This window comes from Pandoraea morbifera, assembly GCF_902459575.1.
GTDB classification, from domain to species: domain Bacteria; phylum Pseudomonadota; class Gammaproteobacteria; order Burkholderiales; family Burkholderiaceae; genus Pandoraea; species Pandoraea morbifera.
The window spans coordinates 57,672-173,014 of the sequence record NZ_CABPSD010000001.1 but is presented as its reverse complement, the minus strand read 5'-3'; the positions used below and the strand labels follow the sequence as shown (position 1 = coordinate 173,014).

Genomic DNA, 115,343 nt, shown 5'->3' with positions numbered 1-115,343 from the left:
TGCCGCCCCGCCCGGCCCGCTCACGTCTGCTCGACGCACGTGCGCTGGCAAGCAGCGCGCTCGCGGGCACGCTGAGCGCCCTGCTCGTGCTTGCCGCCTATGCAACGCTTCTGAAACTCGACGGCGGGGTCGCCCGCGCACGCACCCTCGCATTCCTGCTCCTCGTTGTCGCCAATGTGGCGCTGATCTTCGTGACGCCCGCGATTTCGGGTCTTGCAACCGCCGAAGACCGACCGCTGGTACGCAACCGATATCTCTGGATCGTGTTGATCTGCACTGCCGTGAGCCTGACGCTCGTGACAAGCGTGCCGTCGCTGGCGAGGATTTTCGGGTTTGTCGCCCTGTCGGGCGGAGGGTGACGTGCACTACCCGCCGCCACATGCGCCCCACCGGCCCCGACAGACGAAACCTGCGACCCGTCGCCCTAGATTCGACGCACTTGCGCCAGATCAAACAATTCCATAAAATTGGAAATATAGAAACAATTATCCTCCGCAAGCCGACATGACATCTCGCATCGCCCCGGATTCGACACTTCCCGCAATCAAGCCGGCGTTTCTCGATACCACCATCGCGGCGAAACTCGGCATGGCGGGCGCCGCGCCACCGCGCATTCTGATGCTGTACGGTTCGCTGCGCGAGCGCTCCTACTCGCGACTGCTGATCGAAGAGGCGGCGCGCCTGCTGCAACGCATGGGTGCGGAAGTTCGCATCTTCGACCCGCGCGGCCTGCCCATGCCCGACGAGGTCCAGGCTGACGCGCATCCCAAGGTGAAAGAACTCCGCGATTTGTCCCTCTGGTCGGAAGGCCACGTGTGGTGCAGCCCCGAGCGGCACGGCACGATTTCCGCCGTCATCAAGAACCAGATCGATCATTTGCCGCTGTCGATGGGCGGTATTCGTCCCACGCAAGGCCGGACACTGGCCGTCATGCAAGTCAGCGGCGGCTCGCAATCGTTCAATTCGGTCAATCAGCTCCGCCAGCTCGGACGATGGATGCGCATGTTCACCATCCCCAACCAGTCGTCGGTCGCGAAGGCGTTCGAGGAATTCGACGAGGCTGGCCGGATGAAGCCGTCCGCCTATTACGACCGCGTTGTCGACGTGATGGAAGAGCTGGTGAAGTTCACCCTCCTACTGCGCGGCAGGAGTGACTATCTGGTCGACCGTTACAGCGAGCGCGTCGAGGCGCAAACACCGCTCGACGTGTCGACGGATCTGTCGGCGATCGCGATCGGCGCACGCGCGACGCCGCCCTCGGACGAAGGAAAATGATGCAACGGATCAGCACTTCCGGGGCGACGACGGTTCGCACAGCCCCGGCACGCCCTGGCAGCAATTCTCGGTCAGAAACGCGATGAGCGTGTTCATTCTGTCGATGGAAGCCGAATAGAAGATAAATCGCCCCTCCTGACGGGAGGCAATGAGACCGGCGTTGGCCAGCTCCTTCAGGTGGAACGAAAGCGTGGCGTTCGGCAGCCCCAGCGCCTCGGCAATGTGACCGACGCTGAGGCCGTCGGGGCCTGCGACGACAAGCAGCCGGAAAACGGCAAGACGGTGGCCCTGCGCCAGGGCGGCGAGGGCTTTGACGGCGTCGGAATCGTTCAAAGTAGCTTTTGGCAAGGATGAGACGGTGTTTTCAATCGCGAGGCGGCGACACGCCCCATGGGTCGTGAAAGGCCTCGCTAAATTTCGATATTTCTGGAATTCTAGTCAAATATGAGTCAAGCGGATACCACCAAACGCAACGTGCTGTTCCTGTGCACGCACAATTCGGCCCGCTCCATCCTGGCCGAAGCCATCCTCAATGAGATCGGCAGCGAACGCTTCGTTGCGTTCAGTGCGGGCAGCCAGCCGTCCGGCAGGCCTAACCCGTACGCCCTCGAGCTACTGGCTTCGCGCGGCATCGACACGTCGGGCTTGCATAGCAAGTCCTGGGACGTGTTCGCGCAACCCGGCGCCCCGGTCATCGATTTCATCTTCACGGTGTGCGACAACGCCGCGGGCGAAGCCTGTCCGATCTGGCCGGGTCATCCGGCCAAGGCCCACTGGGGCGTGCCTGACCCGTCGCAAGCGACGGGTTCGCCCGACGACATCCGCAAAGCATTCGTCCAGGCGTACCTGCAACTGCGCACGCGAATCGAGTTCCTGGTGGACTTGCCGCTGGATAAGCTCGACCCGGCTGCCGCTCATGGCGAACTGCAGCAAATGGGCGACGCGCTTCGCGCCAAGGGGCAATGATGTCAGGATTGCAGCCTTCTCAAGCTCCCGAGGGCGCGCGGCCCGCAGCGATGGGGACGTTCGAGCGATACCTGTCGCTATGGGTCGCGCTGTGCATGGTCGTGGGCGTTGGGATCGGTCATGTCGCGCCGACCCTCGTGGTTCGGCTGTCACACCTGGAAGTCGCGCACGTGAACATCGTGGTCGCCATGTTGATCTGGGCCATGATCGTGCCGATGCTGCTCAAGATCGATTTCGGTTCGCTCGGGCGGGTTGCCGAGCACTGGCGCGGCGTGGCGGTCACGGTGGCAGTCAACTGGCTCGTCAAGCCGTTCTCGATGGCGTTCCTGGCGTGGCTGTTCATCCGCCACCTTTTCGCAACCTGGCTGCCGGCGGATCAATTGGACAGCTACACCGCCGGGCTCGTTCTGCTTGCCGCGGCGCCGTGCACGGCCATGGTTTTCGTCTGGTCGCAACTCTGCAAGGGCGACGCGTACTTTACCCTCTCGCAGGTGGCCCTGAACGACGCCATCATGGTCGTCGCCTTCGCCCCCATCGTGGCGTTGCTGCTCGGCGTCTCGGCAATCGCCGTACCATGGAAGACGCTGATCGTCTCGGTCATCGTGTACATCCTGATTCCCGTCGGCATTGCGCAAGCCCTCCGACGAGGGCTTCTGCGGCGCGGCCAGCAGGCGCTCGATACAGCGGTATCGACTGTCGCGCCGTACTCGATGAGCGCCCTGCTCGCAACGCTCGTCCTGCTTTTTGCCTTTCAGGGAGAAGTCCTGCTCGCCGAGCCGCGTGTCATCGCACTGCTGGCCGTACCGATCGTCGCGCAGGTCATGCTCAACGCCGGACTGGCTTATCTCGTGAACCGCCAGCTCGGCGTCGCCCACTGCGTGGCGGGACCGTCGTGCCTGATCGCGGCGAGCAACTTCTTCGAGCTGGCAGTGGCAACCGCCATCGGCATCTTCGGCTTGCGCTCCGGCGCGGCGCTCGCGACAGTTGTCGGTGTGCTCGTCGAGGTGCCGCTCATGCTGCTCGTCGTGCGCATCGTGAACAGCACGAGGGGATGGTACGAGGCGACGCTGCAGCGCAGGCACTGACGCAGCCACGCGCGCCTGCATGCCAGTACGAAGTGGCGGCGGCGCTCATCGACGCGTCGACGGCAAAAGCGGCGCCACGAACCGGGTGGCGGTGTCCAGATTGAGGCGGGCGAGCGCCCGGAAAGCTTCGGGAATCGCCACCGGCGACTCGCTGCGATGCACACGCCCCCAGAAGTCCTCCGCAGCCCGAAACGCGCGCTCCCACACGACGGGACGCGCGCCAATGGTGCCCACGCTCGGCGTGATCGGCAGCAGGTCCGGATCGACGCCACCGCCCAGCGGGGCGTATCGCATCGGCAGCATGTCGTATGCCGGGGCGACGCGTGTGAAGCGCCCCCGCGCGTCCTGGAGCAACGAAATGTTCTCGAAATGCCGGTCGCCATTGCCGATCAGTTCGCTGAACGCGGCCATGACGTGAATCCTCGCCGCCTCGCTCTCCGAAAGAACGCCCGTCTGTTCGCAACGCGCCGCGAACTGCGACCAGGTATCGCGTCGTCCGAAGCGCTCGTCGTCGATAGCGCCCGCAGACAGCATGCCGATGCGGCCGTAACGGCCGACGCGATCAAAACGCTGCACCTCGAGAAAGACGTAGCGCTCCGACATGAGGATCATCGCCGATGCGGCAGGCACGTCGGCGACCGACAACGACTGCTGCGCAATGTGCTCCAGCAGCAGCAGATCGGCCATGCGTCCACCGCGCCTCGCGAACTTGACGATCACGTGTCCCACGTCCTGCGTGAAGCTCAGGAACTTTGGCTGTTCGCCGCCGGCGCTGGACCCATACGACGCGTCCTTCAGTTGGTTCGCCATGCTCTCGTAATAGGCGAGCTTCTCGTCGTGCGGCACTGGTGGCAATTCGCGAAACTCCATTTCCCGCTGCAGCGACGCGTCGCCGTAGACGAGATTGCCGGGCAGGTTCAGCCCGCGCGAAAACAGATACGCGATACGGTGCTCGTCGCTCCAGTCGCGCAAACTCTCCGGAAATTGCTTGTCCGTGGCCACCGAGCGGGCCACCTGACGTCCCAGGAAGCCGGACGGCGACGCAAAATGCATGTAAGGCGGCAATCCGTCATAGAGGACATTGCCCCGGCCCGACACCTCCAGTGTCGCGCCGCCGCCCAGAAACTCGATCCTCGCAAACGGCTCGATGGCCCCCGATTCGCTGATCTGATATACGGATTGACGCGGACCGAGCCCACCCGGCAACGGCCGCAGCAGCCCATACTTGGGCGTACGATCGCCCGCCACACGAAAGTTGGTGAATAGTTCGGGCGCACTTCTGACCAGGCGAGAAAGCGTTGGCTGGCTGATGGCGAGGACCGACGTGATTTCCGCTGCTGTCCTTATCCCATGCGACAAAAGACGGCGTAGCTCGTCGACTCGCGGCAAAGGATCCGGCATGACTGCCCCTCCCGACGCACTGATGCGTGAATAGTTTGTGAATAGTTCAAGAATAGCACAAACAATCAACCGTCTCGTCGTGTAGCATCAATACATCGCCCTCCCTCCGCCAATACGGCGGCTGCCGCCGATCCGGCCGGCGACTGCCCCGGCGGCCCGTGCTCGTGCGATACCGGAATTCGGTAAACTATCGGTCTTTCCGGGCCGCTTCACCGCCCGCAGCAAATTCAGCCCCCATGTCGAAAACACCCCGTACACCCGCCGCGCCGAACACCCACGAGATCCGCCCCGGCCAGTCCGTCGAGTTGCTCAAGGAACTGCACATCCTGACGCGCGACGGCAAAATGAACCAGGACAGCCGTCGCAAGCTCAAGCAGGTCTACCATCTCTTCCAGTTCATCGAACCGCTGCTCCAGGAGGTCAAGGACGATCGCGGACGCGTCACGCTCGCCGATCACGGTGCCGGCAAGTCTTACCTGGGCTTCATCCTGTACGACCTCTTCTTCAAGGCGCTCGCCGACGACTCGCATATCTACGGCATTGAAACGCGTGAGGAACTGGTCAGGACGTCGCAGGCACTGGCGCAGCGACTGGGCTTTCCGGGGATGTCCTTCCTGAACCTGTCGGTGGCGGACTCGATCACGTCGCCCGCGCTGCCGGCGACGATCGACGTCGTCACCGCGCTTCACGCCTGCAACACCGCGACCGATGATGCCATTCGTTTCGCACTCGCCAAGCAGGCACGCCACATCGTGCTGGTGCCGTGTTGCCAGGCCGAAGTCGCCGGCGTGTTGCGCAAGCACAAAGGCAAGCAGTTAGCAGGCAATCCGCTCACCGAGATCTGGCGTCATCCGCTGCATACGCGTGAATTCGGCAGCCAGGTCACGAACGTGCTGCGCTGCCTCCAACTGGAGGCGCATGGCTATCAGGTGAGCGTGACTGAGCTGGTGGGCTGGGAACACTCGATGAAGAACGAGTTGATCGTCGCCCAATACAAGGATCTGCCACGCCGTCGCCCGGCGGAGAGACTCGAACACGTGCTCGAATCGCTGGGACTCGAAGAACTCCGCGGACGGTTCTCGACGGCGACTGCCGATGCTTGAGTCAACGACGGCGCAAGGCTGATTCCATCCGGCTTCCCGGTTCATGCCGGCTTCGCGCCTGAATCGAGCCTGAATCAGGCAAGAAAGCCGGGCTGACGCCTCGGGTGGGCATCCGCGAACTCGGGCAGCGCGAAGCAGCGCTCGGACAGCGCGGCCACACGCGCAAACGCGCTCGAGTCGATACCGTAGAGATTGGCGATGACGACCTGCCCGGCAATGCAGATGTCCGCAAGCGTCGGCGCGTCACCCATCACGTATGGCGACGCCGGTCGTTGCCCGAGCAGACGCTCGTATGTGGCGAGGCCCTCCTCGCCCCAATGGCGGCACCACGCCTCGATTGCTGCCTTGTCCGCCCTGAACGCCTGCGCCAGATGCTTGCGCACTCGCGGCACGACCAGCGGATGCGAGTCGGCGGCGCTAACCGAGGCCAGCGCGCGAACATACGCGCGATCCTTCGCATCGCCGGGCACCAGACGGGGCTCGGGATACAGCTCGTCCAAATACTCGATGATCGCCAGCGACTGGAACACGCGATGGCCGTCGTGAACCAGCGTCGGCACCATATGCCCCGCATTCACCTCGGCGTACGCCGCATCGAACTGCCGTCCCGCGAGCAAATCCACGCCGATTTCTTCATACGGCAAACGTTTGAGTGCCAGCGCCACGCGAACGCGGAACGCTGCGTTCGAACGCCAGAATCCATAGAGTTGAAGCGCCATTTGATCTGTCCTTATTCGATGCCTGGAGGAAAGGAGACCGGCAACACCCGGGTGCACGCCGGCAAAACGATTGCATTTGCAATTCATTGCCGCCGATCATGCCACGTATCGATTGCACTTGCAACAATACCTTCCTCCGAATTCCGATTCCCCGTTCCCCCTGCGGTATTTCCCGCCACACCGCCCGCAAGGTGACAAAACGGCGGGCTTCAGACAGAATTCCCCTGGCTGCCGACCACCCCGAAAATTCGGCATGCCACCTCCGGGTTGCAATGACCGACTCAGCCAAAGGCTCAAGACATGTCCCATCCTGTCTTTCTCGAGAGTCCGCCGTGGCCGCGCATGCCTGAGGGCCGCAAGGGGGAGCTCAAGCCATATTTCGCCGCTGGCGGCCCGTCGCTGGAAGCGAATGCCTGCCTGCCCCTCTTCTGGCGTGCGCTGTTCAGTGTTGAAGACGTTCATTTCGCCCATGTCATCGACGACTTCGATCCTGAAGAGGAAGCCATCGAACTGGCTGAGTTCCTGGAAAGCCTGCCCCCGGACGAAAGGGATGCGACATATCCCTACCTGGTGACCACCAAGGTGCTGGCCCTCGAGCGCGCCGCCCGGGCGATGCGGCCCGCGCGCTAGCACCCCGCATCTCACAGCGCCACGACCTCCAGAATCGCGTCGGCGAAGGCTTTCGGTGCCTCCTGCGGCAGGTTGTGGCCCACACCGCCGCCGATGTTGCGATGCTGGTACTTCCCGGTGAATTGCTTCGCGTAAGCGGCCGGCGCGGGATGTGGCGCCCCGTTGGCGTCACCCTCCATCGTAATGGTCGGCACGGCAATCTTCGGCGCCGCCGCCAGACGCTGCTCGAGCGCATCGAAGCGCGGCTCGCCCTGCGCCAGCCCGAGACGCCAGCGATAGTTGTGGATCACGATGGCCACGTGGTCGGGATTGTGGAACGCGGCCGCCGAGCGCGCGTAAGTGGCATCGTCGAACTGCCACTTCGGCGACGCCAGTTGCCAGATGAGCTTGTTGAACGCATCGGTGTTCGCCGCATAACCTTGCGCGCCACGCGCCGTGGCGAAGTAGAACTGATACCACCACTGAAATTCGGCCTGCGGCGGCAACGGTGCGCGGTTGGCCGCCTGGCTGCCGATGAGATACCCGCTCACCGAGACTAGCGCCTTCACCCGCTCCGGCCAGATCGCGGCCACGATATTGGCGGTGCGCGCTCCCCAGTCGTAGCCGCCGAGAATCGCCTGATCGATCTTCAGGGCGTCCATGAGGGCAATGACGTCGGCCGCCACCACGGCCTGCTGACCGTTGCGCGGCGTCGCCGCCGACAGCAACCGGGTCGAGCCATAGCCGCGCAGGTACGGCACGATCACACGGTAACCTGCCGCGGCCAGCAACGGTGCCACGTCGACATAGCTGTGAATGTCATACGGCCAGCCGTGCAGCAGGATCACGACGTTGCCGTCTTCCGGTCCCGCTTGCGCATATCCGACGCTCAGGTCTCCCGCTTCGACCTGGCGCATCGCCTCGAACGAGGCATGCCCTCCGGCCGAGCTCGAGACGGATGCCCGCGCAAGCGATGAAAAGCCGAGTTCCGCGAGCGTGGCGCCCGCCAGCGTGGTGCCCAACAGACGTCGACGGCGAAGATTGATCGATTCCGACATGATGGTTGTTGTCCTCAGTAAGTGATGGTCCGGCGCGTGCCGGAAAAGCGAAGCCAACACGCCCTGGGGCCAGCCGTTTCGATGCCTGCCGGGCGCGTAGTCAGAGTTATATCCGCGCGCCCGCCGCCGTTTGTGTCCGAATGTATCCGTTCGAAGCATCGACACAAACGGATTCAAAATTCCCTCGTGATAGCATTCCGGCTTTCCGCTCGCTACGGCATCCTTCGCTGTCCAATGCACCTGACCGCCCACAAACGACGCCTGTTCGCATGGCTTGGCCTCGTCGCCATGTGCCTGGCAATCGGCATGCCGGTCGTGAGTCAGGTAATGGCGGCGCATCGCGCTGAGCAGGCGCGATGGCTGGATGTCGCGCTGTGCCGCGTGGACGGGCCCTTGAGCTCGAAGTCGGCATCGCGCGCATCGGCCATGCATGACAGCCACGAGGCGTCGATGCCCCACGCCTCGCACGACAGCGCCGGGGACGTTTGCGGCTATTGCTCGCTGCTCGCGAATCACCCGCCGCTCACGATGGCGTCGCTCACGGGCGCCGTTGCCTTCGCCTGGGTTGCCCGCGCCGGCCCCGTCGGCGACACGCTCGCGCCCTCCCCCCGCCTCGCCTTCGCGCCGCCAGCACGCGCGCCGCCCGCCCTCTCCTGATCTCGCGCTCAGTCCGACGCCCCGCCCACGGCGGTGGTGGCGTCGCTCTTCATTTGCGCCGGCCGTGCACGTCGACGTCTGAACACGACGTCACGCGAGGACGGCATGCGCATGCCGCGGCGCTCGCATCGCGCAGCCCGCGGCGACACGAGAGGGAATCGTTGCCTCATGCATCCCCCAAATATCCCCTTTGCCCGTGCGCAACAGGCGCAACCGGGCACAGCCGCCGGACAATATCGCACCCTCTGGCGCTGGCACTTCTATGCGGGCCTTTTCGTCATGCCATGGCTCATGGTGCTGGCCCTCACCGGCACGCTGTATGTCTTTGCACCGCAAATCGAACCGTGGCTCTATCACGACAGGATGATCGTCGACGCGTCCGATTCGCCGCGAATCGCCGAGCAGACGCTGATGGAACACGCAGCGTCCGCGTTGCCCACCGGCGCTCGGATCAGCAGCGTCGAAGTCAACCGCGCCCCCGAACGCAGCGCCGAGTTCATCTTTCGCCTGCCCGACGGCGCGCGCCAAAGCGTCTACGTCAATCCCTATACGGGGACGGTGCTCGGCACACTGAGCGTCGAACACCGGCTGATGCAACAGGCGCGCAACCTGCATCGCTCGCTCATGCTGGGCAAACCCGGCGAGTGGCTCATGGAGCTGGCCGGCTGCTGGACGCTAGTGATGCTGGGCACCGGTCTCGCACTCTGGTGGCCGCGCGCCGGTGCGACGTGGGCGAACGCGTTGCGACCGCGCTGGCAACTGCGCGGCCGGGCCCTGCTGCGTAATCTGCACGGCGTGATGGGCCTCTGGCTGGCGGCCGGCGGGCTGGCGTTCGTGCTGACCGGGCTGCCGTGGACCGGCTTGTGGGGCGCCCAGTTCAAGGCACTCGCGACGCAAGCCGGGATGGGCTCGCCACCCGGCGCCTGGGGCAAGGCGCCTGTGCGCTCAACGGTGCCCGAAAAGCCGACGACGATGGACGACCTGCCCCTCGCCCAGATTCCGTGGGCCGTCGGCAATATGCCCGTGCCGCGGTCCGGCGCGCCGGACATGGTGGGTACGCCACATGGCGCGCCGACGCAGGCGACGCCTCCCGCGGCGGCCGCTCCCACGGACCATGCCGGGCACGACGGCATGGCCGACGCGACAGGCATGACGCCCGCGCGCTTGCGCGCGACGGGCGCGCTGTCCGTCGACGAGGTCATGGCCATCGCGGCGCGGCGCGGCGTTCAGAACGGCTACAGCCTCGTCGTGCCATCGACGGCGGACGGCGTGTACACCGTGTCGTACTTCCCGGCCGACCCGCGCGCCGAGCGCACCATGCACATCGACCAATACAGCGGCACGGTACTTCGCGACATCGACTACAGCGCTTACGGCGGCATCGCACAAGCGATTTCCTACGGCACCTCGCTCCACATGGGCAAGTACTTCGGCGCGGCGAATCAATGGCTTTGTGCAGCAATCTCGATGGGGTTGCTCGCGATGTCCGTGACCGGATTCGCGATGTGGTGGATGCGCCGCCCGGCCCGGACGCTGGGCGCGCCCGCTCGTGCGGCGTCGCGCCCGCCAATGCGCGCCTGGGTCGCCGGCATGGTCGCGCTCGGCGCCATCTTCCCGCTAATGGGCGCGACGATGGCACTCGTTTGGGCGGCCGATCGCATCGCGTTCCGGCGCCAGGTCGCGACCTGAAGGGATACCCGAGGCCTTATCGCGTCACACGCGGGAGATCGGCGCGGGTCTTACGCCCACGTACGCCGCGCGCGGGCGAATCAAGCGGGTGCTTTCTCGTTGCTCGAGCGCATGGGCGATCCAGCCAATGGTGCGGCCCAGCGCGAACAGGCCGAACGCCGAGCCCACCGGCAGCCCGAGGTGACGCCGCACCGCCACCAGCGCGAAATCGAGCGACGGGCGCTGCCCGACCAACGTGTCGGCCGCTTCGATCATGGTCTGCCATGTCGGGTGCGACGGCAGCACCCGCGCAAGCATCGCGCTCGCGCGAACATCACCGGCTGGATAAAGGTGATGCCCGAAGCCAGGCAGCTTCTCACCACGCGCGAGCCGCTCTCGCAGGCGCGCGGCAACGTGCGTCTCGCCCACCTCATCCCACATCGCCTCGTTGCGCGCGGTGGTGCCGCCGTGACGCCCCCCGGTCAGCGCCGACAGACCGGCGACGACCGCCGCGCGCAGGCTGGCGCCCGTCGATGCCACGCAACGCGCCGTAAAGCTCGACGCGTTCAACTCGTGATCGGCACACAGCACCAGCGCCATGCGAATCAGATCCGCCCCCGACGCATCGCGAACGCCCCACGCGTGCGCGCATTGCTCGTGAATGGGGGCGTCGCTCGGCGCGGTGCCTAGCAGGCAGGCCGTCATCAGCCGCAGCAGTGCGGCGCTTCCCTGCGACACGCGCGTCGCGTCGCGTTGCCAGATAGCCGTGGCGGCATCGTCGCTCGTCACGGTAAACGCCGGCAGCAACGCCGCTTCGGCGCGTTGTCCGCGATATCGTTCGAGCAGCAGCGCAGGCCAATCGTCCGGGCCGCATTTACGATCATCCACGGAGGCAAAGGCCGTTGCCTCGTCGCATTGCCACAGCCACGCCGCCGTGGCCTCGACCGAGGTCGATTCCGCCATCGTCAGGGCGTCGCGCCCACGGTAGTAGCACCGCCCGTCCTCGATCAACGTAATGGACGACTCGAGCACCGGCATTCCCCAGTCCAACGCTGCCTTGACGACCTCCCTGGGCTTGCGACCACGGGTACGTTGCGCCGCCAGACGCTCTACATCGGCGACACGATATCGGCGCTCGCGGTGCGTTTTACCAGGCTCGGCGTGAAGCAGTCCACGGCTTACGTAGGCATAAAGGGTCTGGAGGGACACGCCAAGATGCTCGGCGGCCTGTGCGGCGGTGAAGTAGTTCATGAGGCGCGGTGGACGTTTGGGGAAGGTGAAACCAACAGATTGATTAATCTAATCAATATTGACAATAAAATCCATCGGCATAAGCTTCCATTCGCCGGCAGTCTTGTATCGCGACGCATTGCGATGCCCCCCAACGAATTCATCGAGGATTCCCCCATGTCTCTCGCCGTTTCCGGTCGCGCCGTTGCCCTTGCCGAGGACTCCGGCTTCGTCAAACCTTACCTGCACGAAATGCGGTGCGCGCTCGACGCTTCTGGCACTGCGACGCCACCCGAGCTGACGCTAAGCGGTCAAGGTGCGCTTCCCTGCGTATTTCCCTACACCGATTTCGCCACCGCGGCGATCGCCAACGCGACGCTTGCCGTCGCCGGTCTGTGCGCTGGACCGGCGGCAGATTTTGGACTCGGTGGTGCGTCGTCGCTGCCGGCGGTCAATGTGGACCGGCGGCTGGCATCGTTCTGGTTCCAGACATCGTTGCGCGCCCAAGGCTGGTCGTCGCCCCCGATTTGGGATCCGATCGCGGGCGACTACCGCACGGCCGACGGCTGGATTCGCCTGCATACCAACGCCCCGCACCATCGGGACGCGGCCCTGAAGGTGCTCGGCGTGCCGGCCGAGCGAGAGGCGGTGACGCAACGGGTCGCGACCTGGCAGGCCGACGCGCTCGAAGCGGCCGTCATCGCCGAAGGTGGATGCGCCGCAGTCATGCGCTCGATGGCGCAGTGGGACGCGCACCCGCAAGGCATGGCGGTTGCGGGAGAACCCCTGCTCCACTGGGAGACGTTCGATGCCGGCGTCCAGGCGCGCGGCCGCGACTGGCAACCGATGCGCGAACGGCCGCTGAGCGGCATTCGCGTGCTCGATCTCACCCGCATTCTCGCGGGCCCCACGGCAACACGGTTTCTGGCGGGCTTCGGCGCGCAGGTGCTGCGCATCGATCCCCCGGGGTGGAACGAACCCGGCACGGTGCCCGAAGTCGTGCTGGGCAAGCGTTGCGCGCGCCTCGATCTGAAATGCGATGCTGGCCGCGCGGCGCTCGAAGCGCTGCTGCGCGAGGCCGATATCGTCGTGCACGGCTACCGCCCCGACGCGCTCGAACGCCTCGGGCTCGGCAACGCACGACGCCGCGAACTCAATCCTGGACTCATTGACATCTCGCTTGACGCCTATGGCTGGAATGGTCCCTGGCAGGCGCGGCGCGGATTCGACAGCCTGCTACAGATGAGCGCGGGAATCGCCGACGCCGGCATGCGAGCGGCAGGTGCCGAACGACCGGTGCCGCTGCCCGGCCAGGGCATCGACTACGCAACCGGCTATCTGATGGCCGCGGCAGCCGTCCACGCGTTGAAGCGCCGTCAGGCCCAAGGTCAGGGCGCCACCGTGCGCGCCTCGCTCGCGAGAACGGCAAGACTGCTCGTCGCCCATCGGACGCCGCCCGTCGCGCCTGCGCCGCTCGCCCCGGAAACGACGCACGACCTGTCGTCGCGGATCGAGGATACGTCGTGGGGACCCGTGCGTCGCGTGGCCACGCCCATGTCGATCGAGGGCACCCCCGTCGACTGGGCCCTGCCTGCCCTGGCACTGGGAACAGCCACGCCGCAATGGGCGTGAGCGATAAGGGGCAAGAAGCGGTAAGAACGGCTAAGGGGTAAGAGGCAAGAGGTCAGGTCCCCGGCCAGGGGGCCCGGCCATCTCCCCGGGCGCGGCTTGATACGTCGAAAATGCCGCTCAATCGAGTGCGTGCCGCCGCGCCTGACGCGCGGCATGCAGTTGACGTTCGGCCTGGCTCAGCAAAGCCGACACGTTTGTCGGCATACCGAGCGCCCGACCTTCGGCATCGAACGCCACCGGATCGGCCATCGCAATACCGAAGCTGGCCGACAGCGGTAGTCCATCCCCGTCAGGCAAGGTCAGCGTGGTCGCCTCGATGCGCCCGCGCAACAATTCCGCGAACTGGCGCGCGCGGGATTCGTCGAGCACCCGCGCGAGAATGACGAAGGCGTCCGCCCCAAGCCGGGCAACGACATCGCCGGGCTGACAGGTATTCAGGCACACGGCACCGACACGACGCAGCACGTCGTCGCCAAGCGCATGGCCGTACGTCGCGTTGAGATTCGTGAAGTGGTCGATGTCGAACTTGATCAGCGCCACGCGCCCCGGCGCGTTCGTCGCGCACAGCGCCTGCGCCTGACGCTCGAACGCCCGCCAGTTCATCAGATGCGTCAGCGGATCGGTGTCCGCGCTCATTTCCAGCTCACCCAGCAGACGGGCTCGCTCGCGGCGCAGTTGCGCCAGTTCGACGGCGTTCAGACGCAGCACCCTTAGCGCATCGAACACCGCACGCACCTGCGGACGACGCATCGGCAAGCGCTCGTCCGGTACCGCGACGTCGAGATTGCCCTGGGCCAGTGCATCGACGAACCGCCCCGCGGCCTCGAAGGGCTGCACCACGCCACGACGGAAATTGCGCAGCACCAGAGCGACCACCAGTACCAGTGTGACTTCGGCGAGCACCGTGCAGATCAGTCGTCGCAATGCGGATGCGTACTGCTCGTCGACCTTGCGGCGAGCGATCGACAGCATGTTGTCGCGAAAATCGGTGATGGCGCGCATCGTCGGTACGTAAGAGTGCGCGAATTCGGCCGTCGTGGGCGCCTTCGGATGCGGCTGACCGGCAAGGGCTCGCACGGCGGCGACATAACGCAGACCAGACCCAAAGTACTGGGCGTTCAGCGCATCGAGCGTCTGGGGACTCAGCACCGCCGTGTCCGTCATGCGCGATGCGATCATGTCACGTAGTTGCTCGATCCTGCCGAGCGTTCGCTCGATGGCCCGTTGATCGGTATCGTTGAGAGACTGCCCCGTCGTGAGTGTGGCGGTGAAATGCGAGCCGAGTTGCCCGGCGTACTCGCGCAGATCGGCTGCCAGTCGCGCGAGCACGAGAAAATGCAGCGCATCGGGCGCGCCGCGCGAGACCACGTTGATCCGCGACGAGGCCACGGGTGTGAAGTCGGCAATGACCCGGACCATGCGATCGACCGCGTCCCGCACGGCGGCATCGCTGCGCATCTCGCGCGGACGCTGCGCCAGCAAGTCGACGTTGGCGCTGGCGGCGGCGAGATCCAGCCGGGCCCGCTCGACCGCGCGCAGGCTGGGGCCGCACTGTTCGCAGCGGCTGGCCGAGAGCGCCGAGAGCAAGGCCTGCAAGCGTGCGTTGGTCACCTCGCGGGCGCTGTGCAGCGCCGCGACGGATTCGTTGGGAAGCGGAAGATCGGCACCGAGTACCGCGTTGGCCGGGCCGCGCTCGGCGGACGCCTTCTCCATGGCAAGCAGTGTGGCACGCAACGCGTCGAGGGCCGCCCGAGCATCCCCGGCTCGCTGAAACGTGCCCCATGCCATCGCAAACAGGCCGATACAGAGGATGGCGACAACCGCTACAACGGCCAGGTTCTGCAGTCGCAGGCGGCCGGTGAGCGAAGCGGCGGAAAGTAACGTGCGGTTCATTGACGACGACACCGTCGGCCACACGGTACGGATTCCCACGGGGACCGCAACGGACGACCCCGTGCGGCAGCGATCTGCGCCCATGCCCGGCACACGGCAATGACGCTTTGACGTCGCAAACACGCCGCTTGAAGGCGAACGCGACGATGCGTAATTGTCGCACAACGATTTGCCGCCGCCCGCGTGGCTCCCTAAAGTTACAGGTCGATCGCGAGCTCCGTTCCCTGCTTGATCGCACGTTTCGCGTCGAGCTCCGCCGCAACGTCCGCGCCACCAATGACGTGCACGCGCACGCCTGCCGAACGGAGGCCATCCGCCAATTCGCGCAACGGCTCCTGGCCCGTGCACAAAACTACGTTATCAACGGGTATTACATGCGGGTTGTCGTCGATGGTGACATGCAGTCCTTCGTCGTCGATGCGGCGATAGGTCACCCCTGGAATCATCTCGACGCCCCGATGCTTGAGCGACGTGCGATGAATCCATCCGGTGGTCTTGCCCAACCCGTCGCCAACCTTCGATGTCTTGCGCTGCATCAGGTAAACCTTGCGCGGCGACGCCTCCGGCACAGGCGGTCGCAGACCACCCGCGTGGGCATACGCCGGATCGATCCCCCACTCTGCGTAGAATTTTTCGGGCGCCAGGGTCGCGCTCTCGCCCGACTGGGTGAGATATTCCGCCACGTCGAAGCCGATGCCTCCGGCACCGATCACGGCGACGGTCTTGCCTACGGTCGCGCCGCCACGCAGGACATCGATATAGCTGAGCACCTTGGGATGGTCGACGCCGTCGATGGCCGGCGTGCGTGGCACGACGCCCGTGGCCAGCACGATGTCGTCGTAGCCGCCGTCGAGCAGCGATGCGACGCTCGCGCGAGTATTGAGTTGGCGCTTGACGCCGGTGGCGTCGAGCTCGTGGCGAAAGTAACGCAGCGTCTCGTGAAACTCTTCCTTCCCCGGAATGCGTTTGGCCATGTTGAACTGGCCACCGATCTCCGAGTCTGCTTCGATCAGGGTGACGTCATGCCCTCGGCGCGCCGCCACGGTTGCCGCGGCCAGACCGGCCGGCCCCGCGCCAATCACGGCGACCCGGCGTACGCGAGGGGTAGGCTCGATGCGCAGCAACGTTTCGTGACAGGCCCGCGGATTGACCAGGCACGAGGTGATTTTGCCGCTGAAGGTGTGATCGAGGCATGCCTGATTGCAGCCGATGCAAGTGTTGATCGCCTGCGCGCGACCGGCCGCCGCCTTGTTCACGAACTCCGGATCGGCGAGTAGCGGCCGCGCCATCGACACCATGTCGGCCTGCCCCTCGGCAAGAAGGCGCTCGCCCACCTCCGGCGTGTTGATACGGTTGGTCGTGATGAGCGGAATGCGGACGTGCCCCTTGAGCTTGCCGGTGACCCAGGCAAACGCCGCGCGTGGGACGCTCGTCGCGATTGTCGGAATGCGGGCTTCGTGCCAGCCGATGCCGGTATTGATCAACGTCGCGCCGGCGGCTTCGACCGCGCGCGCCAGTTGCACCACTTCATCGAAGGTCGAACCTCCCTCGACCAGATCCAGCATCGACAACCGGTAGATGATGATGAACTCGCGGCCCACCTTCTCGCGCACCCGGCGCACGATCTCCACCGGGAAACGCATGCGGTTCTCGTAGCAGCCGCCCCAGGCGTCGGTGCGATGGTTGGTACGCGCCGCGATGAATTCGTTGATGAGATACCCCTCGGAGCCCATGATCTCCACGCCGTCGTAACCGGCTTGCTGTGCGAGCGCGGCGCAGTTCACGAAGTCGTCGATGGTCGACTCGACGTCCTGCGCCGAAAGCTCGCGAGGCTTGGCCGGCGTGATAGGCGCCTGAAGTGCGCTAGGCGCCACGAGATCGGGATGGTAGGCGTAGCGCCCGAAGTGCAGGATCTGCATGGCGATCTTGCCGCCGGCCGCGTGTACCGCGTCGGTCACCACACGATGCCTTGCAGCCTCTTCCTCCGTACTGAGCTTGGCCCCGCCTGCGTACGGGCGCCCGGCGTCGTTCGGCGCAATACCGCCCGTCACCATCAATGCGACGCCACCGCGCGCCCGCTCGGCATAGAACTCGGCCATCCGGGCGAAGCCGTCGCGCGCTTCTTCCAGTCCGACGTGCATCGAACCCATCAGTACCCGGTTGCGCAACGTCGTGAAACCCAGGTCCAGGGGCTGCATCAGGTGGGGATAGCCGCTCATCGTTATCTCTCTCGTCGTCCGGCGAACGCCGTGGGGTTTCGGGGGCAGATGCCGGCAAGCATGGGGCGCATCGAGGTCACGTGTCGATGGTATGCAACCGGTTGCATAGTTTGATGCCGATTCTAAGCGGCCATTTTCAACTATGCAACGGGTTGCATAGTCATGGTGGAGTCTCTACACTGCCGCACATGCCGCTTGCCCATGCCCTGATGACCTCGTTGCTGGAGAAGTCCTCCTCGGGGTATGACCTCGCCCGCCGATTCGACAAATCGATTGGCTTCTTCTGGCACGCCACGCACCAGCAGATCTACCGGGAACTGGCGCGCATGGAGGCGGCCGGATGGATCGATTCGATGGCTGCGCCGGACGGCGGACGCACGCGCAAGCGGGTGTACCGGGTGCTCGACGCCGGGCGCGACGAACTGCTTGCCTGGGCCGCTACAGATACCGCGCCATCGGACCTGCGCGACGATCTCATGGTCCGGTTGCGTGCGGATGCCGTGGTCGGACCGCTCGGGCTGCAACCCGAACTACAACGCCGCGCCGCCATTCATGCCCAGAAACTGGCGGCCTATCGGGCCATCGAAGCCCGCGACTTCCCCCCTGGCCGGACACCATCCCGGGAGGCGGCGCTGCAACGGCACATCCTCCACCTGGGCATCCGCTACGAACAGGGTTGGCTCGACTGGACGCGGGAAGCACTGGCGCTGCTGGTCGAGTGGGACGGTGCCGCCGTCGAAAGTGCTCCATCAGCCCCCTGACCAGCGCCGACCGCCCCGGAGCGGGTGCCCGCCGACGCGAAGATGCGCTTGCGGAGGCCGGCACCGTCGGCAACGACTCGCGGATCGACGCAATTTCGTCCCATTTTCCTGTCAACGAACGGGTGCCATGGCGCGTTTAACGTGAGAATCGGCGTGTCGCTTACCGGCGCACGTCTCCGTCTTTCGCCCCACCCTAGGCATTCATGGTGTTTTTCTCCAAGCGCTTCAAGCTTTCCCGGCTGACCTGCCGCGCTCGCAAACTCGGAGCGCTCTGCGCCCTCGCCGCCGGCGCCCTTCCGCTTCTGCCCGCCCACGCCGGCACCGTCATCGTGCTCGACTCCGGTGCCGCCCAGTTGTCGCTGATCGACCAGGCCTCGCACAAGGTCGTCGGCACGATGCCCACCGGCAAGGAGCCGCATCACCTGATGATCACGCCCGACAAGCGCTCGCTGATCGTCGCGAATTCGGTATCGAACAGCCTGATGTTCCTCGACCCGGATACCGGCAAGCTGCAGCGTCAGGTCGCGGACATCGACGATCCCTATCAACTGGGCTTCTCGCCCGATCGGAAGTGGTTCGTGACAGCCGCGCTGCGCCTGGACCGGGTCGACGTGTATCGCTACGACGGCGAGAACGTGTCCGTCGTCAAGCGCATTCCGCTGGCCAAGACACCCAGCCACATGACTTTCACGTCCGACAGCAAAACGGTGTTCGTCACGCTGCAGGACTCGGGCGAACTGGCAGCCATCGATCTGGCCACCCAGACGGTGAAATGGCGCATGCCGGTCGGCAAGACGCCCGCCGGCCTGTGGATGACGCCCGGCGACAAGTACCTGCTCGTGGGCATGACCGGCGAGGACGATGTGGCTGTGGTCGACTGGCGCGCCCAAAAGGTCATCAAGCGCATCCAGACGGGGCGCGGCGCGCACAACTTCCGCTCGCTGTCCGATGGCCGTCACATTGCCGTGAGCAACCGCGTCGAGAGCACCATCAGCATCCTCGATTACGAATCGCTCACCAAGGTCGCCGACATCACCGGCCTGATGCCGGGCCCCGACGATATGGAATTGTCCGCGGACAAGCGGTATCTTTGGGTGACGTTCCGGTTCGCACGCCATGTCGGCGTGATCGACCTGACGACGCGCCAGCTGGTCGACCGCATTGCCGTGAACCGGTCGCCACACGGCATCTTTTTCGCCGACCGCGCGCCCGTCCTCTCGCCGAATCCGGACTGACGAGACTGCCAGATGATTCAGGAAGCGATCAATTTCGTCGATAACGGCATTTCCGCCGTCCAGACGCTCGTCTACGTGGACGTGGTGCAGCCGCTGCTGTTCCACTTCAACCTGATGGGTTACGACGACGATATCTACGACGCCCTTTATTGGGTGCTGATCGGTGTGCTGCAGATCGGTCTGACGTACGTGCTGCTGCGCCCGCTCGAGATGCTTCGCCCCGTCGAACGCTGGGCGGACCGCCGCCAGGTGCGCGCGGACGTGATCTACACGTGGATTGCGAAGCTCGGCATCCTGAATCTGGCCTTCTTCATGGTGCTCCGGCCCGCATTCGACGCGCTTCAAAGCCTCATGGTGATGCACGGCCTGGCCAGTATCGATCTTGACGGCCTGTATCCCGGGGTGACCGATCAGCCCCTCGTGTCGTTCCTGATGTACCTGACGGTGCTCGACTTCGCCGGCTATTGGTATCACCGCTGGCAGCATCGGTTTGGCGTATGGTGGGAATTGCACGCGGTGCACCACAGCCAGCAGCAGATGTCGTTGTGGTCAGACGATCGCAATCATTTCCTCGACGATATCCTGCAAGCCGCCTTCTTCGCCGCAATCGCCCTGTTCATCGGCGTGCAGCCGGGGCAGTACGTCGTGCTCGTCGCGGTCGGCAACTTTCTGCAGAGCGTGCAGCACGTCAACGCCCGGCTACCGTACGGTCCGGTGCTCGAGCGCCTGATCGTGAGCCCGACGTTCCACCGTCGCCACCACGCTATCGGCTATGGGCACGAAGGCACCCGCTACGGCTGCAATTTCGGCGTGCTGTTTCCCTGGTGGGACATGCTGTTTCGCACGGCATCCTGGGAACGCAAGGTCGAGCCGACCGGCATTCGCGACCAGTTGCCCGCGCCACAGGGCCGCTCGCGCCGATACGGCACCGGCGTGATCGCCCAGCAACTGCGTGCGTTCGGCCGCATCGCCAAACGCCTCGCGCCACGGCGCACGTCGAGTCGTCCGGCGGTTTGAGGCCGATTTGTCGACACCGGCACGCACGGTACCCTGACGCGTTCCCGACGCGTTCTGCTGGTATTCTTCTGCGCTTGGCATGACTGCCCGGCGTCGCCGGACTTCCGCGAAAATGGTGCAATTGCAATCTCACGCCGGCGATGCGCTCGCCGGTCCTATTGCGTGGTACGTCTACGTGCTGCGCGCGTTTCTCGCGCTGATCGTGCTGGGGGCATGCGCGTGGGGCGCCATGGCGCTCGCCTATCGTTTCCCCGGCCCGGCGCCGGCGCGTGACTTCCTGATCGCATTGTGGGTGGCGCTCGGCGTGGCCGCCGGAGTGGCATTGCTGCGCGTAAGCGCGGGCGTGCCGCTCAAGGGATGGCCGCTCGCGTTCCTCGTCGCGATGATCCTGCTCGTCGGATGGTGGCAGACGATTCGGCCATCCAACGATCGCGATTGGGCGGCCGACGTTGCCCGGTTGCTCGATCCGCGGCAGGACGGCTCGCACGTGACCCTGCAAAATGTGCGCAACTTCGCCTGGCGCACCGAAACCGACTTCACCCCGCGCTGGGAGACGCGCGAGTACGATCTCGACAAACTCGAGAGCGCCGATCTCGTGCTCTCCTACTGGATGGGCCCGGCCATCGCGCACACGCTGGTATCGTTCGGATTCTCGGACGGCCAGCGCGTGGTGTTCTCCATCGAGATCCGCAAGAAGCAGGGGCAGAAGTTCTCCGCGATCGGAGGCTTCTTCAAGGATTTCGAAGCGACGCTGGTCGCCGCCGACGAGCGCGACATCCTGCGCGTACGAAGCAACGTTCGCGGCGAGACCGTCTATCTGTACCGCCTGAACATTCCGCCCGGGCAATTGCGCAAGGTCTTTCTCGGCTACCTCGAGCGCGCGCGCGATCTTCGCCATCACGCGAAGTGGTACAACACCCTCACCAGCAATTGCACGACCATTGTCTTCGAACTGGCACGCATCATCGCGCCGGGGCTGCCACTGGACTATCGCCTGCTGCTCTCGGGCTACTTCGCCGAGTACGCCTACGATCAGGGCGGCCTCACGCCGGGTTTCACTTATTCGCAGCTGGCCGAACGCGGCAACGTCGTCGCCCGGGCGCTGGCGGCCGACGACGCGCCCGATTTCTCGACTCGGATCCGTGAAGGGGTGCCCGGCGACGACCCGAAGGTGATGCCATGACGTCGCCCCGTGTGGCCGGCCGAGCCCGCTTCCCCGTCGGCACGTTCCGGCGACGCATCGCCCTGTTTGGCGCGGCCGTCTGGCTCACGGCAATGGCCGGCTGCGCAATGGTGGAAGTCCGCTCGCTGGGACCGGAGCAGTACATCGCCATGAAGCGCGGCGACATTCTCTCCACCGGCAAGCTCAGCACCTCGACGGATGAAACGATCCGCGTCGCGGGTCTGGACGATACGGTCTGTGCCAGATCGTCGCTCGACTGCATCGACGCGCTGGGTCGCGCGAAGGAAATCGACATCGACCGGCGCCTGGCGGCGATGGCCGAAATGTCGATGCAACTCGCCATTACGCAAACGCCGACGGGCGACAAGCCCTGGAACGACGCTCAGTTCGATCTCTGGCTGCGCTCCGCGCGCTACGCCTACGCTTATCTCTTCTACAGCGACCGGCCGTCGAGCGAGCGGGCCTTCGAGGATCGGCAGACACAGGTCCGGGACTATTACAACTACGCCGTGCAGTCCTTCGCCGTGGCGCTGTTCCGCCGCGCGAAGACGACCGGCAACGGCACCATTTCGGGGTGGACGCTACCGGTCGACGCCAGCAGTGTCAACTTCGATGGCCGGCGCATCGACCCGCGAGAGGTCCTGCCAGCTTCCACGCTGTCGTTCGCCGGACTACGCAGCCCGTACCGACGCGACGGCTTCGGCGCCGAGCTCGTCGCGGTGCTCGACGACAAATCGGCAGCCGAAGCCCTGTCGTCGACGACCCGCACGCCGGCGCCGCGCGGCGACGCATCCACCGGCCCCGACAACGACAATGTGTACTCGACGCGCGAGGACGACCGCAGCCGGGGAGCGCGCAACGCCCGCGAGCGAGAGGCATCGCGCGATTTCCGGCGCGCCATCGACCCGAAGGCCGGGCAGGTCTACAGCGAAATGCCGTCGCCGTCGCTTACGCTGCTGCTGCGCTTCGACGGCACAACACTCGAGGACGTACTCACCACGCACGTTGCCACATTGGTCGTCTACGACCCATATCGCGAATCGTCCGTCGAAATCAACCACCAGACGGTGCCTCTGGCGGGCAATTTCACGGCCGGGTACGGTCTCTGGCTGGCACGCTCGGGCTTCGCGGAACAGTCGCTGCGCACGCTGTTCGGGCGCGACCGCGGCATCGATCGCCCTCATATCTATCTGATGCAGCCCTTCGATCCGGGGCGCCGCGTGATTCTCATGCTGCACGGCCTGGCGAGCAGCCCCGAGGCATGGGTGAACCTGGCCAACGAGATCCAGGGCGACGCCACGTTGCGGGAGCATTTCCAGATCTGGCAGGTGTACTACCCGACGAATTCGCCGATTCTGGTGAATGCGATGGCGATTCGCAACGCCTTCGAGACCACGCTGAGGCACTTCGATCCGGATGGATTGTCCGCGGCCTCGCACGACGCCGTCATCATCGGGCACAGCATGGGAGGCGTGATCGCCCGGCTGATGGTCTCGAGCGCGGACGACGAACTGTGGTCGGTCTTCCAGGACGATTACCACCTGGACGAGGACCAGGTCGATCGGGCGCGCAACCGGCTCGATCCGCTGTTCCACTTCGGGCCGGTGCCGCAGTTCGAGCGCGCGATCTTCATCGCGTCGCCGCATCGCGGCACACCGTTCGCGCGCAACCGGCTGGGTCGCTGGATATCCAACCTCATCAAGTTACCCGTCACACTGCTCTCGGGCATCGATGACGTGCTGCACTTCGCCACCGGATCGGAAGACGACCCATCGGAAGGAAAGACTCGCTACGTGCCAAACAGCGTCGACCAGTTGCGCGACACCGATCCGTATGTGGTTGCGGCGGCGGGACTCCAGATTTCCCCCAAGGTCCAGTACCACTCGATCATCGCGCGCCGCTCCGCCAAGGGACCATTGAACGAATCGACGGATGGCGTGGTGCCATACAACAGCGCACATCTCGCGGGCGCGCAGTCCGAGCGGGTGATCGTGGCCGGTCACAGCGTGCAGGAAACGCCACAGGCGATTCTGGAGATTCGCCGGATCCTTCATGAAGACGTGAACGCCCTCGACCCGATCAAACTCCGTGGGCGCCCGGGACCTTACCAGCCCATCGACCCGCCCACGCTTGCCGTGCCGGTCGCCCCCTCGTCGAAAGCGGCGGCGGCAGGCACCGCCAATGCCACCAATGTCGCTGCTGGCAAAGCCGCCTTGGAGCGCGCCACGGCCCGTTGACGCCGATGCGATCGGCCCGGTCAGGACACGGCGTTGATCTGGATGTGGTAAATGCCCCAGGGACACAAGGCGAACCGCTCCTTGAGCGGCTTGTCCGCGAGCGCGGGGATGGCTGCGGGCTCGTAGACCGCCCAGAGCGGACCGAGACCGCCAAGCGCCAGCGGCTTGTCGTCCAGATGCGTCGCCAGCAGGAACCGATACTCGGCCAGTTGCTCCAGCGTGCTCGCCACCACGTAACCATCGATGGCGCGCAAAAGCACCTGCGTCAATGGATGACCGGGCACGCCCACCACTGAGAGCACATCGGTCAGGCGCGGGCCACGCAGCGTGTGCGGCTTCGCATCGTACTCGAGTGTCGGTCGAATCGTCTGCGCGGGCAGACGCGAGAGCATCCCGAAGTCGAACGCGAACGCGCCGTCGAATTTCACGAGTTGCTTGTGAAACAGCTGGTCCAGCGCGGGATCGACCGGGCCCCGATTACGGTGGGCGATGGCCCCGCTGATCGTGACGAGGGGCGTCGAGGCGAACGCGCCGGACTGGGCGGATTCACGGCCCGGCTTGGCCAGCGCGGGTACCGAGGCACCGAGCGCCACGGCGCCGGCCAGAAAGTCTCTTTTTTTCATGACGTTGGCGAAAACGGTGGATCATCGCGCGCGCGGCATCGAACGCCGCGCGCGAAGTCGCACGAGCGTACCACCGATGCCGCGCATTCGGCCAATGTCCGGCGTGTCCGCGATCTTGCGCAGGCGTCAGCCTGCCGCCGACTCGAACGTGAAGTGCACGCGGCCGTCGCGAATGGGCAGGATGTTCGGGCGGTCCTCCCCCACTTCAGCGTCGAGCCGGTCGTTGAGCCGGGCGTTCATCGCCATGAGCAACGCGCCGTGTCCGCGCGGGTCGAGCGCGAGATTGTTCGACTCTGTCGGGTCGGCATGAAGATCGTAGAGTTCAACGTCATTGTTCGCGAAAAGCGTCTCGAGCGATGTCGGTCGGTTGAACTGCGTCGGAGAGAAGTAGCGCGAGAACCGGTAACGCCCGTCGAACACGCTGCGAATCATGCCGCGATGCCGGAAGTCGGGCTGCCGGGCAATCACGCGACGATGAATTTCCTCGATGGGCATGCCCTTCGTGCGCAAGGTCGCATACTCCTGCGCCACCCATTCGCTGTCATAGAACAACAGCATGGCGTAGTTGAACAAGGCATCCGCACGAACGGCATCCACTGCATGCCGCTCTGGGCGCCGCAGCAGCGGCGTGAGATCGTGCCCTCTGACGGCGTCACCCGCGACGCGCGCAATACCGGCCGCGTCGAGGCCGGTCAGGCCCAGCAGCGTCGGGGTGATGTCCACATGCGAGCTGAGGGCCGCGCATTGCTTGCCGCCCGGATAGGCGGGATGACGAATCACGAGCGGCACGTGGTTTTGCTCGCGATACGTCGTCGGCCCCTTGCCCACGAGCTTGTGCGCGCCCACGTGGTCGCCGTGGTCCGCGCTCATCACGACGATGGTGTTCCTGTCGAGCCCCAGTTCCCGCAACGTGTCGAGCAGCGTCACCACGTGCGTGTCGCAATCACGAATGCAGTTGAAGTAATAGTCCTGATAGACCTGCAAGCGCGCATCGTCGAGCGGATAGTCGCCGACGAGCACGCCCTCGGACGCGTTGTAGACGCCATGTGCCGCCGGTCGTCCCGGCGCATCGTAGGCCTGCTTGCGGGTGGAGGCGAGCGGCACGTTCCAGTGCGTTTCGTAGAGGCGGTCTTTCGGGGGACGCGCGTTGCCGAGCGTGGGATGGCTGTCGTTCTGTGCATTCACGCCGACCGGATCGGTGTTCAGGAACATGGCGTCGTGCGGATTGACCAGATTGACCGCCATGAACCACGGTTTCGACTCACCGGCCAGCTGAGCGCCACGCCCGCGCAGCCACGATACAGCCGACGACGTCGTCAGCCCATCGTAGGTGTAGCCACCGCGCACACGTCCGATCAGATCGCCCACGCCGAAGTAATCGTCGAAGCCGTAGGCCTTGATCAGGTCGTGGTATTCCTGCGTCGGCGTGTCGTACGGCGTGTGATTGTGGTGCAGCTTGCCGCTCAGGTGCCATTTGCCGAGATAGGCGGCGTGGTAACCCACGTCGCGCATCATGTGCCCGATCGTGCGGATGTCGGTCGACATGTCCGGTTGCCACGGTATGCCGCAATTGTCGAACACGCGCGTGTGCTGGATGTGCTGCCCCGTGTACACCGTAGAGCGCGACGGCGAGCAGACACACGCCGCGATCTGATGATTCACGAACGTCACCCCCTCGCGGCGCAAACGCTCGCGCCCGGGCACCGGGAATGGCCATTTGTCGAAGTGGCGCTCCTGATCCGTGAGGATGAACAGGATGTTGTAGCCCTTGGGCGCCACGGACGGGGCCGACTGCGGCATGACGTAACCGTCGTCGTGCGCCCCACGCGCCGGGCGCGTTCCGTCGGGCGCGGATTGGGTCGCCGAGAGCACGGGCGACGCCAACCCTGCCGAGGCGACCGCCGCACCGGCCTGCTTCAGAAAATGACGCCGCGATGGGCGACTGCCGGAGAGTGCGTCAAGAGATGGCGCCATGCCCGGCGCGGCATTGACGGACGCTTCGTCGGACGAATCTCCGGACTCGCCGGGCGTGGATGGGGACTTCCTGAGGGTCATGTGTCTCGCTCCTGAGTGGCGCCCGCGTCGTGTGCCGCGCGGGCTACCGGATGGGAGTCTCATTATTTGACCAGACTCGTCACACACCAATGAAAAGTCGCGGTACATTCATTACCAAAATCACATCAATGACTGGCGCCCCTGCCCTCCTCCCCGTGCTTCTCCCCCTATGATCGACACGCCCTCCGACCTGACCGCCGACGCATCGCGCGTCGCCCACCGGATCCCGTCCGTGCTGCGCAAACTGCGAATTCGTGATCTGGAGACACTTCGCTGGCTGGGACGAACACGCAGCTTCGCACGCACCGCCGAAGCCGCCGCCATTACCCAACCCGCGCTCTCCAAATGGTTGCGCGAAATCGAACAGGCGCTCGGCGTGGCGTTGTTCGAGCGCACCACGCGGCGCGTGACCCCGACCGCCTATGGCGATGCGCTGCTCGAGCGCGCGGAGCGCATGCTGACGGATCTCGCAGGCGTCGCCCCCGCCCTGGAGGCATTGCGCGACGGCCTGGCACAACCGGTCAACGTGGGGATTCTGCCGGGCATGGCCAGCGTGCTGATGCCGCAGACGCTCGCCCGGATCGCTCACACCGGCCCGGCCTTGCGGGTCAATCTGTTCGAAGAGACACTCGATCGGCTGCTGCCGCGCGCACGCTGGCATGAGATCGATCTTCTCGTGTGCCGCCTCGACGAGACGGCCATGAACGCTGGTTTCGGCGTTGTTCCCCTCTATGACGACGAAGTCCGTGTCTACGGCGCGAAACATCATCCCCTTGCCGCCAGCGTGTCGCCGAGCTGGGCCGACGCCGCCCGCTATCCCTGGATCGTGCCGCCGCCGGGCACCCCGATGCGACGCGCCATCGACACCGAATTCGCCCATCAAGGCTTGCCGATGCCGAACGTGGTCATGGAATCCGTGTCGCTCATGACCAATGCCAGCATCGCGCAAGCCATGCCGTGCCTGTTTCTGGCCTCGACGTTGGGCGTTGCGCGATCGCCGCTGCGCGCCGCGCTACACGATTTCGGGCTGCGCTTCGCGCATGTCGCCCCCACCGTGGGCGTGTTGCACGACCCGGCACCCAATGCGGCGGCACGCTCGCTCATCGATCACCTGCGCCACGTCGCCCAAAGGCTCTCGTCACCGGCGCCCCGACAAACATGAATTAAATTTAAGTTAATCCAAAATAAGGCCATTTTCATTCATGAATCGAAGTCTCTATGATCGTCGGCACGTATTCATTCCACTGGCGACAACGGTCAAGAGAGCACATGGCAAAGACACACAATCTGGGATATCCGCGCATCGGCGCGAAACGGGAACTGAAGTTTGGTCTGGAGGCGTATTGGAAGGGCCAGTCGTCACGCGACGAACTCAAGGCGTTGGGTGCGTCGCTGCGCCTGCGCCACTGGCAGGACCAGACGGCGCTCGACCTCGTGCCGGTTGGGGACTTTGCCTTCTACGATCAGGTGCTCGACATGAGCGTCACGCTGGGCAACTTGCCAGAGCGCGTGCAGGGCTTTCATGGCGATGCCCTGGACAACTATTTCCGCGTGGCGCGCGGACGTTCCGCCCTGGGCACGGATGCCCACGCGCACTGCTGTGGTGGGGTGGCCGCCGGCGAAATGACCAAGTGGTTCGATACGAATTATCACTACATCGTGCCGGAATTCACCGCCGCCACGACCTTTTCGCTTGACGCGTCGCGACTCGTCGAGCAAGTTGCCGAAGCCCGCGCCGCCGGCATGAAGGCGAAGCCAGTGATCATCGGCCCGGTCACGTATCTGTGGCTCGGCAAGGCCAAAGACGACAGCGACAAGCTGGCCCTGCTGCCGCGACTGCTCCCGGTCTACGCCGCGCTGCTCGAAACATTGGCCGCGCAGGGCGTGGAGTGGGTTCAGATCGACGAACCGATTCTCGTCACCGAACTGAGCCCCGAATGGCGCAAGGCGTTCGAGACGACGTATGCCGCGCTCGCCGCCGTACCCATCAAGCGCCTGCTGGCCACGTACTTCGGTGAGCTTCAGGACAATCTGCCGCTCGTCTGCCGCCTGCCCATCGATGGGCTGCATCTGGATGCCGTGAATGCGCGCGGCGAAGTCGAGAAGGTTATCGCCGCGTTGCCCGCACACAGCATCGTATCGCTGGGCGTAGTCAACGGCCGCAACATCTGGAAGGCGGACCTGGCGGCCACGCTCGACTGGATCGAACCGCTCGCGAGCCGGTTGGGCGAGCGCCTCTGGATTGCACCGTCTTGCTCACTGCTGCACGTGCCCGTCGACCTTGACAGCGAGGCGAAGCTCGACGCGAACATCAAATCGTGGCTGGCATTCGCCCGGCAGAAGCTCGCCGAAGTCGACGTGCTCGCGCGCGCCATCAATACAGGGCGCGACGCGGTGGCCGCCGAACTTGCCGCCAACGCGGCAGCCATTGCAAGCCGCCGAGCTTCGCCGCGCGTGCACAACCCGGAGGTGAAGGCGGCCGTGGCGAAGATCGACGCGTCGCTGGGACGCCGCCAGACGCCGTATGCCGAGCGCGCCCCCAAGCAGGCGGCCAGGCTGCAGTTGCCGCTCTACCCGACCACAACCATCGGTTCGTTTCCGCAAACACCGGAAATCCGTACCGCCCGCAGCCGCTTCAAGGCGGGCGAACTGGATCAGGCCGGCTACGTCGCGGCGATGCAGGCCGAGATCGCGCGCAGCGTGCACGAGCAGGAAGCACTGGGGCTGGACGTGCTCGTGCACGGCGAAGCGGAGCGCAACGACATGGTGGAGTACTTCGGGGAGCAACTGGAGGGCTACGCGTTCAGCCAGTTCGGCTGGGTGCAATCGTACGGTTCCCGCTGCGTGAAACCACCCATCATGTTCGGTGACATTCGCCGTCCCAGGGCGATGACCGTGGAGTGGATCCGCTACGCCCAGTCGCTCACCGACAAACCGATGAAGGGCATGCTGACCGGCCCCGTCACGATTCTGAACTGGTCGTTCGTGCGCGACGACCAGCCTCGGTCGGTCTCGTGCTTCCAGCTTGCACTGGCGATTCGCGAGGAGGTGCTCGATCTCGAACGCGCCGGCGTGCGCGTGATCCAGATCGATGAAGCCGCCCTGCGCGAAGGCCTGCCGCTGCGGCGCGCCCAGTGGCAGGGGTACCTGGACTGGGCAGTGGAATCGTTCCGCATCACCGCCAACGGCGTGCGTGACGACACGCAGATCCACACTCACATGTGCTATTCGGAGTTCAACGACATCATCGCGGCCATCGCCGAGATGGACGCCGACGTGATCACCATCGAAACGTCGCGCTCGGACATGGAGTTGCTCGACGCTTTCGACGCTTTCCAGTACCCGAACGAGATCGGGCCGGGCGTGTACGACATTCACTCGCCGAACATTCCGACCCAGGCGCACATCGTGGCGCTCATGAGGAAGGCGGCCGGGCGCATTCCCGCCACGCGACTCTGGGTCAATCCGGACTGCGGGCTGAAAACGCGCCAATGGTCCGAGGTGGTCCCGGCCCTGCAAAACATGGTGGCGGCCGCAAGGACGCTGCGCGCGCAATAAGCGACAAACGCGCTGCACGGTGCCCTCGCGCACCGCAACTCCCCCCCGGAGTCGAAGGGCCGGTCATTACCGGCCGTTCGACTTTCCTGCCTCTCCCGTGGACGATCGCTTCGGGACATCCCATGCCGCCCGTTCACCGTTCATTCACCGCCTATTCACTGACCACTGGCGTCATTGAGCCCCGGTCGAGCGGTTCACCAGCCAACCGCAGCCCCGGCGAGGCTACGCCTCCACATGAAATATCCTTGCTAAGTCATTGTTTAAAAGTACATTTTTATGGCATAGTCGCGCAAGCGCACGCTGACGAAAACTAAGTTTCTCCTAAGTTTCGCGCGCTATCGTGCGCCCGTACCGTCGCGCGAGGCGGGAGGGATTGCGCGTGCGCCACTGGGGCCACGCGGTGGAGCGTTCGGAAAACCATGCGGATTTTGCTCGTAGAAGACGACACCATGATCGGCGAGGCCATGATGCAGGCGCTCAAGGACGCCTCGTACGCGGCCGATTGGTGCCGCGACGGCGATGCCGCGCTGGCCGCACTCGCTGCGCACACTTACGACCTCATGCTGCTCGACCTGGGTCTGCCGGGGCGTGACGGCTGGGAAGTCCTGCGCGCGCATCGCGGCGCGGGCGGACGCACGCCGATCATCGTGGTGACGGCGCGCGACGGTGCGGAAGATATCATTCAGGGCCTCGATCTCGGGGCCGACGACTTCGTCGTGAAGCCGTTCGAAGTCGGCGAACTCCTCGCACGCATGCGCGCCGTGATCCGGCGCCAGGCCGGGGTCGCGGTGCCGGTGTTGACCAACGGCGCCCTTGCCCTCGACCCCGCCACCCATCAGGCCACATACGGCGACATCAGTTGCGTGCTCTCGGCAAAGGAATACGCGCTGCTGCATGCGCTCATGCTTCGCCCCGGCACCATTCTGTCGCGCGACGCGCTCGAGCACCGTCTGTATGGCTGGGGCGAGGAGATCGAGAGCAACATGATCGACTTTCTCATCCATTCGATTCGCAAGAAGCTGGGATCGGACGTGATCCGCAACATCCGCGGCGCGGGCTGGCTGGTGCCCAAGGCATGATGCGCTCGCTGCAGTCGCGTCTGGTGGTCACGCTCTCGGCGTGCGCGCTGGTGCTGGCCATCGTCGCGGGCTTTGTCTCGTACGGAGCCGCCTACCGCGAGGCCTACCGCTTCCAGGACGATCAACTGCTGCAACTCGCTGCACTGGTCGACACCCGCAACCTCTCGGCCGCCGATCACGCCGTGCACGGACTGCCGATTCAGGATCACGATTACCGTCTGACGGTGCAACGGCTCGGCGGCACTTTTCCGGCCACGCTGGCCGACGGCTTTCACACCGTCAACACCGGCGGGCACATGTGGCGCGCCTTCGTGCGCACCGTCGAACCCGACCTGCGGATCGTCGTCGCGCAACCGACGGAGGGCCGCAACGAAATCGCCCGTAACAGCGGCCTGCGCACGGCCTTGCCCTTCATCGTCTTCGTGCCGCTGCTGATTCTGGCCATCGTTTGGACGGTGCGCCGTGCGTGGCGCCCCGTGCAACGGCTCGCGGCCGAGGTCGACACCCGGCGGGACACCGACCTGCGAGCGCTCGCCACGCAAGGCGCCCCGACCGAAATCGAGCCCTTCGTCGTGTCCATCAATCGGCTGTTGTCGCGCCTGGCCAAGGCGCTCGACGAGCAGCGCCGTTTCGTGGCGGACGCCGCGCACGAACTGCGCTCGCCGATCACGGCGCTGGTCATCCAGTCGGAGAACCTCGACCGTGCGCTCGCGCCAACGAGCATCGACGCCGAGACCCGCAACCGCCTGACAAAGCTCAAGAGCGGCTTGCAGCGCACCCGCACCCTGCTCGAGCAACTGCTGACGCTCGCCCGCGCCCAAAGCGCGTCGACGGCGCCGGCCGCACCGCTCGCGCTGCTGCCGGCCGTTCACGAAGCCCTCGAGGACGTGTTCGTGCTGGCTGACCGCAAGCAAATCGCATTGAATCTCGTCGGCCCGACGCTCGGCGTGCCGGGGCGGCCGAACCTGCGCGTCGTGGGCATCAAACGCGACATCGTGACGCTGCTGGGTAATCTCGTAAGCAATGCCGTGCGTTATACCCCGGCGGGCGGCACCGTGTCGGTTCGGTTGTCATCCAGCGGCCCCGACGTCGTCATCGACGTGATCGACTCAGGGCCCGGCATCGACGCCGACAAGCGCGAGCGCGTCTTCGACGCGTTTTACCGGGCGACCGACCAGCGTGAATCGCGCGAGCATGGGGGCGAAGGCACGGGCCTGGGCCTGGCCATCGTGCGCGCGATCGTCGACCGCCTCGGCGGTCACGTACAGTTGAAAGACGCGAGCCCGACACCGCCACGCGGCCTTCACGTTCGCGTGACCCTGCCCAATCCGGATGTTTCGCAACCTCCAAGTCGTTGATTGCTGCAAGACACCGTTAAACTGCCGTACCCCATTCATCAAGACCGGAAGCCTCGTATTCATGTCCATACGTTCTCAACGTGACGCCGGGTTGGAACCCTGGCCGATATCCCCCACCGCCCTGCTCTGGCTGCTTGCCGTGTTCGCGTTGGTCTGGTTCGGTGTGCTGAACCTGCGCCACCTGATCCCCAGCGACGAAGGTCGCTATGCCGAGATGGCGCGCGAAATGCTCGCTACGGGCGACTGGGTCACACCGCGTTACAACGGCTACCTGTATTTCGAGAAGCCGCCGCTGCAGACCTGGATGAACGCACTCACGTTCATGATCTTCGGCCTCGGCGACTGGCAGGCCCGCCTGTGGACGGCGCTGACCGGCTTCGGCGGCGTGCTGCTCGTGGGCTACACCGGCCGTCGCATCTTCGGCGCACGCGCGGGCTTCTTCGCCGCACTCACGCTCGCCAGCGCCCCGCTGTGGGCCCTGCTCGGCCACTTCAACGTGCTGGACATGGGCCTGTCGTTCATGATGGCGCTCGTGCTGTGTTCGCTGCTGCTTGCCCAGCGGCCTGGGCTGACCGACACGCAAACCCGCAACTGGATGTGGCTGTGCTGGTTCGCCATGGGGCTGTCGATCCTGAGCAAGGGGTTGATCGGCGTGGTGTTGCCCGGGGCGGTGCTGGTGATCTACACGTTGATTTCACGCGACTGGGCGTTGTGGAAGCGGCTGCACATTGCGAGCGGCCTGATCGTCATGCTGGCCGTCACGGTGCCGTGGTTCGCCGCGGTAATGGCTCGCAATCCGTCGTTCTTCGACTTCTTCTTCATCAACGAGCACTTCAACCGCTTCCTCAAGCCCGATCACCATCGTCCGGGTGCGCTCTGGTACTTCGTTCCGGTGCTGATCGTCGGTTTCCTGCCCTGGCTGTCGATGATTCCGCGCACGATCACGGCTTCCCGCGCGGTGCCGCGTCAGGCCAATGGCTTCCGACCGGTGTTGATGATCACCGTGTGGACCGTCTTCATCTTCTGCTTCTTCTCGGTCTCGCACTCGAAGCTCATCTCGTACGTGCTGCCGATAGCGCCGTCCATTGCCCTGCTGTTCGGACTGGGGCTTGCCGGCATGTCGCGGGAATCGCTTCGCAAGCATCTGATCGTGTCCGCGGTGCTGTTTGTCGCAACGATCGTGACTTGCCTGGTTTTCCTGTCGCATCATTCGGACAACCGCAACCCGGTCGAAGCCTATCGCCAGTTCTCCTATTACCTTTACGCGGCGAGCTTCGTCGGTCTGATCGGTTTGGGCATCACGCGCTGGCTTAGCTCCCGTAGTGCCAAGCAGGCGTTGATCGCCTTCGCGGGCACGTGGCTGGCGTTCACGATGATCGGAGGAACGGGTCACGAGGCGTTCGGGCGCGGCAGCTCGGGCATCGACCTCGTACCCGCCGTGCGCGCGGAAATGAAGCGACTCGGGCCGGACACGCCGTTCTATTCGGTGGGCACGCTCGACCACACCATGCCGTACTACCTGCGCCACACGATGATCATGGTGGCCGTGCAGGACGAACTCGAATTCGGCATCTCGCAGGCGCCGGACAGCTGGATTCCGACGCTCAACAAGTTTGCCGAGGTCTGGATGGCGGCGCCAAAGGCGCTCGCGCTGGTCGATCCGGAGAAGTTCACCGTCCTCGAGACGCTGGGACTGCCGATGAAGGTCATCGCCCGCGACAATCGTCGGGTCATCATCGAGAAGCCGATGCCCGCCGACGCGCCGGCACCAGGTGCCGCACCGGCAGCCAACTGAGCCTCACGAGCCCGATCACCGGGCCAATGAAAAATGGCCGGGAGCGATCTTCGCCCCGGCCATTTTTCTTTTCCTTTCAGTAAACTATCGAGCTTACTTCGTCTTCTTCACGCCGACCGGCTTGGCCGGACCGACCGACACGCCGGCCTCGGCGGTGAGCATCAGGAACGTGAACGTCTCTTCGAGGTACAGACGAACCGTCGTGGCCGTGTGGTCCAGGTAGCCGATCGACACGTCCTGACCGATGTGCATTTCATAGTCGCCGCCGCGCGTGGAGACAATGCAGCCGCCATCGATGGCCGGCGCCCAGATGATCTCGCCGCTCACGATATGGCCGATGTGTTCCAGAATCGGGTACCCCTGATCGTTGGCTTCGGCCACGGCCGTGTAGGCGTCCGCGCCGAGCAGCACGCTGTACGGGCCGTCCACGCCTTCCAGACGCAGTTGCTCGAGCGCCTTGGCGATCACCGTCGGATAGTCCGCGATATTGTCCGGCAGCGGCAGCACCGGGTTCGACGTGCCTTCGCGCACGCCCGTGATTCGGGCGGCCGGATAGCCGTCGAAAATCGCGCGATCCTCGGCATATGCCAGCTTGATGGCGGCGTCCTTGGCCGGTTGCCAATCCGAGTCGTTCGCGCCGCGCTCGACGTCGTCGATCGCTTCGCGCGAGAGTTCGAACGGCACTCGCAGTGCCACGAGCGGCATCACTTCTCGCTGACGCGCGCCCACGCCGTCGAGCGGCGCGTCGATGGCCGTCTGATGGCCGGTGCCCACGCCGGCGAGCGACAGGCCACCGGGGCCCTTGACGTCGACGACACGACGGCCGGCGACGGTACGCTTGAACGTGCGTGCCACCTCTTCTTCGATCTGCGCCCATGCGGCGCTCGAAATGGGGGCCAGTTCGCGATGCAGGTTATTCATGCCTGAGACACTCCTTTAAGCGATCCGATTTGCAATGAGCCGTCCGACGGCGCGGGGCTCGGTGACGAGAGAGACGACACCGTCACGTCGACCACGCGGGTGGACGTCGACGGCGTGTCGATGAGGGGGCGGATGGATTCCGATCCGGCTTCCGCCAGCGGCGCCTCGCGCTCGGCAAGCGCTTCGAGCATCGGCACCGAGGGGACGAAGAACAGGCCACCGGTCACGGCGTTGCTGAAGTCGAGCAATCGGTCGTAGTTACCCGGCGGACGGCCCACGAACATGTTTTCCAGCATCTGTTCGATGGGCCGGGGCGAGCGCGCGTAACCGATGAAATACGTGCCGAACTCAGCGGATCCGGGACGACCGAACGGCATGTTGTCGCGCAGGATCTTGATTTCCTTGCCGTCTTCTTCCAGCGTGGTGAGCGCGCTGTGCGACCAGCTTGGCTTGACCCCGTCGTCGAGCTCCACGTCGCTGAGCTTGGTGCGGCCGATGATGCGTTCCTGTGCCTCGACCGGCAGCGCGTTCCAGCCCGCCATGTCGTGCAGATACTTCTGCACCAGTACATAGCTGCCGCCCGCGAATTCGGGATCTTCGTCGCCCATCACCGTGAACTCGAGCGCCTCCTGACCCTCCGGGTTCTCCGTGCCGTCGACGAAGCCAATCATGGCGCGCATGTCGAAATAGCGGAAACCGTGCACCTCGTCGACCACCGTGACGGCATCGCCCAGCTTGTTCAGCAAGAGCGTGGCGAGTTCGAAGCACAGATCCATCTGCTCTGCACGGATGTGCAGCAGCAGGTCGCCGGGCGTGGCCGGCGCGTGGCGCTTACCGGCGCCAAACTCTCGAAACGGATGGAGCTCGGCCGGACGCGGATCGCCGAACAGACGCCCCCAGGCGTTGTCGCTGAAGCCGACGACACACGAGAGGTTGCCGGACGGCACGCGCTTGCCGACGGCGCGGACATAGGCGCCGACATCGGCGCACCAGCCGCGCACGTCCGCATGGGCGGCCGGATCGTCGCGCACGGTGGCCACGAGAAAGATTGCGCTACGGGTGACGGTGCCGGAAACCGGCTGTGGTTCCGGAGGGGAAGTCGGACGTTCGGTCATTGCGTTCCTGCGTGGGGCTTGGGTTCTTGACGCCGGTCGCCGCGACTTCGGTTCGAACGGCGACCTTAGGCTATCGGGCGGCGACTTTCAGTACGTCAACTTTATCACGCAACACACCGTAATACGCCACCGCCGTCGATATATCGTGGTGCGAAGCCTTATGCGACAAGGCTTTGCACCAACACGCGGCAATTCTGTCAATTTCGCCATTTTCGCGCCATTTTGGCGTTGGGGCGACGCCCCTAACATGGCAGCGTTCCGTTCCCGCACCGGTGCGGCGCTACATCGCGCGCGCCGGTCGACCCTTGTCCTTACGCTTGCGACTGCGCCCGAGCGCGTTTGAACCATGTGGATTGTCAACGTTGCGCTCAAACGGCCATACACGTTCATCGTGATGGCCATTCTGATTCTGCTCGCCACCCCACTCGCGCTCATGCGCACCCCGGTCGACGTGCTCCCGGAGATCAATATTCCGGTGATCAGCGTCATCTGGACCTATAACGGCCTGTCCGCCCAGGACATCGCCGATCGGATGATCTCCGGCAACGAACGCGGACTCACAACCACCGTCAACAACATCGAGCACATCGAATCGCAGTCGCTGCCCGGCATCGGGATCATCAAGATCTTTCTGCAACCGACCGCCAATTTCCAGACTGCCCTCGCTCAGGTCGTGGCTGTCGAGCAGGCGCAGGTCAAGCAAATGCCCCCTGGCGCGACACCGCCGCTCATCATCAGTTACTCGGCGTCGTCCATCCCGGTGATGCAGCTCGGCCTGTCGAGCCCCAGCCTGTCGGAGCCCGCGCTCAACGACACGGCGCTGAACTTCCTGCGCCCTCAGCTGGTGACGATTCCCGGTGCGGCCGTGCCGTACCCGTATGGCGGCAAGACCCGCCTGATCTCGGTCGACATCGACTCGCGAGCCCTGCTCGCGAAGGGGCTGACGGCGCAGGACGTGGTGGCCGCCGTCAATGCGCAGAACCTGATCCTGCCCACCGGCACGGCCAAGATCGGTCCGCGCGAGTACACGGTCGACATGAACGGCTCTCCGCCAACGGTTGAAGGGCTAAACAACATTCCGGTGCGCACGGTCAACGGCGCGACGACCTATCTGCGCGAAGTCGCCCACGTCCGCACCGGCTTCTCGCCGCAGACCAACATCGTTCGCCAGAACGGCCAGCGCGGCGTACTGATCTCCGTGATGAAGACCGGCGACGCCTCGACGCTCTCGGTGGTCGACTCGCTCAAGGCCCTGTTGCCAGAAGCACGCGCGGCCTTGCCGGAAGATCTGCACATCTCCGCACTGTTCGATCAGTCGGTCTTCGTGAAGGCGGCCGTGCAAGGCGTGATTCACGAGGCGTTGATCGCCGCCGCGCTCACGGCGGCCATGATCCTGCTGTTTCTGGGCAACTGGCGCAGTACGTGCATCATCGCAATCTCGATCCCGCTGTCGATCCTCTCGTCGTTGCTGGCCCTGCATGCTCTCGGGCAGACCATCAACATCATGACGCTGGGCGGGCTGGCGCTGGCCGTCGGGATTCTCGTCGATGACGCGACCGTCACCATCGAGAACATCGAGCGCCACCTGCACATGGGCACGCCCTTGCATGAGGCCATTCTTGAAGGCGCCGGCGAAATCGCCGTGCCGGCGCTCGTCTCGACACTCTGTATCTGCATCGTGTTCGTGCCGATGTTCTTCCTCACGGGCGTGGCGCGATACCTGTTCGTGCCGCTTGCCGAAGCGGTGGTGTTCGCCATGCTCGCGTCGTACATCCTGTCGCGCACGCTGGTGCCCACGCTGGCCATGCTGCTCATGGGACACGCGCACCAGCCCGAACCAAACGCCCGGCCCGGCGCCTTCCGCCGCCTGCATCAGCGCTTCGATGCCGCGTTCGAGCGCATGCGCGGCGCTTACATCTCGGTACTCTCGACCCTGCTCGTGCGCCGCCGGGTGTTCGCCACGGGTTTCCTGGCGTTTTGCGTGCTCTCGATGGGGCTGGTGTTCGTCCTCGGCTCGGACTTCTTCCCGTCGGTGGACGCCGGCAACATCCGGATGCACATGCGAGCGCCGACGGGGACCCGCATCGAGGAAACGGCGCGGCTGGCAGACGAGGTCGAGAATGTCGTTCGCGAGGTCGTACCGGCTAACGAGCTGGAGACGATTCTGGACAACCTCGGCCTGCCGTACAGCGGGATCAACCTGTCGTACAGCAACGCCGGAACCATCGGGACCCTCGACGGCGAGATCCAGATCGCGCTCAAGCCCGGCCACCATCCCAGCGCGACCTACATCGACAAATTGCGCGCAATCCTGCCGCAACGCTTTCCGGGCGTGGAGTTCTTTTTTCAACCTGCCGACGTCGTCACGCAGATTCTCAATTTTGGCCTGCCCGCCGCCATCGACATCCAGATCAGCGGCAACCAGCAACTGGCGAACTTCGGGGTCGCAACGAAGTTGCTCAAGCAGGTCCGCCTGGTGCCCGGCACGGTCGACGCGCACATCCAACAACGGATCAACGCCCCGGCGCTGCACCTGGACATGGACCGCACCCGCTTGCAGCAACTGAACCTGAACGCCAATGCCGTGGCCCAGAACGTGCTGATCTCGCTCTCGGGCAGCTCGCAAACGTCGCCGGGCTTCTGGTTCAACCCCCAGAACGGCGTCGAGTACAGCCTGTCCGTGCAGTCGCCGCAGTACCGCATCAGTTCCATCGACGACCTGCTGCGCCTGCCGGTCGCCGGCACCGGCAACAACGGCCAGCCCCAACTGCTCGCCAACTTCGTGCAAGTTCAGCCGCAACAGCGGTTCGCCGTGGTCAGCCACTACAACATCCGCCCGGTCGTCGACATTTTCGTGAGCGTGGAAGGCCGCGATCTCGGGAGCGTGGCGCGCGACATCGACAAGCTGGTGACCCAGGCGCGCAAGGATCTGCCGCGCGGCAGCCAGATCGTGGTGCGCGGTCAGGTCAGCACCATGCAAAGTTCTTATTTCGGGCTGGGCTTGGGCGTGGCGATGGCCATCGTGCTCGTCTATCTGCTGATCGTGGTGAACTTCCAGTCGTGGGTCGATCCGCTCATCATCGTGAGCGCCCTGCCCGCCGCCCTCGCCGGTATCGTCTGGATGCTCTTTCTCACGGGCACGCGACTTTCAGTGCCCGCGCTCACCGGCGCCATCATGACGATGGGCGTGGCCACGGCCAACAGCATTCTCGTGGTCGCCTTCGCGCGGCAACGGATGGAGGCCGGCATGGTGCCGCTCAGGGCCGCACTCGAAGCTGGCGCGAGCCGGATCAGACCGGTGCTGATGACGGCACTGGCCATGATCATCGGCATGGTGCCGATGGCGCTTGGGCTGGGCGAAGGCGCCGAACAGAATGCGCCGCTGGGCCGGGCCGTGATCGGCGGCCTGCTGTTCGCCACGGTCTCCACGCTGTGCTTCGTGCCGCTGGTCTTTGCGGGCGTGCACACCCGGCTCATCCGGCGCAAGGCACGGCGAGCGGCGCAAGGCCGCCCCACCGAACCCGCTGGCTCAAGCGGGTCCGCGACAGACGCGGGGACTGACCGCGGCGCCCGCGATGGCGACGACGGCGCCACCTGAGCGCCGATCGCGCAACGATCGACACCTCGCCTACCAGATGACAAAGCATTGACGGGTTGAACGACATGACCGAGAAACATCACGCCGAACTGGCCATTCCGGACCACGACCCCGCCGACGGCCGACAGATTCCGCCGCGCCAGGGTGAATTCCGCCGCGCGAAGATCGTGCTGATCGTCGTGGCGCTGCTGCTTGCCGCAGGTGCCGCGCGCACGATCGTCGCCAACGTGCTGCAGCGCCGGGCCGTGGCCAGCGCCACGCTGGAAAACGCCAGACAGTACGTGAGCGTCGTCACGCCGCAGGCCAGCGCCGCGAGCGAGACCGTGCTGCCCGCAACGCTGCGCGGCGCCGTCGAGTCGCCGATTTACGCCCGGGCGACCGGGTATTTGCTCCACCGCTATGTCGACATTGGCGCGCGCGTGAAGTCGGGGCAGTTGCTGGCCGATCTCGACACCCCGGAAATCGACCAGGAGCTCGCCCAGTCCATCGCCCAGCGCAACCAGATCAACGCCAGCCTGGGGCTCGCGAAATCGTCGCTGGAACGATGGCAGCAACTGCGCCAGCGCGATGCCGTCTCCCAGCAGGAACTCGACGAGCGCCAAAGCGCCTACACGCAAGGGGTGGCGAATCTCGCGGCGGCCGACGCCAACGTCAAGCGGCTGCAGCAGCTCGAATCGTTCAAGCGGATCGTGGCGCCGTTCGATGGCGTGATCACGCAGCGCAACGTCGATGTCGGCGATCTCGTCGATGCCGGCAGCGGCAACAGCCGCGCCCTGTTCTCGCTGGCGCAGACGGACCCCCTTCGGGTCTACGTCCAGGTGCCGCAGGCCTATGCGCAAAACGTGGCGGTCGGCCAGCCTGTGGTAGTCACGCAGGCCGAACTGTCCGGCCGGCATTTCCACGGCAGAATTACCCACGTTTCCGGAGCGATCGACGTCGCGACGCGCTCGCTGCAAATCGAAGCGGCGCTGCCCAACCCCAACGGCGAATTGCGCCCTGGCGCCTACGTGCAACTGGCGTTGCCCAATACCACGCAGGCGCATCTGAGCGTGCCCGCCAATGCGTTGCTGTTTCGCGCGGAAGGCCCGCGCGTGGCGGTCGTGGACGATCGTGGCATCGTGCATCTGAGCAAGATCGTGATTGCGCGGGACCTCGGACAGACGCTGGAACTCGCCGACGGCGTGTCGGCCACCGATCGCGTCATTGTCAACCCGAGCGACTCGATCGACGACGGCGACCACGTGGTGGCCAAGGCGCTGGCCGTCAAGGCGGCGACCGGCGGCAAGGCGTCGGGCACGTCGCAGGGAGGCAAATCGTGATCCCCGGCACGCACCTCGCCAGGCGGCCGGGACAATCGAGACGATTGGCCTGCCTTCGGTCAGGCGCATCGGTGCTCGCCGCCGCGGCGGTGCTCGCGGGGTGTGCGGTCGGTCCCGAATACCATCGGCCCGACGTTGCTGCCCCGCCCAGCTGGAAGACCGACGGATTCTGGCGACTCGCGCAGCCGTCGCACGCACCGTTGCAGCCCGACTGGTGGAAGGCGTTCGACGAACCCGCGCTCGACGCGCTCGAGACGCAAGCACTTTCGCGCAACCAGACGCTCGCCGCTGCCGTGGCGCACTACGATCAGGCGCAGGCCGCGTTGGCGGGCGTTTCCGCCCAGCGTCTCCCCGAGGTCGACGCATCTGTCGGACTGGCGCGACAGCGCATTTCGGCAAACCGTCCGCTCACGAGTTACTCGTCGGCAAGCATGTCGACGGTGCAGAACAACATGCAGCTCGGCCTTGGCGTGTCATACGATACCGATCTCTTCGGACGAATCCGCCGTCAGGTTGAAGGCGCACAGGCGACCGCCGAACAGGCGGGCGATGATCTCGCCAATGCCAGGTTGGTCCTCACGACGCAACTGGCGAGTGCCTATTTCCAGTTGCGCGGGCTCGATGCCGAGATCAGGGTGCTCGACGAATCGGTGGCGTTGCAGCAACGCGCGCTCGATTACGTGGGCGCGCAGCACGATCTGGGGGCGGTCTCGGGACTGGACGTTCTCCAGCAAAAATCGCAGCTCGACGCAACGCGCGTGCAGGCCAGGTTGCTTCATCAGCAGCGCGACCAGTACGAGCACGCGATTGCCGCGCTCGTCGGCGTGCCAGCGCCTGCATTCTCCGTTCCGGCGGGGACGCTGCCGGCGTCGCTGCCGCCGATTCCGCTCGGCGTGCCGAGCGACGTGCTGCAGCGGCGCCCGGACGTGGCGTCGGCCGAGCGCAGCATGGCCGCCGCGAACGCGCAGATCGGCGTGGCAAAAGCGGCGTTCTTCCCCAGCCTGACGCTCAATCCGGGCATCGGCTGGCAAAGCACGGAGTTCGCCAACCTGCTCTCGGCGCCGAGTCTGCTGTGGACGCTGGGGACGATGGCCACGCAGGCGATCTTCGATGGCGGCCGCCGTCAGGCGGGGGTCGATTACGCCAGCGCGGGCTACCGTGCGGTCGAGGCCAACTACCGCCAAATCGTGCTTACCGCATTCGAGCAAGTGCAGGACGGGGTAAGCGGATTGTCGGTGCTCGACGCCGCCGCGCGCGAGTCCCGGGCCGCCGTGGTCGACGCCCAGCGGCTCCTGCACCTGGCGAACGATCGCTATTCGGGCGGCCTCACCGCCTATCTGAGCGTGATCACGGCGCAACAGGCGCTGCTCGCGAGCGAGCGTCAGGACGTCCAGATTCGCGCGCAGCAGTTGGTGATGTCAGTGGCGCTCGTCAAGGCACTTGGCGGCGGCTGGCTACCATCGGCCCCATCCTCTGACTCGTATAATGCGCAAAGATGAGGTGACGAAATGAAAGTACTGATCGTTGAAGACGAACACAAGGTCGTGGACTACCTGCGCACGGGGCTGACCGAGCAAGGGTGGGTGGTCGACGTGGCGCTCGATGGCGAGGAAGGCACGCATCTGGCGCTCGAGTTCGACTACGACGTGATCGTGCTCGACGTCATGCTTCCCAAGCGCGACGGCTTCGCCGTGCTCGGCTCGCTTCGCGAGCGCAAGTCCACGCCGGTCATCATGCTCACGGCGCGCGATCATGTGAACGATCGCGTGCGCGGCCTGCGTGAAGGCGCGGACGACTACCTCACCAAGCCGTTCTCCTTCATCGAGCTCGTGGAGCGCCTCCGTGCACTGGCACGCCGCACCCGTGCACAGGAGTCGACGCTGATCTCGGTCGGGGACCTCTATGTCGACCTGATCGGCCGGCGCGCCTCGCGCGAGGGCCAGCGGCTCGATCTCACGGCCAAGGAATTCCAGTTGCTTTCGGTCCTGGCACGCCGTCAGGGCGACATTTTGTCCAAGACAGCCATCACCGAACTGGTCTGGGACGTGAATTTCGACAGCCACACGAACGTGGTGGAAACCGCGATCAAACGCTTGCGCGCCAAACTCGACGGTCCGTTCCAGACCAAACTGCTGCACACGGTGCGCGGCATGGGGTACGTACTGGAGGTGCGCGAGGCCTGAGCGCCACGCGCCCGGACACGCCCAACGCATCGCGCCTCATGGGGAAACATTCGATCTCGCGCCGCCTCGCCACCATGTTCGCCGTGGTCGCGCTGTCGGTGTTCGCCCTGGTGGGTGCCGCCCTCTACGTGATGCTGCGCATCCAGCTCGAGCGGCACCTGCGCGAGTCGCTCGACGACCGGGCCCAGATCGCCCACATCATTGTCTATCACGGCAGCACGCCCGAGAAGTGGCAATTGGTTCGCGAGAAGCTGAGCGACATGACACCGCGCGACGGCACCACCACTTATGCCGTGACGAGCGACGACCCCAAGTACACCTTTGGCACGCCGATCGTCGGGATGTTCGTCAAGCGGCTGTCAAACGGCTACGTGCGGCTGCGGCCTGACGAGGGGGGCGACGACCTGCTCACCACGCGCGAAATTTTGCCGCCGTACGGCACTCGCCCCGCCGTCACACTACAGGTGGCCGCCAGCTATTCGCCCAATGAGCGCACGCTGCGCGCCTTCGGGCTGGGGCTGGCCGCACTATCGGCGCTCGGCAGCCTGGCGGTGCTGATCCTCAGCTATTCGGTCACGAGACTCGGGCTCGCGCCACTGACCCGGCTCACGCGCGAAGCCTCCGAAATTCGCCCCGACAATCGGTCACAGCGACTCGACACGCGCTCCCTGCCTGTGGAACTCAACGATCTCGCCCTCTCGTTCAACGGCGCGCTGGCTCGCCTCGACAGCGCATACGAGCGCCTGGAGTCGTTCAACGCCGACGTGGCCCACGAACTGCGTACGCCGGTCACCATCCTGATCGGCCAGACCGAAGTCGCGCTCACGCGCGAGCGGCCGGTCGAGGACCTTCGCGCGCTGCTGCAATCCAACCTGGAAGAGCTCGGGCGCATGCGCACGATCATCAATGACATGCTTTTCCTCTCTCGCGCCGACCAAGGCGAGCGCGCCACCGGGCTCACCGGGCTGTCGCTGGCAAGCGAAGCTGCCCATACCCTGGAATTTCTCGAAATCCCGCTGGAAGAGGCGCGGGTCACCGCGCGCTTGCATGGTTCGGCGTATGCGCAGGTCAACAAGGCGCTGTTCGGACGTGCGCTGGCCAATCTGGTCATGAACGCCATCGAACACTGCTTGCCCGGGGCGAATATCGACGTCTACATCGCACCGCTCGCCGCCGGAAACGACCCCGCCGGCGAGGTGCGCATCGAAGTGGTCAACCCCGGGACGCCGATTTCCCGCGAGGTGCTTCGGCACTTATTCGATCGCTTCTACCGGGCGGAGCCGTCGCGCACGAATAGCCGCGAGAACCACGGCCTGGGGTTGGCGATCGTCAAGGCCATCGCGGAGATGCATGGCGGCACCGTCTGGGCGCGCAGCACCGAAGGTCTCAATACCTTCGGCTTTTCGATCGCCACGGGTCGCGGGACGGGAGCGCCCGCAGCCGACGTTCCCCTACCGTCGCAGGGGCAAGATGCCGCAGGTATGCCGACTCCCATCGCGCGTCAGACGCCGTGAGGTCCCTGGGCACCCCGAGTGGCGATGCCAGCAAAACGACCATAACAGCAACGGCATTCACCCAATGCCGTAGGGGTGCCCGGCGAGGATCGCTCAGGGCTTCGGCGCCGATGCCGGAACTGGCGGCACCCACTTGCGCTTGGCGTCCGGGGCTTGCGTGACGGCCACGGCAACGGCCTCGGTGTAGTTCACCGTCACGGTATCGCCCACTTTCACGCCTTCCAGCAGCTTGGGATCCTCAACGGCCACATCCACGGTGCGCGAGGGGCCTCGCACCGTGATGACGTTCGCCTTTCGGTCGATCTTCTGAACCGTGGCCACCACCGTCAGATGGCGCGCGGCGTCGGCGCCCGGTCGCTGCCCCGACGCCGCGCGGTTAGCGCCTTCGGTCAGGACGCGACTGCGAATTCCGTCGTTGCCAGGCGAGACGGAAATGGCCACAGAGCGCTCATAGGCCACGATAACCTTGTCGCCCTTTCGCATCTGCTCGAAGTTTTTCACGTCCGGGCCGACGATGAAGGTCACCGGCTTGCCACGGTCGTCCGCGACCTGAATGGTGCGCTTCTTGGTATCGACGCCGAGCAGCGTGGTGCGAAACTCGACAACGCCGCCCGCGACGATAGGCGCGGGGTGCGCAGGCTCCTGTGCGTGCGCCAACGTTCCCAACGACAGCAGACCGGCCAGAATCATCGCTTGCGTGAGCTTCATGGAATGTCCTCTTGTTATCAATTCATTCGATCATGAACTTCTTATTTAACTTTAGTTAATTGTCCAAAGCAAAATTCACAACATACAACCAAAAAAACAATCCTTACGCCCTCATCCGATAGTAACAAAATAATTCAAGGTCGCAACATCATTTTAAGTTGCATGCAGAATACCAGTATTGCTTCCAGCGCCGGGGCGGTCCCGCAAATATCACGAAGTCGTCCGACAAATCATTGATTCTGAATCAATAAAAACATCATCATTTGATACACATCAAACGCTTTCGCAACGGCGAGAACAGTCGATTCTGGATTTTTCGGATGCTATATATATCCGGCCACAAAAAAACCTTCGACATTCAAGCAATTATTAATCCATTCGGATGATTGATAACATCCTGAAAGTTTGTCATCCGAATTATTTTTCATGATTTGGAGGCCCCCTTCTCGCTTTTTCCCCTTATCTCACTTCAACCGCACGGAGAATCACGCGATGCCGCTTGTACCGACTGCGGCGAGAACGTTATCCTTGCCACATGAACCGTCGCATTCTCATCGCGCCCGAAGACGTTGAACTCACGGCCATGCGCGCTCAGGGCGCGGGCGGCCAGAATGTCAACAAGGTCTCCAGCGCCATTCACCTTCGCTTCGACGTCATGCGTTCGTCCCTGCCAGACGACGTCAAGTCGCGCCTGCTTTCCCGGCTCGATCAACGCATCACGCAGGAAGGAGTCATCGTCATCAAGGCCCAGCAGCACCGGTCGCAGGAACTGAACCGGGCCGACGCGCTCGCGCGCCTTCAGGCACTGGTGGACGCCGCGGCTATTCCACCGCGGCGCCGCGTCCCAACCCGCCCCACGCTCGCCAGCCAGGTGCGCCGCCGCGATGCCAAGCAGGTGCGCTCGCGCGTGAAAGCGTCGCGAGGCAAGATTCGCGCGAATCACGAGTAAAGATCGCTATGATTAGCTTCCGTTTATAAAAGATAATGAATATTATCTTTTTTGCGACGAACAAGAAAATTGATGCTAAGATAAAGCATCATTTTCAAGACAATGCTAACCATCATGAGCTTTATCGAACCGTTGATTGCGGCTCGGAAGGCTGCCGCGCTCACGCAGGCAGAGTTGGCCGAGCAGGCCGGTCTGTCGCGCATGACCGTGCAGAAAGTGGAGTCCGGCGCTCTGGATCCCCGCGTGTCCACCGTTCTGGAGATGGCTCGCGCGCTCGGCCTCGAACCCATGCTCGTGCCCGCCGCCCTGCGTCAGGAAGTTGAGGCTTTTCTGCGCTCCGGCGGCAAATACCTCGCCCAGCCGAGTGGCGTGTCCGCCCCACCCTCCATTGTCGAGACGCTCGCCGGCTGACCCGAGGCCCCGCATCGGACTTCTCGCCCATGAACATCAAGTATCTGCGCGCCTACCTTTACATGCCCGACGGCACGCGCCGCGCGATCGGCTATCTGTCCCAATATGGCGACATTCTGCGCATGTCGTTCGATGAAGACTATATTGCCGACGCTCAACGGCCGACGCTCTCGCTCGCCTATCGCGGAACCAATGAAACTGCCACGCGCGAGATTCTGGCGTCACCGCATGATGCTCGCCTGGTGCGCACCGACGGCCGCTGGCCCGTGTATTTCGAGAACCTGCTGCCCGAAGGTCACAATCGGGAACGGCTCGCCGCGGAGCGCCGTTGCGCCCCCGACGACGAATTCGAATTGCTGGCGGCCGCCGGCCACGATCTGATGGGCGCGCTCGAAGTCGAGCCAGTCCCGGAGCGCGAAGGTGTGCCCGACGTCGTGCATCGGTGGCACACGGCGCTCGGCCTCGAAATGGTCGAGCCCGGATTCGTGGACACGCCGGTGGAAGATGCCGCGTCGTTGCCTGGCGTCGTGACGAAGTTCTCGGCGATTCGCGACGGACGGCGCTATGTCGTGAAGCGCCACGGTCGCGCGGGATCGGTGATCCTCAAGTTGCCGACGTCACGCCATCCCGATCTCGTGGAGAACGAGTACACGGGGTATCAGCTCTGCGAAGCCCTCGGACTGGACTGCGCCAAGGCCGAGATCGTCTCTCGGCGCGACGCAGAGTTGCCGGAGCAAGTGCCGTTCGAGCACATCCTCGCCGTGCCGCGTTTCGACCGTCTGGCCGACGGGCGGCGTGTGCACATGGAAGAGTTCGCCCAGGTACTGCAATACCCGCCGCGCAGCAAATACGGACGTGGCCTGAACGTCGACTACACGACGATGCTGCGGGTGCTCGACCAGTTGTCCGCACAACCCGTTCGCGACGTGCGCGAATGCCTGCGACGCCTGATCGCCTTCATTCTGATCGGCAATACCGATGCCCACCTCAAGAACTGGGCATTGACATATCCCGACGCCCATACGCCTCAATTGGCCCCCGTCTACGATCCCGTATGCGTTGCCGCCTTCTTCCATGACGTGCCCGAATCGCACTACGGCGTGAATCGGGCCATCGATAAGACCCTGCGGGCTTTCGACTGGACAGCGCTCGACGGTTTGCTCAAAGGCGCCGGCCTGCTTCGCGTAAGCCGGCTGACGGCGATCGCCCGCGAAACGGTACGCGACGCCCAGGAAAAGTGGCCGGCATTGCTGGAAAACGCACCTGCCGCCGTACGCGCGACGGTGCTCGAGCGCCTGCACGGCGGCGTCGCCCTTACCGCATGAACCAACCATTGTGTGCCGCGCCAAAACAAGATCACAAAATATTATCCGGGTAATATTGCAAATCAAATAACATCCGGGTAATATTCGTCGGTATCGACATTCACGCTATCGTTACCGGAGTCTGCCGTGCCCTCTGCTTCGCTCGGATTTACCGTCTTTCGCGACTCGCGTCGTATTGCGTCGGGGTCGCTCGCCGATGCCGCCATCGCCTGCCAGCAGGCGCTAATCGCCGACCCGCACGCCAGCGTATTGATTTTCGACGATCGCACCGGCGATACGCGCGATGTTGACGTGCGCGGCACCGCTGCCGACATTCGCGCACGCTACCCGGCGCCGCGCGACGCCGCGCCGCCTCCGGAGGACGCGCCCGCCAAGGGACGCGGCCGCCCAAAGCTTGGTGTGGTCGCGCGCGAAGTCACGCTGCTGCCGCGACACTGGGACTGGTTGGCCGAGCAACCGGGCGGTGCCTCGGTCGCGCTGCGCAAGCTTGTCGACGAAGCGCGTCGCCAACATGCCGGGCGCGACCTGCGCCGACGAGCACAAGAGCGGACCTACAGCTTTATGTCCACAATGGCCGGAGATCTGCCGGAGTTCGAAGAGGCTTCACGCGCGCTCTTCGCGCACGATCTCGATGCGTTCGGCATGCGGATTGCGGCGTGGCCCGATGACGTTCGCAGCCATCTGCTGCGACTGGCGTCCACGGACGATCTGGCAGACGACGTCGCGTAGCCTCAGCCATCGTCGCGCCGTATGACGACGTGACCCCGGCGTCCGCGGTCTGATCGCCGGTGCGCCGGTCAACGACCGCCCCACTGATCCGAACACCCCATGCACCGGCGGACCGCCGCACCGGACGGGCCTCGCTTTGCCTGTCGTTTGGCACACGGCCTCGCGCCGCTTCTCCCCATCCCCCACGATCCAGGATCGCCACATCATGACACCACCGCTTGCTTCCCCACCCCGCCCGCTTTGGCGCACCTGGCTACTGATTGCCCTGCCGATGATGATGACCAACGCGCTACAGTCCCTGGCGGGTACCGTCGACGGCGTCTATCTCGGCCATCTGATCGGCACCGATGCCATCGCCGCGGTCTCGGCATTCTTTCCCGTCTTTTTCTTTTTGCTGGCGATCGTGATCGGTCTGTCGGCCGGCGCCACCGTGATGATCGGGCAGGCCTGGGGGGCGCGCGACGTGGTTCGCGCGCGCAACATCGCGAGTACTGCGCTGATGATGATGTTGGCTGCGGGCGTTGCCGTCAGCGTGCTTGGTGGCCTGCTCGCGACACCCATCATGCACGCCCTGGGCACACCCGCTCGCGTATTCGACGCGGCAACCGATTACGCCCGATGGATGTTCATCGGCATGCCCGTGGTTTTCGCGCTATGGCTCACGACGTCGATGAGTCGCGGTACCGGCGACGCCATTTCGCCGCTCTTCGCCCTGCTCGTCGCCACGCTGCTGTCGCTGATTCTCACGCCGGCGTTCATTTTCGGATGGGGGCCGCTGCCGCCGTTGGGTGCGACCAGCGCCGCCGCCTCAACCTTGCTCGCGTTCGGGATTGCGCTGCTCTGGATGGCCGCTTACTGGCGTCGCAAAGACCACCCGCTGGCGCTGGCGGCCAAATTCTGGCGCCACATGAAATGGCATCCCGCGCTGGCGCGGGGCATTCTACGCATCGGCGTGCCAACGGCCATGCAAATGCTGACGATGGCCGTCGCCGAGATGCTGTTGCTCGGCATGATCAACCGCCACGGCGCTAACGCGACCGCCGCTTATGGCGCCGTCACCCAGGTGCTTGGCTGGCTGCAGTTGCCGGTCATGTCGCTGGGCATCACGGCATCGATTCTTGGCGCGCATGCAATCGGCGCAGGCCGAGGTGATCGCGTCGACGCGATCGTTCGCGCGGGCATGCTGTGCAATCTGGGACTCACGGGCAGCCTGGTCGCGCTGGTCTATCTGGCGGCACCGACGATCATGGGTGGCTTCCTGACCGATCCGGCGGTGCTCGCTCTCGCCACGCGCCTGCTCCATACGGTGGCCTGGAGCGTGCTGGTCATGGGGATGACAGCCGTCCTGACGGGGGCGATGCGCGCCAGCGGCAAGGTTTGGGTGCCGATGTTGCTCGGCGCCCTCGGGCTGCTGGGCGTCGAGGTGCCGGCAGCCGTGATGTTCGAGCGGATCGCCGGGTTGCCGGGCATCTGGTGGGCGTATCCGCTGGCGTTCATTGCAACGCTGGCAATGCAAAGTCTTTGCTACCGCAACTTCCGCCGTGCGTCGTGGCGCGCCCAGAAGAACATGAGCATGCCGGCACAGGACAGCAAGGCGCCGACCCAGCCCGTCGACGTCCAGCCGTAACCGGCCGAAATCGCCACGCCGCCGAGCCATGCGCCGGCGGCGTTGGCCATGTTGAACGCCGAATGGTTGAGCGCCGCCGCGAGCGTCTGGGCCTCCCCCGCGACATCCATCAGGCGAATCTGCAGCGCCGGCCCGATGATGATGATCGTGCCGATCGCGAGCACGTTGACGCCGGCCAGCCATGGGCTCGCCGAAGTGAAGGTGAACGCCGCAAGCAGCAGCGCAGACCAGACGAGCGTGCCGCCGATGGCGCGCATCAGCGTCGCTGCGGCGACCAGCCGCGGGCCGATCACCGTACCGGCGACCATGCCGACGCCAAACAAGGCCAGATAGAAAGGCACCCAGGTTTCAGGCACTCCCGCGACCTGCATGAGCGTCGGCTTGATGTAGCTGAAGACGGCGAACATGCCGCCGAAGCCGATTGCGCCAATCCCGAGCGTGAGCCAGACTTGCGAGCTTCGTAGTGCGCTCAGCTCGCGTAGCGGGCTGGCGCCATGCGGCGCTGGGGCGTTCGGCACCCATCGCCAGACCATCACGGCCGTCACGGCGCCGATCACGCCAACGAGCACGAACGCCGCCCGCCAACCCAACCATTGTCCGAGGCCGGCAGCCAGCGGCACACCAAAAAGCGTTGCCAACGTGAGCCCGAGCATAACCTGTCCCACGGCGTGTACACGCCGGTGCGGCGGCACGAGCGATGCACCCACCAGAGCCGCCACACCGAAATAGGTGCCATGCGGCAGGCCACTCAGGAAGCGCAACACAATGAGCGACACGTAGTTCGGCGCCAGCGCGCTGGCCAGATTACCCACGGCAAACATCGCCATGAGCGCGATCAGGAAGGCCCGGCGGGGCAACCGCACCCCCAGTACCGCGAGCAACGGGGCACCGATTACCACCCCGAGCGCATAGGTGCTGATGGCATGTCCCGCCTGCGGGATGGAAATTTCGAGCCCGTGGGCGACGTCGGGCAACAAGCCCATGATCACGAACTCACCCGTGCCGATGCCGAACCCGCCCATGGCGAGCGCGACAAATGACAACCAGACAGGAATGGACGGCGGCGGCAAGGCCTCAACCGCGTCGGCGGACAGAACTTGGGGGGTGCTCATTGAGATTCGGCGATGGCTGCCGGCGCGAGGCCGGTCAGGCGGTCGATAACGACACGGGAAGCAGCATCGGGGCGACGTCATGTCGTCACCCCGTTCGAGGACGCCGATTGTACGTCAACGCATCAACGCCTGCAGGGACTGCCGTGCAACGCAGCATTACCAAAACCTCACAAATTCTGCGGATTTCATTCATTTCCGCACAAATATTGTCGCATCGCAGCATTCACCCACAAAAAAACCGGCCCAGTGGGTGGGCCGGCAAGCTACGGTTGCGCTCCGGTTGCGGGAACCGGATGCAATCGTATTGGGGGTCTGCGAAGCCTACGAATGGCGGCGCACGCAGGTCGTCGTGCCATGCGATGGCCCGAGCGTCAGTGGTGGTGCTTCTTCGCGTGCCACCGACCGGACTTGTCGTCCTTCTCGTACGTTTTTTTCACAGCGGTCCACGCCACCTTGTGAGCCGTTTCCTCACGCGATTCATGGCCCCGTCTCTCGCCGGGGTCCTTGTATTCGTCCCAAGCCGAATTGAATGCCTTCAAATAGATTTCCTGCGCGTGAGACGGCAAATGGTCCTTGACGCTTGCGGGCAGTTCATGAGTCTGTCGATAAGGCATGACGTTCCTCCTTGCACATGTGATCCCAAGGCGCTAATCGCCTTGCATGCTTCGCGTCCGCCGAAAATACGGACCCGATGTCAGGCGCCGCACGTTCCAGAGGCGCAGCGTTCGCTCATATGTGCCCCAGCAGCACCAGCAACACGACGATCAGCACGATCAGCCCGATACCGCCAGATGGGTAGTAGCCCCATCCGCGGCTATACGGCCAGGCGGGTACCGCGCCGATTAACGCAAGAATCAAGACAATCAACAGGATGGTGCCAAGCATGGGTTTCCTCCCTTGCCGATCCGACCTCAGTGAGGCAAACGCACCACCGCGCTAGTCCGTCGATCGCGCCTGCCCTCGGAGACATATTTGCCGGGAGGCCGCGTGGGCGGCTCCTCGACCGGCGGATCCAGCGGTCTGTCGGGCGGGGGCATCGGCGTCGGCTCGTCGTCATCCGGCGGCGACTTCGGCGGCGGCGTCCCCGGCGGCTTGCCCGGGTCATAAGGCTCGGGTAAGTGTGCATACAGGCGGGGGGCCTGCATCAGCCGGCAAAATTTGAATTGACTCGGCATGCGCGATGTCTCGTTGCGCTCAATGCCAGTAAGGGTCGACGGTGTAATACGTATGCACCTGCTCGGCCCACTGCATGTCAGCCATGCTCGGCCAGTGATCCTTGTCGAATCCGGGCGCTTTCTTGAGCGCCTCCTTGTCGAGATTGAGAATGAACCGCTTGTGTTCGACGTCGAGCTGGAGCGCATGCCAGGGAATGGCGAAAAGCTTGTCCCCCATGCCAAGAAAGCCCCCGAACGACAGTACGGCGTAGGCAACCGTGCCGCGCTGCACATCGAGCATGATGTGCTTCACCTTGCCGAGGCTCTCCCCGGCGGGGTTCACCACGTCTTCGGCATCGAGCGAGTCGGCGGCCATCACCGACGGGCCCGGACCATCGGGCAGCTTGTGCGAAGTTCCAACGATGCGGGCGCCTGATTGGGGCGTTTGCCCCCGTCCGGATTGCATGGTCATCATTTCCTCCTTCGTCCAGCGATTTGGGGACGCGCGAGCTCATACGGATCGAGAGATCTCGCGCGCCTTCGACTTGGGGTGCGTGCGATTACTTGGCCGAAACCTTGATGTCGTCCTTGACGTCGACAACACCGTCAACGCCCTTGACCGTATCCACGACCAGTGTCCGTTGTGCCGACTGCGGCACCGAACCGGTCAGGTGCACCACGCCATGGCGCGTCGTGACGTGGACCTTGGTCGATGGCACATCCTTCTTGGCGAGCAGTTCGGCCTTGACCTTGGCGGTCAGCGCCGCGTCGTCGATCTTGCGCCCGGTATCGCTCATGGCACCGCTTGCCGTCGCGTTGTCGGCGATCTTGATGATCCCGCCCTGGTCCAGAGCATGCGCGGCAATGCCGGTTGTTGCGAGCGCACCGGCCATAACGAGCTTGAGCAGATTGGCGTGTTTCATTGTTGACCTCCCGAAGTTGAGTGAAAAAAGCAAATGCGGTGTTGCCTGCGTCAGATCTTGTGACCCTCCTGACTCTCGCCCGGCCGGCTCATGGCCTTGCCCCGGCGTTCGTGCAACTGGTTGTCCACGGCGCGCACGCCGGGCACTTTCGAGACCACGGTCTGCACGACGTGCTGCATCCATCGTTCGGGCACGTGGCCCGTGAGCAGGGCCAGACCCGAGGTCACCGTCACGTCGACGTGCGAGACGTCGAGATCGTGCGCGTCGCGCAAGGCCCTACGTACCTGATCCCGCACGGCGGCGTCGGCAGGCGACGGGGCACGCGAGTGAGCCTGAACCGATGCATGGGCCGTCTGCTGCGGCGCTCCAGACACACCGGATACCTTTGCTGCCGTCCCGCTCGCGTACCCTTGCCCACCGCTACGGCCCCGACTCCCTGTTGCCTGTCCGGCCGAGCGAGGTTCGGCTTTCGAATGCTGGTGCGCCGTGTCGGCGCCCACCGTTCCCTCGGGCCATTCGATCCTGCGTGCTTGCGAGGCGCTGCTACCCGGCGGTACTTGGCCCGCGGCATCCCGCCCGGTGCCCGCGTAATCGTCGTGCGGACCATATGCGCTTTGCCGCCCGAATCGCGGGTGGTCGCCCGGTGCGGCATCCGCGGGCCCGTAGCCGCTCTCCTCGCCATGAGCGATCTCCGGGGCATACCCGTGACCGCCCGCCGAATCCCTGGCTTCTCGCTTCGCCTTGCCCGCCTTGGGAGGCGACGCCCCCAACCATGCGGGATCCGATTGTGACTGCGCGTGGGCGATTTGCGCGTCGCGGGCGACGGACTGGCGCGCCTCATGCGATTGCCCTTCGCTTTCGCTGTCGAATGGCGACGCCTGCGCACCATGCGTCTCGGCGTCTCCATCTTCATGCGTGAGGGCATGCTGCTGGTGCTGCGCCCCCTCGTCCTCGCCTGGCAAGGGCGGCACTGCCCGCGTACGCTTCACCATGACATCCTCCTCGACTGCTGTCCGGGACCCGGCAAGTGCTTCTGCATTCGGATCCGAACCTGTTGAAATCGATTGTAGATAGCCAGGTTTCCCAAGCGAATCGGCGGAGTCTGAAAGATGTGTAGGCGGACGCTGGCACGTTCCAGCGCGAGGAAACGCACGCACCGCCATGACAGATAAAGCGCTTGAAAATCAAAGGGCTGCAAGACCCATTAAAAGTCTTGCCCGAGCATGAGTCCGAAGGCACGTGCGAACGAATCGCTTCGCTTCGGTCGTGCAACATCGGAGAATTCCTACAGGTTGGCGCAGACGCCGCGTTGCGCGGCGCCTCCCTCGCCCGCGGCGCGCCGGTTCAATTCGCTTCGGACGGTGTCGGTGTCGGTGTCGGTGTCGGTGTCGGTGTCGCATCCGACGGCGCCATGACGATGCAATTTCGTCCTGCTGCCTTGGCCCGATAAAGGGCTTCGTCAGCCGCCTTGACGAGCGCGTCGACGGTTTCGTTGCCTCGCGGCATGCGGCATGCAACGCCGACGCTTACCGTCACGTGCCCGAAGTCGCTGGAGGCATGCGTCAGATGCAGTTGTTCCACCGAGCGCCGGATCGCTTCGGCAACGCGCCCTGCGCCTGCGGCGTCGGTGTCCGGCAGTACGGCGATGAACTCTTCTCCGCCGTAACGCCCCGCCGCGTCCGACGGTCGGTTGAGCGCCGCCCCAATGGCGCCCGCCACTGCGGCGAGGGCCACGTCGCCGGCCTGGTGGCCCTGCGTATCGTTGTAGCGCTTGAACCAGTCGATGTCGACGAATGCTACTGCCATCGAGCGCTTCGCCCGGCGCATTTTCCGCCATTCGCCGGCAAGAATCCTGTCGAGCGAGCGCCGGTTCGACAGGCCGGTCAGCCCGTCGGTTCGCGCCAGCAGACGCAACTCGCGCTCGGCGCTCAAACGCCGCCGCAACTGGGCGGCCAGCAAGATCGACGTCACGATGAAACCCACGTTGAGCACCAGGAAAAGCGCGCCGAATTCGACGGCGCGTTTGTGCCACGGCGCCAGCGCCTCGTTGCTTGACGTGACCACAATCAGCGTGAGCGGTGCATTGTCGAGCATGCGACGCGACAGCAGGCTCTCGCGCCCGAGGAAACGGATGGGATAGATTCGCTGGTCGTCGTTGCCGGGCGGCAGCGCTTCGTAGCGACCGGTCTGCGCCATCGTCAGGCCCAGCACGCGGGCGTCATAAGGTTTGCGCATCAATATCGCGCCGTCCTTGCCCAGCAACAGGATCACCCCTTCCTTGCCGACTTCGACGTGATCGAAGAGTTGCCGGAAATAGCGGATATCCACCGCCAGCGAAACCACCCCGCCGAACGACCCGTCGGGCCGGGTGAGCCGGCGGCTGAGCACCATCGTCGGCCGCCCGTCCTGAAGCCGCGAGTGCAAGAAGCCGCTCACGTACAACCCCGCATCAGGGTTGTCGCGCGGCACGGTGAAGTAATCGCGGTCGGCGAAGTTATACGGCCGCGGCACCTCGCTCTCCGCATCGATCACGATGTTGCCGCGAGAATCGAGCACCACCAGCGAGCCGATGTAGCGCGACGCGCGCGAGCGCTCGAAGATCAGTTCGCGACGCAGGGCGGGCGACAGCGCGTCGACGTCGCGGCGCGCGAGCAAATTCACTACCGCGTCGAGCGAGGCCTCGTAGAGCTGAAAGTTCAGTTCCAGATCGCGTTCGAGCACTGCGGCGATACTGCGCTGATTATCGGCCGCGCGCGCGAGTACGAGCAGCCGGCCCTCGTAGAGCAGCGCCACCGCGACGGCCGTCACCAGTGCGGAAATGCCCACACCGCTCCAGACGATCAGTGTGGGCGTGCGCGAGACCCACCGCACTGCCGTCTGTGCCTGCAGTGCGATACGCCTGCGCCATCGTTGCATCGACATGCTTCAATCGTCTCCTGTAGTCGCGACCGGCGATCATTACGCCGGGGTGCCCACGCGGCACGCCCCCGTGCGCCGACGCTCACACGGTGAAGTCGGCCGCCATGTCGGCATCCGTGCGCGCCTCGAGCCGGCCGTCACGGCAAGCCTTGCGAAAGACGTCGTAATCGCGCTCGACCTGGTCCGCGTATCCCGCCGAATATTGGACCAGGGCCTCGCCCAGGCGAGCGCCCTTGCCGACGTATCCCACCAGCTCCGCCGCGCACCCACCCGCCTTGGCGTGCGCGCGCGCCAGCACCCAGCCGCAAAGGCGGGCGTACTCGCGGAAGCCGTCGGCGCGAAAGAGTTCGAATTGCGCGGATATCTTCATGTCGCGCAACTGACGCCCGTAGATGGATCGCCCGAACGGACCGCTGCCCCATCCGAGAAATGCGTCGGATGCCGCCTGCATGAGGCGTTGCCCTTCCACCACGCGCCGCCCGTCATGCCTTGACGCCGTGCCTTTGAAGAAGCGCGAGACAACGGATTTCGATGCCTCCTTGAACTGGAGAAAGAGCGGTTGCTCGTGGGTGTCCATCAGGAGCAGCACCAGGCATCTCGTGCCCACACTGCCCACCCCCACGACCTTGAAGGCGAGATCTTCCCGCGTATAGGCCGCGAGCATGCTCGCGCGATCGGGCGGCAACGAACGCAAATAGCTCTGGTAGACGGGGGAAAACAACGTACGCCAGTCGCCCAGCCCCAACCAGTCGTCCTCGGGGCCGAACAGGGTCGTAGCGCCGTGCACGTGAAACACCGTGGGCGGCGTGTCCCGAATCAGCCATTGGTCGCCGATCTGCTGTGCGAACTTGGGAAGCACATTCTCGTGCGTGCGGCCAGACGCCCGGGCAATCCCCCGTTTGACGCCCTCGCGCACACGCTCGGACTGCGCCAGATTGAGCATGCGCTCGAAAGTGACCTGCTCGTGCCACAGCGCGATGGTCGGCATGTGCGCGTATTCGTCCAAACGCCTCGCGTAGCTGTCAACGGCTGCGCGCACCATCTCCACGCCAAGCGTGTCACCGAAACCGAACTGGCGCGCGGCGAGCACCAGACTGACGCACAGTCGCTTGATATCCCATTCCCATGGCCCGCGAGCGGTCTCGTCGAAATCGTTCAGATCGAAGATCAGTGTGCGCTCGGGCGTGGCGAACCCGCCAAAATTGGCCAGATGACAGTCCCCGCAGATCTGCAGGGTCAGGCCGCTGTTCGGGGTGCCTGCAAGATCGTGTGCCTGCACGATGGCGCTCCCCCTAAAGAAGGCGAACGGCGACGCCAGCATGCGGCCATAACGCAACGGGACCAGCGCGGCGACGCGTCCCTCGCTGCTGATGCGCAACAGCTCGACGGGGTCGCGATCGATGCTGCCCAGATGAGAGTGGCTGCGTCGAGGCGTCGCCTCACGGCGCTTGCGCCCCGCCGCAACACGCGCCTCGAAAGGCATCGCCGGCGGTGCGGGCGTGCCGGACGCCGCGAGCGCAGACGACGCCTTCGACCGGGTCACGCTCGCGGTCGGCTTCATCGAGGCAAGATCAGCCGCCGGCGCGAGCCGCGCGGGCGATGAATTAGCGGGCATGTCCAACTCCTTCTTCCAATGCGGGCGCATCAGATGGCGGCGACGGTGCCTGCGCCGGCGCCGGGTACCACTGGGCCGGGCGAAGCGTCAGCGGCGAGTCCGGTTGCGACTGGAAATGCGGCGACATGATCTGCACGCCGTACTGGTTGAAAACGTCCTGGATGTTCTCGTGCAGTGCCGAGATCGCCGTGAACCGGGTGGAAGGATCCCGCAAGGTCGCAAAGACCTCGTACTCCACGTAGAAGTCGGACAACGCGCGTTGCAGTACGAACGGGACCGGTTGAGAGACGACCTGAGGCGTCTTCCCGGCCGCCTCGATCAGCATGGCGTGAACCTGGCGCCAGGGCGTGTCGTAGCCGATCGTGAGGGTCGTGCTGATCGCCGCGCCACGCTCGCGCCCTTGCGCCGAGAAATTGCGCACGGTCGACGCCACGACAACCGCGTTGGGAATCGTCAATTCCTCTTTCGCCAGATTCACGATCTTTACCGACAAGGCATCCACGCCCACGACCACGCCGGTGGCGTCGCCGATCGAGACGAGATCCCCTTTCCTGAGCGCGCGGCTGTATATCACGACCATGCCGCTCATCAATTGGTTGACGATGCCGCTCGAGCCCAGCGTCACCATGAGACCCAGAAGGACCGAAAGTCCCTTGAAGACGTCGCTCTGCGCCCCCGGCATGTAGGGGTAGGCGAAGGTCAGCGCCAGTCCCCACACGACGACCGACACCAGGCGCCGCGTTGCACCGGCCGTCTCGGGATGCATGCCGGGAATGGTCAGACGCCCACTTTGCACGGCATCGAACACATTGTTGATCAGACTTTGCAGCGCCCGCGTGAGCAGGAAGATGACGATGACGGTGACGATCCCCGGGACGGCGCCGGCCACGCCGAGGCCGAACCGATCGACCAGGGTCCAGAGAAAGTCGGACAGGCGCCCGGCCAGCGGCTGGCTCGCCGGGAACTGCATCAGCACGAAGATCAGATAGAGATAGGCGAACGCCAGTGCCAGGCAGACCGCACCGATCTGCACGACCTGATGCACCAGGTGGACGGCCGAGCCCGTCCAATCGAAGCTGCGGGTGGTGCGTTGAAGGACGCGCTTCTCGAAAGCCGTCTGCAAGCGCGTCTCGAGGCGAGTGCGCGTACGGCCCACCCCGATGACGAGCAGCGCCAGCACAACTGCGCCGAGCGCGCTGAGCGCCACGCCGCGCAGAATGGTCGGCCAGTGGAGTTGTTCGCGTCGGGCAGCAAAGGCCACCTGCAGGCGCCCCCGGACCTCGTCGGCGACGGCATCCAGCGGGCGCGGATCGCCCGGGGCAAGGTCTTCGGTGGTCAGCGCGAAAAGAATGCGGTCCTGCACCCGGAATGCGACGCCCGAAATTCCGCCGAGCGATGCATGGAGCACGTCGACCGGCGCATCGAAAGCCCGCGCCGGCAGACGCTCGAGGACGGACCGCGCCCGCGCCGCTCGCACCGCCGGGGTGGCACCGCCAAGCGTGCCGCGAAAGGTGGCCACGGGCCGATCCATGAAGCGCAATTCGACCCCGTCCTGGGCGTCGGTGCCGGCGGCCCCGCTCGATGGACCGTTGGCGGCAACCTGGCCGGGCGGCGCGTCGGCCGCATTCCCACCGGTGTTCTGCGCCGCCCCCGCCGTTGCCACCGTTGCCGCAATTGCCGGGATGGCGACCATCCCCGGCGCGACGTGCATTGCGCACACCACCAGCACTTGCAACAGCCTCATGCGAAGGCGCATATCACGGCTCCTGCGGGCAAGTTGGCCACCAAGAATTGACGCAGTGCGAGGAAATCCCACGGAAATCAGGCAAAATCGAGGGCTGCCGTACTCTGCCCCGACCGCGCTCGGCTCGTTGTTCCCGACTTCGCGGTCCCGATGGGTGCCGCCGGCTTGGTGCATGCGCGATGCACGCTGGCTTCAGGCCAGTACGTCCATCGCCGGCAACGTCCGGCCGGGGCGGGGTATGGACGGATTATTCACCATGGCATCGGCACTGTCGAGCATCGGCGCAGCACGCGCGCATGCCGGCCGATTCCGTTGTGCCCGCACCCCGGGAATGTCGGAAAAACTCCGACACGGAATCCTCAACTATCGGCGATATCTGCCGATAAACAGATTGGCGGGACTTTTCGGTCGGTTTTCATATGTCCAGTTCGTACAGTGGTTGGCTCGTAGCGTTATCGCTTGCAGTTGCCGTACTGGCGTCGTTCACGGCGCTCGACCTTTCGGGTCGCATCTATCTCATGACGCGCCGTGGCATGCGCCACGCCTGGCTTGCCGTGGGCGCGACCGCCATGGGCATCGGCATCTGGTCGATGCACTTCATCGGCATGCTCGCCTTGTCGCTCTCGCCGTCCTGGTCGCCGCTCTCGTCGCACGCCGCCATCCCACTTGGCTACGATCCGTTGCTGACCGCCGCGTCGCTTGCCATCGCCATCGCCATTTCGTGGGCCGCCCTCTGGATGATCGCCAGCGAGCCCTTCACCCGTCGGCGCGTCGCGGCCGCCGGTGTCACGCTGGGTGTCGGCATTGCCGCCATGCACTACAGCGGCATGGCGGCAATGAAGATGAATCCGGCGATCGAATACGATCCGCTGCTCTTCTCGGCATCGATCCTCATCGCAATCCTGGCCGCCACCGCCGCACTGTGGATCGCGCGCACGCTGCGCGACGGCAGCCTGCGCCACGTAATGTCGAAACGGTTCGGCGCGGCCGTGGTCATGGGGCTGGCGATCACCGCAATGCATTACACCGGCATGGCGGCCGCGCACTTCGCGCCGGGCGCCATCTGTGGCGCAGCGACGGGCGTGAGCTCGCAATGGCTGGTCACCACGGTAAGTCTGTTCACGTTCCTGATTCTCGCGACCACGCTGCTCGTCTCCCGTCTGGACGCACGCACCAGCTTCCTGGCCAATTCCGTCATGCAACTCAATTCGCAGATCGCGCGCATGGCGACGTACGACGCCCTGACCGACCTGCCCAACCGCCGGGCGCTGCATGACGCCGCGGCACGCATGCTCATCAATTCGCGTCGCGACCAGCGCCGCTTCGCGGTGCTGTTCATGGATCTGGACGGCTTCAAGACGATCAACGACTCGCTCGGGCACAACGTGGGCGACGACGTCCTGCGCGCCTTCGCCAAGCGCCTGCGCAAGAACGTGAACGGCGACGACGTGGTCGCCCGGCTGGGCGGCGACGAATTCGTCGTGCTGCTCGGCTCGCTGTCGTCGCCCGAGGTCGCGGGTCGCGTTGCCCAGCGCCTGCTCGACGACATGCGCGACGGCCTGCGCGTGGGCGATCAGTCGCTGCACGTCATGCCGAGCATCGGTGTGGCGCTGTTCCCGGACGACGGAGACAGCATCGATCTGCTGCTCAAGCACGCCGATACGGCCATGTACGAGGCCAAGCGCGCCGGTCGCGGCATCTTCCGCTACTTCGAGCCGCGCATGAACGCCGCCGCGCAGCGCACCTGGGAAATCCAGCAGGCGTTGCACGACGCGCAAGCCGAACAGTATTTCTCGCTTCACTTCCAGCCGAAGTATCGCGGCGACACGGAGGCGCTCGCCGGCGCGGAAGCCCTGCTGCGCCTCACGCACCCGACCTTCGGAGAGCTGCAACCGATCGATTTCATCCCGGTGGCCGAACGCACGGGGCAGATCGTGCAGATCGGTTATTGGGTCGTGCGCGCCACGTGCGAACACATCAAGCAGTGGGACGCGGCGGGACTGCCGCCGGTGAAGGTCGCCATCAACCTCTCACCCCGGCAGTTGGCGCAGTCGCAACTGGTCGAGAACATTCTGGAGATCGTGCATACCGCGGGCGTGTCGTGCGACCGGCTGATGTTCGAGATCACCGAGACGGTGGCAATGTTCGACGCCCAGCACACGATCGACGTGATCCGCGCATTTCAGGAACACGGCTTCGAAGTCGCCATCGACGATTTTGGAACGGGATATTCCAGCCTGGCATACCTGCAACGCTTTCGCGTCAAGCAACTGAAGATGGACCGGTTCTTCACGAACGGCCTCGATACCTGCGGGCGCGAAGGCAGCGCCGTCGTGTCGGCGATCATCGCACTGGCCCACTCGCTGGATATGGACGTCGTGGCCGAAGGCGTCGAGACGGCGTCGCAGCGCGAAGCACTCAAGACACTCGATTGCGACGAGTTGCAGGGCTTCCTGCTGGGCAAGCCGCTGACCGGTGAAGCGTTCGCGCGGCTGCTGGCCTCGCTGCCGGGAATGCCGGGTACCCCGGCGATGGCCTGAGCGGCTGCCGTCGCCAGATGCGCCCGCTCAGCGCTCGGCCACTTCCGCCGCCACCGCCGCCGGACCGCTGTCATCGACCGATTCCCCGCTGGCAAACGCCGCCGCACGTGCGAGCCGAGCCCTCATGCTCTCGCTCGCCGCCGGGCCGGCGGCCGGCACATGACGCTTCGGGTCCAGCCGCGCCCCCGTCACCGCGTCCACGACGACCGGCTCCACCACCTGCCCCGTTTGCCGATCGATCAACTGCGCCGAGATGCCCTCCGGCGCAAAGTGCCGATTTCCCCACGCGAGCAACGCCCACAGCACCGGCCGGAAGTCGCGCCCGGCATCCGTGAGCACGTATTCGAAGCGTGGCGGCCGGTCGGAATACTGTCGGCGCGCCAGCAAGCCTTCCTCCACCAAGGCGTTCAGGCGGCGGGTCAGCATGTTGGGCGCAATCTCCAGACGGCGCTGAAAGTCATCGAAACGGGTGGTCCCGTAGCCCGCTTCGCGCAGGATGAGAATGCTCCACCATTCGCCCACCCGTTCCAGGCTTCGGGCGATCGGGCACTGCATGTCCCGGAAGGTCTTTCTTTGCATTTGGACTCCTTGCGTGCGGAAGCGACCCACGCTGCCTATTACCATGCAAGTGAGCATAAGCGCGTCGCCTCCCCGGAGCAAGCCGGTTGACCGCACTTAGCGTCGCCCACGGGTCCTGGCGCGTCAATTAAAAATATCTGTCGTATAAAAATCAATAATTTACGATCTATTCTTGAAGTTGCTTATCTGAAGTGAATTCTTCTGCCGACGGCGTTAATGCGCATCAGCGCTGGGCGTTGCGGGTGGTGCAACCCGACGCAGGAGCGGCACCATCAACGTCACGCAAACGAAGATCACGCCAAGTCCCGTGTAGACGTCACCGAACGTCATCGTCTGGGCCTCGCGCAGCGTCAGCGTCCAGAGCTGGCCCAGCGCCGCGGTGTGTGCATCGACGGCGTCCAGCCCGGCCACCGTCATTCGTGCCCGCACACCGGCAAGCCACTCGCCGACTGCCGGACCGCCCTCGCCCATGCGCTCCGCGAGGCGGAAAAAATGCAGATTGGTTCGATCGTTGAGGACCGTCGTGCACACGGCAATCCCGATGGCGCCGCCGAGATTGCGCATCAGGTTGAACAGGCCGGACGCCAGGCGAAGCCTTGCCGGGGGCAGACTGCCAAGCGTCAACGTGACGATCGGGGCGACGGCAAACTGCTGTGCCGCACCGCGCAGCGCCTGCGGGAGCATCAATTGCCACGCACCCCAGTCGTGCGTGATCGGCGCGAACTGCCACATCGACAATGCGAAGGCGCCCAGCCCCACCATCATGAGCCATCGCAAATCGATCCGGTTGGCGACCATGGTGTACAGGGGGATCGACATGAGCTGGAACACGCCCGTGGAGAACACCGCCATCCCTATCTCGAACGCGGAAAAGCCGCGCACCCGGCCAAGGAACAATGGCGTGAGATAGATCGTGGCAAAAATGCCGATCCCCGTGGCAAACGAGAAGAAGCAGCCCAGCGCGAAGTTGCGCTGCCGCAAGGCACGCAGGTCCACGATCGGTTGCGCGTAAGTCAGGCTGCGCCAGACGAAAGCCACGCCACAGATCCCGGCCAGCCATGCGGTCGCACGAATGGTGTCGTCGCCAAACCAGTCCCAGCGAGGCCCTTCTTCCAGCGTGTACTCCAGACACCCCAGACTCACCGCCATCAGCGCCATGCCCAGGTAATCGGCGCCGCGCAACAACGACCAGTCGGCCCGGTCGATTCGCACCAGCAGCGGCACGGTAACCGTGACGAAAATACCGGGCACCAGGTTGACGAAGAACAGCCAATGCCACGAATAGTTGTCGGTGATCCAGCCGCCGATGGTCGGCCCCAGCGTGGGCGCCAATGACGAGAGCCCACCCACCACCGCCGCCGCCAGCACGCGCTGCGGCCCGGTGAAGAATGCGAACGCCGTAGTGAACACCAACGGAATCATCGATCCGCCGAGAAATCCCTGCAGCGCGCGAAACGCGATCATGCTCTGGATGTTCCACGCCGCGCCGCAAAGCAGGCTCGCCACCGTGAACCCGGCCGCCGAAGCCGCGAAGATCCAGCGCGTGGACATCACGCGCGAGAGCCAGCCCGAGAGCGGGATCACGATGATCTCCGCGATGAGGTAGCTGGTCTGCACCCATGCCGTTTCGTCGGCGCCGGCCGACAGCCCGCCACCGATGTCGCGCAGCGAGGCCGATACGATCTGGATGTCGAGCAAGGCGATGAACATGCCCACCACCATCGTGGCAAAGGCGATCACCTTGGCGCGCGTGGACATGGCGTCGGCCGAGTACCCACCGCTTGGCGCCGGCGCTACGGCCCGCGATCGCTCATCGTTGGCGGACCGTGCCGGGCGCGGCGCGGGGGCCGGATTGCCGACAGGTGCCGGCTGCGGCAGCGCCGCCCCCGTCTGCGTCGTGCTCATCGTGCGGCGACCTTCGCCGTACCGGCGTCGCGACGTTCCGCCGCCCCGGTGTCGGCATCGCCTCGCGCATCGACCACCGCCGTCACCGAAAGCCCGGGACGCAATGTGCCAAGATGACCATCCGCATCATCCAAACGCACCCGAACGGGCACACGCTGGACGATCTTGGTGAAGTTGCCTGTCGCATTCTCCGGAGGCAGCACACTGAACTGCGCGCCCGTGGCCGGCGCCAGGCTTGCCACGCGGCCATGGAAGACGCGGCCCGGCAACACGTCGGCCTCGATCTTCACCGGCATGCCGGGTCTCAGGTGAGCGACCTGTCCTTCCTTGAAATTCGCGTCCACCCACAGGCCGTGGGCGGGAACGATGGCGAGCAGTTGACTGCCCGCCTGTGCATACGCGCCGGCGCGGGCGCGCCGGTTGCCGACGGTGCCGTCCACGGGTGCGCGAAGCACCGTGTCATCGAGATTGAGCTTCGCGATATCACGCTCCGCCACCGCCTGGGCCAACGCCGCCTGCGCCTGCTGCTTTTGCGTGGCGATGACATCGAGCTGCCGTTCGGCGGCCGTCGCACCGGCTTCGGCCCGCTCGCGATTGGCCACGATCTGCTGGTAGTCCGCCTCCGCCCTCTGCGCGCTTTGGACCGACACCGCCGACTTGGCGACGAGATCCCGATATCGCGCCTGGTCTTCACGGGCACGACGCGCGTCCGCGGCAATCGCCGCCACACCGGCCCGCGCCTGCGCAATCACCGCCGTCTGCAACCGTGTCGTGGCGTCGAGATTGGCGATCAGCGCGCGCTGCGCGGCGACAGCGCCGTCCGCCTTGGCAAGCGCGGCGCGGTAGTCGCGGTCGTCGAGCCGCACAAGGACATCCCCGGCATGGACAGCCTGGTTGTCCGTGACCAATACCTGCGCGATATAGCCCGGCACCTTCGGGCCGAGCGCGGTGACGTCCCCCCCGACATAGGCATCGTCCGTCGATTCGAGATGCCGAGCCGTCGTCCACCAATACGCGCCGTACCCAAATACCGCCAGGACGGCCACGACCGCCGCGCCGCGCATCACAAGTCGAGACCCGACGCGTGAATTGCGGGTCTGTCCGATGGGTTCTCCCGTGTCATGGGTAGGCGCGCTGGGGGATGTCATGGGTCGGTCCTTCCTGCTTTCAAGTGTGTGAAGAAGTGTGCAACTCATGGTTGCTTTCATAATGGAAGTGAGTATAGAGTTGCAACTATCATCTTGCAAGTAACTATGCAAATTACGATCATCCGGCCATGAATTCACATTCCTCGACGTCATTCGGCATTCCCACGTCCATCCTTCGCGCCGCATGTCTTGCCGCGTGCATTGGCTCCCTCGCCAGTTGCACGGTCGGCCCCGATTACACGCCACCCGGCAACGCGCTGCCGGATCGCTTCGCCGGGGCCGTCCGGCTCGCGCAGCGGGACGCCTTTCATCCAGGGGAATCGAGCGCTCAGGAGCGCGTGCCCTCAAAAGACGCTCCGCAAACGCTGGATACCTGGTGGACGCGCTTTCACGATCCGGCGCTTACGGCTGTCATCGAACAGGTGCTTGCACAGAATCTCGATTTGCGGGCAGCCATGGCCCGTGTCGTTCAGGCGCGCGAGCAGGCCCGCGCGGCGGGCGCAAGACAACTGCCATCACTGCGTCTGGATGGCAATATCCGTCGGGAACATCAATCGCTCGACAGCCCGCTGGGCGTCGTCGCGAGCACGCTGCCGGGATACAACCGCAACATGACCGTGTACGACATTGGCTTGGGCGCAAGCTGGGAGCTGGACCTGTTTGGGGGATTGCGACGCTCGGCGCAAACGGCAAGCGCGCTGGCGCAAGTCGCGCAGGCGCAGCGCGACGGCGTGCGCGTGAGCCTCGTCGCGGAAGCCGCCGACGCGTATTTTCGCGTGCGTTCGGCACAGCGCCGGCTGGCCATTGCTCAGGACCAGATCGCCACGGACGAACGCCTCCAGGACATCGTGCGCCTGCGCTTTGCAGACGGCCTCGCCTCCGAACGCGAAGTGGCGCAAGCCGAAGCACTGCTGGCCCGGGCGCGCACAACGCTGCCGCCGCTTCGCATCGAGCGCGAAACCCAGCTCAACCGTCTGGACGTATTGATGGGCGTGGTGCCCGGCACTTACGCGCACAGGATCGACTCGGAAACACCGGCGGACGATCGTCACGCGAGACCGTTCACGATTCCGTCGATTGGCGATGCAGGCACGCCGTCCGATCTGTTGCGCCGACGCCCCGATGTGATCGCGGCAGAACGTCGGCTTGCCGCGTCGAACGCCCGGATCGGGGCGGCACTGGCGGAGTATTACCCCAAGTTCTCGCTCTCGGGTGTGCTGGGATTCGAAACGCTTGCCGGCGGACGGGTGCCAGGCGCCGATACGTTCCAGCCGCTTGCGGCGCTGGGCCTGCGATGGAGACTGTTCGACTTTGGCCGGATCGACGCCGAAGTCGCACAGGCGCGAGGCGCCAAAGCCGAAGCCCTGGCCGCGTACCGGCAGGCCATGCTGCACGCCACCGAGGATGTGGAAAACGCCATCGTCACGCTCGTGGAGCTCGAGCGACAGCGCAAGGATCTGGCGAAGGCGGTGGCCGCGCAGACGCGCGCACGCGACAGCGCGCAAGCGGCCTACACGGGGGGAACGGTTAGCCTGTATGAGGTGCTCGACGCCGACCGACAACTGCTGACCGTGCGCGATGACGACGCGCGAGCGCAAGCTGACAACGCCCGTGCCGCGGTGGCGACATTCCGGGCGCTGGGCGGCGGGTGGCAGGCAGACGCGCCAGCGCTGGCGCTGACCTCGCCGGGCGCATCATCCCCTTCGCGCCCGCCGCAGGACTGACGTCGCCGCCGCGCTCGCGGCGCCTGACCGGCGCCTGCGCCCCGGCGTCGTGCCGCGCGCGATGCCGACGCCCGGCGAAGCCGGCACCGACAGCATCGACTGGTACGTGGCGGCGAGCGCTTCCTGCGTCGTCACCTGCTCGCGCAACCGCGCGATCACCGCATCCTGCAATGCCTTGGCCGACCGCATCTCGTGTTGCGACTCCGTCATGGCGGCAAGACTGGCCTGCGCCTCCTGCAACTCTCGCTGCACCTGACGGCGCTCCTGCTGGAGCGATTTGACGGACGCTCTCGCCGCATCGAGCTCCAGCATGAGCCGTCGCTCGTTGGCCTCGGCGCGCTCGGTGAGCCGGACACGCTCGGCGTCCCAACCTGCGCGCTGACCCGCGTGCTCTTCCTGCAATGCCTGCATCGCGTCGCGCGCCGCGGAGAGTGCTTGCCGGGAGGCCACCGCATCGGCCTGCGACTCGATGAGCTGCGCCTCGGCGCGACGTGCCTGCGCCTGCGCCTCGTCTCGCGCCTGACGGGCATCGGCCGCCGCCGTCTCCGCCGCCGCGATGCGCTCGTGCAGGACGGCGCGCGCCTGCACCAACGCTTCGCGCTCCGAGGCCAGTTCCGCCTCACGTGCATCGAGCGCCGCCCGGCGCTCGGCCGCCTCTTGCGCCAACACAGCCCGACTCTCCTCTAGTGCCAGCGCCCACAAATCGATCGCCGCGCGAGCCACCGTATCGGGCATCGAAATGCCCTCCGGCAGTCCGGACATCGCCGCGCCACCGCCCTGCAAACGTGCGCCGAGCCCTGCAAACCAGGCATCGAGATATGGACTCACGGTATTCGGCGATCCCCGTCCCAACTGCTGACGAATGCGCTCGATGGTGGGACGCTGCCCTTGCATCAGCAACGCATCGGCTGCGGCCCACACATCCTGCTCGGAGATACCGCGCCCGACCGCTCGGGATGACGGTGCGATCGCGGCGGATTTCAAGCCTTGGGACGTAGTCATGACGCACGACTCCTTGATTTCGGCGGCATTGCCTAATAACCCTCGATAATGGAAGATTATCGATACTTATTCGATGATAACATTATATTTATTACATATTACATATGAAATCATATGTTTGGTAAAAAAATCACGGTTGCCGGCGCATCGGCCTCCCAATCCGGATCCGATAGGGTTGCCAGCGTCACCTCCGGCTCGAAAAATCCGTCGACGCTCGATCCGGGCAAGCTTAACGACGATGCCTGCAAAGCAGCCCAGGCACTCGCCCGGGAAGGCGACTCCGTTAACTCGCGACTCAGTTATCAATCGGCCATGCGCTATTGGCTCGGTTGGTATCGACTGCGGTACGGGGAAGCCCTGCCGACGCCGTTGCCGCCTGCGGTCATCGTCCAGTTCGTCGTGGATCACGCCTTGCATCAGAGCAGGCAGGGGCTACGCACGGAGATGCCGGAAGCGCTCGATGCGGCACTCGTCTCACAAGGTCTCAAGGCGCGGCCGGGCCCGCCCGCGCTCGCCACCCTCCTTCACCGCCTGAGCGTCATTGCCAAATTGCATACGTCTCGCGATCTGCCGAATCCCTGCGCCGAACCTGCCGTGCGCGAATTGCTCGCGAAAACGCGGCGCGCCTACGCCAAGCGCGGCGCGCGGCCAGCCAAAAAGGATGCCTTGACCCGGGAGCCACTGCGCGCGCTGCTCGCCACGTGCGACGACTCGCTGCGCGGCAAACGCGACCGTGCCCTGCTGCTGTTCGCCTGGGCGAGCGGGGGACGGCGCCGCTCCGAAGTCGTCCGTGCCACGTGCGATAACGTTCGCCGCGTGGCGCCGGACCGCTATGTCTATACGCTCGGATGGTCGAAAACCAATCAGCAAGGCGCCGATCTTCCGGAAAACGAAAAGCCCGTGACCGGTGCTGCCGCAGCCGCGCTCACCGATTGGCTTGCTGCCTCGGAGATCGTCGAAGGCCCGATCTTTCGGCGGGTGCGCCGCGGCGGACATGTCGGCGACGCGCTGTCAGAGGCGGCGGTGCGCGACATTGTCCGCAAGCGGTGCGCGCTCGCCGGCCTCGACGGCAACTTCTCCGCACACTCGCTCAGGGCGGGCTTCGTGACCGAAGCGGCGCTCCAGCAAGTCCCATTGGCCGAGACCATGACGATGACGGGACACACGAGCGTCGCAACCGTCATCGGCTATTTCCGTCGGGCCGACATGTTGCGCTCGCGCGCGGCCGATCTGATGGGCGATCTATGTCAGCCTTCCGACGACGAATCCGGCACATCGACTGCGCCGCGGAGCCGCCGCACGTGACGATCATCCGCAACAGGGTCGAGGGCGCGCCGCGTCGGCGATCAGTCCCGTCAATTCCGTGGGCTGCCGACATAAAGATGCATTTAAGTGGTATCTTTTGTCGCATCAGGCATATGCCATAGTGAACATACCGCCTGCTGTCACTGCCGCTGTTCCCCCCATTGAACACTCAAAGGTGCAGATCGTCATGCCTAGCTCCACCGCTTCCCGCTCGCGCAATCGCGCGCTCATCGAACGACTCGGCCTGCTCGCGCCGATCATCCAGGCGCCGATGGCCGGCACCAGCACCCCCGCGCTGGCGGCCGCCGTCTCCAATGCTGGCGGGCTCGGCTCGTTGGGCGTGGCTTCGGTCAACGCCGAAGCTGCACGCAAGTCCATTCATGACACTCGCGCCCTGACCCGTAAGCCGTTCAACGTCAACGTGTTCTGCCATGCGCCGGCCACGCTCGACGCCTCGCGCGACGCCGCTTGGCTGGCCTATCTCGCCCCGGAATTCGCGCGCTTCGGCGCCACCGCGCCGGCTGCACTGAGCGAGATTTACAAAAGCTTCGTGGCCGACGATGCCATGTTCGCCATGCTGCTCGAGGAGCGTCCGGCGGTTGTGAGCTTCCATTTCGGGCTGCCGTCGCAGGAGAAGATCGACGCCCTGCATGCGGCCGGCATCCTGCTGTTCGCCACGGCCACGAACCTCGCCGAGGCCCGCCAGATCGAGGCGGCGGGTATCGACGCCATCGTCGCGCAAGGATACGAGGCCGGCGGTCACCGCGGCCGCTTCGAGGATCTCGGCGATCGCGTGCCGAGCGACGACGAGCAACTGGGGACGCTGGCGCTGGTGCGGCTGGTCGTCACGCACACCTCCGTCCCTGTGATCGCCGCGGGCGGCATCATGGACGGCGCGGGCATCGCCGCGGTGCTGGCGCTCGGCGCACAGGCCGCGCAACTCGGTACTGCCTTCGTTGCCTGTCCGGAATCGTCGGCCGATGCCGCGTATCGCGAACGTCTTTGCGGCGGGCAGCCACCGCGCACGGCACTGATTCGCGCCATCTCAGGACGTCCGGCGCGTGGTTTCGTCAATCGGCTTCACGCAATCGAGCAAATGGCCGGGCGCCCTGATCTCCCGGCGTATCCGGTGGCCTACGATGCCGGTAAGGCCATCAACGCGGCGGCAAAGGCCAAGGGCAATCACGACTACGCGGCGCAGTGGGCCGGACAAGCCGCGCCGCTTGCCCGCGCCATGCCGGCAGCAGAGCTCGTCGGCTTGCTGCGCGCCGAGCTCCACGAGACTTTTGACGCGCTGCGCGAACTCGCATCGACCTTCTGAGCGAGGCCGTCCATGTCCCCAACGCTACGCATCACCCAGCGGCTCGGCCTGTCGACGCCGATCATTCAGGCGCCGATGGCCGTGGCATCGACGCCGGCGCTGGTGGCCGCCGTATCCAACGCAGGTGGTCTCGGTTCGCTCGCGGTCGGCAACATGGACGCGACCGCCTGAAGCGATTCGCCCCCAATCCCGCGCGCTCGTCGCGCTTCGGAGACACCTCGTATGTTCAACGCAATTCTGTTGACCCAGTCCGACGGCAAGACACAAGCGGCCGTGACCGCATTGGAAGACGATGCCTTGCCCGCCGATGGCGACGTCCTCGTCGCGATCGACTACTCCACCGTCAACTACAAGGACGGACTCGCGATCACGGGCAAGGCGCCGGTCGTGCGGTCATGGCCCATGGTGGCCGGCATCGATGGGGCCGGGACGGTGCTCGCCTCGAACCACGCCGCGTGGCGTCCGGGCGAGCGCGTGGTGCTCAACGGCTACGGCGTTGGCGAAACCCACTGGGGATGCCTCGCGCAAAGGGCCCGGCTGCGAGGCGACTGGCTGGTGAAATTGCCCGAGCGCTTCTCGTCGCGCGACGCCATGATCATCGGCACCGCCGGCTACACCGCCATGCTTTCGGTCATGGCGCTGGAGCGCAGCGGTGTCCTGCCGCACCACGGCGACGTGCTTGTGACAGGCGCGTCGGGCGGCGTCGGCTCGGTGGCTGTCGCGCTGCTGAGTTCGCTCGGGTACCGCGTGGTGGCCTCGACCGGCAAACTCCACGAGGCAGAATATCTGCAGATGCTTGGCGCGGCCGAAGTCATCGACCGGCGCCTGCTGTCCGAGCCCGGCAAGCCGCTGCAAAAGGAACGCTGGTCGGCCGTGGTCGACTCGGTCGGCTCGCACACGCTCGTCAACGCGATCGCGCAATTGCGCTACGGCGGCGTCGCCACCGCATGCGGACTCGCACAGGGCATGGATTTTCCGGCGAACATGGCGCCGTTCATTCTGCGCGGCGTCACGCTGCACGGCATCGACAGCGTGATGGCGCCGCGCGAATTGCGCGAGGAAGCCTGGCAGCGCCTCGCGCACGACCTCGAGCCGCAAAAGCTAGGAGGGATTTCGCATGACGTCGGCCTGGCCGACGCCATTGCCATCGCTCAACGCATCGTCCGGGGCGAAATCCTCGGCCGCGTGGTGGTCGACGTCAACCGCTGAGCGGCTCAGTGACTGCCGCCGAGGTAGGCGGCACGCACCTTGTCGTCGTTGCGCAGGCTCTCGGCCGGACCGTGCACGGAGATGCTGCCGTTCTCCAGCACGTAGCCGTAATCGGCCACCGCCAGCGCAGCGGCGGCGAACTGCTCCACGAGCAGCATCGTCACGCCCTCCGCCTTCAGGTTGCCGATGATGCGAAAGACTTCATCGACCAGAATCGGCGCCAGCCCCATCGACGGCTCGTCGAGCAGCACGATATCCGGACGCAACATGACCGCGCGCGCCATCGCGAGCATTTGCTGCTCGCCGCCCGAGAGCGTGCCGGCCAACTGATTGCGCCGCTCCTTCAAACGCGGGAACAGGTCCATCGCGCGCTCCAGATCGGCGGCGACGTCGCCGCGAGGGCGACTGCCCGTCAAGCGCGGGAAGGCACCCAGACGCAGGTTGTCGGTCACCGACATGGTCGCGAACACGCGACGCCCTTCCGGCGAGTGCGCCAGCCCGAGTTTCGCGATGCGATGCGAGTCGAGACCGTCGATACGCTTGTCGCCCAGCGTGATTTCGCCCGACGTGGGTTTGATCATCCCGGACACGGCGCGCATGGTGGTCGTCTTGCCGGCACCGTTCGAGCCGATGAGCGTGACGACCTGGCCGCTCGGCACATCGATGTCGATGCCGTGCAGCACCTGCACTTTGCCGTAGCCCGCCTGCAGATTACGAATGGAAAGCATAGGGGTTCCGTTGATGTCGTCAGTGCGTCGTCGATGCGCCGCCCAGATACGCTTCGATCACCTTCTCGTCGGCCTGGATCTGTGCCGGGAGCCCTTCGGCGATCTTCTGCCCGAAGTCCAGCACCGACACGGTCTGGCAGGTGCTCATCACCACGTCCATGTGGTGCTCGATGAGAATGACCGTGATGCCGTGGTCGCGAATCTTGCGAATGATCGCCAGCAACTCGCGAATGTCCGGCGCGGTCAGGCCGGCCGCCGGCTCGTCGAGCAGCAACAGGCGCGGATCGAGTGCCAACGCACGCGCGATCTCCAAAAGACGCTGCTTGCCGTATGGCAGGTTGCGCGCTTCCTCGTCGGCCAGCGAAGCCAGCCCCACGAACTCCAGCAGTCGCATCGCCCTCGCCCGGGCCCCCACTTCCTCGCGCTTGTAGCGCGGCAAACGCAGTGACACGTCGAGCAGCGTGGAAGCGAACGTATGGTGCAGTCCGACGAGCACGTTTTCGAGCGCCGTCATTTCTCCGAACAACTGCACGTTCTGGAACGTGCGCGCCACGCCCGAGAGCGCGATGTCCGACGACGTGCGGCCCGCGAGCGACTGTCCCGCAAACTCGATGCTGCCGGCGGTCGGCACGTAAATGCCCGTGAGCACGTTCATCATGGTGCTCTTGCCGGATCCATTCGGGCCGATCAGCCCATGGATCGTGCCGCGCCTGACGGTGAGATCCACCTGGTTGAGCGCCTTGAGGCCGTCGAACTGCATGAGCAATTGACGCACCTTGAGCAGTTCGTCCGGACCGCTTGCCGCAGCCATGAGTACCGGGTCGCTGTCGCCGCCGGCCGATTCGTCGACCTGCGTGGCCGAGACCGAAAGCGTGCGGCGGCGATGCAGGATGCGCGAACGCAGGAAGCCCACGATGCCGTCAGGCAGGTAGTACACGACAAAAAGGATCATCAGACCGAAGATCGTCAGACGCCAGTCCGTGATGCTGTCGAGCCACCATGTCACCGCGGCCAGCCCGACGGTGCCGACGATCGGCACCGCCGCCTTCGCCGGCGTGGTGCGCGCCTTGGCAATCGCCATCACGGCGACGACCGTCGTCAACGCGGCGATGACCGTGGCGACGATGCGGAAAATGCCGATATCGTCGAGCAGTTGCGGCAGCAGCACGATGATTGCCGCGCCGAGCAGCGAACCGGAGCGGGTCTTGCGCCCGCCCATGATCACGGCCAGCAGGAACAGGATCGTGAGTTCGAAGTTATAGGTATTCGGCGAGATGTACTGCTCCGAATAGGCGTAGAGACTTCCCGCCAGCCCCGCGAAACCGGCGCTGATCACGAACGCGTATACCTTGTAGCGGTACACCGACACGCCCATGCAGTCCGACGCCACCGGCGAATCGCGCAACGCTTCGAACGCGCGGCCGAGGTGCGACTTCAGAATCCGGTGCGCCACGAGAATGCTGACGAGTAGTAACACCGCCACGAGCCAGTAGTACTCGACTTCGTCGATCGGATGCCCGCCGATGACCGGCTTCGTGAGCGTGATGCCCATCGGCCCCGACGTCAGGAAGTCCATCTCATTGATGAGAATCTGGATGATGGTGCCGAAGGCGAGCGTCACCATGGCCAGATACGGGCCGATCACGCGCAATGCCGGCAACGCGAGAATGGCCCCGAACGCCGCCGTGACCAGAATGGCCGCCGGCAGCGCGAACCAGAACGACAGCCCGAGCTTGGCGAAGAAAACCCCCGCAACGTATGCGCCAATGCCGAACAGCCCGGCATGACCCAGCGACACCTGCCCCGTGTAGCCCACGACGATATCCAGCCCGAAGAGCAGGATCGCGTAGATCATGATCGTTTCGATCATGTGGATGTAATACGGATTGCTGACGGCAACGGGGAAGCCGAACAGCGCGACGATGCCCACGATCGCCGCGAGCTTCGTGGTCACGCGCAGGCTGCCGGTGTCGGCGGCTCCGCGTGCATGGGAGGACTGTGCGGTCATGGTTACACCTTCTTGATGGCGGTCTTGCCGAACAGGCCCGCCGGCTTCACGGCCAGCACAAGCAGCAGCAGTACGAGACCCGGCACGTCTTTGTAGCCGGTCGAAATGTAGAACGCGGTGGTCGTCTCCGCCACGCCGAGGATCAGGCCGCCCACGAGCACGCCCATGCCGCTCGACAGGCCACCGATGATCGCCACGGCGAATGCCTTCAGTCCGAGCACGGCCCCCATGGTGGCGCCGGTCAGCGTTAGCGGCGCCACGAGCACGCCGGCAAATGCGGCGGCCATCGACGACAGCGCGTAGGAGAACGTGATCACGAGACTCGTGTTGATACCCATGAGCCCGGCCGCGTCGCGGTCGTTGGCCGTGGCGACGACTGCCTTGCCATAGATCGAGCGGCGATTGAAGAGCTCGACGGCGGCCATCATGAGCAGCGCGCCGACCACGACGAGCAGTTCCATCGGCAGGACGTTCGCGCCAAGGAGCTTGATCGGTGACTCCGGCAGCGGCGATGGGAACTTGAGGTCGTCGCGGCCCCAGAGATTTTCCGCAACGTTGCGAAAGATGATGCCCAGCGCAATGGTGGACATGATCCAGCCGAACTCCGATTTGATGCGCAAGGCCGGCTTCACGCCGATGCGTTCGACGAACGCGCCTTGCACCAGGCCGAACAGGCAGACGATGGGGATCATCAGCCAGTAATTCAGTCCGAGCCTTTCCACCAGGGTCAGGCCGACCAGTGCGCCGAGCATGAGCGCCTCGCCCTGGCCGAAGTTCAGGGTGCCGGACGTCGCGAACGTCAGTTGGTAACCGAAGGCGATCACGGCGTAGATCATCCCCAGCGCGATACCGCTGTAGATGAGTTGAATCAGGATGGTCATGCGGTCCTCTCTCGCGAGTGCGAGCCTACGAGCGATGCACGGGAGGCATTCAATGCATGTGCCGCGCGCCGGTCCCGCGTGCCGGCGTCTGGCGCGGGCGCCAAGACGGCGCGCGTGCCGCGCCCGGACACCCCGTTGCCAGGGGCCCGGGTCACGAGCGGTGCGCGCCGTCGTGTACCCGTCATGACTGCAAGGTGCAGCGTCGGGACGACGCCCGGTTACTTCGAGGCCTTCTCGCGAACCTTGCTGCCGGCCTTCAGATCGCTGTCGTACGCGTACACGACACGGCCGCCCTTCACCTCGCCCATCACAGGGATATTGGCGCTGATGGCGTCGTGGTCGTCATGCGTGAAAGGATGATCGTAGGTCGTGACCACGCCCTCGACGGGCGTCTTCAGATCTTCGAGCGCCGCGCGAACCTTCGGGCCATCGGTCGTGCCGGCCTGTTTGATGGCCGCGGCCAGCAGATAGACCGAGTCGTAGCCCTGGGCTGCCGAGACCGCCGAATCGATGCGGTTGTTCTTCGGCTTGAACATGGCCAGGTAGGCATCGATGAAGGCCTTGCGCTTGGGCGTGTTCGGCTCCTGAATGAACGTCTGCGGCATGCGCGCACCCTCGCCGTTCGCACCCGAGTTGTCGATGTAGTTCGCCATCGCGAGCGTCCAGCTACCCACGAGCGGCAGCTTCCAGCCGAGTTTGCCCATGCCGTTCGCGATCTGCGCGAGCTCCGGTCCGATGCCGTACGTGAGAATCACGTCGGCGCCGGCCTGCTTGGCCTTGAGCAGCTGGGCCGTCATGTCGACGTCCTTGATGTTGAACTTCTCGACGGCCACCGGCGTGATGCCCTTCGCCTTGAGCGCCTTCTCCAGATCCTCGCGACCCAATTGTCCGTAGTTCGTCGAGTCGGCCAGAATCGCCGGCTTCTTGAAGCCGCGACGCGTGATGGCTTCTTCCACGATCATCGGCGCCTGAATGCTGTCCTTGGCCGAATTGCGGAAGACGTAGTTATCCGGGTACTTGGGCGGCTTGAACTGCTCGGTGATGACCGTGCCCGTGGCCACGTTGTTGAACACCGGAATCTTGGCATCCTGATAGAAGCGTTGCGACGCCAGTGCCACACCGGTGTTGATGAAGCCGACGGTGGCGACCACCTTCTCCTTGTTGATCAACTCCTGTGCCACTTGCACGCCGCGCTCGTTCTTGGCCTCTTCGTCGCGCTCGACCAGCACGATCTGACGACCGAGCACGCCACCTGACTTGTTGATCTCGGCGGCGGCAAGACGTACGCCATCGCGCATGGAAACGCCCATCGACGACGAGCCGCCGGTGAACGGGCCGGACACGCCGATCTTGATCGGATCGGCCGCAATGGCCATCGAGGCGGACAGGGCGAACGCCACAGCGCCGGCCATGAGCTTGAATCGGAATTGCATAAGGGTCTCCTTCGGTGCGATGCGTTTCGGTATGACGCTTTTCTCTTGCGGTTTCCTGATGTCGCCGGCCCTGCCGAGGAATGCGTGTTCACGGGATCTCACAGCCCCGCTGCACCGCCCAGGTGTTGTATTTCGTGTCAGGGCGATATCCGTAAAGCACGCTTCGAACGACCAACCTAGCGCGCCGATTATGTGTTCGCTGAGTTTCGCGCGCAAAGGCGGGAATACCCCTACCGGGACGCGGGTTTACGCGTTGCTATCGCCGTTTGGCGCGGGTTTGCGGAGGGTTTCGTAGCACGCGCCTTGTACGGCGCGTGTCTGGACATCGGCACGGAGTGCCAAAGAGTTCGACTCGGGCGGCGGGTCGTAAGGTAGATGTAAGCGATGCGGATTAGTCGCTGGCGACGATCACTTCGCGCGCCCCGTTTCGCCCCATTGGACTGACGATTCCGGCGGTCTCCATCTGCTCGATCAAGCGCGCCGCACGGTTATAGCCGATGCGCAGCTGACGCTGCACCGCGGAAATCGATGCGCGGCGGGAATTGAGCACGAATGCGGCGGCCTCGTCGTACAGCGGATCGGCCTCGGCATCGCCCGGCGTCTCGCCGAAAAGATCGGCCGACGCCGCGTCGCCCGGATCACCCGCGAGAATCGCCTCGTCGTAATCCGGCTCGCCGTACTGCTGCCAGTGCTGCACGACCCGGTGCACTTCGTCGTCCGCCACGAACGCCCCGTGCACACGCTGTGGATACCCCGTACCGGGCGGCAGGAACAGCATGTCGCCCTGACCGAGCAACGACTCTGCGCCCATCTGATCGAGGATCGTGCGCGAATCGATCTTCGACGAGACCTGGAAAGCCACGCGCGTCGGAATGTTCGCCTTGATGAGCCCCGTGATGACGTCGACCGACGGCCGCTGCGTGGCGAGAATCAGGTGAATGCCTGCCGCGCGCGCCTTTTGCGCCAGTCGCGCAATCAGTTCCTCGATCTTCTTGCCCGCCACCATCATGAGATCGGCAAGCTCGTCGATGACCACCACGATGAACGGCAGACGGTCCAGCGGCTCGGGGGCGTCGGGGGTGAGCGAGAACGGATTGCTCACCTTCTCGCCTGCCGAACGCGCGGCGTCGATCTTCTCGTTGTAGCCGGCCAGGTTGCGCACCCCGAGCGCCGACATCAGGCGATAGCGCTTTTCCATTTCCCCCACGCACCAGTTCAAGGCGTGTGCGGCCTGCTTCATGTCGGTGACGACCGGCGCCAACAAGTGCGGTATGCCGCCATACACCGAGAGCTCGAGCATTTTCGGGTCGATCATGATGAGCCGAACGTCTTCCGGCGTTGCCTTGTAGAGCAACGAGAGGATCATCGCGTTGACGGCGACCGACTTGCCCGAGCCGGTCGTGCCGGCCACCAGCAAATGGGGCGCGCGCGCCAGATCCGCCACGACCGGCTCCCCGGTGATGTCCTTACCCATCGCCAAGGCGAGACGCGAGCGATGTGCGTCGAACGCCGCGGCCGTGAGAATCTCCGACAGGCGGATCATCTGGCGCTGCGCATTCGGCAGTTCGAGACCCATGCAGGTCTTGCCCGGAATGGTTTCGACCACACGGATCGACGTGACGCCCAGGGCCCGCGCGAGATCCTTCATCAGACCAACGACCTGGGCGCCGCGCACGCCCACCGCCGGCTCCACCTCGAAACGCGTGATGACCGGCCCGGCGGACGCGCCTACCACCGTGACCGGCACCTTGAATTCGGCAAGACGCTGCTCGATCAGTTGGCTCACCGCTGCCAATGCTTCGTCCGACACCACACTCGCCAAGTCCTGCGACGTGGCAGGCGCAAGCAGTTCGAGCGGCGGGAGGTCGTAATCGATGGGCACGCGCGGAGGTGGCAACGCGTATGGCGTGTCCGACGAGAAGTTGGCCCTCGACGGCTCAGCCGCGGTCGCGGCGGCGAATGCCGTCGAAGTCGCGAACGACGGGATGGGGGGAACTGACGGGGATGCCGCGATCGGCGGCGCCGCGTCGGACGTGACGACGAACGGCGAGACCGGCGCGGTCGAGGCGGACGTCGCCGGGAGGAGCGACGCCGACGTTTCGTCCGCACGCGCCCACGTGCCGTCGGCGCGCAGGACATAGTGCGGCTTCGATGCGGCGCCCTCGCCCGCTTCGTGCGGGTTCGTCACCGGTATTGCCTCGGCGGTGTCCGCGGGGATCACGTCGGAAAGCGTATCCGTGAGCGCACCGGAAACCTCGCCCGGGGTCGAGGCAGCAAGCTCTTGCGGCATGTCCAGCACTTCGGACGCGACAAACGACGGGCCTGCCGTGGGCACCGCGGCGCGTTGACGCGCATCGGCGGGCTCCACGCTCGCCAGCACATCGGCGAAAACGAACGGGCGCGGGAGAGTGACGGGCATTGGCGTCGACGGTGCGTCGAGCGCCGCATGGGAAGCGATTTGCGCCCGCGCATTCTCGCGAATACCGGTCGAAGTCGCAATGCGCCCTGCAGGCACCTCGAGCCCATCATGCACCTCTGGCGCCCCGACACCCGGCATTCCCGCAGTCGCGGACGCGGCGCCAGGCACGTCGAGCGGTCGGCTCGCGGCATCCTCGTGCGAGCGGACGTCGGTCGAGGTCCAATCGCGCAAGTCGCGAAGCAAGGCTTGCGCCTCATCCCGTAACGCCGCCATCGCTTTGGCGTGCGCCAACGCCGCCATTTCCGCCTCACGCTCGGCCACGCGCTCGGCTTCGCGTGCCGCTTCCTGTTGCGCCAGCATTTCAGGCGTCGGTGCCGGAGGCAGCACGTTGGGCCCGATCCCGGCATCTCCGGTCGACAGGTCGACGGGTGAGAACGCCGCGAATTCGGAAGCCAGTGGCGTGGCCGCGTCCGTCGCCGACCACCTTGCGGCGCCACGAATCACTGGGGCAGCAGGCGGCTCCGCCAATCGAGTGGTTGCAGTGTGTGCTTCGGAAATCGGCGCTGCATCATGCGCCGCGATGGCCTCCGGCGAGACCGGGGGCGGGGTCGCCTCATGTGCGCGCGGCGCCGTGGGGGCCGCGCCGCGCGGCGGTACGTCCTCGAGCCCCAGCTGTGGCTTGCGAAACGGGCTGTGGACGATCGTGCCACGCAAATGCGCGGGCGCCATGCCCACCGGACGTCGATATCCGCTCACACCGGGAATCGACGTGGAATGCAGTGGATCGACAGATGCTTTCGGCACAGCCGGATTCAGCGAGGTGGCGGCATTGGAGACGCTGGATACCTTCGCGGCGCCGGACGTGCGAGCCACGCCCTGGGGCGCCGCTGCCGACGACGCAGTGCGCGCGTCTCGAGCGGGCAAACCGGGTTCGCGCCGCACGAACGCCGTCATGCGCAAGGCATCGCCAACACTGTTGTCCGAGGCGTAACTGCCCGGTAACGGCGCCACGCGTGCGCCCGCCGGGGCGGACGCGCCGGCACTCGCCACGGCGCCTGCCACCGCCGCGACGCCCGGTCGCGCCCCGGACGCCCCCTTGCCCGCGGCGCCCGCGACCCGGCCCGCAGGCGTCCTTGCGAAAGTAGGCTCCGCACGAGGCGCGCCGCGCGTCGTCAACGGTGGAGGCTGCATCGCGTCCAGGCGAGCGCGCTCCTCGTCGGACAGCTTCCATCGAGGCTGCGCCGCCAGACCGCGACGACGCGGCACTGGCTCTTGCGCCAGGCTGCCGACGTTGTGATGACCTTGCCCAAGTGTCGGGTGATATCGCTCCGCGCGCTCGCCCCGTTCGCTCATGTCGAGCGACACCCGCGACAAGCCGCGCAGCGGTTCACGTGTCACGCCATCGAGACGCGCCTCGTAGGACGGCGCGTCGATGCCGTCGTCGTCGGGACGGCGGCGCGCGAACATGCCCCACCAGGTGGTGCCGAAGACCAGCGGAATGGAAAACAGCAGGACGAGGCCAGCGACGCCCATCGCGAGCGAGTCGCCCAGAGCGACGTGCAGACCGTGGGAGAGGGATTGGCCGACGCTGCCGCCAGCCGTATTGCCGTCGCCGCCGGTGAGCGCGGCGAGCGTGGCGCTCGACACCGTCGCGAGCGGAACGCCAAGCAGCATGCGGAGTGTGCCGGGGCCGAAGATTCGTATCTCACCGCCAAGCAGACCCCGTACGCCAGGCCAGCAAAGTGCCAGCAACCAAAACGTCGACAGTCCGAACCAGCCAAACCCCATAATCGCTCATGCTTCAGGAAAACCCGGAGTGCGATTGTAGCAGGTAGGCCGCCGCGCGGCGGTCCCGTCGCCCTGGGGCGGCAAGATGGCCGAGCACGCCGTGCGCGCGACAGCGCCTTGCCCTCGCACCCACGCGACGCGCCGCTGCGACACGGCGCGCGGCACTTCGTTACGCGTGACCGTGCGTACCGGTGGAGCGAAGGGGCGATGCGGCGTCGGCGTCCGCCGGTGCCGTCGGAACCGGTACCGTCTCATCCGGCACGACAAGGCTCAGGTTGCGACGACGCAGCGAACGCCAGTCGACCTTCGCAAAAATGTCGTCGCCCAGGGCACTGGTGTTCGAGAGATTTTCGACGCGCACGCCGCGCGCGCGCAGAACTTCGGACGCGTGACGGAAGGAAGGCTCAATAAGATCGGCGAACTCGGCGTCCAGTTTCGTCGGTGCGCGGCTTTGCATCGTCTCGTAGAAGCGCGGCGTCTGCGCAGCCTGCCGCAGATCAACGCCGTGGAGATAGATTTCGGTAAAGCCGAGCCACGTCGCCACCTGAAGCGCGAAATACGCCACGGTGCCGCCATGAAAGAAACCGTTGTCGATGTCAAAACTGAATCCGAGACGACCGTCGTCACCCAGAAACGCCGAACTCGCGGCGACCCGCGCATTCGCGCGCAGTGCCCGTGGGGTGCTTGCCGCCTCCATGCCGCGCTTGAAGATATCGTCCACGAGATAGAAACGGCACCCGAACGCCGACGACGGAAACACTTCGAGCAAGCGAGCCAATACCACCGGCGTGACGAACAGCACGAGATCACGCGCCACGATGCGCCGCGCAAGATCGGGGCGCTGGCGCACGAAGCCCGCATCGAGGATGCAGTAGTAGTCGAATTTGACCGCGGCACGCTCGGTAAGCGCGATGGCGCCATTTACGCCCATGACATGATGCATCGGCAAAGCGTCGTAATCGATTTCGGCGATGGACGGACCACTGGCGATGATATGGCAGGGAAAACGTCGCAGACGCTGCAGTTCGGCGCGCCGCGCGAGCGGCACATTGCGCCCTCGCCACGTAAAGCGCTCGATGGCTCCCATGGCGTCGCGCTCGATTCGCCCGTGCGGCCACAGCCGCTCGTTATGACGCCACTGCGCCGAATGGCTGTAGCGGTAAACGAGTTTCAGAAGAGTCGAGATCATTGTCATTGTTCTTGGTTAGGTCATCCGTTTGCGCCGACGCCATCGCATGGATGCCGCCGGCCCTAACCCCGTTACATATCGCGTGTCTGTCTTGGTGGAACCCCGACGAGCCTTGTCGAATTTCACGTTTCCCCCCGCATGCGGAAACGACTCGTCGGTTCATGGAGCCTTGCCCCCATCACGTCGATGGTCGAATTCTGCCACCTGAGCGTCGCCCCGGACAAGATTTATTCCAATTGGTAATCTTACTTCGGGTTACCTCCCAACGCCGTCCGCGCCGAATTCGCCTGTCGACGAAACCCAGTGCCCATGCGGGTTTGCGTCGGATGGCACGGCATGCCTGCACTGAAAACGGGCGCTCGGAGCCGAAATACAGCATTGTGGAAAATACAGACAATTCGACGCACGGATCGCCGATCGAGGCGCCGAACGGAGGGATCCGCGGGGTCGTTCAATGCAGGGTCGTGCTGCTGCCAGGTCGCGGATAGAACGCGTCACCCAGTTCAACGAGCAATGTGGCGAGCTCCGGATCGCGAACGAAACTCGCCGCCGAATCGGCCGCCAGAATGGCCTCGGGCGTCTGTGGGCGGGCGATCAGAAAGCCCTGCACATAATCCACGCCAAGTTCCGAGAGGGCCTCGAGCGTCGCGGCGTCTTCCACCCATTCCGCCACGCTTCGGATCCCCAGATTCTTGGCCAGCGCCACGATCGCCTCGACGATGGCGAGGTTGGCCGGATGCGCCGCCATGCTCTTGACGAAGGCGCCGTCGATCTTGATGGCGTCGACCGCGAGATCCTTGAGGTAGGAAAACGAACTGAAGCCCGCACCGAAGTCGTCGAGCGCAATGCGCCCGCCCAGTTGATGGATGCGGTCGACGAAGCGACGCGTATTGTCCAGATCGTGCAATGCCACCGTTTCAGTAATTTCGATGCACAACAGGGCAACCGCGCGCTCGTGCGCGGCCAGCGTCGCGAAAATGTCACGCACGAAATGCTCGTCGTTGAGCGACGCGCCGGACAGGTTCACGCACACGAACCGCGTCTTTCCCAGCTTCTCGCGATGCGTATCGATCCACGTCAGCGTGTTCGTGAGCACCCATTTGTCGATCATGCCAATGGTGCCGTTCTCCTCTGCCGCACTGATGACGCGCGAGGCCGGGACGATGTTGCCGTCGGAGTCGCGCATGCGCAGCAACACTTCGAAGTTCAGGGAGTCGCCCGGCGATGCCATCTCCATGATCGGCTGCATCTCGAGAAACAGCGTGTTGGGTGTAAGACCGGCGTCGAGCGCGTCGATCAGACGCAACTCGGCCAGCCGCTCCCGGAACGCCGCGGCGCCACGCTCGTACACGACCAGCTCGCGGCGCCCCTTCTTGGCTTCGCGACAGGCCCGGTCCGCGGACGAAATCGCGTCAGGCACACGCATGTCGGACGTGAGTTCGATCACGCCCGCCGACGCGCGCACCTGGAACGCGCGCTCACCGATCTGATAAGGCTCTCCCGCGATGGCATCGACCAGGCGCCGGGTCACGGCCGCGGCTTCCTTGATCGTCGCATCGCGAAACACCACGATGAACTCGTCTCCGCCGGTGCGGCCCACGCTCTGATCCAGCGACAACCGTGACCGCATGCGATCACAGGCCTGTCGCAGCACCTCGTCGCCCGCCGCATGCCCGAAGAGATCGTTCACCAGCTTGAAGCGGTCGAGATCCAGATAGGCCAGCGCCGCCGGCCGCGCATCGGACAACGTCCGGATCGCATCCGCAAGCGCCTTCTCGATCCCGCGCCGGTTCGATACGCCAGTGAGCGGGTCGTTCTCGGCCAGATACCGCAACTGCTCCATCGTCCGGGAGCGTTCGGTGATGTCCTGCAACGAACCTTCGATCCGCCCGGCGGAGAAGATGGCCTTGACGAGGTACCGGCTCACCCGCCCGTCGTCGCGCGGCAGCGACAGGATCTCCAGCTCGGACTCGTCGCTGTTCTGCGCCACGTCGAGCAGCATGCGCCATGTGTTCTGGCCGAAGTACTGATCCCAGCGATACGCACGCCCCTCGGTGTTGGGAATGCCGAGCATGGTGTGCAACGCGGCATTGCCGCGTACGAATACGCCCTGATCGTTGAGCGTGAACAGGCCAACGGGCGTCACGTCGTAGGCGTTGCGCAGCTCGGTCTGCGCCTCAAGCCGGCCCTTGTGTTCCAGTCGCATCTGCTCCGCGATGGCGAGTGCCGCCATCAAGCTGGAGAACAGCGCCGCCGTCACGCTGTTGAGCGCAGACGACAGCGCCCGCGCGTTGAATGCGGCGGCGATCACTTCGGAGAAAGTGGCAAACAGCACGATGGCCAGCGACGCGCTGTACCAGACCGCCACGCGAGAGCGCGTGAGCACCAGAATGCGCACGAGTAACGCCAGTACAATCGCAATGCCGAGCGCGGCCACAGTCCAGAGCACGGGAATGAAGTGTGCGTAAGGCAGCGCAATGGCCGCGCAGCATAGCACCACACCGGCCCATTGCAGCACCATCACCATCCAGCGCAGCCCGATCACGCGCAGCTCGCGCTTGAACAGCTGCGTGAACAGCGAATACGTCAGGACGTAGTAGATCGCGAAGGTCGCCTTGCGCACGAGGACGTCCCATTCCGTCGGGATCGCACGTTCGAGCCACTGCGTGTCGGCACCGAGCGAGTTGGCGGCCAACCGCAGGTTGCCGATCAGCCAGGCGGCAAAGAGCACGTACAGCCATTCCTTGTTGATGATGGCCGTGACGAGCACAAATGCCGAAAGTGTCAGCAGGCCGCCTTCGAGCAGCCCGTTGCTGCGATGGAACTCCCGCTCGGACACGCGCAGTTGCGACGCCGGCCAGGCAACCAGCGTGAGATGCGCCGGACCGGAGAACGTGCCCTCGCACAGCAGCGACACCGGACCGGTGAGATGGCCGAGATCGATCGCAAACCCGGCCTTGGACATGCGGATGGCCCCGCTCACTTCGCTTCGGTCGGCGCGGCCGATCGGCGCGGCCGCCGGATCGCGCCAGCACGCCAGCGTCTGCGCGTGGCGCGACGGGAATTCGATGACAGTGTGTTCCGTGTCGCCTACGGGCGGCACGCTCACGCGGAACCAGACCGGAGCCTCGGATAAATGCGTGCTGAATTGTTGGACCGCGCCCGCGCGCTCGAGCGAGCCGAGCACGATCGGCGGACCGAGCGTGGCCGGCACGTCGCCCAGCGCCTGAAAGCTCAATGGCGTTGCGCCGCGCACGGCATATTGACTCTCCTGGAACACCAATACGATCCCCGAGAGCAGCATGATCGCTGCGGGGACGGCGTAAAGGGAAATGCTGCGAAAGAGTTCGTCGAGCCGCGCGGTGATACGCCAACGGCGTCGCTTACCGGTGAGCTCAGCCAACTCGTCGGCGAAATCGTTCGCATTGCGGCCGTGATCGTCACGCTCGTTGCCGAGTTCCCCCGCCATATGACTCTTATGCCCTTATCTCGTTGGTCACCCCCGCATTCTGTGCCGTGCAAGGCCTTACCTTTCGGCAAGCTTGCCGGCCGGGCCCGCCCTGTCCCGTGCCGCCGGGTATCCCCGGCAGGCACGGGCAGGTGTCTCTTGCCCGTACTGCTCGTTCCCGCCGTCGCCGCAGAAGTTGCCGAATGCATGCGACGGGATAACGTTTTGTCGTATAACGGCATTACACCGTCAGGCTGTAGCCTGCTGCTACGCATCGTACCTCGTCGGCACTAAAAGATAAATCCCGCAAATGCGCGCCAACACTGGCTTCAACCGGCGATACCCCGTCGCCACGAACGATGCCCGGCAGTCCCAGGCGCAAGTCGGGGTGGTGCGTGAGGCACATGTAGGCGAACAGCGGATGCTCCGCCGCCTGCCACCGTGCACGCGCCTGCCCCACGTCGAGCGCCAGAACCCGGTGCCCGATGTCGCCCACGTGCGCCATTGGAATCAGGCCCTGCGAGGGGAAAACGTCGACGAACATCAGCGCTTCGTACTGCCGATGCAACGGCGGACGCGCCGTGATCACCATCCAGTCGATCCCTGAAAGCAGGCAGTACTGATAGAAGGCCTTGAAAAGCGCCGTCTTCACCACCCGCCCGACCGGGCCCGCCACCACCCCCAGACGGGTCGCCTCGGCCAGCGCGGCCGAGCCGAGCCAGGCCGGCAGCGGTGCCGAGTCTTCCAGATGCAGCGGGGCAAAACGGTTCGTCTGGATGCGCATGGTGCCCAGCACCGCGCCGTCGAGCCGTGCCCGCGCCACGAGCACGATGGCCCCCGGCTCCCGGTCGCTCTCCTCCGGTTCGCCAAGCGTGGCGGCAAGCGCCGGCAAGTGCCGGCCGTACGCCGCCTGGCGCATGGCCACGGCCTCACGCAGCGACGCTTCGTCGCTCGCAATGGTGATGGTGAACGGCAGACGCTCCTCGCGCATCGTGTCGAGCGACGCCGCGGCAACGGGTGTGTGCGCCGGTGCGCGCGCGGCGGTCGGCGAAGCGGCTGGGCGCACGCCGGCGTCGGTGATCGACAGGACATCCGAGGCTTGTGAAAGATCAAACATGAGTGACACTCCTTAATAAGGTCAATAGAGGGCTGGTGCCATGTCCCGGCGCGCTGCCGGTGCATCGCACAATGCCTTTCTTGATCCGCCGAGGCGAAGTGTCAAGTGCTTATTTTTGCTCGTTTTTTCACATTTTCCCGGACGGACCCGCCGGGGCTGGGCGACCGCCGTGTCACTGCGCCGGCCAACCACCCCGGAAAGCGCGTCGCACCAGGCGAAACCGCCCGAGCGTCCCGGCCCGTGCCCGTTTGGTGTCACCTATTTGCGACAGTTGCCGTCCGAAGAAAGACTCTGGCAAAATCATAAACGTGTTTATCAATTAACCGTGCCGACCAGCCCGAATGTCCCGGTCGGCATTCCGTTACCCCATGCCGAAAATCGATTGGTCTTCCCGCTTCGGCACGCTGGTGCACGACGTGGCGCGTGTGTATTCGCGCCTGTTCGACCGGCGCGCACGAGGCAATTTCGATCTCACGCGGGCGCAGTCCCGCGTGCTCGTCATGCTGCACCGCTATGGGGTTCAGACCCAGGCCGAGCTGGCCGAACGCATGGAGTTGACGCCGATGGCGCTCGTCAGACTGCTGGACCGACTCAGGGAAAAGGGACTCGTGCGCCGTGAGCGCGATCCAAACGACAAACGGGCCCACCGGCTCTACCTGACCGAAGCGTCGGAGGCGAAGATCGACACGATCGTGGCCTTTGCCAACGTGACCGAGCGAGAAGCGCTGGCCGACCTTACCCCGGACGAGCGCGCCGAGCTGTCACGCTTGCTGGGCAAGGTACTGGCCAACCTGACGCGTGCCGAGGCGCAATGCCCGACGCCGGCACGGCGTCCGGGGCCCGAGCCGGAATAAAGACGCCAATAAAAACGCAAAGCCCGACGTGAAAGCGCGCGGCGCGCCCAGGCGCGCCGGGGGCAGGAGACCGGGTGCGAACGCGATGTCCGTCGCCCTGCGCAAGAAAGACAAGCAGTACGACCCACCAGAGGAATTACCGTGGCATCCCCCGAAAAGGCTGACGATCCGGGCAAGCACCGGGCGCTCGTCAGCATGTCCGTCATGCTTGCGACGATCCTGCAGACGCTCGACAGCACCATCGCCAACGTGGCGCTGCCTCACATGCAGGGCAGCCTGGCCGCCTCGCAAGACTCCATTACCTGGGTGCTGACCTCGTACATCGTGGCAGCCGCCATTGCCACGCCGCTCACCGGAACGCTGTGCGCCCGTTTTGGACGCCGCCGCGTATTCCTCTGGTCGGTCGCCGGCTTCACGATCGCGTCGGCCCTTTGCGGCATGGCGCACTCGCTCACGGAAATCGTGGCCGCTCGACTACTGCAGGGCATCTGCGGCGCGGCACTCGTTCCGCTTTCCCAGGCGACCATGCTCGACATCAATCCGCCACACAAGCACGGGTCGGCCATGGCGGTGTTCGGCATGGGCGTGATGGTCGGCCCGATCCTGGGTCCGTCGCTCGGGGGCTGGCTCACCGACAGCTACAACTGGCGCTGGGTGTTCTACATCAACCTGCCGATCGGTTTGATTGCATTCCTCGGTATCGCCGCCTACCTGAAGGAACCCCCAGAGCAGAAGGCGGGGAAGTTCGACGTGCTGGGCTTCGTCACCCTGAGCCTGGCGATCGGCCTGCTGCAATTGCTGCTCGATCGCGGAGAACAGCAGGACTGGCTGAACTCCACCGAGATTTGGCTGGAGATGCTCGGCGCGATTGTCTGCTTTGCCTACTTCGTCGTCCATACGTGGACGGCCGGCGAACATTCGTTCTTCAACCGCGCCTTGCTGCGTGACCGCAACTTCAACACCGGTGTCGTCTACATCTTCGTCGTCGGGATCATCCTGTATGCCACGCGCGCCCTGCTCCCGCCGATGCTGCAAAGCCTGTTCGGCTATCCCGCGATCCTGACCGGGCTGGTGACGGCGCCTTCCGGCGCGGGCACAATGGCGGCCATGCTCATCGTCGGGCGGCTGGTGGGCAGGGTCGACGTACGCTACCTGCTGGGATTCGGCTTCGCGCTGACCGCGTACTCGCTATATATGATGGCGGGCTATTCGCTCACGCTCAGTCCGTCGGACATCGTGTGGCCCGGCGTGATTCAGGGTTTCGGCCTGGGCTTCGTCTTCGTGCCGCTCACGACCGTCACCTTTGCGACGCTACCCGGCCAGCTGCGAGCCGATGGCGCAGCGATCTACAGCCTGTCGCGCAATATCGGCAGCAGTATCGGCATTTCCGTCGTGCAAACACTGCTCACGCAGAACACCCAGGTCAATCACGCCGTGCTGTCCGAGCGAGTCACACCGTTCACGCAAGGACTGGAGAGCTACCTGCAGACTTACGGCAACGCGGCAATGGCGGCGATCAATGCCGAAGTGACCCGTCAGGCGGCGATGATCGCGTACCTCGACGATTTCCGACTGATGATGGTGCTCACGATCGTGGTCATGCCACTGCTACTGTTCATTCGCATGAAGAAGAAGGCGCCGGGCGAAGCCGAGGAGATGGTGCATATCGCGGCAGATTGAACGGATCGCGGCGAGGAGTGGTGGATGGCGGAGCACATTGGCGCATCGCTGCGTCGGCGTGCCGCCATCGCCGGGTGCTGGCCCGACCTGGGCGCGCGACCGCCTGCGTTCACGGCAACGGCCGCGAACGCCTCGCCGCCTTGCGTGGCTTGCGTGGCCAGGGTTCGATGCCGATGCGCGGGTCGCCCGCCAGCACGAGCGCCACGACATGCTCGGCCACGGCCTCGAAATCCGGGTCGGTCTGCGACACGTAGAGCCATTTCCCCAATACGGGGTGCGGACGCAAGGTCGGCATCTCCTCGCGCAACGACGCATGATGCTCATGCGACGTGCAAACCAGCAGGCCATCCCACGGCGCATCGCGGTCGATGACCCCAAGGCACTGCAACCCGTTCACATACGCGGCGTCCGACCCGAACATCCGCTTTCGCAAATAAGTTTCGTTGCGCTCGAGCGGATCGAAAACCCAGAGAAGTGAATTGCGAATGGTGGACGGCATGGCGAAAAACGTCAGCGGCTGCGCAGGGAAAGCGTTCACTTTACACGACCGTGAGGCCGCTTTTCCGACGGCGTCGGGCACTTCGTTTCGAACGCCCCTGGAAACGGCCCGAGTCCGGCCGATCCCGCTGACATCCTGAACGCAACGCATCTATCTCGAAACGCGAGCGAGCCGTAACAATTTATTACATTCGGCGATGAAACAACGTCGATATTTGTCCAGGAGTCATTCAATCCCCTATTTGAACGCAATTCGGATGAATCAAATGAATTAAAACCGTCATCCTCAGGAGCGCAAGATGACAAGACCGATGCGCGCAGCGGCATCCGCGAATGCCGCCCCCCTTCCGTTGCTGCTCAAGCCGCTGATCCTGGCCGCGTCGCTGTGCGTGGCCGCCCCGGCCAGAGCCGTTTGCGACAACGTCGCCCCGGCGAGCAATACCACGGTCACCTGCACCGGCACGGATACGACGGTCACCGCGCAAGCCGGCAGCACAGGCGTGACGGTCAGCGTGGCGCCGGGCGCGACGGTTTCGTCAGTGCGTAGCGCGGCCGACGTGGCAACGATCACGGTCGATTCGTCGAGCACCATCAGCAATTCGGGCACGGTCGGCATGAGCGGCACCAATACCGCGGGACGCGGCGCCGCCATGCTCGGCGCGCATGACGGCAATACGCTCATCAACACGCCGACGGGCGTCGTCACCACGACCGGCTACGAAAACGACGGTATGGCCATCAACGGCAACCGCGGCACGCTGACCAACAACGGCACCATCACCGTCAATGGCCCGAACGCCTTCGGCATGACCGCCGCGTGGGGTCAGTCGTCGGGTCTCGGCCTGAACAATACGTTCATCAACACCGGCACCATCACCGCCAACGGCGGCGGCGGCCGGGCCATCAGCGTCGTGGGCGGCCAAAGCACCGTCGCCAACAGCGGCACCCTGATCACGACCGGCGGCACCGCCTCGAATCGCTCGTTCACGGTTTTCATGCAGGGGAACAACAACCGGCTCACCAACAGCGGCTATATCGAAGCCCGCGGCGTGAACAGCGACGCCGTCGTGTCGAACACCGCGTCGGGTTTCACGTCGTCGATCGTCAATCAGGCCGGTGGCCAGATCATCAGCCGCCAGGGCTACGGGGTGCGAACCGTCAACGGCACGATCACGATCACGAACGCCGGGCTGATCGAAAGCGATGTCGGCACCGCGATCGCAATGAACCCCGCGGCGCGCTCGAATACGCTCATCCTGCAGACCGGCTCGCAGATCGTGGGCACGGCCGATGGGGGATCGAGCGCCGCGAGCCGACTGATCCTGCAAGGCACGGGCACCGCGAGCAACGCGTTCGTCAACTTCGGCAACCTGCTCGCACAAGGCGACAACTGGACGTGGACGGGTAGCGGAGCCTTCAACAACGTGCAGTTTCAAAGCGGCGTGTTCAACCTCGCGAGCACGCTGGGCGGCGCCACGACCACCGTCGCGGCGGGCGCTACGCTGACCGGCACCGGCACGCTCACTGGCAACGTCACCAATGCCGGGACGATTCACCCCGGCGACGGCAGCGGCAATGGCTCGCTCACGATCGTTGGCAATTACACCGGCAACGGCGGGACCCTCGCCATCGATTCGGTGTTGGGCAACGACACCTCGCGCGTCGCGCCGCTGACCGTGAACGGCGGCACAATCGCCGGCAATACCACGCTCGCCGTCAACAACATGGGCGGTCTCGGCGCCCTCACGACGGGCAATGGCATTCCGATGGTCCAGGCGGTCGGCGGCGCCACATCGACGACGGATGCGTTCACGCTTGGCACGCCAGTGAGCGTGGGCGCCTATACCTACTATCTCTACAAGGGCGGCACCACGCCAGGCAGTACGAACAGCTGGTTCCTGCGCTCGACGGTGCCGGTCGCCACCGCGCTCACGTACGTCGACCCTGTCACCGGACAAGTCGTCAGTACCGTGCTCACCCCGGTCGGTGCGGCAGGCAGTCCGCCCGCGGCCGCCCCAGGGTCGACCTCCCTGCCCATCTATCGTGTGGAAGTGCCGGTGTATTCGGTGATGCCGGAGATCGCGCGCGCGGCAGGTTTCGCGCAAATGGGCACGTTTCACGAGCGGCAAGGCCAGCAGGGGCTGCTCACGGAGCACGGCTGGCTGAGCGCTGGATGGGCGCGTGTATGGGGTCAGACGGAACAACTGCGCAGCAAGGGGGACGTCTCGCCGCAGTTCGACGGCAACCTCGGCGGCGTGCAAATCGGACACGACCTCTTCGCCCGCCAGTCCGACAGCGGGCACAGCGACCACATTGGGGTTCTGGGGGGCTGGACGCGCGCCTCGGGGGATACCCAAGGGCTGGCGCTGGGCGCGATGGATACACACACGGGTTCGCTCGGCCTGGACATGTACAGCGCTGGCGCCTATTGGACTCACGTGATGCCGGGCGGCGCCTACACCGATGCGGTCGTCCTCGCCTCGAGTCTGCAATACGAGTCGAAGCCGATCAGCGGCGCCGCGCGCAGCACACACGGCAAAGCGCTTGCGGCATCGCTCGAGACCGGCTTGCCGATCCCGCTGACATCCACGCTTTCCCTGGAACCGCAGGCGCAGGTGGTGTGGCAGCACCAGTCGCTCGACGACCTGACGGATAACATCTCGACAGTATCATTCGACAGCACCAACAGCTGGCTCGTGCGCATCGGCGCCCGGCTCGAAGGCAACTACGATGGCGCGCGCGGCCTGTTGCGCCCCTATCTGTTGTTCAATCTGCTGCATACCTTCGGCAGCGATGGGCGAGCCGTCTTCGGCGGCACCACTCCCATTGTCACCAGTGCGAACAGCACCGCCGCACAGTTCGGCGTGGGGGTGGCCGGGCGCTTCAACCGCCACGCAAGCGTATATGCCACCGTCGCCTATCTCACCCAGCTCGACGACACGCGTCAGCAGAGTGTGTCGGCAACGTTGGGATTGCGCTGGCGCTGGTAAGGCAACGCAGCCTTGGGTCACCCGCCCGCCGCGGCCCGCAACGGTGGCGCATCGACTCGCGCTTCCACCGATGGCATGGCGGTCTCGGGCGTGTAGCGCACACAGCGGTTGCGACCGGCGGCCTTGGCCTGGTACAACGCCCGGTCCGCACGCTGCACGAGCGACGAGAGTTCGCCGCGCGAACGTTCTTCGCAGGCGATTCCGATACTGACGGTCGCCGCCACCGGCTCGCCTTGCACCGTGCGAGCCGCACGCTCGAACGCTTCGCGCACACGCTCGGCGATTGCCTGAGCCTCGGCTGCTCCAACGCCCGGCAGGAACAACGCGAATTCCTCGCCGCCGTAACGGCCGAAAATATCGTCGGAGCGCAGCTGCTGTGCGGCCGTACGGGCAAACAACAGCAGCACGGTATCGCCGAACGGATGGCCGTAGGTATCGTTGATTCGCTTGAAGTGATCCAAATCGAGCAGCAACAGCGCGACCGGCGCGCGCGCCGCGCCGTGCCGACGAATCTGCTCGCGCGCGAGGCGTGTGAATTCCGGGCGGTTGAAGGCCTGTGTCAAGCCGTCGCGCGTGGCGGCGCGATGCAAGGCGATTTCGGAGCGCTCCTTGCCGAGCGAGACCATGAGAAAGCTCGCCACCACGATCAGGACCAGCATTTCGGTCGTCGAGACCTGCGGGCCGAACCAGGCGAGGAAGACCGGATCCGACGGACCGAGCCACACCAGCGCCACGGCGCGTGCCGAATAGAATCCGCCGTGCAGGACGGCGACGACCGCCAGCACCACACTGCTCGGCAGGCGCACGCCCGATGCCTGCCAGAACTCTCTGGCCGCCATCAGGCTGTAGCACGCCAGCAGCGCGTAGAACAGTACCCCGCCGCTCCAGGCATCGAGCGGACGCGCGAAGAGCCAGGTCCCCCAAAGCAGCACGGCCGGGCCACCGAACACGGCCACCCACTGCACGCTGCGCGCATAGAAGCGTCGTGCGCCGCTCCACACCATGGCGAACGCGAGCGTCGCCACGGCATTGCCCAGCGGATACAGGATGGCGAGCCGCGAACTTCGCGCGGCAAGCAGATAGAGCACGGGCGAGAAGGTCGCGAGCAGGAATGCCAGGCTCCACCATCGCGGCGATTCGGCCTCATCGCGACGCAACGCGTCGAGCATGAACAGAATGCCGGTGGCGATACTCAGCAGGAAGGTCACGAACTGCAGCGTCGGCAGATCCAACGCCGGTAACGACACACCAAGAGCCATGACTCCGTCCCCCGTACGCGTCGTCGATCGACAAGCCGGACAGCCCTCGGCACGATGCGCAATTTGAAGTACGGGGAATAAGAACCAGTCTGAAAAATCAGCGGCTGCTTGTGCGGGATGGAATGGCCGGCAGCGACTCGCGCACCATGTGCGGCGCACCGTTTGGCCGCCCCGGTCCGGCCATCGGTTTCTCTCGGAATCCGGCACCTGGTGCCTCAGCGCGCGTCCTTCCAGTACCCCCAGTTCAGAGGTGACTTAACGCGCGTCGTCCGAATTCCCGGAATCTGTCCTGCTCCATGCCCATGCGGCGGGATTCTAGCACGTCGATTTGAGAGGGCAACCGGTCGACCAAATGATCGGGCGGCCGTATGAATGACGCCCGGGGCCGCCGACGCCTTACATCTCCTGGCGGCGCCGCGCGGACAACGCACCCGCCGTCTGGATGACGAGATCGGCAAAGCGGCGCTCGTCACGCTCGGCGTTCCAGCGCACGCGCGGCACGGCAATGTTGATCGCCCCGATCGCGCGGCCATCCTGATTCACGACAGCGGCCGCCGTCGAGATATCGCCCATGAAGAACTCGTCTTCCGTGTGCGCGTACCCCTGCTTGCGAATTCTGGCCAAACGCTCCTTGATCTTGCGCGGTTGCGCGACAGTCGCCGGCGTGAACTGCACGAGGTTCGTGCGCGACAGAATGTCGTCGATCTCGGCATCGTCCAGTGTGGCAAGCATCGCCAGCCCGGGCGCCGTGCAGTAGGCCGGCAGGCGCGATCCGACGATGACGTTGGCATTGAACACACTGCGACTCACGATGCGCAGCACGAATACGATGTCGGTATCGAGGCGCACCGTGAGGTTCGTCGCCTCTTCCGTCTCGGCCGCCAGTTGCTGGAGATAAGGTGCCGCACGGCTCACCAACTCATTGGACACGAGGTAGTGGTACGTGAAGTCGAGCAACTTCGGCGAGAGTTCGTACTTTTTGCTCTGCGGATCCTTGAGCAGATAACCCAGCGCCGAGAGCGTGAACGTGAAACGCTGCGCCGCGCTGATGTCGAAGCCCGTAGCCGCCGCAATCTCGGACAGCGAGAGGTGCCGCTTCGAGCCGTCGAACGCCGTGAGCACCTTCATCGCCTTTTCCACCGACTGGACGTAAAGCGTGGATTCGGTGGACGCGGCAGCCGCCGTCTCGGCGGCAGCGGCCGCTTTGACGCGGGTGCGGGGGGTCTTAGTGGTGGCCACGGTTGATATCGGATTGAGGCGATTGAGGCAAATAGAGACGAATTATCTCATAAAAATAACCATCTATTTTTATACGATAATCCTGAAATCCTTGCTGTCATCGTTACCGACGCCTCGGCTGTCGCGCCCCCTCCCCCCCGGCTTGCACCCGCTTGGCGATTCTACTTGGTCGACGACAACTCCCAAGCGCCTGCCGTCTCGCGCGACAGCAGGTGCTTTCGAATCCGCTCCGACGGCGTGGTCTCGAACCGCAACGCCTCGCGATAGTAGCGCGGCCGCTGGTAACTCGCGAGTTTGTCCGCCGCCCACGCCGATAACTCGTGCCAATCGACGGCCTCGCCCGCACGGAACTGGACGTACAGCATGACGTCCTGCTCGCCGATCTCGCTGTCGACCCCAACGGCAGCGCACGCCGCCACCGCCGGATGCCGCGCGAAAACGCGCTCGATCTCCCACGCCGAGACATTCTCCCCCCGCACCCGCATGCTGTCCGTGCGACGGCCGATGAAGACCAGATTGCCGTCGGCATTGCGCCGAGCGCTGTCGCCCGTGTACAGCTTGCCGCCCCGCAAGGCCTTCGCCGTTGCCTCCGGATTGTCGAGATAACCCGGCAGGAATACCCCTTCCACATCGCTCGACAATACGATTTCACCCGGCTCGCCGTCGGCGACGGGTTGTCCCGCATCATCGAGCAGCTCGACGGTGAGCCACGGCAATGCCCGCCCGATGGAGCCCGGCATGTCGGTGTCGTTCAGCGTGGCAAAGCTCGAGCACTCGGTCATGCCGTAGCACTCGCGCAGGGCGCACTGCAGGCGCTCGCGCGTCGCGTGCCACGAGCTTGCCGACACGCCCGCCCCCCACGCCACGCGCAGCGAATTCCGTACCGGCTGCGACTCGCGCGGCAATTGCATCAGGATGTCGAGAATGCCGCCAAGATAGTGCAGATGCGTGGCCTGCGCCTGCTCGCATTGCTGCCAGAACCGGCTCGCCGAGAAGCGCTCCACGATGTGCATCTCGAGGTCCGCGAGGAACGGTAGCAAGAGCATCTGCGCCCCACCGATATGGCATAGCGGCTCCCACAGGAACAGGCGATCGCCATCGTGGGCATCGGCCACGCGCAACGCGGCTTCGCTCGCGATGCGCATCATCCTGTGCGTGAACAACACGCCCTTGGGCGCCCCCGTCGTGCCGGAGGTGTAAATGATGCAAAGCACCGATGCCGGCGTGAGCGCCGCCGCGACCGGCTGCGCACCGTGGTATTCGCCTGCTTGCGTCGTCACGTCGGTCAGCCAGTGACGCACCACCCGCGTGCCGTGATGGTCGGCCTGCTGGGCCGCCAGCGCAATTCCGGCGTTGAGAACGTCGCCGAACGCCGGTTCGGCAATCAGCATCCGGGGCCTGGCGTGGCCGAGCAGGTATTCGATCCCGTCGCCCTTCAGGCGCGTATTGACGGGCACCCACACCAGACCGGAGAGCATGAGCGCGTAGATCAATGCGACCTGCGCCGCACTATTGCCAAGCATGACGGCCACGCGATCGCCGGGCACGAGGCCCTGCGCCGCCAGCCACGCCTGCATGGCGCCCACGCGCGCGGCCATCTGCGCCTGGTCGATGGCCTCACCCTCGAACACGACGACCGGCCTGGCGCCGACGCCGCGCAGGCCCGACATGAGCAGCGGTGCGACGTCGAGCCGATCGCCCTCGGCCCGCTGCGGAAAGTAGCGCGTGAAAGGGTGTGAAGCGCCTTTGGAATCGGGTTGAGTAGCGGCTTGAGCAGCAGGTTGAGAAGCGGCGTGAGACGCTGGGTTTGACGCCTGACCTGGGGCGCAATCGGCCCCCTGACGCGAATCGGACATCGACTGCGCGCCGGCGGGCGCGACTCGGGCAACGTTGGACTTGGACATTCGGTAATCCGCGGATATCAATAGCTCTTGCGTTTGAAGATGGAGGACAGCCATACGATGAACACCATCAGGAAGACCAGCGATGTCGCTACGGCCGCCAGCGTCGGCGTGACCGCGAGCTGGATGTCGTCCCACATCTGCTTGGGCAGCGTGGTGTTGATGCCGCCGGAAACGAAGATGGCGATGGTCAGATCGTCGAATGACACGATGAAGGCGAACAGGAACGCCGACCCGAGGCTCGCGGCAAGCAATGGGAGGAGCACGGTGCGAACCCGGGTGAAGGCTGACGCGCCGAGCATCTTGGCGGCATCGTCCAGACGCCAGTCGAAGCGCTTGAAGCTCGCGCTGAGCGTGACCACCACGTAGGGAATGGCCAGCACGGTGTGCCCGATGACAAGCCCTGCATTGGTGCCCGCCAGCTCCCAGCGGGCGAACAGATACAGCAGACCGACGGCCACCACGATGCGCGGCACGATCAGCGGGGCAATGAACACGGCGAACAGCGGCTTGCGCCATCGCGACGGCAGACGCACCAGCGCAAGGCTGGCGCCGAAGCCGAGCACCAGCGCCAGGGCCGCGGTCGCGAAACCCACGCCGAGCGAGCGCAGCAACGCCGCCTGCCACACGCTCGACTCGAGGAATGCGACGAACCACTTCATCGTGAACAACTCGGGCGGAAATGCCACGAACGACTGCTTCGTGAACGCCAGCGGCACGACGAACGCGATCGGCAAGACGAGCGCGAGCACCACGGCCCACGTGTACGCCTTGAGCCCGAAGCCGCCATCGGCGCGTTCACGACCACGCGAGAACGAGAACCGGCCGGCGAGACGCCCGATCGCAATGAGTGCGGGCAGCATGCGCCCCCCTGCCCCGGCGCGTCGCTCGGGCGCTTCGCCGGCGAGCGACGACAGCCCGACCACGCGGTCGTACACGTAGAACACGACGATGGAGCACAGCAGCAGCACGGTCGAGAGCGCACCGGCGAAGCGCAGGTCGAACAGCTCCAGCACCGAGGAGATGACGAGCTGCGCCACCATGGATTCGCGAGGCGAGCCGAGCAGCGCGGGCACGATGAAGAAGCCCAGACTGGAGATGAACACGAGCAACCCGGCCGCTGCCGCTCCGGCACCCGACAGCGGCAGGAACACGGTGAAAAACCCGGTCGCACGATCGGCGCCGAGCGTCTGCGCGGCCTGCACGAGCTGCATGTTGATACCGCGCATGATGGGCAGCATCGTCATGACCGCGAGCGGTAGCATCGCGTGCACCATGCCGATCAGCACGCCGGTGAGGGACGGTGCGAGCGTTCCCGCGCTGTCGATCAGCCCCAGATGGGTTGCCACGACGGTGAGCAATCCGGTCTTGGACAACAGCAACATCCAGGCGTAGGTCTTGACGAGATAACTCGTCCAGAACGGCAGCACGATCCACAGCAACCAGCGCTCGCGCGAACGCGCCGGGAGCCGCGCGAGCAGGTAGGCCACCGGATAGCCGAGCAGCACCGAAAGTGCAGCCGTCAGAAAAGCAATCCAGAATGTCGAGGCCAGCACTTTGACGTAGACGACCGAGTGCGTCATGCGCGCAAACTGCGCGACCGAGAGCACGCCGTCGGCATCGTAGAGCCCGCCTTGCAGGATCTCGACGACCGGCACGATGAAGAACACGGCAAGAAACAGCAACGCGGGCACCGCCGGCAACCACCGGGCCAGGTGCTGCGGCCAGGCAATACGGGGCCCCGCCTGAGGCAGGCGTTGAACAAGCCACATGACAAATACTCCTGAAGCGGATGACTGGGCGTCGATGACATCGATGCGCCGTGAAGGGGCGTGATGCACGCCGTGATGCCGGCGGACCGACTCAGCGCGTGAGCAACGTCGCGCGCCCGTGATCCCACGCCAGCCCGACCCGCTCGCCGACGCGCGGCGTGAGCTCCCGCGGACAACGCACGGTGAATTCCGCGACCCCGTCGGCCTGCATGCCCGCGTGCCCCAGCGACACGATGGCGCGCGTATCCGAGCCGAGGAATACGACTTCGCGAATCGTGCCGGCCAGCGCGCCCGCCTCGGGCGAGGTCAGTCTCGCGGCCTCGGGACGCACCAGCAAACTGGCGTTGCCCGCAGCCGGCAGATCTGGACTCGGACCGACGGGCACCAGCCGGGTGCCCACACGCAGCGCCACCCGACCGTCGTCCAGTCGCTCGACCACGCCGTCGAGCAGATTGGAATGACCGAGAAAGTCCGCGGCAAAACGTGTCGCCGGCCGGTCGTACAACTGTGCCGGCGTGCCGATCTGTTCGATGCGCGCCTGATTCATGAGGCAAATGCGGTCGGACAGCGTGAGCGCTTCGTCCTGATCGTGCGTGACATAAATGAACGTCGCCCCCAACTCCTGATGCAACCGCCGGATTTCCAGTTGCATGTGCTCGCGCAGCTTCTTGTCGAGCGCGCCGAGTGGTTCGTCGAGCAGGATGATCGACGGGCGGAAGGCGAAGCAGCGCGCCAGCGCGATGCGCTGCTGCTGGCCGCCCGAAAGCTCCGAGGGCAACCGCTGCGCGAAGGCCTGCATCTTCACCATCGCGAGCGACGCATCGACAGCCGTTGCGAGTTCGGCGCGCGGCAGCTTGCGCATGCGAAGCCCATAGGCCACGTTGTCCCACACAGTCATGTGGGGAAACAGCGCGTAGCTCTGGAAGACCATCCCGATGCCACGTTTGCCGGGCGCGTCGTGCGTGGCGTCGCGCCCGTCGATCAGCAGTTGGCCGGCGCTAGGTTCGACCAGCCCCGAGATCATCTGCAACAGTGTGGTCTTGCCCGAGCCGGACGGCCCGAGCAACGTAAGGAACTCTCCCGCCGCGACCCGCAGGTCGGTCGGCAGGAGCGCGGGGGTCTCGCGATAGGTCTTGGCAAGCCCGATGGTTTCCAGTTTGGTACTCATGTCTCGACGCATCCTGCTCTGTGGCTCCGACGATTTACGACAACAACCACGCGTTGAAGCGCTCGGTGGCCTTCGTGCGGTTCTCGGCCCACCACTGCGGGCTCGGCAAACGCATGCCCTTGAGGTTGGCCGGCGCGGTGGGCAACAGCGGCGCGCGATCTTTCGGAATGCCGTCGAACGCCTTGAGGTTGGTCGGACCGTACGCGAGGTCCTGCGTGATGAGCGCCTGACGCGCCGGGTCGCCGCAAAAGCGCACGAACTGCTTGGCGAATTCGGCACGCGGAGTGCCCTTCGGAATGCCCCATCCCTCGATGGAATACAGGCCCTGGTTCCACACGATCTTCACCGGGGCCTTGTTGTCGATGGCCGCCTGTGCACGACCATTCCACGTCGACATCATGTCCACGTCGCCGCTCTGGATGGCCTGCATGGCCTGCGCGCCGGACGTCCACCAGAGATTGATGTGCGGCTTGATCCTGTCGAGCGACTTGAACGCGCGGTCGAGATCGAGGGGGTACAGCTTGTCGATGGGCACCCCGTCGGCCATGAGCGCCTGTTCGAGCGTGTCGAGCGGACTGCGACGCAGCGAGCGGCGGCCTGGGAAGCGCTTCACGTCCCAGAAGTCGGCCCAGGTCTGGGGCGCTTCCTTGGGGAACTTGTCGGTACGATAGGCCAGCACGGTCGAATACACGTCGACACCGAGCCAGTCGGGGGTGACGGCCTCGGGCATGATGCCGGGGAAGTCGGCGGCCTTCATGCCAACCGGCTCCAGAAAGCCCTTCGACTCGAGATATGGAATGTCGGCAGAAAGCGTGAGCGTCGTCACATCCCACACGAAGTTCTTCGTCTGCACCATGGCCGCAAACTGCGCCACCGGCTGCGAATCACGCGCCACGCTCACCACCTTGATGCCGGTGGCCTTCTCGAACGGGTCGTAGAACGCACGGCGGTAGGCCGTGGTGTACGGCCCCCCCGGGTCGGAGACGATCAACTGACGCGCCTGCGCAAAGGCGCTGCGCGAGGCGGCCAGCGGCAAGGCGGTGGCCAGCGCGGTGACACCGGCAACCTGCATCAGGCGGCGGCGGGACGGATTTTGCGGGTCGTGCGAGTGGGACATGGGGAAACTCCGCTAGCGTGTGGACAGACGCGGCGCGCTTGTCCTGTTCTGGTGACCGCCCGGCCTCACGTGTCGTGAGACGAGGCGGTGGACATCGTCGGACGGTGCCTCCCGCGCTCAGGCCTTGACCGCCTCGGCCCTGGCCGCGCGCTTGGCAAAGAAGGCCGCCATCATGCGCGCCGGTTCGCCCGACTCGTACGATTCGCGCTGGATGCGCATGCCGGCTTCGATGGCGTCCTGGAACGTGGCTTCGGTCATTTCGCGGAAGCGCTGCTTGTCCAGACGCATCGCCACCGGCGGCTTTTCCGCCAGCTCCGACGCGATCTCCATGGCTTTCTCGAATACTTTGTCCTCCGGTACGAGGTGATGGATGAGTCCGAGGCGATGACACTCCTCGGCATCCATCAGCCGCCCGGTGAGCGTGAGCTCGATCGTGCGCGACAGACCCAGCATGTGATTCATGATCCACGGGCCGGTGGTGCTGGCGATCCCCGCGTTGATCTCGGGTTGTCCCATGCGCACGCCCGGGTGGCCCACGCGAATGTCGCCGAGCAGCGAGACCTGGAACGCCGACCCCGCGGCGGTGCCGTTCAGCGCCATGACCAGCGGCTTCTTCAGGCTGCGGATCACGTCGTAGTAATGCTCCCAGCCCTTGATCCATTCGATCGCGGTGTCGCCATCGAAATGCTTGGCTTCGGCCAGATCCTGACCCGCCGAGAACGCGCGTCCGGCACCGGTCATGATCACCGCCGCCACGTTGTCGTCGGCGTTGAATCGCTCCAGCGCGGCGATGATCAGCTCACGCATGGCGATGGTCCAGGCATTGAGCGCCTGCGGACGATTCAACGTGATCACGGCCACCTTGCCGACCTGCGTGAACAACACTTCCTGCTCGGTTTGCTTACCTGTCTCGCTCATTTCAACTCCAAGGGCCCGCACGCATGACCTCATGCGCGCATTGAGAAGGCGACGATGCGACCGCCGCACCTCGGGAGGTACGACGCGATGCACCTTCGACGATTTGGCACTAAACAGTTATCTCACTGCAATAACTGTTATTTGACTGAAATATAGTTATTTCAAAAAAATGGTGCAAGTCGAATCGCTTCAGGGTTTACCTCATGGGGTTGCACCTTGAACGGCGCAGGCCGCACGGGGTCAGCCAATGTGCTTCGGGTGTCCCGCGTTCGATGGACGAAAAAAAAGCAGCCCGTCAGGGCTGCCTCTTTGTCTTGCTGCGTGGCCGCGCCGTCATTCGACGGCTGGCGGGAGTGCGCCGGTCACGCAAGGGGGCGAAGGGGCCGTCGCGAAACGCGGCCGACGACTCAGCGCACGTCCTTCTGCTTGCGCATTCGACGTATTGCCTGCAACTGGGCGACCGCTTCAGCCAACTCCGCCTGCGCCTTGGCATAGTCGATATCGCCGGACTGCTGCTCGAGCCTTGCCTGTGCCTCCTCGCGGGCGCGTTCGGCACGGGCGTGATCGAGACTGTCGGCTCGCATGGCCGTGTCGGCCAGCACGGTCACCCGATCCGGCTGGATTTCGACGAAGCCGCCCGCGATATAGAGATAGGTCTCGCTGCCGTCGGCGGCTTCTATGCGCACCGTTCCCGGCCGCACGCCGGTCAGCAGCGGCGTGTGCCCGGGCAGCACGCCAAGCTCACCCTGTGCGCCGGGCACCTCCACGAAACGTGCTTCGCCCGAAAAAATCGAGCGCTCGGTACTGACTACATCCACCATGAGCAATGCCATGTATTTCTCTTCTCCCTGCGATGACGCAAGTCTGTCGGTGATTTCGCCTGCATCGCAAAACGCGTCGGCGCATCGTGCGCACGACGGATCCGGCCAACGGAGTACGGCAGGCGCCGCAGCCCCGCAAGTTATAACGTGCGTGGCGGTACCACGCTCAGGTCGGCGGCCATTTTCATCAGCGACTCCCAGATCGGGGGCGTCAGATCGACATGATCGTGATGCCTGCTGCGATTCTCGGCTTCGTACTCGCCCGGATACTGCACCCGGTCGAAGCCCGGTTGCGGCGGGCACGATGTCAGATAGTCAATGAACGCCTCGACCTCGTGGGAACGCCAGGTCGCCGCAAAGTCGACCTGCGGGTTGAGCACGATGGCGAACATGTTGTTCGTCGCCACACCCGCACGCGGATGTTCCGGCTGGATCGTGCCGCCCCCGGAGAGCACGCCCGCGAGCAATTCCGCCACGATCCCCAGCGCATAGCCCTTGTGCCCGCCGAACGGCAGCAGTGCGCCGAAGGGCTCCGCGAACAGCGCGTTCGGATCGGTCGACGGGTTTCCGTGGCCGTCGATGAGCGCCCCCGACGGGGCCTGCCTGCCTTCGGCGGCCAGCACTCTCGCCTTGTTGATCGCAATCGCGCTGGTCGCCATGTCCACCACCAGGGGCGGACGGTTGTTCGGCAACGGGCCCGCAAAGCACAGCGGATTGGTGGTGAGCCGAGGCTCGGAACCACCGTACGGTGCCACCATCGGCTGACGGTTCGTGACGTTCGTGAACGCCATGAACACCAGCCCCTGGTGCGCGCACATCTCTCCGTACTGGCCCATGCGCCCCAGGTGATGGCTGTTGCGCAACGTGAGAATCGCCACGCCCTTGTCGAACGCTCGAGCAATGGCGCGTTCCAGTACGACCTTCCCCACGTGCTGCCCGAAGCCACGATTGCCCTCGTACAGCAGCAGATTGCCATGATCGGTCATCACGCTCGGGCGTCCCGTCGGATTGACCTGACCGTCCTCGAGTACCTTCCGGTAGGTCGGCAGGATCGAGAGTCCATGGCTCGCGTAGCCCACACGGTCGGACTCCACCAGGTGCTGCGCGACGTCGAACGCAATGTCCTCGGGCACACCCTGCGCGAGCAGCAATCGTTGGCCGAACTCGACGGCATCATTCAGAGGGATCCGCATATTGACTCCTTGCACCGCGGCGCCGGTCACAGCCAGCCCAGCCAGCGCCAGTAAGTTGCAGCGAAGGCCAGCAGCAACACATAGCCGACCAGTGTAATCACGATCCCCACGCGCGCGAACTGCTTCGCCGTAAAGGTATCGGTCCCGAGGCACACCATGTTCTGTGGCGCATTGATCGGCAGGATGAAACCGAAGCTCACGGTGAAACCCAGCAGCATCGTCATGCCCAGCCGGTTGAAGTCGCCAGGCAACGTTTGCAGCACCGAGATCAGGATCGGCAGCATCGCGGATGTCAACGCCGTGGCGCTGGCGAAGCCAAGGTGAATCAGGATGAGGAAACCGGCGAGAATCGCGAAGACCCACAGCGTGGAGAGCGAATCCAGTCCGGTGGCAGCGACCACATGGTTGCCCAGCCACTGCCCTGCCTGCGTGGTCAGCAGCGCGGTGCCGAGGCTGATCCCCACGCCGAACACGATCACCGTGCCCCAGGGAATGCGCGTTTGTACCTCTTTCCAGGTCATCACGCCGAATCGCGGCAGCATCAGCACCACGAGGCCGACATACGTCACCGAGGTGGTGTCGAAACGGTGCAGCTTGCCTTCGGTCGCCCAGAACAACAGCAGGCCGATCGACACCGCGAGCAGGCGCTTCTGGGCGCTCGTCATCGGCCCCATTTCACGCAACTGCGCTTCCACGGCCTCCTTGCCGCCAGCGATGGCGTCGGCTTCCGGGGGCATGAGCTTGAGCACAAGTACGACGAGCACGATCGACATGATGATCGCCCACGGCGCGCCGGCGACCAGCCATTCGGCCCACGTGATGCGATCGCCGAGCATCTTGTCCATGAACCCGACGGTCAGCAGGTTTTGTGCCGCCGCGGTCTGAATCCCCACGTTCCAGATACTCGTGGCCTGCGCGACGATGATCATGATGCCGGCGGCGATGTTCGAACGCTTGTCCACGCCGAAGGCGGCAATCACGCCCATCATGATTGGCACCACACACGCACTACGGGCGGTCGCGCTGGGCACCACGAGCGAGAGGAGGATCGTCACGGCGATGGCCCCGACCATGACGCGACGGGTGCTCGTGCCGATTCTTGACAGCGTAACGAGTGCGATGCGGCGATCGAGCCCGGTGAGTGTCATGGCCGCCGCGATGAACAAGGCGCCGGCCACGAGCGCGAGCGCGGAGTTCGAAAAGCCTGCGAGCGCCATGCTGATCGCGCGGGAAGTCCCATATTCGACACCGGGATCCTGGATTGTGGGCGCCGTGCCCACGAGAAACGCCATCAGCGAAGTGATGATGATGGCGCTGGCTTCGTACGACACGGCTTCGGTAATCCACACCACCACGGCAAACGCGAGAATCGCGAGCATGCGATGCCCCGCGACCGGAAGGTCGTCGGGCATGGGAATGAGGAGCACCGCAATCATCACGATCACACCGGCAATCAATCCGATGGGAATCGCTTTCTTCTGGGGAGGGGTTTGCACAGTCACGTCAGGCGTGCTCATAGGGGGCTCCGGAACGGAATGGCATGCCGGCAGCTGGCATGTCTTGAGGGAAGGCCACGCTTGAACTGCGGGTTAATCCTAACCGCATTGATCTTGGCGAGGCAAGCGCGAGAGAAAGTACGGGAGCGCGACGCGGCCCGCCAGACCGCCGCACGGGCCAGGCACGTGGCGATGGGTCATTCGGGAGAGGAATCCGGCAGACGTGCGTATGGCGCCGGACCAACGCGCGGCACAACGACTCCGGACGGCCTAGAAATGCAGTCCGAAGTATTCGGGCGAGCCGATGAAGAGTTGTGTGCTGAGGATTGGATTGGACAACGCACGATGCCAGACGGTCTGGTACAGGCCGGTCAGCCCGGCACGAGGCCCGGTAATCGCCCCGTCGGTTGCGCCCGCCACACCGGCGCTGCCCACTGCGTGCCCAAGCGTGCTGCCGTTCACGATGATCGGCTCGGACGCCCAGGCCCCTGCTTCCTCGAATACGTCGTGCCAGGGCACCGGCGCGGCGCCGACAATGGCGGCGGGAGGTGAACCCGGCGGGGCGAAGGCCGGCGCCCGGGCCGCACGCGTCACGCGCGCGGCCCGCGACGGCCGGGTGCCATGCCGGACGCTGGCCGACGAGGGCTTCTTGCCTGCCGAAATCCCCGCACGCAGTCCCGGGTCCGGCCGATTCGCGGCATGTGCCGATGCCGGAATCCAGAAACCACACACTATCGTCAGCGCCAACGTGGCACCCATCAGACGGGAGAGCGACTTTGTCATGACATCCTCGTGTGCCGGCGGTGCGTTCCGCCTGTCTTGCCACAGACAACGCAAATTTCGGGCCACGAGCAACAACTTGTTGATTCTTATGCACTTCCAATTTCACCATTCGCGCAGCGCCAAGCGTATTCCCGAGAAGTGTTTCATTTCAGAAACATCCGGCCTCCGCGTGTACCCCGCCGACGACACCCCGTGAACGGCCTCGTGGGCCGCGCATCCCGTGCGCCGACGACGTCCTGTTCGACTTTCGACGCCTCCGATTGTCGACTTGCGTTTCATCTGACGCATTGATGTGAGTCAATAGAAATGCACGACCGTGCGAAAACACCGATTGACGAAAGCATGTGAGTGCATGCGTCACCGTAGGGACCACGGCCGATGCGACTCCGGACAGATCCGAAAGCGCGATGCGCCTGCCACGGGGGGCCCGCGTCTCTGGCACAATCGGTCAACGTCATCAGCGACCAACATCGCGGCACCTCGGGTGGCTTCGAGGCCCGACACGTGTGCCGTGGACATTCAGGAGTGAGCAATGCCCCAGTTCGATGTGGATCTGTTCGTGATCGGTGCCGGTTCGGGCGGTGTGCGTGCCGCGCGCGTTGCCGCACAGTATGGTGCCCGCGTGAAAGTGGCCGAGGAATTTCGTGTCGGCGGCACCTGCGTCATTCGGGGCTGCGTGCCGAAAAAGCTGCTCGTCTATGCGAGCCGGTTCGCCGACGAATTCGAGGACGCTGCGGGCTACGGCTGGCAAGTGCCGCCGCCGCGCTTCGACTGGAACACCCTCATTGCCCGAAAGGACAGCGAGATCGCACGGCTGGAGAACATCTATCGCACCAATCTCGAACGTGCTGGCGCGGTGCTGGTCGAGGCGCGCGCCGTCGTCGAGGGGCCGAACACGGTCGTGCTGCCGGCCACGGGCGAGCGCATCACCGCGCGCCACATCCTGATCGCCACCGGCGGCAAACCGGCCGATCAACCGCACTTCGTCGGCCGGGAGCATGCGATTTCGTCAAATGAGGTGTTTCATCTGGAATCGCTGCCGGAGCGCATCACGATCATTGGCGGCGGTTACATCGCGCTGGAATTCGCTGGCGTGTTCGCCGGGCTGGGCTCGAAGGTCACGCTCGTGCACCGCGGCCCTCACCTGCTGCGCGGCTTCGACGAAGAAGTTCGCACCTCGCTCGAAGCCGCCTATCGCGAGCGCGGCATCGACGTGCGGCTCGAACGGACGGTCGAGCGTGCGGACAGGTCGCAGAACGGCCTGAAAATCACGCTCTCCGATGGCAGCACGCATGACACTGATGTGCTCCTGAGCGCCGCCGGTCGCGTGCCCTATACACAGGGGTTGGGATTGGCCGCGAGTGGCGTCGCACTCGACGACAAGGGGGCCGTCATCGTCGACGAGTTCTCGCGCACCAACGTGCCGTCGATATTCGCCGTCGGCGACGTCACCGACCGGGTCAATCTCACGCCGATGGCGATCCGCGAAGGCCAGGCGTTTGCCGATACCGTGTTCGGCGAGCGCCCCACGCGAGTCGACCACAAGCTGATTCCGACAGCGGTGTTCAGCACGCCGGAGATCGGCGTCGTTGGGCTGACCGAGAGCGAAGCGCGCGCGCTCCATCCGCAGCTCAAGGTCTACAAGGCGTCGTTCCGTCCGCTCAAGGCCACACTCTCGGGCCGCTCGGAGAAAACGCTGATGAAGCTGCTCGTGGACGGTGCGACGGACAAGATCGTCGGTGCGCACATGGTGGGTGACCACGCGGGCGAGCAGGTTCAGTTGCTCGGCGTGGCATTGTCGATGGGCGCGACAAAAGCCGATTTCGACCGCACGCTCGCCGTGCATCCCACGGCCGCGGAGGAATGGGTCACCATGCGCACCCCCGTGGCCTGACGTGCGTGCCGTCGCGCTCATAGTCCCTGGTACCACACGCCGACGATCGCGACCGGCGTGAGCGCCAGCAGCAGAAAGCGCCATAGCGGTGCAAACCACTGCGAACGCGCGCCGTCCAGGACGCTGCGCGCGGTCGGCCAGATGCACACCCCGACGAAGTAGGCCACGCATAGCCCGCCTGCAGGCATCAACAGATTGACGGTCACGTAGTCCATCAATTCAAAAATGGTGCGACCGAAGATCCGGATGTCCGACCAGACACCGAACGACAAGGCCGCCGGCGCACCGAAGACGAACGTTGCGCCGAGGACTGCAGTGACCGCGGACCGGCGATGCCACTGATATTCGTCGATCAGGAAGGCAGTCACCGGCTCGAACAGCGAGACGGCCGACGTGAGTGCGGCGAAGAGCAGCAGCAGAAAAAACGCAATGGCCACGAGATGGCCGAACGGCATCTGCGCGAAGATTGCGGGCATGGTGATGAAGGTCAGCCCCGGCCCCGCATCGGGCGCAACGCCAAACGCAAAGACGGCCGGGAGAATCATCAGGCCTGCGAGGCAGCATGCCAACGTGGCCAGCGTTGCGACCCACACGGCCGAGCCTGCCAGTCTGGCGTCGCGGGGAAGATAGGATCCGTAGGCGACGATCATGCCCGCGCCGAGCGACAGAGAGAAAAATGCCAACCCGAGCGCTTCGATCAGCGTGCCGCCGGAAATCGCGGAAAAGTCGGGCGTCAGGAACCAGGCAACGCCAGCCATCGCTCCCGGCAATGTCAGCGCACGCGCGATCACCAACAGCATCAACAGGAAAAACGCCGGCATGAGCCACTTGCCCGCACGTTCGATGCCCTTTTGCACACCCGCCGCGACAACGAGCGCCGTCAGCCCCAGAAACGCCCCCATGCTGCCGAGCGATGCCGCAGGGTCGGCGATGAACGCGGAAAACTCGCCGACGAGTCGGTCCGTATCGTTGGCCAGTATCCTGCCCGTGGTGGCGCGCCAAAGATAAGCCACGGTCCAGCCCCCCACGACAACGTAGAACGACAGGATCGCGAACGCATTGAACGTGGCGATCCGGCCGACCCACGCCCAGCGCCGCCCACCCAGCGCTCTCAACGCCGTGGTCATCGACTTGCCCGTGAGGCGTCCGATGGTCATCTCGGCGAGCAACAGCGCCACGCCGAGCGTCAGCACGCACGCGAGATAGACCATGAGGAACGCCCCGCCCCCATGCGCCCCCACGACATAGGGAAACTTCCATACGGCGCCGAGGCCGACGGCCGAACCCGCCGCAGCGAGCACGAAGCCGAGCCGCGAGCCCCAGGTGGCACGGACGGTGGCGTCGCCACCCCCCGACGTCACGGACGATGGCGCCGGACTCGCCGGCGAACGGATAGGCAATTGGGACACGTATTTCCTCCGGAAGCGGACGTGCGCGCCTCGCGAAACGTTCTCCGCTGAGGTCGCGACACGGCATGGAACGTGGCGTCACGCAGATTACCGGCACGACGCGGCCTCGCCGCCAGCGCGCTGCGGCGCATGTGCATCGGTGCGTGACACCATGGGGTGGCCGGAGAGTCTACGCGGTAAGGGTTCCGTAAAGCTTTAGGAAAACACCCAAAAACAGGAGGACAAGCGGGCACCGCGGGCTCACGCGCTTTCCGCGAAGCACGCGCCGGGGTGCGGGTGACTTCAGTGACCGAGTGGCACTTCGCCAGCCGACGCGGAACGGGTACCCGGTGTGGGGGGATTGCTCTCGCCGCGATACGCGAACACCACGGAGAACTTCGTGGCGTCGCCTTCGTTGCGACCCGCGGCATGGAAAAGTCCGCTGTGGAACAGCACGACGTCGCCCTGCGCCAGTTCGACCTGTTTGCCGCGCGCAACGAGCGCCTGGTTGTCGGGCTCGTCGGGACGCAGAAAGTCCAGCGAATCGAGTTGATGGGGCTGCAATTGCTCTCGGTGTGAGCCCGGAATGAAGCGCAGCGCACCGTTGGCACGGGTTTCCGGCCCCAGTGCGAGCCATACCGAGACCAGCGAATTGTGCGGAAACGACCAGTAACGGATATCGCGATGCCAGCCGGTCGCCGTGCCGAAATGCGGATGCTTGGTCATGACACAGTTGTGGTGTGCGAGCGTGAGCACCACGTCCTCGCCGAAGATCTGGGCGAGCGATTCGATCAGGTCCCGGCGCGTCGCCCAACGTCGCAGCGCATCGCCCCGATCGTAGGCCTTGAGCAGTCGCCGCACCGTCTGTCCGCCTTCGGCTTCCCGCGACGACGGTGCGCCCGCGTAGCCCACATCCGCCTCGAATTCCAGCGGCGGCGTCGCCGACGCCAGTTGCGCTCGCGCATCGGCCAGAATCGCCTCGCAGTCGGCCTGCGCCACATAGTGCGGGAGGATCAGATAACCGTCGGTACGGAAGGTTTCGAGCTGCGATGCGGTAAGCGCCATGATGGTCGGCGAAGCGGAGGGAAAACTGGACGTTGAGGGGGATTCGCTGATGTTACCGGGTAATTCGAAAAGACGTGCCCCACTTGCGTCGGGACGTGGCGTCTCGATGCGCGCTCAGGCCGCGCGCTTGCGTCGTCGTGGCGGCAGTTCGGCAGCACGCTTGCTTGCGGACTGGCGTTCGGGCTGGAGTTCGGGCTGCGGCACGTCGGTGCCGAGCAGCGATGCCTGAGGGTTGCCGGTGGGGCGCGGCGTGTCGACCACACTGCGCAGACGGTCAAGCTCGCGGGTGAGTTTCGCCAGTTGGTATTCGAGCTGGCAGTTCCGCCGGTACAACGTGCGCATCTTCTGGCTGAGCGCCTGCGTCTGTGTCCAGTACTCCGGATACATGACGAAGCGCCCATCCGGACGCTCGACGACGCCCAGCCCGCTCTGCCCCATCACATCGATGGTTTCCAGCGCGTAGCGTCGAACCTTTTTAACCGTACCTGCCGCCATTTGTTTCCTACAGTCCCAGCCTGAGAAAGTCAGGCGCGGCATTTTGCCATGAATTCGGCCCGGCCGGGCGTCAAACCCGTGCCGGACCGGTGATTTATTTTCGGTCGACGGCCCCGCCAGGCGGGGCTGTGCGCCCAATCCACCGGGATTGGCGCGCAATCGGCCGACATTGCCCGCCAATACACGGCAACGGCGAGCGCGGCGCCAGTCCTGCAGGCGCCGTCGTCGCCTCATGGCTTCGGCGTCTTGCCGGTATCGATCGAAACCGGATCGCTCGCCGGAAACGTTTCCTCGAGCCCTTCGTCGAGCCGTCCGGACGCTGTGCGCTTGCTCGCCGCCGGATGCCTGGGTTTGTCGATATCGATGGACACGGGGTCGCTCGCCGGGAACGTCTCCTCGAGCGCTTCGTCGAGGTCGCGCTCCACGTCATCCTCCTCGCGGGGAGGCTGCTGGCCGGGCTTGCGCGTGGGGGTATCGCTCATCAAGTCCTCCGCTCGGAAATGGCCGCACCGCAGCACGACCGACACCCCTACTATACCGCGAGCCGCGTACCCCCGGAGTCGAAGCGGTCTTCGCTCGCTCAGGCGGCCGGCGCGAGCCGATCCCGATGGCGCGCGAGCGCTTCGCGCACCAGCGGATGCATGTCCTCGGCCTCGGACGTCTGGGTCATCGCCAGAATCTGGGCGCGCATGCGGGGGTCCCAGAACTTGCGCAGATGCGACGCCACTTCGCTCAGGGCTTCCTCGCGATCCGGGAGCGATTCGAAGAAATCCGCGATGCGGTTGGCCATGCGCACGAGGTTGTTGCCGTCCATCTGAAATCTCCCTGTCAGACACGTTCGTCGAGCGTCGCACCGCCCGTATAGATCACGCACTGCTCGCCGCGCACGAAGCCCACCAGCGCCACGCCGGCGGCGGCCGCCGTGCGCACCGCCAGTGCCGTCGCGGCAGACACGGCCGCGACCATCGGGATACCGACCTGCGCCGCCTTCTGCACGATTTCCACGCTGGCGCGGCTCGTCATGAGCACAAACCCTTTATCGAACGCCGTTCCTTCGCGCGCGAGCGCCCCGATGAGCTTGTCGAGCGCGTTATGACGCCCCACGTCCTCGCGCAGGCAGAGAATTTCGCCCTCGGGCGAACACCACGCCGCGCCGTGCACTGCCCCTGTCACGCCATTCAACGGCTGGCGTCGCGACAGCCCCTCGTGCGCCACGGCAAGTGCCGAATGCGCCACGCGCAGCGGCTCGCCGGCGGCGGGTAACGCGCGCAATACCTGATCGAGGCTCTCGGTCCCACACAAGCCACAGCCTGTGCGGCCGGTGAGATTCCGGCGTCGCTCCTTGAGTCCGGCGAACGCGCGCGACGACACTTCGAGATGTGCCGTCATGCCCAGCGTCGTTGCCGAGATATCCACCCCATAGCACTCGCGCCGGTCGTTCAGAATCCCCTCAGACAACGCGAACCCCAACGCGAAATCCTCGATATCGGCGGGCGTGGCCAGCATCACCACATGAGAGATGCCGTTGAACTCCAGCGCCACCGGGACTTCCTCGGCCAATTCGTCGCTCGCGTGTTGCCACGCGCCACGGCGGAAACGCCGCACGGCGAAGGTCGCGTGCGGCGCGAGACGCTCGGGCTCGATGGTCGCAGGCGCCACATCGCACGCCGGCGCGGCCATATCATCGACGCCCGGGGCAAGGGCGACGTCGGCGGTATCGCCCGTGCCGGGTTCACGTAATGCGTTGGTCTTACTGGACATCGTCTGACGCTGACTCCCTGCGGTTTGACCGCCCCCGCCCTACTTCGCCGGTGCCGGCTCGGACGCCCCTGAAGCGCTGCGAGCCGCATCGAGCAGTTCGAGCTGCGTGCGGTTGAATGTCGAATATTTCGCCTGCCATGCGGACGGTTGCACCACCGGCAACACCTGCACCGCGGTCACCTTGTACTCGGGGCAATTGGTCGCCCAGTCCGAGTTGTCGGTCGTGATCACGTTCGCCCCCGACTCGGGGAAATGGAACGTCGTGTACACGACGCCAGGCTGCATCCGTTCGCTGACGACCGCGCGCAAGACTGTTTCGCCCGCCCGGCTGCGAATGCCGACCCAGTCGTCGCTCTTGATACCCCGCTCCTGTGCGTCGTGCGGGTGGATCTCGAGCCGGTCTTCATCGTGCCAACGAACGTTGTGCGTGCGGCGCGTTTGCGCCCCGACATTGTATTGCGAGAGAATGCGGCCCGTCGTGAGCAGCAGCGGATAGCGCGGCGTGACCTTCTCGTCCGTGGGCACGTAGCGTGTGATGATGAAACGCCCCTTGCCGCGAACGAATTCGTCCACGTGCATGATCGGCGTGCCGTCCGGCGCCTCGTCGTTGCATGGCCATTGCAGGCTGCCCGCCTCATCCAGGCGCCGATAGCTCACGCCACGGAACGTCGGCGTGAGCCGCGCGATCTCGTCCATGATCTCGGACGGGTGCGCATACGGCATGTCGTATCCCAGCCGCCTGGCCAGCGCGATCGTCACTTCCCAGTCGGCCATGCCCGGCAGGGGCGCCATCACGCGTCGCACGCGCGAGATCCGGCGCTCCGCGTTGGTGAACGTGCCATCCTTTTCGAGGAACGTCGTGCCCGGCAGCAGCACGTGCGCGTACTTGGCCGTCTCGTTGAGGAAGATGTCCTGCACGACGATGCACTCCATCGCCTCCATCGCCGCCGCCACATGCTGGGTGTTCGGATCGGACTGGACAATGTCCTCGCCCTGGCAGTACAGCCCTTTGAAGCTGCCGTGGA

90 protein-coding genes and 1 pseudogene (2 of these 91 cut by a window edge) are annotated in these 115,343 nt (G+C 65.1%); 39 read left to right on the top strand and 52 right to left on the bottom strand.

Annotated elements, in window-relative coordinates; genetic code table 11:
- Nucleotides 1-359, top strand: the 3' portion of a protein-coding gene (locus tag PMO31116_RS00675) for a cation-translocating P-type ATPase (protein WP_246185121.1). Its footprint begins 2,110 nt before the window's first position; the window shows 359 of its 2,469 coding nt (coding positions 2,111-2,469); its start codon lies beyond the left edge, outside the window; it ends in the stop codon at nt 357-359.
- 145 nt (nt 360-504) lie between these two features.
- A complete protein-coding gene (arsH, locus tag PMO31116_RS00670; RefSeq protein ID WP_150565007.1) occupies nt 505-1,275 on the top strand; it encodes an arsenical resistance protein ArsH in 771 nt (256 codons plus the stop codon).
- A gap of 9 nt (nt 1,276-1,284) precedes the next feature.
- On the opposite strand, the gene PMO31116_RS00665 is transcribed toward arsH, so the two are convergent.
- Nucleotides 1,285-1,608 carry an ArsR/SmtB family transcription factor gene (locus PMO31116_RS00665; RefSeq protein WP_150565006.1) on the bottom strand — a complete coding sequence of 108 codons (324 nt, stop codon included), beginning with the start codon at nt 1,606-1,608 and terminating at the stop codon, nt 1,285-1,287.
- 111 nt (nt 1,609-1,719) lie between these two features.
- Here PMO31116_RS00665 and PMO31116_RS00660 point away from each other — a divergent pair, with 111 nt between their 5' ends.
- Together PMO31116_RS00660 and arsB are read left to right on the top strand one after the other, a co-directional pair.
- Nucleotides 1,720-2,241 carry an arsenate reductase ArsC gene (locus PMO31116_RS00660; protein WP_150565005.1) on the top strand — a complete coding sequence of 174 codons (522 nt, stop codon included), beginning with the start codon at nt 1,720-1,722 and terminating at the stop codon, nt 2,239-2,241.
- Complete coding sequence (gene arsB, locus PMO31116_RS00655) at nt 2,241-3,326, top strand: ACR3 family arsenite efflux transporter (protein WP_150565472.1); 1,086 nt, start codon at nt 2,241-2,243, stop codon at nt 3,324-3,326. Before PMO31116_RS00660 ends, arsB begins: the two co-directional genes overlap by 1 nt.
- A 45-nt stretch (nt 3,327-3,371) precedes the next feature.
- Here the strand turns inward: arsB and PMO31116_RS00650 are convergent, their stop codons facing one another.
- Nucleotides 3,372-4,727, bottom strand: coding sequence for a HipA domain-containing protein (locus tag PMO31116_RS00650; RefSeq protein ID WP_150565004.1), 1,356 nt, complete (start codon nt 4,725-4,727; stop codon nt 3,372-3,374).
- A gap of 236 nt (nt 4,728-4,963) precedes the next feature.
- Between PMO31116_RS00650 and PMO31116_RS00645 the strand changes: the two genes are divergently transcribed.
- Nucleotides 4,964-5,830 carry a class I SAM-dependent methyltransferase gene (locus tag PMO31116_RS00645; protein WP_150565003.1) on the top strand — a complete coding sequence of 289 codons (867 nt, stop codon included), beginning with the start codon at nt 4,964-4,966 and terminating at the stop codon, nt 5,828-5,830.
- Nucleotides 5,831-5,904: 74 nt separating this feature from the next.
- On the opposite strand, the gene maiA is transcribed toward PMO31116_RS00645, so the two are convergent.
- Nucleotides 5,905-6,549, bottom strand: a complete 645-nt coding sequence (gene maiA / locus PMO31116_RS00640) for a maleylacetoacetate isomerase (RefSeq protein ID WP_150565002.1) — start codon at nt 6,547-6,549, stop codon at nt 5,905-5,907.
- Between the two features lie 300 nt (nt 6,550-6,849).
- Here maiA and PMO31116_RS00635 point away from each other — a divergent pair, with 300 nt between their 5' ends.
- Entirely contained in the window at nt 6,850-7,179 is a 330-nt protein-coding gene (locus PMO31116_RS00635; protein ID WP_150565001.1) for a hypothetical protein, read from the top strand.
- Between the two features lie 11 nt (nt 7,180-7,190).
- Here PMO31116_RS00635 and PMO31116_RS00630 read toward each other — a convergent pair whose 3' ends face one another.
- On the bottom strand, nt 7,191-8,216 hold the full coding sequence (locus tag PMO31116_RS00630) for an alpha/beta hydrolase (protein ID WP_150565000.1): 1,026 nt from the start codon (nt 8,214-8,216) through the stop codon (nt 7,191-7,193).
- A 234-nt stretch (nt 8,217-8,450) separates the two neighbouring features.
- Here PMO31116_RS00630 and PMO31116_RS00625 point away from each other — a divergent pair, with 234 nt between their 5' ends.
- Nucleotides 8,451-8,873 (top strand): DUF2946 domain-containing protein, encoded by a 423-nt coding sequence (locus PMO31116_RS00625; protein WP_024788897.1) that lies wholly within the window; start codon nt 8,451-8,453, stop codon nt 8,871-8,873.
- A 168-nt stretch (nt 8,874-9,041) separates the two neighbouring features.
- A complete protein-coding gene (locus PMO31116_RS00620) occupies nt 9,042-10,562 on the top strand; it encodes a PepSY-associated TM helix domain-containing protein (RefSeq protein ID WP_150564999.1) in 1,521 nt (506 codons plus the stop codon).
- A gap of 24 nt (nt 10,563-10,586) precedes the next feature.
- Here PMO31116_RS00620 and PMO31116_RS00615 read toward each other — a convergent pair whose 3' ends face one another.
- Nucleotides 10,587-11,792, bottom strand: coding sequence for a citrate synthase family protein (locus tag PMO31116_RS00615; RefSeq protein WP_150564998.1), 1,206 nt, complete (start codon nt 11,790-11,792; stop codon nt 10,587-10,589).
- 231 nt (nt 11,793-12,023) lie between these two features.
- Here PMO31116_RS00615 and PMO31116_RS00610 point away from each other — a divergent pair, with 231 nt between their 5' ends.
- The gene (locus PMO31116_RS00610) at nt 12,024-13,403 is read left to right on the top strand and encodes a CoA transferase (protein ID WP_150565471.1); all 1,380 of its coding nucleotides are present in this window, start codon (nt 12,024-12,026) and stop codon (nt 13,401-13,403) included.
- A gap of 117 nt (nt 13,404-13,520) precedes the next feature.
- Here PMO31116_RS00610 and PMO31116_RS00605 read toward each other — a convergent pair whose 3' ends face one another.
- Together PMO31116_RS00605 and PMO31116_RS00600 are read right to left on the bottom strand one after the other, a co-directional pair.
- Complete coding sequence (locus PMO31116_RS00605) at nt 13,521-15,296, bottom strand: GGDEF domain-containing protein (protein ID WP_174970677.1); 1,776 nt, start codon at nt 15,294-15,296, stop codon at nt 13,521-13,523.
- 197 nt (nt 15,297-15,493) lie between these two features.
- A complete protein-coding gene (locus PMO31116_RS00600; RefSeq protein WP_150564996.1) occupies nt 15,494-17,515 on the bottom strand; it encodes an NADPH-dependent 2,4-dienoyl-CoA reductase in 2,022 nt (673 codons plus the stop codon).
- Between the two features lie 188 nt (nt 17,516-17,703).
- Between PMO31116_RS00600 and PMO31116_RS00595 the strand changes: the two genes are divergently transcribed.
- The 5 genes from PMO31116_RS00595 to PMO31116_RS00575 all read left to right on the top strand — a co-directional run bounded on the left by PMO31116_RS00595 (nt 17,704) and on the right by PMO31116_RS00575 (nt 23,948).
- Entirely contained in the window at nt 17,704-18,276 is a 573-nt protein-coding gene (locus PMO31116_RS00595) for a PadR family transcriptional regulator (protein ID WP_150564995.1), read from the top strand.
- A gap of 203 nt (nt 18,277-18,479) precedes the next feature.
- Nucleotides 18,480-19,511: a YncE family protein gene (locus PMO31116_RS00590; RefSeq protein WP_150564994.1), complete on the top strand. Its 1,032-nt coding sequence runs from the start codon at nt 18,480-18,482 to the stop codon at nt 19,509-19,511.
- Between the two features lie 12 nt (nt 19,512-19,523).
- Nucleotides 19,524-20,528 (top strand): sterol desaturase family protein, encoded by a 1,005-nt coding sequence (locus PMO31116_RS00585; protein WP_150564993.1) that lies wholly within the window; start codon nt 19,524-19,526, stop codon nt 20,526-20,528.
- 112 nt (nt 20,529-20,640) lie between these two features.
- Nucleotides 20,641-21,711 (top strand): Lnb N-terminal periplasmic domain-containing protein, encoded by a 1,071-nt coding sequence (locus PMO31116_RS00580; RefSeq protein WP_150564992.1) that lies wholly within the window; start codon nt 20,641-20,643, stop codon nt 21,709-21,711.
- A complete protein-coding gene (locus PMO31116_RS00575; RefSeq protein WP_217424707.1) occupies nt 21,708-23,948 on the top strand; it encodes a lipase family alpha/beta hydrolase in 2,241 nt (746 codons plus the stop codon). Before PMO31116_RS00580 ends, PMO31116_RS00575 begins: the two co-directional genes overlap by 4 nt.
- A 20-nt stretch (nt 23,949-23,968) precedes the next feature.
- Here PMO31116_RS00575 and PMO31116_RS00570 read toward each other — a convergent pair whose 3' ends face one another.
- The gene (locus PMO31116_RS00570; protein ID WP_150564991.1) at nt 23,969-24,571 is read right to left on the bottom strand and encodes a putative pterin-binding protein; all 603 of its coding nucleotides are present in this window, start codon (nt 24,569-24,571) and stop codon (nt 23,969-23,971) included.
- Between the two features lie 126 nt (nt 24,572-24,697).
- Nucleotides 24,698-26,626, bottom strand: a complete 1,929-nt coding sequence (locus PMO31116_RS00565) for a sulfatase family protein (protein WP_246185086.1) — start codon at nt 26,624-26,626, stop codon at nt 24,698-24,700.
- A gap of 169 nt (nt 26,627-26,795) precedes the next feature.
- On the opposite strand from PMO31116_RS00565, the gene PMO31116_RS00560 reads away from it, so the two are divergent.
- The 5 genes from PMO31116_RS00560 (at nt 26,796) to PMO31116_RS00540 (ending at nt 34,416) form a co-directional block, all read left to right on the top strand.
- Nucleotides 26,796-27,788 carry a LysR family transcriptional regulator gene (locus PMO31116_RS00560; RefSeq protein WP_150564990.1) on the top strand — a complete coding sequence of 331 codons (993 nt, stop codon included), beginning with the start codon at nt 26,796-26,798 and terminating at the stop codon, nt 27,786-27,788.
- Between the two features lie 107 nt (nt 27,789-27,895).
- A complete protein-coding gene (gene metE, locus PMO31116_RS00555; protein WP_150564989.1) occupies nt 27,896-30,184 on the top strand; it encodes a 5-methyltetrahydropteroyltriglutamate--homocysteine S-methyltransferase in 2,289 nt (762 codons plus the stop codon).
- A 419-nt stretch (nt 30,185-30,603) separates the two neighbouring features.
- Nucleotides 30,604-31,263, top strand: coding sequence for a response regulator transcription factor (locus tag PMO31116_RS00550; protein ID WP_150564988.1), 660 nt, complete (start codon nt 30,604-30,606; stop codon nt 31,261-31,263).
- Nucleotides 31,260-32,621 carry a sensor histidine kinase gene (locus tag PMO31116_RS00545; protein WP_150564987.1) on the top strand — a complete coding sequence of 454 codons (1,362 nt, stop codon included), beginning with the start codon at nt 31,260-31,262 and terminating at the stop codon, nt 32,619-32,621. Before PMO31116_RS00550 ends, PMO31116_RS00545 begins: the two co-directional genes overlap by 4 nt.
- A gap of 61 nt (nt 32,622-32,682) precedes the next feature.
- The gene (locus PMO31116_RS00540; RefSeq protein WP_150564986.1) at nt 32,683-34,416 is read left to right on the top strand and encodes a glycosyltransferase family 39 protein; all 1,734 of its coding nucleotides are present in this window, start codon (nt 32,683-32,685) and stop codon (nt 34,414-34,416) included.
- Nucleotides 34,417-34,509: 93 nt separating this feature from the next.
- On the opposite strand, the gene PMO31116_RS00535 is transcribed toward PMO31116_RS00540, so the two are convergent.
- Both PMO31116_RS00535 and PMO31116_RS00530 read right to left on the bottom strand, forming a co-directional pair.
- Nucleotides 34,510-35,337: a family 1 encapsulin nanocompartment shell protein gene (locus tag PMO31116_RS00535; RefSeq protein WP_150564985.1), complete on the bottom strand. Its 828-nt coding sequence runs from the start codon at nt 35,335-35,337 to the stop codon at nt 34,510-34,512.
- Nucleotides 35,334-36,452 carry a Dyp-type peroxidase gene (locus tag PMO31116_RS00530; RefSeq protein WP_150564984.1) on the bottom strand — a complete coding sequence of 373 codons (1,119 nt, stop codon included), beginning with the start codon at nt 36,450-36,452 and terminating at the stop codon, nt 35,334-35,336. Before PMO31116_RS00530 ends, PMO31116_RS00535 begins: the two co-directional genes overlap by 4 nt.
- 346 nt (nt 36,453-36,798) lie before the next feature.
- On the opposite strand from PMO31116_RS00530, the gene PMO31116_RS00525 reads away from it, so the two are divergent.
- The 5 genes from PMO31116_RS00525 to PMO31116_RS00505 all read left to right on the top strand — a co-directional run bounded on the left by PMO31116_RS00525 (nt 36,799) and on the right by PMO31116_RS00505 (nt 45,066).
- The gene (locus PMO31116_RS00525) at nt 36,799-40,050 is read left to right on the top strand and encodes an efflux RND transporter permease subunit (protein WP_246185085.1); all 3,252 of its coding nucleotides are present in this window, start codon (nt 36,799-36,801) and stop codon (nt 40,048-40,050) included.
- Nucleotides 40,051-40,115: 65 nt separating this feature from the next.
- Nucleotides 40,116-41,369: an efflux RND transporter periplasmic adaptor subunit gene (locus PMO31116_RS00520; RefSeq protein ID WP_150564983.1), complete on the top strand. Its 1,254-nt coding sequence runs from the start codon at nt 40,116-40,118 to the stop codon at nt 41,367-41,369.
- 71 nt (nt 41,370-41,440) lie between these two features.
- On the top strand, nt 41,441-42,868 hold the full coding sequence (locus tag PMO31116_RS00515; protein ID WP_246185084.1) for an efflux transporter outer membrane subunit: 1,428 nt from the start codon (nt 41,441-41,443) through the stop codon (nt 42,866-42,868).
- Nucleotides 42,869-42,877: 9 nt separating this feature from the next.
- Nucleotides 42,878-43,552, top strand: coding sequence for a heavy metal response regulator transcription factor (locus PMO31116_RS00510; protein WP_150564982.1), 675 nt, complete (start codon nt 42,878-42,880; stop codon nt 43,550-43,552).
- Between the two features lie 38 nt (nt 43,553-43,590).
- Nucleotides 43,591-45,066, top strand: a complete 1,476-nt coding sequence (locus PMO31116_RS00505) for a heavy metal sensor histidine kinase (RefSeq protein ID WP_150564981.1) — start codon at nt 43,591-43,593, stop codon at nt 45,064-45,066.
- Nucleotides 45,067-45,159: 93 nt separating this feature from the next.
- Here the strand turns inward: PMO31116_RS00505 and PMO31116_RS00500 are convergent, their stop codons facing one another.
- On the bottom strand, nt 45,160-45,774 hold the full coding sequence (locus PMO31116_RS00500; RefSeq protein WP_150564980.1) for a copper-binding protein: 615 nt from the start codon (nt 45,772-45,774) through the stop codon (nt 45,160-45,162).
- Nucleotides 45,775-46,309: 535 nt separating this feature from the next.
- Here PMO31116_RS00500 and arfB point away from each other — a divergent pair.
- The 5 genes from arfB to PMO31116_RS00475 all read left to right on the top strand — a co-directional run bounded on the left by arfB (nt 46,310) and on the right by PMO31116_RS00475 (nt 50,815).
- Nucleotides 46,310-46,723, top strand: coding sequence for an alternative ribosome rescue aminoacyl-tRNA hydrolase ArfB (gene arfB / locus PMO31116_RS00495; RefSeq protein ID WP_150564979.1), 414 nt, complete (start codon nt 46,310-46,312; stop codon nt 46,721-46,723).
- 114 nt (nt 46,724-46,837) lie between these two features.
- Nucleotides 46,838-47,134 carry a helix-turn-helix transcriptional regulator gene (locus PMO31116_RS00490; protein WP_150564978.1) on the top strand — a complete coding sequence of 99 codons (297 nt, stop codon included), beginning with the start codon at nt 46,838-46,840 and terminating at the stop codon, nt 47,132-47,134.
- Between the two features lie 29 nt (nt 47,135-47,163).
- Complete coding sequence (locus PMO31116_RS00485; protein WP_150564977.1) at nt 47,164-48,459, top strand: type II toxin-antitoxin system HipA family toxin; 1,296 nt, start codon at nt 47,164-47,166, stop codon at nt 48,457-48,459.
- Between the two features lie 126 nt (nt 48,460-48,585).
- Nucleotides 48,586-49,188: a DUF2239 family protein gene (locus PMO31116_RS00480; RefSeq protein WP_150564976.1), complete on the top strand. Its 603-nt coding sequence runs from the start codon at nt 48,586-48,588 to the stop codon at nt 49,186-49,188.
- A gap of 205 nt (nt 49,189-49,393) precedes the next feature.
- On the top strand, nt 49,394-50,815 hold the full coding sequence (locus PMO31116_RS00475; RefSeq protein ID WP_150564975.1) for an MATE family efflux transporter: 1,422 nt from the start codon (nt 49,394-49,396) through the stop codon (nt 50,813-50,815).
- Here PMO31116_RS00475 and PMO31116_RS00470 read toward each other — a convergent pair.
- The 9 genes from PMO31116_RS00470 to PMO31116_RS00430 form a co-directional block, all read right to left on the bottom strand.
- Nucleotides 50,713-51,927: an MFS transporter gene (locus tag PMO31116_RS00470; RefSeq protein ID WP_150564974.1), complete on the bottom strand. Its 1,215-nt coding sequence runs from the start codon at nt 51,925-51,927 to the stop codon at nt 50,713-50,715. The two genes, PMO31116_RS00475 and PMO31116_RS00470, sit on opposite strands and share 103 nt — an antisense overlap.
- Before the next feature lie 371 nt (nt 51,928-52,298).
- Entirely contained in the window at nt 52,299-52,541 is a 243-nt protein-coding gene (locus PMO31116_RS00465) for a ChaB family protein (RefSeq protein ID WP_150564973.1), read from the bottom strand.
- A 115-nt stretch (nt 52,542-52,656) separates the two neighbouring features.
- The gene (locus PMO31116_RS00460) at nt 52,657-52,812 is read right to left on the bottom strand and encodes a DUF3309 family protein (RefSeq protein WP_150564972.1); all 156 of its coding nucleotides are present in this window, start codon (nt 52,810-52,812) and stop codon (nt 52,657-52,659) included.
- Between the two features lie 309 nt (nt 52,813-53,121).
- Entirely contained in the window at nt 53,122-53,556 is a 435-nt protein-coding gene (locus tag PMO31116_RS00455) for a PRC-barrel domain-containing protein (protein WP_425494750.1), read from the bottom strand.
- An 85-nt stretch (nt 53,557-53,641) separates the two neighbouring features.
- Entirely contained in the window at nt 53,642-54,004 is a 363-nt protein-coding gene (locus PMO31116_RS00450; protein WP_174970674.1) for a BON domain-containing protein, read from the bottom strand.
- Between the two features lie 50 nt (nt 54,005-54,054).
- Nucleotides 54,055-54,996, bottom strand: a complete 942-nt coding sequence (locus PMO31116_RS00445; protein WP_174970671.1) for a BON domain-containing protein — start codon at nt 54,994-54,996, stop codon at nt 54,055-54,057.
- 352 nt (nt 54,997-55,348) lie between these two features.
- Nucleotides 55,349-56,926, bottom strand: a complete 1,578-nt coding sequence (locus tag PMO31116_RS00440; protein WP_150564969.1) for a sensor domain-containing diguanylate cyclase — start codon at nt 56,924-56,926, stop codon at nt 55,349-55,351.
- A 79-nt stretch (nt 56,927-57,005) separates the two neighbouring features.
- On the bottom strand, nt 57,006-58,538 hold the full coding sequence (locus tag PMO31116_RS00435; RefSeq protein ID WP_425494749.1) for a DUF2252 domain-containing protein: 1,533 nt from the start codon (nt 58,536-58,538) through the stop codon (nt 57,006-57,008).
- On the bottom strand, nt 58,528-60,294 hold the full coding sequence (locus PMO31116_RS00430; protein ID WP_174970668.1) for a mechanosensitive ion channel family protein: 1,767 nt from the start codon (nt 60,292-60,294) through the stop codon (nt 58,528-58,530). The genes PMO31116_RS00435 and PMO31116_RS00430 overlap by 11 nt, the downstream gene beginning before the upstream one ends.
- A gap of 407 nt (nt 60,295-60,701) precedes the next feature.
- Here PMO31116_RS00430 and PMO31116_RS00425 point away from each other — a divergent pair, with 407 nt between their 5' ends.
- Nucleotides 60,702-62,822, top strand: coding sequence for a putative bifunctional diguanylate cyclase/phosphodiesterase (locus PMO31116_RS00425; protein ID WP_150564967.1), 2,121 nt, complete (start codon nt 60,702-60,704; stop codon nt 62,820-62,822).
- 27 nt (nt 62,823-62,849) lie between these two features.
- Here the strand turns inward: PMO31116_RS00425 and PMO31116_RS00420 are convergent, their stop codons facing one another.
- The 3 genes from PMO31116_RS00420 to PMO31116_RS00410 form a co-directional block, all read right to left on the bottom strand.
- Complete coding sequence (locus PMO31116_RS00420; protein WP_150564966.1) at nt 62,850-63,401, bottom strand: winged helix-turn-helix transcriptional regulator; 552 nt, start codon at nt 63,399-63,401, stop codon at nt 62,850-62,852.
- A gap of 213 nt (nt 63,402-63,614) precedes the next feature.
- A complete protein-coding gene (locus PMO31116_RS00415) occupies nt 63,615-65,159 on the bottom strand; it encodes a DHA2 family efflux MFS transporter permease subunit (RefSeq protein ID WP_246185116.1) in 1,545 nt (514 codons plus the stop codon).
- Nucleotides 65,160-65,302: 143 nt separating this feature from the next.
- Nucleotides 65,303-66,454: an HlyD family secretion protein gene (locus PMO31116_RS00410; protein WP_150564964.1), complete on the bottom strand. Its 1,152-nt coding sequence runs from the start codon at nt 66,452-66,454 to the stop codon at nt 65,303-65,305.
- Between the two features lie 128 nt (nt 66,455-66,582).
- On the opposite strand from PMO31116_RS00410, the gene PMO31116_RS00405 reads away from it, so the two are divergent.
- Nucleotides 66,583-68,178, top strand: coding sequence for an efflux transporter outer membrane subunit (locus PMO31116_RS00405; RefSeq protein ID WP_150564963.1), 1,596 nt, complete (start codon nt 66,583-66,585; stop codon nt 68,176-68,178).
- Here the strand turns inward: PMO31116_RS00405 and PMO31116_RS00400 are convergent.
- Nucleotides 68,149-69,180, bottom strand: a complete 1,032-nt coding sequence (locus PMO31116_RS00400; protein WP_150564962.1) for a DNA-binding protein — start codon at nt 69,178-69,180, stop codon at nt 68,149-68,151. The genes PMO31116_RS00405 and PMO31116_RS00400 overlap by 30 nt on opposite strands.
- Before the next feature lie 114 nt (nt 69,181-69,294).
- Here PMO31116_RS00400 and PMO31116_RS00395 point away from each other — a divergent pair, with 114 nt between their 5' ends.
- The 4 genes and pseudogenes from PMO31116_RS00395 (at nt 69,295) to acuI (ending at nt 73,015) form a co-directional block, all read left to right on the top strand.
- The gene (locus PMO31116_RS00395) at nt 69,295-70,485 is read left to right on the top strand and encodes a site-specific integrase (protein WP_150564961.1); all 1,191 of its coding nucleotides are present in this window, start codon (nt 69,295-69,297) and stop codon (nt 70,483-70,485) included.
- Nucleotides 70,486-70,672: 187 nt separating this feature from the next.
- The gene (locus PMO31116_RS00390) at nt 70,673-71,806 is read left to right on the top strand and encodes an NAD(P)H-dependent flavin oxidoreductase (protein ID WP_150564960.1); all 1,134 of its coding nucleotides are present in this window, start codon (nt 70,673-70,675) and stop codon (nt 71,804-71,806) included.
- A gap of 12 nt (nt 71,807-71,818) precedes the next feature.
- Nucleotides 71,819-71,974 (top strand): annotated as a pseudogene (locus tag PMO31116_RS00385) (nitronate monooxygenase); the annotation flags it as partial.
- A 54-nt stretch (nt 71,975-72,028) separates the two neighbouring features.
- A complete protein-coding gene (gene acuI, locus PMO31116_RS00380; protein WP_150564959.1) occupies nt 72,029-73,015 on the top strand; it encodes an acrylyl-CoA reductase (NADPH) in 987 nt (328 codons plus the stop codon).
- Between the two features lie 5 nt (nt 73,016-73,020).
- Here the strand turns inward: acuI and PMO31116_RS00375 are convergent, their stop codons facing one another.
- The 8 genes from PMO31116_RS00375 to PMO31116_RS00340 form a co-directional block, all read right to left on the bottom strand.
- Complete coding sequence (locus PMO31116_RS00375) at nt 73,021-73,743, bottom strand: ABC transporter ATP-binding protein (RefSeq protein WP_023596118.1); 723 nt, start codon at nt 73,741-73,743, stop codon at nt 73,021-73,023.
- Between the two features lie 19 nt (nt 73,744-73,762).
- Nucleotides 73,763-75,751 (bottom strand): branched-chain amino acid ABC transporter ATP-binding protein/permease, encoded by a 1,989-nt coding sequence (locus tag PMO31116_RS00370; protein WP_246185083.1) that lies wholly within the window; start codon nt 75,749-75,751, stop codon nt 73,763-73,765.
- Between the two features lie 2 nt (nt 75,752-75,753).
- Complete coding sequence (locus PMO31116_RS00365) at nt 75,754-76,632, bottom strand: branched-chain amino acid ABC transporter permease (protein WP_150564958.1); 879 nt, start codon at nt 76,630-76,632, stop codon at nt 75,754-75,756.
- 218 nt (nt 76,633-76,850) lie between these two features.
- Complete coding sequence (locus PMO31116_RS00360) at nt 76,851-78,065, bottom strand: ABC transporter substrate-binding protein (protein ID WP_150564957.1); 1,215 nt, start codon at nt 78,063-78,065, stop codon at nt 76,851-76,853.
- Nucleotides 78,066-78,456: 391 nt separating this feature from the next.
- Nucleotides 78,457-82,158 (bottom strand): DNA translocase FtsK, encoded by a 3,702-nt coding sequence (locus PMO31116_RS00355; RefSeq protein WP_246185082.1) that lies wholly within the window; start codon nt 82,156-82,158, stop codon nt 78,457-78,459.
- A 283-nt stretch (nt 82,159-82,441) separates the two neighbouring features.
- Nucleotides 82,442-83,461 carry a hypothetical protein gene (locus PMO31116_RS00350; RefSeq protein ID WP_150564955.1) on the bottom strand — a complete coding sequence of 340 codons (1,020 nt, stop codon included), beginning with the start codon at nt 83,459-83,461 and terminating at the stop codon, nt 82,442-82,444.
- A 451-nt stretch (nt 83,462-83,912) separates the two neighbouring features.
- On the bottom strand, nt 83,913-86,930 hold the full coding sequence (locus PMO31116_RS00345) for a putative bifunctional diguanylate cyclase/phosphodiesterase (RefSeq protein WP_150564954.1): 3,018 nt from the start codon (nt 86,928-86,930) through the stop codon (nt 83,913-83,915).
- Between the two features lie 220 nt (nt 86,931-87,150).
- Nucleotides 87,151-88,026, bottom strand: coding sequence for a hypothetical protein (locus tag PMO31116_RS00340; protein ID WP_150564953.1), 876 nt, complete (start codon nt 88,024-88,026; stop codon nt 87,151-87,153).
- 368 nt (nt 88,027-88,394) lie between these two features.
- Here PMO31116_RS00340 and PMO31116_RS00335 point away from each other — a divergent pair, with 368 nt between their 5' ends.
- On the top strand, nt 88,395-88,880 hold the full coding sequence (locus PMO31116_RS00335) for a MarR family winged helix-turn-helix transcriptional regulator (protein ID WP_174970664.1): 486 nt from the start codon (nt 88,395-88,397) through the stop codon (nt 88,878-88,880).
- 195 nt (nt 88,881-89,075) lie between these two features.
- A complete protein-coding gene (locus tag PMO31116_RS00330; protein ID WP_150565465.1) occupies nt 89,076-90,560 on the top strand; it encodes an MDR family MFS transporter in 1,485 nt (494 codons plus the stop codon).
- A gap of 109 nt (nt 90,561-90,669) precedes the next feature.
- Here the strand turns inward: PMO31116_RS00330 and PMO31116_RS00325 are convergent, their stop codons facing one another.
- Nucleotides 90,670-91,059 carry a hypothetical protein gene (locus tag PMO31116_RS00325; RefSeq protein WP_150565464.1) on the bottom strand — a complete coding sequence of 130 codons (390 nt, stop codon included), beginning with the start codon at nt 91,057-91,059 and terminating at the stop codon, nt 90,670-90,672.
- Nucleotides 91,060-91,357: 298 nt separating this feature from the next.
- Between PMO31116_RS00325 and PMO31116_RS00320 the strand changes: the two genes are divergently transcribed.
- Complete coding sequence (locus tag PMO31116_RS00320) at nt 91,358-94,048, top strand: autotransporter family protein (RefSeq protein WP_246185081.1); 2,691 nt, start codon at nt 91,358-91,360, stop codon at nt 94,046-94,048.
- 17 nt (nt 94,049-94,065) lie between these two features.
- Here PMO31116_RS00320 and PMO31116_RS00315 read toward each other — a convergent pair whose 3' ends face one another.
- From PMO31116_RS00315 to PMO31116_RS00265, 11 genes are all read right to left on the bottom strand, one after another.
- Entirely contained in the window at nt 94,066-95,307 is a 1,242-nt protein-coding gene (locus PMO31116_RS00315; protein ID WP_150564951.1) for a GGDEF domain-containing protein, read from the bottom strand.
- Nucleotides 95,308-95,703: 396 nt separating this feature from the next.
- A complete protein-coding gene (locus tag PMO31116_RS00310; protein WP_246185080.1) occupies nt 95,704-96,546 on the bottom strand; it encodes an IclR family transcriptional regulator in 843 nt (280 codons plus the stop codon).
- A gap of 161 nt (nt 96,547-96,707) precedes the next feature.
- Nucleotides 96,708-98,450, bottom strand: a complete 1,743-nt coding sequence (locus tag PMO31116_RS00305; RefSeq protein ID WP_425494748.1) for an AMP-binding protein — start codon at nt 98,448-98,450, stop codon at nt 96,708-96,710.
- A gap of 17 nt (nt 98,451-98,467) precedes the next feature.
- Nucleotides 98,468-100,219, bottom strand: coding sequence for an ABC transporter permease subunit (locus tag PMO31116_RS00300; protein ID WP_150564950.1), 1,752 nt, complete (start codon nt 100,217-100,219; stop codon nt 98,468-98,470).
- A 91-nt stretch (nt 100,220-100,310) separates the two neighbouring features.
- Nucleotides 100,311-101,387 (bottom strand): ABC transporter ATP-binding protein, encoded by a 1,077-nt coding sequence (locus PMO31116_RS00295; RefSeq protein ID WP_150564949.1) that lies wholly within the window; start codon nt 101,385-101,387, stop codon nt 100,311-100,313.
- Between the two features lie 34 nt (nt 101,388-101,421).
- Nucleotides 101,422-102,504 carry an ABC transporter substrate-binding protein gene (locus PMO31116_RS00290; protein ID WP_150564948.1) on the bottom strand — a complete coding sequence of 361 codons (1,083 nt, stop codon included), beginning with the start codon at nt 102,502-102,504 and terminating at the stop codon, nt 101,422-101,424.
- 117 nt (nt 102,505-102,621) lie between these two features.
- Nucleotides 102,622-103,422, bottom strand: coding sequence for an enoyl-CoA hydratase/isomerase family protein (locus PMO31116_RS00285; RefSeq protein ID WP_150564947.1), 801 nt, complete (start codon nt 103,420-103,422; stop codon nt 102,622-102,624).
- 407 nt (nt 103,423-103,829) lie between these two features.
- On the bottom strand, nt 103,830-104,255 hold the full coding sequence (locus PMO31116_RS00280) for a F0F1 ATP synthase subunit epsilon (protein WP_150564946.1): 426 nt from the start codon (nt 104,253-104,255) through the stop codon (nt 103,830-103,832).
- 128 nt (nt 104,256-104,383) lie between these two features.
- Nucleotides 104,384-105,436, bottom strand: a complete 1,053-nt coding sequence (locus PMO31116_RS00275) for an Ldh family oxidoreductase (RefSeq protein ID WP_150564945.1) — start codon at nt 105,434-105,436, stop codon at nt 104,384-104,386.
- Nucleotides 105,437-105,462: 26 nt separating this feature from the next.
- Nucleotides 105,463-106,953, bottom strand: coding sequence for a DASS family sodium-coupled anion symporter (locus tag PMO31116_RS00270; RefSeq protein ID WP_023596140.1), 1,491 nt, complete (start codon nt 106,951-106,953; stop codon nt 105,463-105,465).
- A gap of 249 nt (nt 106,954-107,202) precedes the next feature.
- Complete coding sequence (locus PMO31116_RS00265; RefSeq protein ID WP_150564944.1) at nt 107,203-107,715, bottom strand: hypothetical protein; 513 nt, start codon at nt 107,713-107,715, stop codon at nt 107,203-107,205.
- A 532-nt stretch (nt 107,716-108,247) separates the two neighbouring features.
- On the opposite strand from PMO31116_RS00265, the gene gor reads away from it, so the two are divergent.
- Entirely contained in the window at nt 108,248-109,609 is a 1,362-nt protein-coding gene (gor, locus tag PMO31116_RS00260; RefSeq protein WP_150564943.1) for a glutathione-disulfide reductase, read from the top strand.
- 17 nt (nt 109,610-109,626) lie between these two features.
- Here gor and PMO31116_RS00255 read toward each other — a convergent pair whose 3' ends face one another.
- The 7 genes from PMO31116_RS00255 to fdhF all read right to left on the bottom strand — a co-directional run.
- On the bottom strand, nt 109,627-111,018 hold the full coding sequence (locus PMO31116_RS00255; RefSeq protein WP_246185079.1) for a sodium-dependent transporter: 1,392 nt from the start codon (nt 111,016-111,018) through the stop codon (nt 109,627-109,629).
- A gap of 282 nt (nt 111,019-111,300) precedes the next feature.
- Nucleotides 111,301-112,062 carry a phytanoyl-CoA dioxygenase family protein gene (locus PMO31116_RS00250; RefSeq protein WP_150564942.1) on the bottom strand — a complete coding sequence of 254 codons (762 nt, stop codon included), beginning with the start codon at nt 112,060-112,062 and terminating at the stop codon, nt 111,301-111,303.
- Nucleotides 112,063-112,176: 114 nt separating this feature from the next.
- Nucleotides 112,177-112,557, bottom strand: coding sequence for a hypothetical protein (locus tag PMO31116_RS00245; protein ID WP_150564941.1), 381 nt, complete (start codon nt 112,555-112,557; stop codon nt 112,177-112,179).
- Nucleotides 112,558-112,787: 230 nt separating this feature from the next.
- Entirely contained in the window at nt 112,788-113,039 is a 252-nt protein-coding gene (locus PMO31116_RS00240) for a hypothetical protein (protein WP_150564940.1), read from the bottom strand.
- Between the two features lie 98 nt (nt 113,040-113,137).
- The gene (locus PMO31116_RS00235) at nt 113,138-113,371 is read right to left on the bottom strand and encodes a formate dehydrogenase subunit delta (RefSeq protein ID WP_150564939.1); all 234 of its coding nucleotides are present in this window, start codon (nt 113,369-113,371) and stop codon (nt 113,138-113,140) included.
- Between the two features lie 14 nt (nt 113,372-113,385).
- Nucleotides 113,386-114,237, bottom strand: a complete 852-nt coding sequence (fdhD, locus tag PMO31116_RS00230) for a formate dehydrogenase accessory sulfurtransferase FdhD (protein ID WP_150565459.1) — start codon at nt 114,235-114,237, stop codon at nt 113,386-113,388.
- Between the two features lie 120 nt (nt 114,238-114,357).
- On the bottom strand, nt 114,358-115,343 hold the final stretch of the coding sequence (gene fdhF / locus PMO31116_RS00225) for a formate dehydrogenase subunit alpha (protein ID WP_150564938.1). 1,909 nt of this gene lie beyond the right edge of the window; only the last 986 of its 2,895 coding nucleotides appear in the window; its start codon lies beyond the right edge, outside the window; its stop codon occupies nt 114,358-114,360.

Excerpts from the sequence above, each read along its gene's own strand:
- gor (WP_150564943.1), top strand. The coding sequence starts at position 108,248 with ATGCCCCAGTTCGATGTGGATCTGTTCGTGATCGGTGCCGGTTCGGGC.
- PMO31116_RS00595 (WP_150564995.1), top strand. The coding sequence starts at position 17,704 with ATGCCGCTTGCCCATGCCCTGATGACCTCGTTGCTGGAGAAGTCCTCC.
- PMO31116_RS00325 (WP_150565464.1), bottom strand. The coding sequence starts at position 91,059 with ATGCCGTCCACCATTCGCAATTCACTTCTCTGGGTTTTCGATCCGCTC.
- PMO31116_RS00370 (WP_246185083.1), bottom strand. The coding sequence starts at position 75,751 with ATGACCGCACAGTCCTCCCATGCACGCGGAGCCGCCGACACCGGCAGC.
- PMO31116_RS00660 (WP_150565005.1), top strand. The coding sequence starts at position 1,720 with ATGAGTCAAGCGGATACCACCAAACGCAACGTGCTGTTCCTGTGCACG.
- arsB (WP_150565472.1), top strand. The coding sequence starts at position 2,241 with ATGTCAGGATTGCAGCCTTCTCAAGCTCCCGAGGGCGCGCGGCCCGCA.
- PMO31116_RS00630 (WP_150565000.1), bottom strand. The coding sequence starts at position 8,216 with ATGTCGGAATCGATCAATCTTCGCCGTCGACGTCTGTTGGGCACCACG.
- PMO31116_RS00610 (WP_150565471.1), top strand. The coding sequence starts at position 12,024 with ATGCGGTGCGCGCTCGACGCTTCTGGCACTGCGACGCCACCCGAGCTG.
- PMO31116_RS00295 (WP_150564949.1), bottom strand. The coding sequence starts at position 101,387 with ATGAGTACCAAACTGGAAACCATCGGGCTTGCCAAGACCTATCGCGAG.
- PMO31116_RS00410 (WP_150564964.1), bottom strand. The coding sequence starts at position 66,454 with ATGACATCCCCCAGCGCGCCTACCCATGACACGGGAGAACCCATCGGA.
- PMO31116_RS00445 (WP_174970671.1), bottom strand. The coding sequence starts at position 54,996 with ATGGTGAAGCGTACGCGGGCAGTGCCGCCCTTGCCAGGCGAGGACGAG.
- PMO31116_RS00245 (WP_150564941.1), bottom strand. The coding sequence starts at position 112,557 with ATGGCGGCAGGTACGGTTAAAAAGGTTCGACGCTACGCGCTGGAAACC.
- PMO31116_RS00600 (WP_150564996.1), bottom strand. The coding sequence starts at position 17,515 with ATGAGCGGCTATCCCCACCTGATGCAGCCCCTGGACCTGGGTTTCACG.
- PMO31116_RS00490 (WP_150564978.1), top strand. The coding sequence starts at position 46,838 with ATGAGCTTTATCGAACCGTTGATTGCGGCTCGGAAGGCTGCCGCGCTC.
- PMO31116_RS00450 (WP_174970674.1), bottom strand. The coding sequence starts at position 54,004 with ATGAAACACGCCAATCTGCTCAAGCTCGTTATGGCCGGTGCGCTCGCA.
- PMO31116_RS00275 (WP_150564945.1), bottom strand. The coding sequence starts at position 105,436 with ATGCGGATCCCTCTGAATGATGCCGTCGAGTTCGGCCAACGATTGCTG.
- PMO31116_RS00440 (WP_150564969.1), bottom strand. The coding sequence starts at position 56,926 with ATGTCGATGCAACGATGGCGCAGGCGTATCGCACTGCAGGCACAGACG.
- PMO31116_RS00580 (WP_150564992.1), top strand. The coding sequence starts at position 20,641 with ATGGTGCAATTGCAATCTCACGCCGGCGATGCGCTCGCCGGTCCTATT.
- PMO31116_RS00575 (WP_217424707.1), top strand. The coding sequence starts at position 21,708 with ATGACGTCGCCCCGTGTGGCCGGCCGAGCCCGCTTCCCCGTCGGCACG.
- PMO31116_RS00320 (WP_246185081.1), top strand. The coding sequence starts at position 91,358 with ATGACAAGACCGATGCGCGCAGCGGCATCCGCGAATGCCGCCCCCCTT.
- PMO31116_RS00400 (WP_150564962.1), bottom strand. The coding sequence starts at position 69,180 with ATGACTACGTCCCAAGGCTTGAAATCCGCCGCGATCGCACCGTCATCC.
- PMO31116_RS00270 (WP_023596140.1), bottom strand. The coding sequence starts at position 106,953 with ATGAGCACGCCTGACGTGACTGTGCAAACCCCTCCCCAGAAGAAAGCG.
- PMO31116_RS00365 (WP_150564958.1), bottom strand. The coding sequence starts at position 76,632 with ATGACCATCCTGATTCAACTCATCTACAGCGGTATCGCGCTGGGGATG.
- PMO31116_RS00570 (WP_150564991.1), bottom strand. The coding sequence starts at position 24,571 with ATGAAAAAAAGAGACTTTCTGGCCGGCGCCGTGGCGCTCGGTGCCTCG.
- PMO31116_RS00525 (WP_246185085.1), top strand. The coding sequence starts at position 36,799 with ATGTGGATTGTCAACGTTGCGCTCAAACGGCCATACACGTTCATCGTG.
- PMO31116_RS00550 (WP_150564988.1), top strand. The coding sequence starts at position 30,604 with ATGCGGATTTTGCTCGTAGAAGACGACACCATGATCGGCGAGGCCATG.
- PMO31116_RS00305 (WP_425494748.1), bottom strand. The coding sequence starts at position 98,450 with ATGTCCAAGTCCAACGTTGCCCGAGTCGCGCCCGCCGGCGCGCAGTCG.
- PMO31116_RS00335 (WP_174970664.1), top strand. The coding sequence starts at position 88,395 with ATGCCGAAAATCGATTGGTCTTCCCGCTTCGGCACGCTGGTGCACGAC.
- PMO31116_RS00250 (WP_150564942.1), bottom strand. The coding sequence starts at position 112,062 with ATGGCGCTTACCGCATCGCAGCTCGAAACCTTCCGTACCGACGGTTAT.
- PMO31116_RS00390 (WP_150564960.1), top strand. The coding sequence starts at position 70,673 with ATGCCTAGCTCCACCGCTTCCCGCTCGCGCAATCGCGCGCTCATCGAA.
- PMO31116_RS00620 (WP_150564999.1), top strand. The coding sequence starts at position 9,042 with ATGCATCCCCCAAATATCCCCTTTGCCCGTGCGCAACAGGCGCAACCG.
- PMO31116_RS00545 (WP_150564987.1), top strand. The coding sequence starts at position 31,260 with ATGATGCGCTCGCTGCAGTCGCGTCTGGTGGTCACGCTCTCGGCGTGC.
- PMO31116_RS00435 (WP_425494749.1), bottom strand. The coding sequence starts at position 58,538 with ATGCCCGCTAATTCATCGCCCGCGCGGCTCGCGCCGGCGGCTGATCTT.
- PMO31116_RS00330 (WP_150565465.1), top strand. The coding sequence starts at position 89,076 with ATGTCCGTCATGCTTGCGACGATCCTGCAGACGCTCGACAGCACCATC.
- PMO31116_RS00605 (WP_174970677.1), bottom strand. The coding sequence starts at position 15,296 with ATGAACCGCACGTTACTTTCCGCCGCTTCGCTCACCGGCCGCCTGCGA.
- arfB (WP_150564979.1), top strand. The coding sequence starts at position 46,310 with ATGAACCGTCGCATTCTCATCGCGCCCGAAGACGTTGAACTCACGGCC.
- PMO31116_RS00350 (WP_150564955.1), bottom strand. The coding sequence starts at position 83,461 with ATGATCTCGACTCTTCTGAAACTCGTTTACCGCTACAGCCATTCGGCG.
- PMO31116_RS00375 (WP_023596118.1), bottom strand. The coding sequence starts at position 73,743 with ATGCTTTCCATTCGTAATCTGCAGGCGGGCTACGGCAAAGTGCAGGTG.
- PMO31116_RS00340 (WP_150564953.1), bottom strand. The coding sequence starts at position 88,026 with ATGTTTGATCTTTCACAAGCCTCGGATGTCCTGTCGATCACCGACGCC.
- PMO31116_RS00485 (WP_150564977.1), top strand. The coding sequence starts at position 47,164 with ATGAACATCAAGTATCTGCGCGCCTACCTTTACATGCCCGACGGCACG.
- PMO31116_RS00540 (WP_150564986.1), top strand. The coding sequence starts at position 32,683 with ATGTCCATACGTTCTCAACGTGACGCCGGGTTGGAACCCTGGCCGATA.
- PMO31116_RS00635 (WP_150565001.1), top strand. The coding sequence starts at position 6,850 with ATGTCCCATCCTGTCTTTCTCGAGAGTCCGCCGTGGCCGCGCATGCCT.
- PMO31116_RS00240 (WP_150564940.1), bottom strand. The coding sequence starts at position 113,039 with ATGAGCGATACCCCCACGCGCAAGCCCGGCCAGCAGCCTCCCCGCGAG.
- PMO31116_RS00585 (WP_150564993.1), top strand. The coding sequence starts at position 19,524 with ATGATTCAGGAAGCGATCAATTTCGTCGATAACGGCATTTCCGCCGTC.
- PMO31116_RS00475 (WP_150564975.1), top strand. The coding sequence starts at position 49,394 with ATGACACCACCGCTTGCTTCCCCACCCCGCCCGCTTTGGCGCACCTGG.
- PMO31116_RS00645 (WP_150565003.1), top strand. The coding sequence starts at position 4,964 with ATGTCGAAAACACCCCGTACACCCGCCGCGCCGAACACCCACGAGATC.
- PMO31116_RS00415 (WP_246185116.1), bottom strand. The coding sequence starts at position 65,159 with ATGTCCACGCGCGCCAAGGTGATCGCCTTTGCCACGATGGTGGTGGGC.
- PMO31116_RS00510 (WP_150564982.1), top strand. The coding sequence starts at position 42,878 with ATGAAAGTACTGATCGTTGAAGACGAACACAAGGTCGTGGACTACCTG.
- PMO31116_RS00625 (WP_024788897.1), top strand. The coding sequence starts at position 8,451 with ATGCACCTGACCGCCCACAAACGACGCCTGTTCGCATGGCTTGGCCTC.
- PMO31116_RS00405 (WP_150564963.1), top strand. The coding sequence starts at position 66,583 with ATGAATTCACATTCCTCGACGTCATTCGGCATTCCCACGTCCATCCTT.
- PMO31116_RS00615 (WP_150564998.1), bottom strand. The coding sequence starts at position 11,792 with ATGAACTACTTCACCGCCGCACAGGCCGCCGAGCATCTTGGCGTGTCC.
- arsH (WP_150565007.1), top strand. The coding sequence starts at position 505 with ATGACATCTCGCATCGCCCCGGATTCGACACTTCCCGCAATCAAGCCG.
- PMO31116_RS00315 (WP_150564951.1), bottom strand. The coding sequence starts at position 95,307 with ATGGCTCTTGGTGTGTCGTTACCGGCGTTGGATCTGCCGACGCTGCAG.
- PMO31116_RS00235 (WP_150564939.1), bottom strand. The coding sequence starts at position 113,371 with ATGGACGGCAACAACCTCGTGCGCATGGCCAACCGCATCGCGGATTTC.
- PMO31116_RS00395 (WP_150564961.1), top strand. The coding sequence starts at position 69,295 with ATGTTTGGTAAAAAAATCACGGTTGCCGGCGCATCGGCCTCCCAATCC.
- PMO31116_RS00265 (WP_150564944.1), bottom strand. The coding sequence starts at position 107,715 with ATGACAAAGTCGCTCTCCCGTCTGATGGGTGCCACGTTGGCGCTGACG.
- PMO31116_RS00530 (WP_150564984.1), bottom strand. The coding sequence starts at position 36,452 with ATGACCGAACGTCCGACTTCCCCTCCGGAACCACAGCCGGTTTCCGGC.
- PMO31116_RS00650 (WP_150565004.1), bottom strand. The coding sequence starts at position 4,727 with ATGCCGGATCCTTTGCCGCGAGTCGACGAGCTACGCCGTCTTTTGTCG.
- PMO31116_RS00285 (WP_150564947.1), bottom strand. The coding sequence starts at position 103,422 with ATGAGCGAGACAGGTAAGCAAACCGAGCAGGAAGTGTTGTTCACGCAG.
- PMO31116_RS00560 (WP_150564990.1), top strand. The coding sequence starts at position 26,796 with ATGATCGACACGCCCTCCGACCTGACCGCCGACGCATCGCGCGTCGCC.
- PMO31116_RS00360 (WP_150564957.1), bottom strand. The coding sequence starts at position 78,065 with ATGCAATTCCGATTCAAGCTCATGGCCGGCGCTGTGGCGTTCGCCCTG.
- PMO31116_RS00345 (WP_150564954.1), bottom strand. The coding sequence starts at position 86,930 with ATGGCGGGGGAACTCGGCAACGAGCGTGACGATCACGGCCGCAATGCG.
- PMO31116_RS00590 (WP_150564994.1), top strand. The coding sequence starts at position 18,480 with ATGGTGTTTTTCTCCAAGCGCTTCAAGCTTTCCCGGCTGACCTGCCGC.
- metE (WP_150564989.1), top strand. The coding sequence starts at position 27,896 with ATGGCAAAGACACACAATCTGGGATATCCGCGCATCGGCGCGAAACGG.
- PMO31116_RS00420 (WP_150564966.1), bottom strand. The coding sequence starts at position 63,401 with ATGCAAAGAAAGACCTTCCGGGACATGCAGTGCCCGATCGCCCGAAGC.
- PMO31116_RS00280 (WP_150564946.1), bottom strand. The coding sequence starts at position 104,255 with ATGGCATTGCTCATGGTGGATGTAGTCAGTACCGAGCGCTCGATTTTT.
- PMO31116_RS00470 (WP_150564974.1), bottom strand. The coding sequence starts at position 51,927 with ATGAGCACCCCCCAAGTTCTGTCCGCCGACGCGGTTGAGGCCTTGCCG.
- PMO31116_RS00455 (WP_425494750.1), bottom strand. The coding sequence starts at position 53,556 with ATGATGACCATGCAATCCGGACGGGGGCAAACGCCCCAATCAGGCGCC.
- PMO31116_RS00565 (WP_246185086.1), bottom strand. The coding sequence starts at position 26,626 with ATGACCCTCAGGAAGTCCCCATCCACGCCCGGCGAGTCCGGAGATTCG.
- PMO31116_RS00425 (WP_150564967.1), top strand. The coding sequence starts at position 60,702 with ATGTCCAGTTCGTACAGTGGTTGGCTCGTAGCGTTATCGCTTGCAGTT.
- PMO31116_RS00460 (WP_150564972.1), bottom strand. The coding sequence starts at position 52,812 with ATGCTTGGCACCATCCTGTTGATTGTCTTGATTCTTGCGTTAATCGGC.
- PMO31116_RS00355 (WP_246185082.1), bottom strand. The coding sequence starts at position 82,158 with ATGCTGCTTGGCGTTCCGCTCGCGACGGTGTCGAGCGCCACGCTCGCC.
- PMO31116_RS00505 (WP_150564981.1), top strand. The coding sequence starts at position 43,591 with ATGGGGAAACATTCGATCTCGCGCCGCCTCGCCACCATGTTCGCCGTG.
- acuI (WP_150564959.1), top strand. The coding sequence starts at position 72,029 with ATGTTCAACGCAATTCTGTTGACCCAGTCCGACGGCAAGACACAAGCG.
- PMO31116_RS00500 (WP_150564980.1), bottom strand. The coding sequence starts at position 45,774 with ATGAAGCTCACGCAAGCGATGATTCTGGCCGGTCTGCTGTCGTTGGGA.
- PMO31116_RS00520 (WP_150564983.1), top strand. The coding sequence starts at position 40,116 with ATGACCGAGAAACATCACGCCGAACTGGCCATTCCGGACCACGACCCC.
- PMO31116_RS00300 (WP_150564950.1), bottom strand. The coding sequence starts at position 100,219 with ATGTGGCTTGTTCAACGCCTGCCTCAGGCGGGGCCCCGTATTGCCTGG.
- PMO31116_RS00465 (WP_150564973.1), bottom strand. The coding sequence starts at position 52,541 with ATGCCTTATCGACAGACTCATGAACTGCCCGCAAGCGTCAAGGACCAT.
- PMO31116_RS00535 (WP_150564985.1), bottom strand. The coding sequence starts at position 35,337 with ATGAATAACCTGCATCGCGAACTGGCCCCCATTTCGAGCGCCGCATGG.
- PMO31116_RS00290 (WP_150564948.1), bottom strand. The coding sequence starts at position 102,504 with ATGTCCCACTCGCACGACCCGCAAAATCCGTCCCGCCGCCGCCTGATG.
- maiA (WP_150565002.1), bottom strand. The coding sequence starts at position 6,549 with ATGGCGCTTCAACTCTATGGATTCTGGCGTTCGAACGCAGCGTTCCGC.
- PMO31116_RS00430 (WP_174970668.1), bottom strand. The coding sequence starts at position 60,294 with ATGCGCCTTCGCATGAGGCTGTTGCAAGTGCTGGTGGTGTGCGCAATG.
- fdhD (WP_150565459.1), bottom strand. The coding sequence starts at position 114,237 with ATGGCCGCGCCGGCGTGCGATGTGGCGCCTGCGACCATCGAGCCCGAG.